The organism is Streptomyces arenae, from assembly GCF_022343545.1.
GTDB classification, from domain to species: domain Bacteria; phylum Actinomycetota; class Actinomycetes; order Streptomycetales; family Streptomycetaceae; genus Streptomyces; species Streptomyces humi.
Map to the genome: position 1 here is coordinate 55,871 of NZ_JAKQYH010000014.1, position 99,351 is coordinate 155,221.

Below are 99,351 nucleotides of genomic sequence, written 5' to 3' on the forward strand. Positions count from 1 at the left end.
GTGGGGCCGAGCCGCGCCTCCTCGTTGTAGGCGGGTATGACGACAGAGAGGTCGACTTCCTCCGTGTCGGCCCGCTCCGCTGGCTCGGTCATCCGTTCTCCGACAGTCGCTCGATGAGGGCGAGGGAGTGGGTGTTGTACGCGGTGACGATCCCCCGGGCGGTCTCCGCGTCCCGGCGGGACAGCGCGTCCACCAACTCGATGTGCCGGGCCCACAGATACCCGCGTAGATCAGGGAGCCGACGCAGCCGCTGCACCGCGCACACCCAGGACTGGACGCGCAGCCGGTGCAGGAAGTCACCGAGGTAGGGGTTGCCGAACAGGGCGGACAGCTCGCGCCAGAACCGCAGGTCGTACCCGATGAGGATGGTGAGCTCGCCGGCGGTCGCGGCGCGCTGCGCCTCCTCGCCACGGCGGCGGACCGCGGCCAGGGCGGCGGCGACGCGGGTGTCCTGCGGGTCCTTGAAGGCGGGGTGGCGGCCGTCGGTCAGCGCCTGGAACATGCCGTCGGTGACCATGCTGCGGGCCTCGATCATGTCCCGGTAGTCGGTGAGCGTGTACTCGGGGACCCGGAAGCCACGGTGCTGGTCGGCTTCGAGGATGCCCTGCGCGGACAGATCGACCAGGGCCTCGCGGACCGGCGTGGCGGACACCCCGTACTGTTCGGCGATCTCCTTGACCGTGAACTCGCGGCCCGGCTGGAGCCGCCCGGCGAGCACCTCGTCACGGAGCGCGTCCGCGATCTGCTGGCGCAGGGTACTGCGCGTCACAGCGCCGTTGCCGGGCATCGTCGGGTGCCACTCCTCACGCGTTCGGGTGACGTGCTCGCTTACATGTACATCTACGAGCACGCCACCTTACGCGTTCGGGTTGCCTCCGTACGCCTTCTATCTGGGGACGAGGTGAAGCGCCCCGAAGGGGCGCGGGGAACTGCGCGACCAGCCCCCACGCACCCGCGCTGTCACACCGTGTACTCGTCGGCCACGCTCAGCGCGGCGTCGAGCGCGGCGAACCCCTCCTTCAGCTCGGCCTCGGAGACGTTGCACGGCGGGACGACATGCGTCCGGTTCATGTTCACGAACGGCCACAGACCGTGCCGCTTCGCCGCCGCGGTGAACGCCGCCATCGGCGCGTTCGCCTCCCCGGTCGCGTTGTACGGCACCAGCGGCTCCCGGGTCTCCCGGCTGCGCACCAGGTCGAGCGCCCAGAACATGCCGGTACCCCGCACCTCGCCGACGCTCGGGTGCCGCTCGGCGAGCGCCGCGAGCGCGGGCCCGACGACATCCGCGCCCAGCCGCCGCGCGTTCTCGACGACCCCTTCCTCCGCCATCACGTCGATGGTGGCGACCGCGGCCGCACAGGCCAGCGGATGCCCGGAGTACGTCAGCCCGCCCGGATAGGGCCGCTTCCCGAAGGTCTCGGCGATCCGCCCGCTGATCGCCACACCCCCGAGCGGCACGTATCCGCTGTTCACGCCCTTGGCGAAGGTCATCAGGTCCGGTACGACCCCGAACAGGTCGGCGGCGAACCACTCACCGGTCCGTCCGAACCCGGCCATCACCTCGTCCAGGACGAAGACGATCCCGTACTTGTCGCAGATCTCCCGGACACCGGCCAGGTATCCCGGCGGCGGCACCATGATCCCGGCGGTCCCGGGGATGGTCTCCAGGACGATCGCGGCGACGGTCCCCGGCCCCTCGAAGGCGATCGTCGTCTCCAGGTGCTCCAGCGCGCGGGCGGTCTCCTGCTCCTCGGTCTCCGCGTAGAACCGGGAGCGGTAGAGGAAGGGCGCCCAGAAGTGCACGACCCCGGCGGCCGCGCCGTCGGAGGCCCAGCGGCGCGGGTCACCGGTGAGGTTGATCGCCTGCTGGGTGCCGCCGTGGTAGGAGCGGTACGCGGAGAGGACCTTCGGGCGGCCCGTGTGCAGCCGGGCCATGCGCGTCGCGTGCTCGATCGCGTCGGCGCCGCCGTTGGTGAAGAAGATCTTGTCCAGGTCGCCCGGGGTCCGCTCGGCGATCAGCCGTGCCGCCTCCGAGCGGGCCTCGACGGCGAAGGCGGGCGCGAAGGTCGTCATCCGCGCGGCCTGCTCCTGGATGGCGGCGACCACCTTGGGGTGCTGGTAGCCGATGTTGGTGAAGACGAGCCCGCTGGTGAAGTCCAGGTACCGCCTGCCGTCGTAGTCCCAGAAGTACGACCCTTCGGCACCGGCCACGGCCAGGGGGTCGATGAGGTCCTGCGCGGACCACGAGTGGAAGACGTGCGCACGGTCGGCCGCCTGCACGGCGGCTCCGGCCTGGGGGCTGGGCTGAGGGGTCATGGCGGGGAGCGTAGGAGCGGTCGGCGGGGGCGCGGTATCGGCGACATGTTCCGTGCTCCGGTGGATTCCGCGACACGTTGTCCACAACCGGTGGATGTGCCGGAGTCTCCGGTACCTGTTACGGAACCGTAGACAGGGCGGGGCTCGGCTGCCCGCACGGCCGGAATATTCTCGGCTCGATCACACATGTGGAGGAGGGGCGGATCTGCCATGGAGAAGCTTGGGCCCGGGGATCCGCAGCACATCGGGAGCTACCGGCTGCTCGCGAGGCTGGGTGCGGGCGGCATGGGCCAGGTGTACCTCGCCCGGTCGGAGCGCGGCCGCACGGTCGCGGTGAAGCTGGTACGTGCGGAGCTGGCCGCGCAGGAGGAGTTCCGGGCCCGCTTCCGGCAGGAGGTGCGCAACGCCCAGCGGGTCGGCGGGTTCTGGACCGCGCCCGTGCTGGACGCCGACACCGAGGCCGGAGTGCCCTGGGTGGCCACCGGCTACGTGGCCGGGCCGAGCCTCCAGCGGGTCGTCGAACACGACCACGGGCCGCTGCCCGAGCGGTCGGTGCGCATCCTCGCGGCCGGGCTGGCGCACGCGCTGGCCAACATCCACGCGGCCGGGATCGTCCACCGTGATCTCAAGCCGTCCAACGTGATGCTCACCATCGAGGGCCCCCGGGTCATCGACTTCGGCATCGCGCGGGCGCTGGAGACCTCGCCGGGGGAGGGGCTCACCCGGGCCGGCTCGTTGATCGGCTCGCCGGGTTTCATGGCCCCCGAGCAGGTGCGCGGCGACCGGATCACCCCGGCCTGCGACGTCTTCTGCCTCGGCTCGGTCCTGGCCTACGCGGCGACCGGCCGGCTCCCCTTCGGCTCCACCGAGGGCGGTGAACACGCCGTGCTGTTCCGCATCGCCCAGGAGGACCCCGACCTCTCCGGCCTCCCCGAGGGCATCGCCGACGTGGTCCGCGACTGCCTGCGCAAGGACCCGGCGGCCCGCCCGACCCTGGACGCGATCCTGTCCCGGACGGGAGCGGTCGACACGGTCGAGCAGGGCCGCTCCCGGGACCCCTGGCTCCCCGGCTCCCTGGTGGCCCAACTGGGCCGCCACGCGGTGGAGCTCCTGGAGGTGGAGGACCCGACGATCTACGGAGCCTTGCAGGCCGCGACCGGTCAAGAGACGCGAGGGACAAGCAGCCCAGGGGCGCGGGGCGGTGTCGAATCCGCGGCTGCCGCCGCGGGGGCGCGACCGGCCACAACCCACCCGCAGCCACCCCACGACAGCACGCCCCCCGAACACACCACGGCCCACCCGGCGTACGGCTATCCGCAACCGCACCCCCAGGCCACCCCGTACAACCCCTACACCACCGTCGTCACCCCGGGCCCGGACCCCACCCCTCCGGTCTACACCCCGCCACCCCCGCCCCCGCCTCCGTCGTACGACCCCGCCCCCGCCGACGAACCGCACCGCACCCGCTCCACCGCGCTCCTCGTCACCGTCGCCCTGATCGTGATGCTGGCCGCGGGCGGCTCGGTCTACGCGCTCATGAACAACGGTGGCAACGACGACCAGGCGGACGCCAAGCCGACCGCCCCCACGTCGGCCGCCCGGACCCCCTCCGAGGACCCGACGGCCACGACGTCCCCGTCCCCGTCCGCGTCGGCCACGGCGAAGGCCATCGTTCCCGCCGCCTTCCTGGGCACCTGGACCACCGCCATAGACAACTCCACCGGCCACAACACCCGCGAACTGACCATCCGGCAGGGCGCGGTGGGCGACACGGTCCTCACCCTGGCCGCCGACGGCCCCGGCTACCACTGCGAGTTCACCGCGAAGCTCACCGGACGCCCCGGCGCCGACGGCCCGCTGGACATAGGGCCCTCCAAGGTCACGGCGGGCAAGCCGCGTACGTCGTGCACGGCGGGCGAGCCCACCGAGGTGACCCTGCTGCCGGACGGCAGGCTGAAGCGGGCCACGAAGAACGGCGACGAGAGCCTGACCTACAGCAAGGAGTGAACTCAGCCCGGACAAGGGGCAGTTGAACGTTCGGCGAACATCAGCACGACTGCCCCTTTTTGTCCCTTCGTATCCGAACTGAGGGATATACCGGTCGTGTTGGTGGTCTTCGCGCTGGTGGTCAACGACGACGTGGGACTGACCGGCCTCTCCACCGCCGACGTACGACGGCTGTACCGGGGCGAGATCACCGACTGGAGGCAGCTGGGCGGCCCCGACCTGCCGGTGGTGCTGGTCAGCCGGGACGCCGACTCCGGTACCCGGCAGGTCTTCCAGCGGCGGGTGCTGGGACGCGGGGAGATCGCCAACTCGTCCGTCGACTGCGTCCACAAGGACGATCGGACGGCGAAGGTGATCCGCTGCGAGCTGGACTCGACCGACCAGGTGCTGTCGGAGGTGGCCCGGCTCAAGGGGGCGGTCGGCTACGCCGAGCTGAACGTGGCGGCCGACGCGAAGGGGCTGCACGTCCTCGCCCTGGACGGTGACGCCCCCTCGGTCGAGGCGATCGAGCGCGGCAGCAGCCCGTACCCGTACCGGGAGATCGAGTACGCGTACACGTACGGGCAGCCGTCGGCGGACTCGTTGGCGTCGAGCTTCCTGTCGTACGTCAGCAAGGGGAACGGCGAGGACGTGATCCGGTCGTACGGGCATGTGCCCTGTTACACGCCGGTGGGGATGAAGCTGTGCGCGTGACGTGCGGGACTCATACCTCCGGGACCTGGACGGTGGTCGTACGGCCGTCGGCGTGCATGGAGGCGATGACGGCCTCGGCGACCGCGGAGGCCACCAGCCCGTCGTACGCGGTGGCCAGCGGAGCCGGCCGTCCCGCCGCCACGGCGTCGACCCACGCCTGCAACTCCAGGCGGTAGGCGTCGGCGAACCGCGGCCGCCAGTCAGCCGGGTAGCCGGTGGCACGGGTGCGGGCGGTGTCGGACACCAGCCGGGCCGGGTCGGTCAGCGCCAGCGTGCCGTGCTCGCCGACGACCTCGCAGCGGATGTCGTAGCCGTACCCCGCGTTGAGGAAGGTCTCCACGGTGGTCAGCGCACCGTCGGCGGTACGCAGCAGCATCAGCTGCGGGTCGCGCAGCCCGGTCGCCGCCGAGGCGGGGCGGGCCGCATGCCAGCTCACCTCCACGACCGGTGAGTCCAGCAGCCAGGGCACGGTGTCGAACTCGTGGATCGCCGAGCCGGTGACACTGAACTCGTCGGTCGCGCCGGGCGCGGAGGACACCCCCCGGCTCCGGCAGTGCACGAGAAGGGGAGCACCGGCCGTACCGGCGCCGAGCGCGGCCCTGAGCTCGACGTAGCCGGGGTCGAAGCGGCGCATGAAACCGACGGAGATCAAGTCCGCGCGGTCCTCCCGGAGGACCCGTACGCACTCCGCCGCGGTCGGCGCGAGCGGCTTCTCGCACATGACCGGCTTCCCGGCCCGGGCGCCGGCGATCGCGAGGTCCGCGTGGGTGCTGTCGTGCGAGGCGATGACGACGGCGTCGACCTCGGGGGCGGCGATCAGCGCGAGCGGGTCGTCGATGGCCCGTGCCCCCGGTACGGCCGCCGCCACCTCGGCCGCCCGCCCCTTGTCGATGTCGGCGACGAGGACGACCTCGGCGCCCGACACCCAGCGGTGCAGCGTGTTCACATGGTCGGCGCCCATGTTCCCGGCGCCGACGACCCCGATCCGGACGGCGCTCATCCCAGGCTCACCCACGTGCCCTGCTCGGCGGAGCGGCTCATCGCGTCCAGGGCTGTCGCGCTGTGCACGGCGTCCTCCAGGGTCGCGCCGTACGTCGTGCCCTCGGCGACGGACCGCAGGAAGTTGTACGCCTCGATCACCTTGAGGTCGTCGTAGCCCATGGCGTTGGCCGCGCCGGGCTGGAACGCGGCGTACTCGCCGTGGCCGGGGCCGACGAAGACGGTGCTGACGGGCTGGTCCTGGTAGGAGGTGCCGCGGCTGACGCCGAGCTCGCCCAGCCGTCGGTAGTCCCACAGGACGGCGCCCTTGGTGCCGTGCACCTCGAAGCCGTAGTTGTTCTGCTCGCCGACCGAGACCCGGGAGGCCTCCAGCACACCGCGGGCGCCGGAGGCGAAGCGGAGCAGGCAGCTGACGTAGTCCTCGTTCTCGACGGGGCCGAGTTCGCCGCCGGTGGCGAGGGTGTGACCGGCGGTGGCACCGGTGGGCCGGGCCCGCTCCGGGATGAAGACGGCGGTGTCGGCGGTGAGCGCGGTGATGTCGCCGAGCAGGAAGCGGGCCAGGTCGACCCCGTGCGAGGCCAGGTCGCCGAGGACCCCGCCACCGCCGCGCGCCCGCTCGTACCGCCAGGTCAGGGCACCGTCCGGGTGGGCCGCGTAGTCGCTGAAGAGCCGGATGCGGACGTGGGTGATCGTGCCGAGCTCGCCGGAGGCGATCAGCTCACGGGCGTACGCGACGGCAGGCGCGTTGCGGTAGTTGAAGCCGACGGTGCTCCGCACGCCCGCCTTCGCCGTCGCCTCCGCCACCGCGCGGGCGTCCGCCGCCGTCAGGCCGACCGGCTTCTCGATCCAGATGTGCTTGCCCGCCTCGGCCATCGCGACGCCGATCTCGCGGTGCAGGAAGTTCGGCGCGGTGATGCTGACGGCCTGGATCCGGGGGTCGGCGGCGATCTCACGCCAGTCGCGGGTGGTGGACGCGAACCCGAACTGGGCGGCGGCCTCCTCGGCCCGGCCCGGCACCTCCTCGGCGACGGCGATCAGCTCGGGCCGTACGGGCAGCTGCGGGAAGTGGTGGGGAATCCGCTGGTAGGCCTGGGTGTGTACCCGACCCATCCAGCCGAATCCGACGACGGCGACGCCGAGCGTGCTCACGTGGGCTGCCCTTCTTCGGACCGTTCCAGAGGTTGCCCGCTCACGATGCGGGCGCGCTTCTGCTGATGTCAAGACATACGGCCGTCTTTACAATGCCTTCGTGAGCGTGGAACGGTCCACGGCATGAGCGCCCCGACCATCCGTGACGTCGCCGCGCGCGCCGGCGTGTCGAAGTCGCTGGTCTCCCTGGTCCTGCGCGACGCGGCCGGGGTCCGCCCCGAAGGGGCGCGGGGAACTGCGCGACAGCCCCCACGCACCCGCGGCCGACCGGCGACGTATGCGCCCCTCTGCCTCACCTCACCGTGGCTCCGGAGGCCGCTGTCTCGGCATGTTCGGCCGGGTCCCGTTCGTGCTCGGCGGCAGCGGCGGGTACCGGCCGTTCAGATGCCCCGCATCCCCCCGCGGCCCCGCCGCCACCGCCGCCTGGATCGCGAGCGGCGCCGACCCCGTCCGGAACTCCACCATCCAGTCGGCCGTCTCGGTACGGACCAGCTCGGTCACGTCCTCCGAGAACCTCCGCAGCACCCCCAGGCACCGCTCCGCCGCCTCGCTCGCCGTCCCCTCCGCAGGACCCAGCACCTCCCGCACGCTCTCCGCCGCCCAGTCGAACTGGAGCACCTGGAGCCGCCGCTGCACCGCCTGCGCGGTCGCCATGTCCCTTATCCAGCCCGACGTCACCCCGAAGAACCGGTCGACGCCGACGCACGCGACCGCCGTCAGCAGCGCCAGATACCCCCAGGGCGCGACCCCGCCGACCACCCCGGTGAGGTCGAGGAGCGGCAGCGCCGCCCCCAGCACCGCACCCACGGCCGCCCCGCTCCGCAGCGCCCGCGCCCCGCGCCGTTTCCACACCCGGTCCGCCAGATACCACTCGGCCGTCTCCAGCGCCCCGCGCTCCACCCACCGGTACAGCTCGTCGAGCCGCTCGGCCGGCTCGCCCCAGTCCCCGAGCGGGAACGCCCGACCGGTCAGATCACCCGGCCGCAGTCCGGCCGCACCCTCGCCCCGCCCGTCCTGAGGCGGTCCCTCGGGCTGCATCTCCGGCTGACCCACCCGGCACTCCCTTACTGATCCCGACCGGTCACGTTCCGTGACACGGGCCATGGCATTGAACATGACGCCGGCCACGGCACGGGACCTGACCATGGATGCTGACGACGGGAACCCTTCCTACCGCCCAATGGGTGGCGAAGGCTTGGCTTTCGCCACTTTTCCGCCTGGAAGTGGCCCTTGATCAGGTATAGACCCCCGCTGATTCTCACTCGAAAGAGTGGCGGGGCGATGGCTGCGTCGACCACGTAGGCTCATCCACAACGGGACAACCGAGAATCGACACCCAGGAGCTGATCGTGATCCCCGGTGGTGGCCAGCCCAACATGCAGCAGCTGCTCCAGCAGGCCCAGAAGATGCAGCAGGACCTGGCACGGGCCCAGGAGGAGCTGGCGAACACGGAGGTCGACGGACAGGCGGGCGGCGGCCTGGTACGGGCCACCGTGACCGGCTCCGGCGAGCTGCGCGCGCTGCAGATCGACCCGAAGGCGGTGGACCCGGAGGACACCGAGACCCTCGCCGACCTGATCGTCGCGGCCGTGCAGGCGGCCAACGAGAACGCGCAGACGCTCCAGCAGCAGAAGCTGGGCCCGCTGGCACAGGGCCTGGGCGGCGGCAGCGGCATCCCGGGTCTGCCGTTCTGATCCCGCCGTTCTGATGTTCGTCGCCCACCAGACACCCCTACCGCCTTCCTAGGACAGGCGGCAGCCAACTACGGTACGTACCGAAAGACTCCAGGAAGGGCAGTCCGTTGTACGAAGGCGTGGTCCAGGACCTCATCGACGAGCTGGGGCGGCTGCCCGGCGTCGGTCCGAAGAGCGCGCAGCGGATCGCCTTCCACATCCTCCAGGCGGAGCCCACGGACGTACGGCGTCTGGCGCAGGCCCTCCTGGAGGTGAAGGCGAAGGTCCGCTTCTGCGCGACCTGCGGCAACGTGGCACAGGAGGAACTGTGCAACATCTGCCGCGACGCCCGCCGCGACCCCACGGTGATCTGCGTGGTGGAGGAGCCGAAGGACGTCGTCGCGATCGAGCGCACCCGGGAGTTCCGCGGCCGCTACCACGTGCTGGGCGGCGCGATCAGCCCGATCGAGGGCGTCGGCCCCGACGACCTGCGCATCCGGGAACTCCTGGCCCGCCTGGCGGACGGCACGGTGACCGAGCTCATCCTGGCCACGGACCCCAATCTCGAAGGCGAGGCGACGGCCACGTACCTCGCCCGCATGATCAAACCCATGGGCCTGAAGGTCACCCGCCTGGCCAGCGGCCTCCCGGTGGGCGGCGACCTGGAATACGCGGACGAGGTCACCCTCGGCCGCGCCTTCGAGGGGAGACGACTCCTAGATGTCTGACGCCACGCTGCACGACACGACGCTGAACCCGGACGACTTCGCGGTCCAGATCGCGGACCAGGTGGAGAGCTTCCTGGTGGCCGTCACCGAGGTGGCCAAGGGCGACGAGCCGGATTCGGCGGTCCCCTTCCTTCTCCTGGAGGTCTCCCAGATCCTGCTGGCCGGCGGTCGCCTCGGCGCGCACGAGGACATCGTCCCCGACGAGCGCTACGAGCCCGACATGGGTCCGGAACCGGACGTCGACCAGCTCCGCGAGAACTTCGCGCGCCTGCTGGACCCCATCGACGTCTACTCCGAGGTCTTCGACCCCTACGAGCCGCGCAAGGCCCCTGTCCCGGCCCGCCTCTCGGACGACCTGGCCGACATCGTCACCGACCTCCGCCACGGCATGGCCCACTACCGCGCGGGCCGTACCACCGAGGCCCTGTGGTGGTGGCAGTTCTCCTACTTCTCCAACTGGGGCCCGACCGCCTCGGCGGTGCTGCGCGCCCTCCAGTCCATCCTCATCCACGTCCGCCTGAACCAGCCCCTGGAGGAACTGGACGGCCTGGACACCGACCAGGCCACCCTCGGCGACGAAACCCTGGAATTCGAAGCAGGCCAGGTCATGCAACAGGAAATCGGCGGCCCCCTGGGATCCCGCACCCCGGCCAAGTAGGCGCCGGCCCACGACCAAGTCCCGCAGCAGGACGGCCGCCGTCGCGCCCCTCGTCGTCGACGGCACCCAGGGCATGCTGACCGCCGTGGGGCCCGCTGTGAGCCAGGGCACTTTCCGCGTGGCGGGGCGCGCGCTGGGCAGGTTCCGTTCCGGAAGCGAGCGGCCGGACACTCCCGGCGCGACGTCTCACCATGCGGGAGCAGGCCGGTGGGATTCGGACGCTCGTTAAACTGAGCCGACACAAACGAACCGAGCGAGGAGCGCACGTGGGCCTTGTCGTGCAGAAGTACGGAGGCTCCTCCGTTGCCGATGCCGAGGGCATCAAGCGCGTCGCCAAGCGGATCGTGGAAGCGAAGAAGAACGGCAACCAGGTGGTTGTCGTCGTTTCCGCGATGGGCGACACGACGGACGAGTTGATCGATCTCGCCGAGCAGGTATCCCCGATGCCTGCCGGGCGTGAGTTCGACATGCTGCTGACCGCCGGAGAGCGTATCTCCATGGCACTGCTGGCCATGGCGATCAAAAACCTGGGCCACGAGGCCCAGTCGTTCACCGGCAGCCAGGCGGGCGTGATCACCGACTCCGTGCACAACAAAGCCCGGATCATCGACGTCACGCCCGGCCGCATCCGCACCGCGCTCGACGAGGGCAACATCGCCATCGTCGCCGGTTTCCAGGGCGTCAGCGCAGACAAGAAGGACATCACCACGCTGGGGCGCGGCGGGTCCGACACCACGGCCGTGGCCCTCGCCGCCGCGCTCGACGCCGAGGTCTGCGAGATCTACACCGACGTCGACGGTGTGTTCACCGCCGACCCGCGCGTGGTGAAGAAGGCGCGGAAGATCGACTGGATCTCCTTCGAGGACATGCTGGAGCTCGCCGCCTCCGGTTCCAAGGTGCTGCTCCACCGCTGTGTGGAGTACGCCCGCCGTTACAACATCCCGATCCACGTGCGGTCCAGCTTCAGCGGACTACAGGGCACGTGGGTCAGCAGCAAGCCGATTGGGGACAAGAAGGTGGAGCAGGCCATCATCTCCGGTGTCGCGCACGACACCTCCGAGGCCAAGATCACGGTCGTCGGTGTGCCGGACAAGCCGGGTGAGGCCGCCGCCATCTTCCGGACCATCGCGGACGCCGAGATCAACATCGACATGGTCGTCCAGAACGTGTCCGCCGCGGCCACCGGCCTGACGGACATCTCCTTCACGCTGCCCAAGACCGAGGGCCGCAAGGCCATCGACGCGCTGGAGAAGAACCGTGCGGGCATCGGCTTCGACTCGCTGCGCTACGACGACCAGATCGGCAAGATCTCGCTGGTCGGCGCGGGTATGAAGACCAACCCGGGCGTCACCGCCTCGTTTTTCGAGGCGCTGTCCGACGCCGGTGTGAACATCGAGCTGATCTCGACCTCCGAGATCCGCATCTCGGTCGTCACCCGCGCCGACGACGTGCCGGAGGCCGTGCGCGCCGTGCACTCCGCCTTCGGCCTGGACTCGGACACCGACGAGGCCGTGGTCTACGGAGGCACCGGCCGATGACTGCCAAGCCGGCGCTCGCGGTCGTGGGGGCGACCGGGGCCGTCGGCACGGTCATGCTCCAGATCCTGTCCCAGCGGGCGGACGTCTGGGGCGAGATCCGCCTGATCGCCTCCGCGCGCTCGGCCGGCCGCAAGCTGACGGTGCGCGGGGAGGAGGTCGAGGTCGTCGCCCTGTCGGAGGCCGCCTTCGACGGGATCGACGTCGCCATGTTCGACGTACCCGACGAGGTGTCCGCGCACTGGGCACCGGTCGCCGCGGCCAGGGGCGTGGTCGTGGTGGACAACTCGGGCGCCTTCCGGATGGACCCGGAGGTGCCCCTCGTGGTCCCCGAGGTCAATCCGCACTGCGCCCGCAACCGGGGCCGCGGGATCATCGCCAACCCCAACTGCACCACCCTGTCGATGATCGTCGCCCTGGGCGCGCTGCACGCCGAGTTCGGGCTGCGCGAGCTGGTGGTGTCGTCGTACCAGGCGGTGAGCGGGGCCGGGCGGGCCGGCGTGGAGACGCTGCGGGCCCAGCTGTCGCTGGTGGCCGGTACGGAGCTGGGCACCAAGCCCGGTGACGTGCGGCGGGCCGTCGGGGACAGCACCGGGCCGTTCCCGGAGCCGGTCGCGCTCAACGTCGTACCGTGGGCCGGGTCGCTGCGGGAGGACGGCTGGTCCTCGGAGGAGATGAAGGTCCGGGACGAGTCCCGCAAGATCCTCGGGCTGCCGAGGCTGCCGGTCGCGGTGACGTGTGTCCGGGTGCCGGTGGTGACCACGCACTCCCTGACCGTGCACGCCCGGTTCCAGGGCGAGGTCACGGTCGGCAAGGCCCGGGAGATCCTCGACACGGCCCCGGGTGTCGTCCTCTTCGACAACCCCGCCGCCGGCGAGTTCCCGACGCCGGCCGACGTGGTGGGCACCGATCCGACCTGGGTCGGGCGGGTCCGGCGGGCGCTCGACGACCCGACCGCCCTGGAGCTCTTCGTGTGCGGCGACAACCTCCGCAAGGGGGCCGCGCTGAACACCGCGCAGATCGCCGAGCTGGTGGCGGCCGAGCTGACCGGCCGTTCAGGAACGGCGGAGTTTGCGTGAACAACCGGTGACCACGGGAAACGCCCTTGATGGGAGCGGGCCCACGGTTAGGATTCCCGTAAGGAATGTGGTCCGGAGCATGGTCCGGACCTCTTGAACCCGGGGCCCTTGGCGTTCGAAGATTTTCCTCCCCGTCCTCCGCAACCACGCGGGCGGCGGGGAGCGTCTTTGCGAACGCCCACTTACCGGGCGCTTACGTGATCACGGCCTCCGAGGCGTGGGGACGCATGATCCTGGCGTGGGGACGCCGTGATCTGGGCGTGGGGACGCCCGTTCATATGGGACATAAGGGAAGAGCGGGACGAATGTCGGCGATCGAGGCACCGTCGGGTGTGCTGCCGGACGCGCGAAGAGCGATGTCGAGCCCGCCCGGCGAACGGGCCGGCGGAGGTGGCGTGAACGCGTCCGGCACGTCCGCCGCAAAAGTGACGCCCGGCACGTACAACCCCGGCGGGGGTGAACGTGTCCAACATGCGTGGCAGAGGTACTCGAACTCAGTGCGCCCCGCGGCGCGACGGCCCTTCGGCCGCCCCGCGCCGGCCTGCGCCCCCGCGTGTCCGGCGCGCCCGGCGGCATGCCGGTGATCGCGCCCATGCCCGCAGCGCGGCCCACCCGCATACCCAGCCAGCGCGACGACGCGGAAGGGACGGCGGCCGCCGGTACGACGGTCGACCACCTCACCGAGACCTACCGGGCCCACTACCGTTCGCTCCTCGGCCTCGCCGCGCTCCTCCTCGACGACACCGCCTCCTGCGAGGACGTCGTCCAGGAGGCGTTCATCCGAGTCCACTCCGCCCGCAAACGCGTCCGCGACCCGGAGAAGACCCTGGCCTACCTCCGCCAGACGGTCGTCAACCTCTCCCGCTCCGCGCTGCGCCGCCGCATCCTCGGCCTCAAGCTCCTCTCCAAGCCGATGCCCGACATGGCGAGCGCGGAGGAGGGGGCGTACGACCAGCTGGAGCGGCGTGACCTCATCAAGGCGATGAAGGGGCTGCAGCGCCGGCAGCGCGAGGTCCTGGTGCTGCGGTACTTCGCCGACATGACCGAGGCCCAGGTCGCCGAGACGCTCGGCATCTCGCTGGGATCGGTGAAGGCGTACGGCTCGCGCGGCATCGCGGCGCTGCGGGTCGCCATGGAGGCCTCGGCATGACGGACAGCCCCGAGGGAGGCGACTCACATGATCGCCACGAGCCCTACGCCTGGCACGAGCCGACGGGGGACCGGGAGGCTCCCGGCCCGGATTCGCCAGGCCACGAGCAAGAGCACAAGCAATCGCACGCTGGGAACGGAACTGTGAACCACGGCCCCGACGAAAAGGGCCCGGAGGGCCTCGGACAGGGCTCTGAAGGGCTCCGGAGCGGGCTCGGCCCCTTCGGCTCCGGCTTCGGCCGCGGTGCCGAGGGCCCCGCCGACCCGGACGGACCCTCCGACGACGCCCTGGACGCACTCGGTACGGACGAGCTGGCCCTGCGCCGGCTGCTGCACACCGCGGTCGACGACCTCGCGCCCCGCGACGGCGCCCTGGACCGGCTGCGCCGCGCGGTGCCCGCCCGCCGGGCCCGCAAGCGCCAGGCCGCCGTCGGCATGGCCGCCGCCGCCCTGTTCATCGGCACCGCGATCCCGGCCCTCGTGCACGTCTCCAACTCCGGCGGCACCGACCCCAACACCTCCATGGCAGGCCAGGCCTCGCAGGCCCAGGGCGGCTCCGCAGGCGGCAAGAGCCCGGACGGCGGCTCCGGCACCGCGGGCGGCTCAGGCGGCCAGACGGCCAGCCGGCCCCCCGGCGACACCAAGGGCGGCGGCAAGGACGAGAGCACCGGGACCGCCGGCGGCACCAAGGTCGTCCCCACGGCGGGCGCCGCCAGCAGCGCCCCCGTCTGCACCTCGGCCCAGCTCGGCACCCCGGCCGCCACCGTCGGCGCCCCCGACTCGACGGGCGTCGTCTACGGCACCTTCCGCGTCGTGAACGTGTCGACGACGAGCTGTACCGTCGGCGGCCCCGGCACCGTGAGCTCCCTCGCGCAGGGCGCGGCCGACCCCAGCAAGGTCCTCACCGCCCGGCACACCTCGGGTGACGCGGCGGCCGGGCTGCCCGACCCGACGACCGAGCTCACCGGCCTGGTCCTGGCGCCCGGCGCGGCCTACGAGGAGAAGTTCGGCTTCGTCCCGTCGGAGACCTGCCCCACCACCGGCTCCAGCGGCGGTTCCACCGACAGCCCCTCGACCTCCCCGAGCCCGTCCGAGGACGCGAGCAGCGGCACCGGTACGACCACGAGCGGGTCCGAAGGCGCCACCACCCAGCTGCTCACCGAGGACGGCACGGCCGACGGCAGCATCGCCGTGTCGTACACCCCGGAGGCCGGGTCCCCGACCGGCTCGACGACGGTGCCCAACGCATGCGCCGGGACGGTCTACTGGACCGGGGTCCTGTCCGCGGTGTGACGGCCGCCGTGGCCGCGGCCCCGGGCGCGGATGTCCGCGGCGGGGCCGGTCAGACCGCCGCGGTCGGCCGGCCGGCCTCCTCGTCCGGGACCAGGCCGAGCTCCGCGTCCCGCGCGAACTCCACCTCGCGGCGCAGCAGCCGGAACCACATGAACACCACGAACCCCGCGAACACGAACCACTCGCCGGTGTAGCCGAGGTTCTGGAACGCCTTCAGGTCGAGCCCCGAGTTGTCCGGCGCGGTCGCCGGCACGGCCGTCATCCCCGAGTCGGCCTTGTCCAGGGTGATCCACGCGTCGTACACCGGGTACGGCACCAGGTTCACCAGCGAGGCCGCGCTGATCGCCGCCGTCTGTCCCGACGGCAGCCCGCCCTGGGCGCTGACGCCGTTGTCCCCCGGTGTCTCGGAGGCCTGGAGCGCGCCGGTGACGGTGACCTCGCCGGTGGGCGGGGCGGGAGCCCGGGAGGCGTCCGCCTTGCCGGGCAGCCAGCCGCGGACCACGGGCAGGGCCCTGCCGGAGTCGGTGCGCAGCAGGGTCAGCACGTAGAAGCCGTCGTGGCCGTCGAGCTGCCGGCCGGGCACCAGCAGCTGCTTGGCGTACCGGCCGCTGACGGTGGCGCGCTTGCCGGAGGTGGTCTGGTCGACGGGGAGCAGGTCGGCCAGCGGCCGGGCCGCTTCCGTCCGGGCCGTCTCGACCTGCTTGTCGGCGGTGCGGTGCGCGTTCACCCGCGCCTCGAATCGGCTCAGCTGCCACGACCCCATGAAGATGCAGAACGGGATGGCGAGCAGCACGAAGACGTTGATGCCCCACCAGCGGGGTGTCAGCAGGAACCGGTACACCCTGTCCACGGTACGGGGCGCTTTGCGGGGGGTTGGGGGTGGGGTGGCCCGCGTCGGCCGCTCCGCTCCCGGCTGTTCGCAAAGTTATCCACAGGCCACGGGCGCGACCCAGCGCATTGTGGGCGGGGGCAGGCACTATGGGGCCATGACTGCGGCCATGAGTGAGAGCGACATGCCGGACTGGGAGAAGCGCTTCCGCGCCCCTCGGGTCTCCCTGCCGGACTGGGCGGAGGACGCCCCCGACCGTTCCCTGTTCGTGTCGAACGCGACGGGGACGTACGAGCTGTACGCCTGGGACCGCGCCAGCGGCGAGCAGAGGCAGGCGACGAACCGGCCGAACGGCACGACGGACGGGCTGCTCTCCCCGGACGGCGCGTGGATCTGGTGGTTCGACGACAAGGACGGTGACGAGTTCGGCGTCTGGCGCCGCCAGCCCTTCGGAGGCGGCGCCGACGAGGAGGCGGCACCGGGCCTGGAGCCGTCCTACCCCTCGGGCCTGGCGCTCGGCCGGGACGGCCGCACGGCGGTCGTCGGCCGCTCCACGGATGCCGAGGGTACGACGATCTACCTGGTCAGAACCGGTGAGGCGCCCGTGGAGATCTACCGGCACGCGGAGTCCGCGGGCGTCGGCGACCTCTCCCACGACGGGTCGCTGATCGCGATCGAGCACACCGAGCACGGTGACGCGATGCACTCGGCGCTGCGGGTGGTCCGCCCCGACGGCACGAAGGTCGCCGAGCTGGACGACACCAGGGGCGGCGCGGAGGAACTGGGCCTGGAGGTGCTGGGCTTCGCCCCGGTCGACGGCGACCCGCGGCTGCTCATCGGCCATCAGCGGCGGGGCCGCTGGGAGCCGCTGGTCTGGGACGTCGTGACCGGCGAGCAGACGGACCTGACCCTGGACCTGCCGGGCGACGTGAGCGCCGAGTGGTATCCGGACGGCAGCGCCCTGCTGATCGCGCACAGCCACAAGGCCCGCAGCGAACTCTTCCGCTACGACCTGGGGACGCACGAGCTGACCCGGATCCCCACCCCGCCGGGATCCGTCTCCGGGGCCACGGCCCGCCCGGACGGCACGGTCGAGTACCTCTGGTCGTCGGCCGCCGAGCCGCCGGTGGTCCGCTCCACGACGGGCGCGGTCGTCCTGGACCCGCCGGGGATGAAGTGCCCCCCGTCGGTCCCGGTCACGGACGCGTGGGTGGAGGGTCCGGGCGGCCGCATCCACGCCCTGATCCAGAAGCCGGCCGGCGCGGTCGGCCCGCTGCCCACCGTCTTCGACCTGCACGGCGGCCCGACCTGGCACGACAGCGACGGCTTCGCGGCCGGCCCGGCGGCCTGGGTCGACCACGGCTACGCGGTGGTCCGCATCAACTACCGCGGCTCCACCGGCTACGGCCGCGCCTGGACGGACGCGCTGAAGCACCGGGTGGGCCTGATCGAGCTGGAGGACGTCGCGGCGGTGCGGGACTGGGCGGTCGAGTCCGGCCTCGCCGACCCGGACCGGCTGATCCTGACCGGCGGTTCCTGGGGCGGCTACCTCACCCTCCTCGGCCTCGGCACCCAGCCCGAGTCCTGGGCCGTGGGCATCGCCGTCGTCCCGGTCGCCGACTACGTCACGGCGTACCACGACGAGATGGAGTCACTGAAGGCGATGGACCGCACGCTGCTGGGCGGCACGCCGGAAGAGGTCCCCGACCGCTTCGCGGCCTCCTCGCCCCTGACCTACGTCGACGACGTGAAGGCCCCCGTCTACATCTCGGCCGGCGTCAACGACCCGCGCTGCCCGATCCGCCAGATCGACAACTACGTCAGCCGCCTGGCGGCCCGCTCGGCCCCCCACGAGGTGTACCGCTACGACGCGGGCCACGGCTCCCTGGTGGTCGACGAACGCATCAAGCAACTGAGGCTGGAAATGGAGTTCGCGGAACGCCACCTGAAAGAGAAGGCCGAGGCACCCCTTTAGGCCCACGGCCACTGAAGCGCCCCGTCAGGGGCGCTGGGGGTACCCCCGGCCGAAGGCTGGGGGAGGAACTGCGCGCTCAGCCCCCGCTCACCCGCAGTGACCCACCAACCGGCCCCACCCTCGCCCACCCACCCCCGGCTCTCAACCGGGCGGCTGGGTGGGCGGCACCCGCCCGGACAACTCCGCCAGCCCCCTCCGTGTCGCGGCGACCACCACCCGGTCCCCGCCCCGCATCACGTACTCCCCGTCCGCGACCCCCGCCCGGCCCTCCAACCCCAGCACCCGCCAGGCCCCCGCCCGGAACGCCCCCGCCACGGTCCGCCCCTCCAACTGCGGATGCCCGCCCACCGCCAGCACCGCCACCAGCAGCACCTTCCGCTCCACCGGCACCGCCCCGAGGACCTGCCGCCCCAGCATCGCCCCCGCGAAGGACGGCGCCGCCAGATACGACACACTCCGGCTCCGGGTGAGCGCCCGCGGATGCGCCGCCCGCAGGGTCCGGTACACGGCGGTCGCGAAGTCGTCGTCGTACAGCCGCAGCACGGCCTTGAGATCCGGCCGCACGGACCGCGCGTACAGCACGGCCTCCAGATTCGTCGTGTCCGCGCTGGTCACCGCGAGCAGCGCCTGTGCCCGATGGATCTTGGCGGCCTCCAGGACCCCTTCCTGGGTGACGTCCCCGAGCACCACCGGCACCCGCAGCCGCCGCGCCACCGCCAGCCCGCGCGCGTCCGGATCGGACTCCACGCACACCACCGGGACGTGCAGTTCGTGCAGCCGGGTCAGCACCCGCGTGCCGATCTTGCCCAGCCCGAGCAGCACCACGTGCCCGCTCAGCCCGCGCGGCGGCTTCCGCAACGCGGACGCGGTCCGGAAGGTCCCGAGCGCTTCGAGGACCGCCGCCAGCAGCACCGGCAGCAGCAGCAAGCCCATCAGCCCCGACAGCAACTGGAGGATCTGCCGGCCGACCGAGGCCCCGATCGCGGGGTCGTCGATGGCGAACAGGTCGAGGAGCGTGTAGTAGAAGGCCCGTACCGGGTGGATGCCCGTCACCACCGACAGCGCGATCGCGAGCGCGATCACGCACCCCACGAGCCCGGCCAGCGACCACCTGAGCCGTCGCGAGAACAGCGAGGCGAGCGCCGGTACGACCCCGGCCCCGACCCCGCCGCCGCGCCCGCCCGGTGCCGTCGTCCCCGCGGACGTCGACACCTGCTCCAGCACCATCACGCCCCGCTCGCCCGCGGCCCGTACCTCCGCCTCGTCGGGCAGCAGCCGCGGCCCCTGGTCACCCGCGACCCCCGCGGGCAGTGGACCCGTGTTGTTGGGGGAGAGCAACGCCAGCGGGAACAGGCCCGGCCGGGTGCCCTGCCGGGTCACCGCACCTGATCCCGGCGGCAGTTCGACCGCCCGCAGCACCAGCCCGTCGGTCTGGATGACCTTGCCGTTCCCGGCGAGCGCGGTGGCGGCGAGCGCGGGGGCCGCGGTGTCGGCGTCGGAGAGCACGGTCGTGGCGGCGTCCCCCGCACCGCCGTCCGCGTCGCCGACCGCCAACGTGGCCGCCTGGTCGAGGAGTTCCTCGATGTGCTGGCCAAGCCGCCGGTTGTACAGCCGCAGCACCAGCCGCAGCCGGGGGTTCAGGCGGCGGGCGGTGAGGGCGGCGCGGATGTTGGTCTCGTCGTCGTCATAGACGAGGGCGAGCGCGGCGGCCCGTTCCACGCCCGCCTCGGCGAGCACGGCCTCGGTGGCTTCGGGGGCCTCCAACACGCGTTCCCCGTGCGGGCCTTCGCCGGTGCCCGGACCGGTGCCGCCGGTCCCACCGGCGCTGCCGCTGCCGCCACCCCCGTTCCCGCCGTTGCCGCCCGCCCGGGCGACGGCGGCGCTGACCACCCGGTCCAGCAGCGCGGCCGAGGCGGCACGGGCGCGTCCCACGACCGGTGGGCGGGCGGTGCGTTCGTTCGGCGGCACGACCAGGGTGACCTGTTCGCCGTACACCGTGCGCAACTCGGCGGCCAGCCGGTGCGCGAGCCCGTCGTCCCCGCACACCACCATGGGTGCCGGGCCACCACCTTGATACGGAACGCTCGCCACGAGGGAAAAGACTGCCTCAACGGGACGCATGGTTCCAGCAACGAAGTGAACAGCCGCCCCGGTCCGCCCGTAGGGAGGGGGAGGGAGCATAATCCCGGATCTGACCGAAGTGCCGGAGGTATCCGACCCGTGGCCATCACCGAGAAAGCCGCCCCGCCCGGGCCGGCCCCCCAGGACGAGCCCCCCGGCGGCGCCGACACCACCGAGCACGGCGGGCCCACCGGGCATGCTGATCACCCCGCCGGTCTGGCCGTCCCCGCCGGTTCCGTCGGCGCCGACCGTGCCGAGCAGGAGGGCTGGCACCTCAACTCGCCCTTGGTCCTGACCCTGTTGCTGCTCCTGGTCGTGGTCTTCCAGGGGCCGGTGCGCGGTGCGCTGGCGAAGCCGGTGATGCAGAGCTGGATGACGGTGTTCGTGGCGGTGGTCGTCCAGGCGCTCCCCTTCCTCGTGCTGGGCGTACTGCTCTCCGCGGCGATCGCGGTGTTCGTACCCCCCTCGTTCTTCGCGCGCGCCCTGCCCAGCCGCCCCGCCCTGGCCGTGCCCGTCGCGGGCCTGGCCGGTGTGGTCCTGCCGGGGTGCGAGTGCGCGTCGGTCCCGGTGGCCGGAGCCCTGGTCCGCCGGGGCGTCACGCCCGCCGCGGCCATCGCCTTCCTCCTCTCCGCCCCGGCGATCAACCCGATCGTGCTGACGGCGACGGCGGTGGCGTTCCCGCGCAACCCCGAGATGGTGCTGGCCCGGTTCGGCGGCAGCCTCCTGGTGGCGTGCGCGATGGGCTGGCTGTGGCAGCGGCTCGGCCGCACCGACTGGCTGCGCACGCCGGCGCACGCGCACCACGAGGGCGAGACGAAGGCGGAGGCCTTCTGGTCCTCGGTCCGGCACGACACCATGCACGCGGGCGGCTTCCTGGTGCTCGGTGCGATGGCCGCGGCGACGCTGAAGGCGGTGGCCCCGGCGGAGTGGCTGCGGACCGCGGCCGCCAACCCGGTGGTGGCGATCCTCGCCCTGTCGGTCCTGGCCGTGCTGCTGTCCATCTGCTCGGAGGCGGACGCGTTCGTGGCGGCCTCCCTGACCCAGTTCTCCCTCACCGCCAAGCTGGCGTTCCTGATCGTGGGGCCGATGATCGACCTCAAGCTCTTCGCGATGCAGGCGGGCACCTTCGGCCGCGGCTTCGCCCTGCGGTTCGCCCCGGCCACCTTCGCCGCCGCGATCGCGGGCGCGGTCCTGACCGGGGCGGTGCTGCTGTGAACCGGCAGGCACAGGCGGCGGTGATGTTCCTGGTGGGGGCGGCCCTGCTGCACGCGGGCATGACCGACCTCTACCTTCGCTACGTCAAGGCGGGCCTGCAACCGCTCATCCTGGCGGCGGGCGCGGTCCTGATCGTCGCGGCCCTGGCGACGGCATGGTACGAGTGGCGAGCCCGCACCCGCACGCACGCCACATCCGACGACGCCCACGCCCACGAGGACGCTCACGACGACGCCCACGCCGGCGCCCACGGCCCCGCCCACCCGGAACCCCGCATCTCCTGGCTCCTGGTCCTCCCCCTCCTCGCCCTGATCCTGGTCGCCCCGCCCGCGCTGGGCTCCTACAGCGCGGTGCGCGCCGGTACGGCCCTGCAACAGCCGTACGGCTACATGAAGTTGCCGACGTCCGACCCGATCCCGCTCAACCTGGTCGACTACGCGGGCCGCGCGGTCTACGACCACGGCCGCTCGTTCGGCGGCAGGAGCGTGCGCATTACCGGTTTCGTGGCCCTGGACAAGAGCGGCGCCCCCTACCTGGTCCGGATGGCCCTCAACTGCTGCGCGGCGGACGCCCAGCCGGTGAAGGTGGCCCTGACGGGCAAGATCCCCCCGGTCCTCCAGCCGGACGCCTGGCTCCAGGTGACGGGCACCTACACCGCCCGCGTCACCCACGACCCGGTGAACAACGGCCCGATCCCCTACCTCACGGTCACGCAGGCCAAGCCCATCCCGGCCCCGTCCGACCCGTACGACGAGAGCTGGAACAACTGACCCCGGTCAGGGCCAGGTGCGCTCGACACGGTCACACCGCACCGCGTACGCCGCCGGACCGCCTTCCTCGACGGCCCGGTGGATCGCGTCCCATGCTGGTTGTCGAGGTAGAACAGCACGGCCTCGCGCTCCAGGACAGGTTGGATCTCCAGGTCCCGGGTCTTGATCCGCCCGTCCTTCGAGAGAGGGACCCAGGACCGGTCGAGACCGTATGCGATCCACTCCTCGTCCGGCATGTTCTGCCCATCGGCCGGGAAGGCGTCGCCGATGCGGTGGACCGTCCAACCGCACGCCCGCAGTCCCTCCGCCACACGACGTCCGAGATTCCGGTCGAGGAAGAACTCAGGCGGCAAGGTGCACCACTGCCCGGCAGAGTGCCTCCACCTGCTCGGGCGTCATGTCGTAGTCGTAGGCGATGTCCTCGACTGTCTCCCCGGCCTCCCAGAGGTCTGTGATGGCCTTCACCGTGACCCGGTTGGCGGCCACCACGGGGAGACCGTGACCGAACCGCGGATCGATCACGACGGGGACCGACTCCGGGTACTGCCTCAGCCGCAGGCTGGACGGGAAGTCCTCGCCGGGCTCCCAGGTGAGGTAACGGAGGTAGTCGGAGACGACCTCCTTGATGGGGACCTGGCCGTCGCGTGCCCTGCGGAGATCCCCCCACCCGTGCTCGACGAAGATGTCCACGCCGTCCGTGGCGATCCGCTGGGACACGAGACCGTAAGGGGTGTCGAAGGCGTCCCGTACGGCGGCGGCGGCCTCCCTGATCTCGCTCATGCGGAGACCGAGGGAACGCAGAGAACGAAGGACGTGCGCTTCGGCCACCGCGATGAACGGCACCGAAGGCTGCCCCTTGCGCACCGGCTCCACCTGGTGGACCAGCGGTGCTCCGGCGGCCTTGCCCTTCAGCCACGTGCCGAGAGTCGACTGCGGAATCTCGAGGTAGGAGGCCGTTTCCGTGGGCGTCAGGAATCCGTCCGTGAACCTGTCGACCATGCCCCACCTCCTCCTGCCGCCGGATCTCGCATCGTCGCACATCAAGCCTCCCACCGGCGGGTGGACCGCACACCCAGCCACCGGCTCAACCGGCCGCGCGTAGCGAGCTTTCGGGGCGGCAGTCTCGGCAGCGGCCTGGTTGGGGTGCGCGAAACGCTCGCTCGCAGCCGTCGCAGGTCTGGAAGGGGCGGACGGGCGGGCGTTCCGTTTCGCGCTCCGCGGGGAGTCGAGGCGGGGCGGGCAAGGGTGTCTCGCGCAGGCGGAAGGCGAGGACGCCTGCCGGGCGGGCCCGGAAACGGTCGGGCAGGCCGGTGGTGAGGAACTCGGTGAGCCGGGGCGCGTCGACGCCGGCCGCGAGCCATACGGAGACGGCCGGTGCGAGGCGTGCGGCCTCCTGCTCGGAGAGGACCAGACGCGGATCGACGCGGCGCAGTGCGGTGAGTACGGCGATGGCGCGGGGGTCGGCGGCAGCGAGCGGGACGGACGGCTCGGCCCCGGGCGCCGATGCCGGAACGACCGGGGCCGCGGTGGGGCTCCTGCGAGGGGCGCGCGGCTTCGGCGGTTCGGGAGGGGCGGGATCGCCGCCGGGTACGTCGTAGAAGTAGGTCCGCGTGCGGATCTGCCCGGTGGACAGCCGCTCGCGGCGGCGCTCCAGGTACCCGGCCGCCTCCAGTTCCCTGAGGGCCCGGGAGATCAGGATCTCGCCCTCGGCGAAGTGCTCGCAGAGGGCGGCGATACTCACGGGGGAGCCGTCGGGCAGGGAGGACATGTACGCCGCGACGCCCACCGTGACCGCGCTGCCGCGCCGCTGCGCGAGGGCGTTGGAGAGCACGGTGAAGTCGGCGGTGAGCCGGGTGCGGACGTGGATCACGCCGGAGGTCGGGAGTCCGGCGTCGGCGCGCGAGGGCGCGTTAGACTGCGGTTCAGCCATCGGGAAGGCGTCTACTTCCTGATCGGTCAGGCCCTCGTTCGGGATGCCAGTCCCGGCCGGGGGCCGTCGTCTGTGTGCGGTTGTCGCGGCGAACGTAACGGTCCGTGTCCCGCCCCTGCAAGCCGGTCACCCGGACGGGTGACGCGGGCCGTGCGGCCGGGGAGGGTGGGCGGGCGGGTAGTTCTTTCCCCCGGTTCTTTGGGGAGGTCAGCGCCCCACCGGACCCTCGCGGACAAGGGCCCGGCGAGCCCGGCGCGGGGACGGCGCCCGGAGCCCGGCGGACTCGGTGACGGCGGCCCTCAGCCCTTCAACGCGCCTATGAAAGCGGCCCAGGCGGTGGCTTCGAAGCACAGTGCCGGACCGTGCGGGACCTTGCTGTCACGGACGGGAACGGCGCCGGGGAACCCGTCGGCCACCTCCACGCAGTCGCCCCCCTCCTGATTGCTGTAGCTGCTCCTGCGCCAGACGGCGCCGTTCAGATCGGGACGGGACGTTCGCTCCACGGTGACTGTCCTCCATCACGGCTCGGATCATGTCGAGCGACATGAGCGGGGGCAGGGCTGCCGCCCGTAGCCGATCGTAGGTCAGTGCGAAACTCCTGACCTCATGGGTTTCCTCGATGAGTTGGCCGTAGTGAGCACCCTCCGTGTAGGCGGCTTCCGAGTCGTCCGGCATGGTCAGGAGGGTGAGCGAGCCGCCCATGACGTCGTGCTCGCCCTGGTCGAACGGCAGTACCTGCACGGTGAGATGAGGTTCCGCGGCGGCATCGAGCAGTCGGTCCAACTGCTCCCGCATGACTGCCGGGCCGCCGACCGGACGCCTCAGCACCGCCTCGTCGAGGACCACCCACAACTCCGGCCGGTCGGCTCCGCCGAGCCGTGCCTGACGGCCCATGCGGGCGCTGACCCGCTTCTCCAACTGCTGCTTGCCGTCGAGTGTTCGACCGACGCTCAGCACGGCCCGCGCGTACTCCTCCGTCTGCAACAAGCCCGGCACCACGTGCGCAGCGTACTGCCGGATGACCACCGCCCGCTCCGAGTACGCCATGAACTTCCGTGACCAGTCCGGGAACGCCTCCCGGTACACGTACGGCCACAGCTCGACCAGCAGGTCTTCGGCACCCAGGACCGCGTCCAGCGCCCGCGCCAGTTCGAGCGTCGGCTTCGCCCCGGAGGCCCGCTCGATCTGCGTGATCCGGGTGCTCACCACGTGCACGGCGGCGCCCAGTTCGGCCTGGGTCAGTCCGGCGGCGACGCGGAGTCTTCGTACCCGTGCGCCGAACAGCGCCGCCATCGACGTACTGGAGTCAATTCCATTGGCCAAGGCGTCACTTCCGTCCCTTACGAACCGAGAAGTAAGGCTGTGTCACTTTCCGAGCCTAGGGCGCTCCGACGACTCTTGGGTACGGAACGTAATGACTCGTGTACAGGTGAGGGCGGGCGGGCTGTGCTGACAGAAGCGGCCACATCGGAGAAGGAACCCAGGGGACCGTGGGGGAGCGTGCAGTTCGCGTCCTCCGCCCAAGGTGCGCGGCACGCTCGGCACCATGCCGTGCAGCGGATGGCGGAGTGGGGGTTTCCCGCCGAGTCCGACGTGTCGTGCGCGGTCGCTCTCGTCGTCGCCGAACTCGCCGCCAACGCGGTGCGGCACGGCCGGGTGCCGGGGCACACCTTCGGTCTCCGGCTCGACTTCGACACCGCGGCGGACCTGGTGCGCGTCGAGGTCGCTGACGCCGCCGCGAAGAGGCCGCCCGCCGCCGCGCCCTCGTCCTTCCCCGACGGGGAGTCGGGCCGCGGTCTGCTCCTCGTGGACGCCCTGGCCCTGCGGTGGGGCTGGATGCCTCGTCAGCCCGTGGGCAAGACGGTGTGGGCGGAGGTGTCCGTGACGGCTTGTCGCCATTGACGCCCGGCTTGTTCGGCCACGACGAGGGCTACCGCGCACGACGCGGTCGACGGTCGGTGCTTCCCAACAGCCTGGCCTGCTCACTCTTCAACTGCGTGAACCGGTCGCGGGTGTACTCCCGCAGCCCGTGGCCGGGGAACCCCACGACCGACAGATGCTCCGTGAAGTCGCCCTGCGCCCAGCGCGCGGCGGTTATCTCGTAGCCGGAGACATGCGCACAGAGCTGTAGCAGTGCCTCGGGCATCTCCTCCTCGATGAGCAGGTCCGCCCTGGTGACCACCACGTCCCGCATCGCCCGGATGTTGGGGATGAACACGCTCGTGGCCCAGGTCCGCCACCGGGCGAGTTCCTCCTCGCTCGGCGGTATGTCGTGGTCGAACGGGTCCCTGCCGTCCTCCCGGGCGTACATCACCGAGAAGGTGTCGTAGACCCGGCTGTTGGCCTCCATCAGCGCGAACAGAGGGCCGTAGAAGTTGTTCAACTGCGCATTGACCCGGTCCAGTCGGGCTTGCCGTTGGGTGAGACGCAGGCCGTTGACATACGTCGCCAGGTAGCCGAGGAATGCCAGCCCGACAGTCAGGATCATGGTGAACATGGGAGGTGATGGTAGGGCGCCTCCCCGGCGCGGACTCCTTGCGCGTCACGCCCGGCCCGCCACGTCCTGGCCGGTCCTGTCCTGCTTCAGAACCAGTGCAGGCAGGGCGGGGCCCGGTCCGTCGGGACGCAGTCGGCCTTGCCGTCGCGGACGGTCAGCAGGTAGCGGTCGTGCTCGCCGAGGAACGGGTCGTCGACGTCGAGGACGAGCTCGCCGTCCGTGAACCAGCCGCGCGCGGTCAGCGCACGCGGGACGTCCAGCAGCCGCACCCAGAGCCAGTCCATGTCGCCACTCACCTCGGCGGCGCGGTAGTCCGCGAGCTGCCAGCGCAGCGGGTGGTCGGGCGCGCCATGCTTGAACACGACCTTGGTGACCAGGTCGTGTTCGAGCAGGAACCGAATTACGGCCGTCCCGGTTCCGGTTCCGGGACCGACCCCGGTCCTCGCCACGCGCCGTCCCCGGCTACGCGCTGCCGACCGCGTCCTGGTCGTCCGCCGTCGCCCTCACTGTCGTCTCCGGGGCCGAAGCCGCGAGCGGGATCGTGCCGCCGTCGGCCAGGAGGGGCTTCGTGTCCCGTGAGCGGCCGGTCAGGCGGCGGGCCAGGGGTTCGGTGTAGCGGGCCGTCAGGGGGCCGAGGATGACGAGGATCAGGACGTAGGCGGTGGCCAGGGGGCCCAGGGAGGGTTCTATGCCCGCCGTGACCGCGAGGCCGGCTATGACGATCGAGAACTCGCCGCGGGCCACCAGGGTGCCGCCCGCCCGCCAGCGGCCCCGCGCCGAGATCCCGGCGCGCTTCGCGGCCCAGTAGCCCGTGGCGATCTTCGTCAGCGCGGTGACGACCGCGAGCGCGAGCGCGGGCAGCAGTACCGGCGGGATGCTCGACGGGTCCGTGTGCAGGCCGAAGAAGACGAAGAAGACGGCCGCGAACAGGTCACGCAGGGGTGCCAGCAGGTGGTGGGCGCCCTCCGCGACCTCCCCGGAGAGCGCTATGCCGACGAGGAACGCGCCCACCGCGGCGGAGACCTGGAGCTGCTGGGCGATGCCCGCGACGAGGAGGGTCAGACCCAGCACCACGAGCAGCAGCTTCTCGGAGTCGTCGCTGGAGACGAAACGGGAGATGTGCCTGCCGTACCGGACGGCGATCAGGAGGACCAGTCCGGCCACCCCGAGGGCGATGGCGAGGGTCAGGCTGCCGGCGGCCAGACCGGCGCCGGCCAGCAGCGCGGTGACGATCGGCAGGTAGACGGCCATGGAGAGGTCCTCGAGGACCAGGATGCTCAGGATGACCGGGGTCTCCCGGTTGCCGAGCCGTCCCAGGTCACCGAGGACCTTGGCGATCACCCCGGACGACGAGATCCAGGTGACGCCGGCCAGCACCACGGCGGCCACCGGCCCCCAGCCCAGCAGGAGGGCCATGACGGCACCCGGCAGCGCGTTGAGCGCGGCGTCCACCAGGCCCGCGGGGTACTGGGTCTTCAGGTTGGAGACGAGATCGCTGGCGGTGTACTCCAGACCGAGCATCAGGAGCAGCAGTACGACACCGATCTCGGCGCCGATCGCGACGAACTCCTCGCTGGTGCCGAGCGGGTAGATGCCGCCCTTGCCGAAGGCGAGCCCGGCCAGCAGGTAGAGGGGTATGGGCGAGAAGCTGAAGCGTCCGGCGAGCCGGCCGAGCAGGCCCAGGCCGAGGATGATCGCCCCGAACTCGATCAGGAAGACGGCGGAGTCGTGCACGGCGGCCTCACTCCCGCCCGAGTATCGCGGCGGCCGCGTCGACGCCCTCACGGGTGCCGATCACGATGAGCGTGTCCCCGCCGGCGAGCCGGAAGTCCGGCGCGGGCGACGGGACCGCCTCGGCGCGGCGCAGCACGGCCACGATGGAGACACCGGTCTCGGTCCGCATCCGGGTCTCGCCCAGCACCCGGCCGTTCCAGTGCGAGGTCGCGCTCAGCTCGATCCGCTCGGCGACCAGGCCGAGGTCGGTGGTGGACAGCAGGTTCGGGCTGTGGTGCGTCGGCATCAGCGCGTCGATGAGCGCCGCCGTCTCACCCGAGGACAACCGCACCGACAGGGCACACGCGTCGGGATCCTCCTGGCGGTAGGCGCTCAGAATGCGCGATCCGTCCCGGTGCGCGACCACGGACAGTCTGCCCTGCTCCCGCGTGGTGAGGTCGTAACGGACCCCGATTCCCGGCAACGGCGTCCTGCTCAGGCGTGGAGCCCCCAAGACCGTCTCCCTGTCTCGTCCTGTCGGTTTCTTTGCGCTTTCTTTAACGACACCCTAACGGGCGCGGCCGGAAAGCGGTCCGTTCTCAGGACGGGTACGGGCTCAGGACGGGTACGGGACGTAGCAGTCCAGGGCCGGGTGGTACAGGGACTGCCAGGTGCGGGCCCCGACGACACCGCTCGCGGGCAGGCCGTGGCAGGTCTGGATCCACTCGATCTTCTTCAGCAGGGCGGTGCCGTAGATCCCGTCGGGCGCCAGCTTGGGCGGCCGGCCGCCCCACGCGTTGCTGAGGCACTGCGCCTGTCTGACCGCCGCTCCGGTGTCGCCGTACGTGAGGGTCGGCCGGAAGTCCGGGGACACGTAGGCGCAGGAGTCCGCGGGGGTGGCGGCCACCGCGGTGTGGGGTGCGGCGAGGCCCAGCAGGGCGGTCGCGGCGAGCGTCACGGCCGAGGTGAGCAGTCTGTTGCGTCTCATGCCCGCTCCTTCAGGGCGACTTTCAGAGCGACTTCGCCCATGGTCGCGCGCGGGCGGTGGGGTCCGCGAGTCGGGAGCGGGGGGAGGGGGAGGGCGGTGGCGGCCGTCCTCCCCGGTCCTGCGGATCCGGTCAGTGCAGGCGCAGGGCCTCGCGGACCGTGGTGAACAGGTCGGTCTGGTTGGTGACGCCGAGGACGCGGTAGGCGAACGGCCCCTGCGCGGCGATCCGGACCTGCGTACCGGTGTGCTCCTGCGACAGGCCCGGCGTGTTGGACGAGTAGTTGACCTTCAGCTGCTGGCCCTCGTCGGTGACGAGGGTCGAGGACAGGCCGGGCGGGGTGGCCTCCAGCGGGACGATCTGGCTGGTGTGGCCGTGGTCGGCGGTGGTGACGACCAGCGTGTCGGGGTGCTTGGCCGCGTACGCGCGGGCGACCTTGACGGCCTTGTCGAAGGCGGCGGTCTCGCCGATCTGGCCGCACGGGTCGGCCGCGTGGTCCTGCTTGTCGATGGAGGCACCCTCGATCTGCAGGAAGAAGCCCTGCTTCGAGTGCTTGGCCTGCTGCTTGGCCTCCAGGAGCTGGATCGCCCTGGTGGCGGAGTCCGCGAGGCTCGGTGTGGTGGCCGGGCGGTTCGGGTTGGAGGTGACGCAGCGCTGCGGGCCGGTGCCGCCGACGGCCGCCGCCTTGCCGGTCCACTCCACCGGCACGTTGCCGGAGGCGAGCAGGCCGAGCACCGGCTTGCCGGCCTTCGCTTCCTTCAGGCCCGCGCTGTCGGTGACCACCTGGTAGCCGAGCTTCCGCGCCTGCTGGGTGACGGTCAGGCCCTTGTACTTCCCGTCGGTCACCGTCTGGTCGAAGCGCTGCTTGCCGCCGCCGATGAGGACGTCGACCTTGTGGTTCACGGACTGCTCGGCGATCGAGCCGGGGCCGCCGGCCGCGATGGTGTCCTTCGCGCACTTGGCCATGTCGGCCGGGCCCTGGCAGGAACGGTCGGTGACGTGCGAGGCGAGCACGGCCGGGGTGGCGTCGGTGAGCTCGGCCGTGGTCACGCTGCCGGTGGCGTAGCCGTTCTGCTGCGCCAGCTCCAGGATCGTCTTCACGGCCTTGTCGCTGCCGGGCGTCTTGGAGATACGGCCGTTGACGGTCTTCACGCCGGTCGCCCAGCCGGTGCCGCTGGCCGCGGAGTCGGTGACGTAGTCCGGGGTGCCGTCCTCGTGCACCGCGTACGTGGTGTAGGCGCCGGTGAGCGGCAGCTTGTCCATGTTCAGGCGGCCGTTCGCGCCGACCGTGTAGTCGCGGGCGAGGGTGATCTCCGAGTCGCCCATGCCGTCGCCGATCAGCAGGATGACGTTCTTCGCCTTCCCGCCCTGGATGGCGTTCTTCGCCTGCTGGGCGCTGTCGAAGGCGCCGGCCGCGGTGGTCACCGCCACGGCGGCGGTGGCCGCGGTGAGCACGGCGGTGGCGGCCACGAGGTGACGGCGGCGGGTGGATCGGGGCATGGATACGACTCCTTGTGCGTCGGTGTGCGGATGCGACGACCAACGCGGGTCAGATCACCATGTCCACGCAAAGCCAAGGTAAATGGCTGGTCCTCCTGGAGTATCGGAAACGTAACGTGCGAGGTGAGCACGGCTCGCCCACGGGCGGGATCGCCCACGGCGCGTCCGGCCCACGGCACGGCTCGCCCACGGCGGGGTCGCCCGGCCGACGACGGGCTAGGAACCGGTGGTGACGCCCGCCGTCTCGGCGGTCCCGGTCCCGGTCTCGGCTCCAGCTCCAGCCCCAGCCCCGGTCTCGGCTTCGGCGGAGGCCCCGGCTCCGGCCCCGGCCCCGGTCCCCGCTCCCGTGGAGGCGCGCCGGTCGCGTGCGGCGGTGAGTCCGCCGAGCATGGCCATGCCCAGGCAGCCGAGCAGGATCACCGTGGACGGCGCCTTCAGCATCGACAGGCCGGACCCGGTGAGCAGCACGACCAGCGCCCAGCGCACCGCGGGGCCCGCGACCCGGCTGGAGACGACGGAGCCGAGCAGCACGCCCGGGACGGCTCCGACCAGCAGGGTCGCCGCCAGCCCCAGGTCGGCGTCGCCGACGAGGACGTGGCCGAGGGCGGCGGCGGCCACCATGGGGATGGCCTGCACCAGGTCCGTGCCGACGAGGTGGCTGGCCTTCAGCCGAGGGTGGGCCAGCATCAGCATCACGATGATCAGGGAGCCCGAGCCGACCGAGGTCATCCCCACGATCACCCCGCCGACCAGTCCGATGAGCGGCGTCACCACGGGCCGTACCGGGACGTGCTCGTCCTCGTCGGCCGGGTCCGGGCGGCGGCGGTCGAGCCAGAGGCGGGCCAGCATGCCGGCGACGGCGAGCAGCAGCGCCGTACCGACGACGTACTTGACGCGCTGCTGGAGTGCGTCGCCGTCGCCGAGCGCGCGGAGCAGGAACACCCCGCCGAACGCGGCCGGTACGGCGGTGGGCAGCAGCCGGCGCACGATGTCCCAGCGCACGGTCCCCGCCCGCTGGTGGACCAGGGCGCCGAACGGCTTCATGAACACGGACGCGGCCAGGTCGCTGCCGATGGCCGCCGTGGGGTTCACCCCGAACACCATGACCATGATCGGGGTCATCAGCGCTCCGCCGCCCATGCCGGTGAGCCCCACGGCAAAGCCGACCAGGGCTCCGGCGACGACGATCGGAACGGTGGAATCCATGCGCGGGACCGTAACCACCATTCCTATGGGAAAGGTGTGGAAAGGCCCGTCGTACCGTTCTCACCTGCGTGTTTCAGCGCCCTGAAGCCCGTGCCGGCGGACTGAAACCGGGCTGAAGCCGAACTGAACCGGCGCGGCCGCAAGCTCTGCGGCATGACTTCGACCGACCGTGAACTCGCGATCGCAGCCACCGGGTTGCGCAAGGCCTACGGGGACAAGACCGTCCTCGACGGCATCGACTTCCAGGTGCCCGCCGGCACCGTCTTCTCGTTGCTCGGGCCGAACGGCGCGGGCAAGACCACCGCCGTCAACATCCTCTCCACGCTGATCTCCGCCGACGGCGGCGAGGCCCGGATCGGCGGGCACGACCTCGTCGCCGAGGCCCAGGCGGTACGGGCCGCGATCGGCGTCACCGGCCAGTTCTCCGCGGTGGACGGACTGATCACCGGCGAGGAGAACATGCTCCTGATGGCCGACCTGCACCACCTGCCCCGCGCCGAGGGGCGCCGGGTGGTGGCGGAACTCCTGGAGCGCTTCGACCTCGTGGAGGCCGCGAAGAAGGCCGCCTCCACCTACTCCGGCGGCATGAAACGCCGGCTCGACATCGCCATGACCCTGGTCGGCAGCCCGCGGGTCATCTTCCTCGACGAACCGACCACCGGCCTCGACCCGCGCTCCCGGCACACCATGTGGCAGATCATCCGAGAGCTGGTCTCCGGCGGCACCACCGTCTTCCTGACCACCCAGTACCTGGAGGAGGCCGACCAGCTCGCCGACCGCATCGCCGTGCTCAACGGCGGCAGGCTCGTCGCCGAGGGCAGCGCCGAGGAACTCAAGCGGCTGGTGCCGGGCGGCCACGTCCGGCTCCGGTTCACCGACCCGGTGACCTACGAGCAGGCGGCCACCGCGTTGCGCGAGACCACCCGCGACGACGAGGCGCTCACCCTCCAGATCCCCAGCGGCGGCAGCCAGCGCGAGCTGCGCGCCATCCTCGACTGGCTGGACGCCGCCGGCATCGAGGCCGACGAACTCTCCGTGCACACCCCCGACCTGGACGACGTGTTCTTCGCCCTGACGGGCAGCCCCGCCACCACCGCAGCCGACACCGCCCCCGCGGACACCGCCGCCGACACCGCCAAGGAGACCGTCCGATGAGTACCGCACCCTCCGCCCTGCGGGCGAACGCCTTCCGCGACAACCTGACCATGCTGCGGCGCAACCTCCTGCACGCCCGCCGCTACCCCTCACTCACCCTGAACCTGCTGCTCACCCCGGTCATCCTGCTGCTCCTCTTCGTCTACGTCTTCGGCAACGTGATGAGCGCCGGCATCACCGGCGGCCACGCCGACCGGTCCGAGTACGTCGACTACCTCGTCCCCGGCATCCTCTTCCTGACCGTGGCCATGACCTCGCTCGGCACCGCGGTGTCCGTGGCCACCGACATGACCGAGGGCATCATGGCCCGGTTCCGCACCATGGCGATCTCCCGCGCCTCCGTGCTGATCGGCCACGTCGTCGGCAGCGTGATCCAGACCATGGCGGCCCTGGTGCTGGTCCTGGGCATCGGGCTGGCCATCGGGTTCCGGCCCGACGCCTCACCGCTGGAGTGGCTGGCGGCGGCCGGCCTGATGGCCCTGGTCAGCGTCGCGGTCACCTGGCTTGCCGTCGGTATCGGTCTGATCAGCCCCAACGCCGAGGGCGCCAGCAACATCGGGACCCCGCTGGTCATGCTGCCGTTCCTGTCCAGCGCGTTCGTACCGGTGGACGCGATGCCGGGCTGGTTCCGCTGGTTCGCCGAGTACCAGCCCTTCTCGCCCTTCATCGAGACCCTGCGCGGACTGCTGCTGGGCAGCGAGATCGGTACGAAGAACGCGGTGCTGGCGATCGGCTGGAGCCTCGGCCTGACCGTGCTGGGCTACTTCTGGTCCAAGGCGGTGTTCAACCGCGAACCCCGGCAGTGAGCTCGTGCAGGGCCGCCGTCCGCAACTGATCCCGCCCCAGGGCCGCGTACCCCGACCTCGCGTCGGCGTACGCGGCCCCGTCCGCGTTCTCGGCGGCCGCCCGGGACCGGGCCGAGGACATGGTCGGCAGGTCCCGCATCACCGGCAGCCGCTCCGCCAGCGCCAGCAGCCGTACCGCCGCCGTGTCACCGCGGGCCAGTCCGGCGAACCCGAGCGCCAGCAACACCGAGCCGTACACCGGGAGTTCGAGCAGATCCCCGGCACCGGGCGCGCCGGAGCCCGCGGCGGGACCGGGGCCGGAGTCCGACAGCATGGCGAGCAGTCGCTCCCGCAGGCCGTCGGCCAGGTGTGCCACCGGTTCCACCCGGCCGTGCTGCGCGTGCGCCGCGAGTGCCGCCGCCTGTACCTGGAGCGCCCAGGACTCCAGGAACGGGTCGTCCGCCGCGAGCCGGCTGGCCTCCCGGATGCCTCCGGCCGCCTGCCGCCACAGCCCGAGGCCGACCTCGGTCAGCCCCCGGGCCAGCGCGATCTCCGCCCGGGCCTGGAGCAGTTCGGGGGTGAAGGCCTGCGGGGACTCCGGCTGTCCGGCCGGGGTGGCCAGGCCCAGCCAGTACTCCGCCTCGTCGATCTCCCCCCGTTGGAGACAGGCGGACACCAGCCCGTAGCGGACGCCGATCGCGTCCGACCAGCCGCCGACCTCGCCGATCGCGTCCGCGGCCCGCAGATGGTCGTACGCCTCGGCGCCGCGTTCCGTCTTGAGGCACAGCTCGCTGATCCGCCCGTGGCTGAGCAGCAGCATGATCGGATTGCCGAGCGGCCGCACCACGGCGAGCATCCGGCGCGCGTGGTCCAGCGCCCGCTCCGTCTCGTACGCGGCCTCCCACAGATAGCTGGCGACGCCCGCGGCGAGGCCCGCCAGCAGCGGTTCGCCGGAGTCGCACAGCTCCCGCAGCCGGTCCCAGTCCGGCGGGTGCATCTCCGGGACGGCGGACAGCACGGTGGCCAGCGCCCGCATCACGGTGTCCGGCGGGGCCGGCGGCAGCCGGCGCAGCGTGACCAACTGGCGTACGGCGTGCGGGCCGTAGCCCATGAAGAGGCCGGCCGTGCAGATCGCCGCCGCGCTCCGCACCGCCTCCACGTCCTCCGGGTGCCCGGGCTCCGGGCGGAACCGGGACAGCGGCCCGCCGGTCTCGGCGGCGAGCGTCACGAACCGCAGGTAGTTGTTGCCGACGGACCACAGGGAGGCCAGTACGGCGGTGAGCGCGGCGATCGCCGGGCAGTCGGTCCGGGCCAGCGCGTACCGCAGCGCGAGGACCAGGTTGTCCTGCTCGGCGCGGACCCGGTCGAACGAGGCCACCGCCTCGTCGCCGAACATCGCGTCGTGGTACGCCCGGCCGAAGTCCCGCGCCCAGGACAGGAACCGGTCCGTCACCAGCGCGGCCTCGCCCGCCTCGGCCCGCCGCGCGGCACCGAACTCCCGCAGCGTCTCCAGCATGTGGAAACGCACCCCGGAAGGGCCTTCCCCCACCTTGATCAGGGACTGGCCGGCCAACTGCTCCAGCAGATCCAGCGTGCCGCCGTCCCCGGTCCCCTGTTCGCCGAGCACGTACTCCGCCGCGTCCGCGTCGAAACCGCCCGGGAACACCGACAGCGCGCGCAGCGCCGCCCGGCCCTCGGGCTCCAGCAGGTGCCAGCTCCACTCGACGACGGCCTGGAGCGTGCGGTGCCGCTCCGGTGCGTCCCGGGCGCCCCCGCGCAGCAGCGCGAAACGGTCCTGGAGGCGGCGCGCGATGTCGGCCACGGACAGCACACGCACGCGGGCCGCGGCCAGCTCCACGGCCAGCGGCAGCCCGTCCAGGTGCCGGCAGATCTCGGCGACCTGCGCGGCGGGCAGTTCCACGCCGGGTCTGGCGGCCCGCGCCCGCTGCGCGAAGAGCTCGGCGGAGGTCGCCGGGGACAGCTCCGGCAGCGCGTACACGGACTCCGAGGTCAGCCCCAGCGGAGCCCGGCTGGTGGCCAGTACCCGCAGCTCCTTCGACCGCGACACCAGCGCCTGTACGAGAGCGGACGCGGCGGCGACGACATGCTCGCAGTTGTCCAGTACCAGCAGCGCTGGTCCCGGGCCCAGCGCCGCGAGGATGCCGCTCACCACGTCCTTGCCGCCCGCGGGCTGGCGGCTGTCCGGGCCGCCGACGGCCGACGCCACCTCGTCCGCCACGTCGTCGTCCGCGGTGACACCGGCCAGGGCCACGAAGTGCACGACGGGCTGTTCGGCCGCCCGGCTCACCGCGTGCGAGAGCCGGGTCTTGCCCAGCCCGCCGGGGCCGACGACGGTGACCACCCGGGCACCCCGCAGCAGCCCGGCCACGGCGGCGATGTCGGCGTCCCGCCCCAGCAGCGGGTTCGGCTCGTGCGGCACGCCGTGCCGGGCGGCCGGCACGTCCGTGCGCAGCAACTCCTGGTGCACGGACCGCAGTCCGGGCCCCGGATCGGCCCCCAGCTCGTCCCGCAGGCGACGGCGGTAGGCGTCGTACCGGGTCAGGGCCGCGGCCCGGCCCGTGGTGGCCGCCTCGCAGCGCAGCAGTTCGGCCAGCACCTCCTCGTCCTGCGGCAGCGTCCGGGCCAGCTCCGCCAGCGGCGCGGCGGCCTCCGACCGCCGCCCGACCCGGGCGAGCGCCAGCGCCCGCGACCGGGCCAGCGCGCGGTGCACCCGCACCCGCTCGACGCGCAGCGCCACCACCGGGTCGTGCAGGTCCTCGTCCGCTCCGGCGCCGACGTTCCCGTCCCAGAGCGCCAGCCCCGCCTCCGCCCGCGCGAGGGCCGCGTCGTGGTCACCGGCCCGCGCCCGCTCGGCGCTCGCCGCCTCGTGCAGCGCCAGCGCCGTGGCGTCGACCTGCGTCCCGTCCAGCGCCAGCCGGTACCCGGCCGGTGTGCTGACGATCAGCTCGGCGCCCAGCTGCGACCGCAGCCGCGACACCAGGACCTGCACCGCCTTGCCCGGCCGCTCCGGCTGCTCGTCCGGCCACAGCCCCGCCGCCAGCCGTCCCGTGCTGCACCCGGTGCGCAGGTCCGCGGCGAGCAGCGCCAGCAGTCCGCGCAGCCGGGGTGCGGTGATCTCCCGGCCGCGGCAGACGACTCGGGGCAGCAGGGTCAGCTCGGTGGTCACCCGTGCAGGTTAATGAAGACGCGGTCCCCTCGGACGCCCCTGGGCGAAGGTACTTTCGAGCGCCGGGATCGTTCGGGGCGGAGGGGAAGCACATGGGCTGGTCGTGGTCGCGCCGGAGTCGGGCGGGCGGACCCCCGCTCCCGTTGCCCGGTCCCTGCCGGCACCGGCGGCACACCCTGCGCACCGGGCGCCTGCTGCTCTACACCCCCGAGACGGCCCTGGACCTCGCCGCCGCCCTGGCCGCGGCCTCGGACGCCGGGGCCCAGCGCTGGCTCGGCTGGGGCGACCGCGCCCTGACCGACACGCGCGTCGTCGAGACCCTGCTCGGGCTGCGTCCCGGGGACACCGGTGCGCTGCGGTCGTCACGGATGCTCAAGGACCTGCTGGACCAGCCCTACGAGCCCGGTCCCGAGGACGAGGTGCTGCTGGTCGGCGTCCGGCTGGACGACGGCAGGTACGCCGGGAGCACGGGGGTGCACCCCGGCACCGGTGAGATCGGCGGCTGGCTCGCTCCCGACGCGCGCGGACAGGGGCTCGGCACCGAACTGTTCCGGGCCGCCGTGCTCCTCGCCCACACCCACCTGGGGCTGCGGACGGTACGAGCGGGACACGAACCGGCGAACACCGCGAGCGCGCGGGCCCTGGCGAACGCCGGTCTCGTCGCCGCCGACGGGCCGCCGCGCCACACCCTCCCGGACGGCCGCGAGATCGAGTCCCGCTGGCTGGAGCGCACGACGACGACCCCCACCTCCCGCTGCCCCGGCGCCGCCCCGTCCGCCTGACTGCCCGGCACTCGCCCCGGCGTATCCCGGGCGGCACCGGGTCTACCTGCGGGAGCCGCAGCCCGGGCAGAAGGCGGCGCCCTCCGGTACGGCCGCCGAACACGCGGAGCACCGGTCCGACTGGGCGAGTTGATGGCCGCAGCCGGAGCAGAAGGCGGCGCCGCGGGTCTCGGTGCGGCAGTGCGGGCAGACCAACTGCCGTGGCGTGGTGGGGTCGTAGGCCTGCCCGGCCTGCTGGCCCACGGCGTACGCCCGCTGCGAGGCCATGTCGTTGAGGCCGCGCTGCTGGGCCGCCATGGCCTCGGCCGCGGTGTCCGGCGCGCAGCGCAGGCACAGGCCCTGGGCGGCGTTCCAGCACCGGCCGCACACGTAGTCCGTGCAGCGTGCGCAGCGGTTGAAATGCCCCTGGGCGTTGTCGATCGCCCGCTGGAACGCCTGGTCACGGGCGCGCCCGTAGCCCGCGCCGGCGAACCCGTCGGCGGCCGAGGTCAGGCCGGTGCCGGTGCGCCCGAGCAGCCCCCACGCGACGTCGACGCCCTTGCGCAGCCAGGTGGCCGCCCGCTCCCCGCCGTACGGCTCGAACGGCGAGCGCCAGGTGTCGTAGCAACGCGCACACGAGAACTCGAACTGGAACCCCGCCCCGGTCCCGTTCCGCTCGCACAGATCCCGGTGGTTGTTGCTGAAGTAGATCTCGCCGCTCATGTGGTCCCCCCACAGATCAGGCCAACGGCAGACATGCCGTACGACGCTGGGAAAACCGTACTGGTTCTGGCCAACGGCAACGACTTCCGGTCATACCGGTACGGCAAAGTCGGCTCCACGGCAGGCCGGGCGGCACGAGCGCGTCCGGTTCCGCCCGGCCCCGGTCGGCGGCCCGGCCATTGGCGCGGTCCGCGCGTATTGCGTTCGCACTGGTCAGGGGTGTGGCAGCGGTTTCTGCAAAGACGGTCCTGAATATCGTCATCGGGTGCGGCCGTGGCCGATGCCGTCGAAAGGCTCCGGGATGCATTCGGGGCGCATGTTAGGCTTCAATGAGATTTCTCGAAGGTCAACCTGCGGGGGAAGTATGGTGACCAATCTCCCAGGTGGGCAACGACCCTCCCACCTGGCGTTGCATCTGATGTTCGCGATCCAATGCAGCGTGGCTTTTATGATCGCCCTCAATCTGCTGGCCTCGCATCCCAGGCCAGCGCAAATCGTCGGTTTTCTGATCACTCTGCCGCTGGTCGGCCTGGTTCAGGTCATACATTGCGCCCCCACCGCGCAGGGGTTACGGGAGCGCTACGGAAAGTTTACCCTGATATTGCAGGCCCTCCTGACGTTTATACCACCGGTGTTTTTAGGCCTTAATTGGGTGGGTCTCGCCGGTCTTCTGGCCGGGGCAATACTGCTGGTTCTCGACCCGCCCCTGTCCATAGGGCTATTCGGTGCGGTGTGTGCCGCGGCCAGCACCGTCGCCGTCCTCTTCGGAAGTCGAATTTTCGGCGTTTCCTGGCTGGTTGTTTCGATATTGATGATCGGCACGATGATCTACGGCCTCGGTCGCGTCGCCGAACTCATGGCCGAGTTGCACCGGACCCGTGGCGTGTCGACCCGGCTGGCCATCGAGCGGGAACGGCTGCGGATGGCGCGGGACCTGCACGACCTGCTCGGCTACAGCCTGTCCGCCATCACCCTCAAGAGCGAGCTGACCATCCGGCTGGTGGGATCGAGCGACGAGCGGGCCCGGGCCGAACTCCTGGAGATCCTCCAGGTCTCACGCCAGGCACTCGCCGACGTGCGCTCGGTGTCCCACGGCTACCGGACCATGCGGATCGCCGACGAGACCACCTCGGTGCGGGGTGTGCTGCTCGCGGCGGGCATCGAGGTGTCCACGGACATGTCCGTGCGCGGCCTCCCCGTCGAGAAGGAGACGGTCCTGGCCACGGTGCTGCGGGAGAGCGTGACCAACCTGCTGAGGCACAGCCGCGCCGATCACTGCCGCATCGTCCTGCGGGAGGAGGGCAGCCGGGTCCGCCTCACCGTCTCCAACAACGGCGTGGTCCCGGGCTCCGCGCTGAACCGGCTGGGCGGCGGACTCGACAACCTCACCGAGCGGCTGACCCGGGTGGGCGGCCGGCTCGGCGCGACCGTCGACCCGGACGGCTGGTTCCACCTGGTCGCCGACTGTCCGGCCGGACCACGGCACGGCGCGGGCTCAGCCGATCCAGCCGGCGTCCCGGGCGATCCGCACCGCGTCGAGACGGTTGCGGGCGCCCAGCTTGGTCACCGCCGAACTCAGGTAGTTCCGGACGGTACCGACGGCCAGGTGAAGCTGGGCGGCGATCTCCGAGGCCTCAGCCCCTTCCGACGCCAGTGACAGGACGTCGGACTCCCGCTCGGTCAGCGGATGGTCGCCGCGCTGCCATACGGTGAAGGCCAGCCGGGTGTCGATCACCCGCTGGCCGTCCGCCACCTTGCGGATCGCCGCGGCCAGCTCCGACGGCGGGGCGTCCTTGAGCAGGTAGCCGAAGACCCTGGCGTCCATCGCCCGGCGCACGGTGCCCGGCTGGTCCGTGCCGGTGAGCATCAGGGTCCGGCACTCCGGCAGGTGCTCGTGCAACTGGGCCGCGGCCTCGATGCCGTCCACCCCGGGAAGTCCCACGTCGATCACGGCGACGTCTGGGCGGTGCGCCAGCCCGGCGGAGAGGACCTCGCGCCCGTCGGCCACCTGCGCCACGACACTGAGATCCTGCTCCATCTCCATCAGCGCCACCAGCGCCCCTCGCACCATCCCCATGTCCTCGGCGAGCAAGACGCGAATCACCCGAGCCTCCCCGTTTCCCTACAGCCTTGATGCTCCCGTTGTCACTCAGTGTCCGTGGCATCCGTCGGGCGGCACAATAGGGCCCGCCGCCGGACCGACGGGCAACTCGCCGCAGGAAAGCGCGTGTTGGGCTCACGGCATCGAGTGCCGGGGGCCCGTCGGCGGTGTCCGGGGTTCGAGTCGTACTCGACCCGCTGCGGCAAGGGTCGTATCCCAACCGGACCCGCGACGACCGCGGCAGCCCTCGGGAGAACCCTGTGACGACACCGCGCACGACGACACCGCGCACGACGACACCGCGCACGACGACACCGCGCACGACGACACCGCGAACTAAGGCCACCGGAGCGGTGACCGACGAACGGCGGCAGGACCGCACGGCCCCGGACGACGCGTGGCTGGAGGAGGTGGCGGACGGCGTCTTCGCCTACGTCCAGCCGGACGGCGGCTGGTGCCTGAACAACGCCGGTCTCGTCGTGTCCGACGGCCGGGCGGCGCTCGTCGACACCGCCGCGACCGAGACCCGGGCCCGCCGCCTGCGGGAGGCCGTGCGCGGGGTGACGGCGGCACCCCCCGGCGTCCTGGTCAACACCCACTTCCACGGCGACCACACCTTCGGCAACTTCGTCTTCCCCGAAGCGCTGGTCGTCGGCCACGAACGGACCCGCAGCGAGGCGCTGGCGGCCGGCCTGCACCTCACCGGCCTGTGGCCCGACGTGCGCTGGGGCGCCCTCGAACTGGCGCCCCCGGCCCTCACCTACCGCGACGGGGTGACCCTGCACGTGGGAGACGTGCGCGTCGAGGTGCTGCACCCGGGCCCGGCGCACACGACGGACGACTCGGTCGTCTGGCTGCCCGAGCAGAGGGTGCTGTTCACCGGGGACATCGTCATGCCGGGCGTCACGCCGTTCTGCGCGATGGGATCGGTCAGCGGATCCCTCGCCGTCCTCGACCGGCTGCGCGCACTGGGCGCCCGTACCGTGGTGCCGGGCCACGGCCCGGTCGCGGGCCCCGAGGTGTTCGACGCCACCGAGAGCTACCTGCGGTGGGTCCGGGCGACGGCACGGCGCGGCCTGGCCGACCGGCTCACCCCCATGCAGGTCGCCCGCGCCTGCGACCTGGGCGAGTTCGCCGGGCTCCGCGACTCCGAACGGCTACTGCCGAACCTGCGCCGCGCCTACGCGGAGGAGCAGGGTGCGGCCCCCGGGGCGCCGCTGGACATAGGGGAGCTGTTCGCCGAGATGATCGAGTTTCACGGCCGGCTGCCGACCTGCCGGGCCTGAGGCGTCCACACCTCGAACTGCCCCTGGTGGTAGAGCACGGGCGACCGCGGCAGCACCTCGGCCCCCTCCACCCGGCCGATGAAGATCCAGTGGTCGCCCGCCTCCACGGTCTGCACCACCACGCACTCGGCGTACGCCAGCACGGCGTCGACGAGCACCGGGGCACCGCCCGCGACGGCCGACGGCATCCACCGCAGCCCGGCGAACTTCCGCTCCGAGCGGCCCGCGCAGACCCGGGCCGCCTCCTGCCCGCCGTCGGCCAGCACGTTCACGACGAACGAACCCGACGTCAGCAGGGCGTCCAGGGTCACCGACCGCTTGTCCACGCAGACCAGCAGCAGCGGTGGCCGGGCCGAAACGGCCGAGACCGCGTTGCAGGTCAGGCCACGGGGGCGGCCGTCCGCGTCCATCGCGGTGACGACCGACACCATCGTAGGGAACGAGCCGAACAGTTCTTGAAAGCGCGTCACTTCCACGGCCATGCCGTCTCACCTCACGTCGGCGGGTCGCTACGCCCGCCACGCTCGCGGCCGGGGCTGGAACTCCGCTGGACCGCCCCTGGAGAACGGCCCCGGTCCACCCGCCTTCGACCGGGCGTCGAGGCGGTCACCGGAGAGTGCGGTGCCGGACGGACACCCCGTCCGGGCGCCGACGAGGAGGCATCCGATGACCACCGCACAGGAGAGGACCACCACCCAGGAGAGGGCCACCGTCGAGGAGAGGACCACCGCCGAGAGGACACCGGCCGTGTCGCCGCAGCGGCGGCTCGTGGCGGAACTGCGCACCATCCGGGACCGGGCACGGCGGGGCCCGGGTGCGAAGGCGACCGAGGCGCAGCACGCCAAGGGCAAGCTGACCGCCCGCGAACGCATCGAACTGCTGCTGGACGAAGGGTCGTTCACGGAGGTGGAGGCGCTGCGCCGGCACCGGGCGGCGGGCTTCGGCATGGAGGCCAAGAGGCCCTACACGGACGGCGTGGTGACCGGCTGGGGGACGGTGCACGGCCGGCCGGTGTTCGTGTACGCGCACGACTTCCGCATGTTCGGCGGCGCGCTCGGCGAGGCGCACGCCACCAAGATCCACAAGATCATGGACATGGCCCTCGCGGCCGGCGCCCCGCTGGTCTCCCTGAACGACGGCGCGGGCGCCCGCATCCAGGAGGGCGTGACGGCGCTCGCCGGCTACGGCGGCATCTTCCAGCGCAACACCAGGGCCTCCGGTGTCATCCCGCAGATCAGCGTCATGCTGGGCCCCTGCGCCGGCGGAGCCGCGTACTCCCCGGCGCTGACGGACTTCGTGTTCATGGTCCGCGACACCTCACAGATGTTCATCACCGGCCCGGACGTCATCCAGGCGGTGACGGGGGAGCGGGTCGGCCAGAACGCCCTCGGTGGCGCGGACGTGCACGCCGGGACCTCCGGCGTCTGCCACTTCGCCTACGACGACGAGTACACCTGCCTCGAAGAGGTCCGCTACCTGCTGTCCCTGCTGCCGCAGAACAACCGCGAGCACCCGCCGGCCGGCCGCACCGCCGACCCCGCCGACCGGCGGTGCGAGGAACTCCTCGACCTGGTGCCGGCGGACGGGAACCGGCCGTACGACGTGACCCGGGTGATCGAGGAGATCGTCGACGACGGCGAGTACCTGGAGGTCCACGAGCGCTGGGCGCGCAACATCGTCTGCGCGCTCGCCCGACTGGACGGGCGGGTCGTCGGCATCGTCGCCAACCAGCCGCAGGTGCTGGCCGGGGTGCTCGACATCGAGGCGTCCGAGAAGGCGGCCCGGTTCGTGCAGATGTGCGACGCCTTCAACATCCCGCTGCTCACCCTGCTGGACGTGCCCGGATTCCTGCCGGGCGTCGACCAGGAGCACGGCGGGATCATCCGGCACGGCGCGAAGCTGCTGTACGCGTACTGCAACGCCACCGTGCCGCGGATATCCCTGGTGCTGCGCAAGGCCTACGGCGGCGCCTACATCGTGATGGACAGCCGCTCCACCGGGGCGGACCTGGCGTACGCCTGGCCGACGAACGAGATCGCGGTGATGGGCGCCGACGGCGCGGCCAACGTCATCTTCCGCCGCGAGATCGCCGCGGCCGACGACCCGGACGCCGTACGCGCCCGCCTGGTCAAGGAGTACAAGGCCGAGCTGATGCACCCCTACTACGCGGCCGAACGGGGTCTGGTCGACGACGTCGTCGACCCGGCCGAGACCCGCGAGGTGCTCACCCGCGCCCTGGCGATGCTGCACACCAAGCACGCGGACCTGCCCGCCCGCAAGCACGGCAACCCGCCCGCCTGAGACTGACGGAACGTCAGAAGCCGCTGGTGAGCGGTCGTTAGTGAAGAACTCACGTGCCGGGTGAGACGTTCACGGCGGAGTCGTGACGTGCGCACTGGGCCCCGTGCGGCACTGGGTGACAAGCTCGGCGCACGACCGAACACGACATGAGCACCCGACGCGAATGGGGGAGACTCTCAGTGGACATCGAGGTGTTAGGACAGTTCTCGGTCCGTGAACGCGGCCTGTCGATCGTGCCGAGCGCCGGCAAGCCCCGGCAGATCCTGGCCCTGCTGACGCTGCGCGCCGGGCACTTCGTGCCGGTGCCCGCACTGATGGAGGAGGTCTGGGGGGACGACATCCCGCGCAGCGCGGTGACCACCCTGCAGACCTACATCCTGCAACTCCGCCGCAAGATCACCCGGACGCTGCCGCCCGGTTCCGGCCGGTCCGCCAAGGACGTCCTGGTCACCTCGCTCGGCGGGTACAAACTGGCGGCACCCCTGGAGACCTTCGACCTGCGGGAGTTCGAGCGGCTCGCGGCCCGCGGCGGGGCCGCCCTGGAGGCGGGCGACGCGCGTGCCGCGTCCGTCGCCCTGACCCGGGCGCTGGCCTGCTGGAAGGGCCCCGCGCTCGCGGACGTTCCGGTGGGGCGGGTGCTGGAGATGGAACTCCTCGGCATCGAGGAGAGCCGCACCCAGGCGCTGGAGCGCAGGATCGAGGCCGACCTGCGGCTCGGCCGGCACGCACCGCTCCTCGCGGAGCTGCGGACCCTGGTGGCCCGCCATCCCATGAACGAGAACCTGTGCGCCCTGCTGATGCTCGCGCTGTACCGGTCGGGCAGCGGCTGGCGGGCGCTCTACGCCTTCCGCCGGCTGCGCGAGACCCTGATCGAGGAGCTCGGCGTGGAACCGTCCTCCCGGTTGCAGCGACTGCATCAGGCGGTGCTGAGCGGCGACCCCGCGCTGGAGACGGGCGACTGGGAACGACCGGGCCGCCTCGCCGGCTGAACGCGGGACCACCGGGGCGCCGGGCCGACGGGCCGCCGGGCGCCGGGCCGTCGGGGGTCCGGTCCGTCGGGGCCCCCTAGGGCCAGGAGCCGGTGCTCCGAGGGCCGGGAGCCGGTGCTCCCGGAATTCCCGGCGCTCCCGGAACTCCCGGCCCTCCCGGAACTCCCGGCCCTCGTCGTTCCCGCGCCCGCCGTTCCCGCGCCGGCCGTTCCCGCGGCGCGGCTCGCGGTCAGAACATCTGGTCGTGCGTGACCAGTCGCGACCTGGTGAGGATGCCGTCCTCCCCGGCCACCAGGACGTCGTGCACCACGCAGCTCGGCGCGATCTCCGGCTTGCCGCCCGGCCGGACCGTGACCACCAGGGCGTAGACGGTGGAGCGGATCGTGCCGTCTGACTGCCACTCCAGGGCGATGTGGTTGAACCAGTGCCGGCGCTGGACCGGGTCGTTCTCGAACCGGCGGTGGAACTCGACCAGTTCGGCGACGATGCCGGGCCGGGTGAGCGCGGGCGTGGCACCCGGGGAGTGCTGGAAACTGCCGTCCTCCGTGAAGGTGGCGGCGTAGTCCTCGAACCGGCCGGCGTCCAGCGCCTGCATCTGGTGCGCGTAGAAGTGCTGGACCTGCGAGTACAGGTCGGTACGGACCGGGGTGGCGGTCATCGGCTCCTCCAGGGCTCCGGGTGCGAACGGCTGCTGCCGCACCCACCGTGCCCGGCCCGCCTCGAGAGCAGCTTGAAGGACGGTACGGCGCCCCCCTCCACCCGGCGTCCGGTCCACTGCCACCCCCATGCCGTCCCGCTTCCACCCCGCTTCCACCCCGCCTCTAGTCCCGCCGGTCAGTCTCGGTCCGCAGGACGCGCGGGCCCCGGAGCGGGCCGGCCGTCGTCGAGGACGCGCAGGGAGGCAGCATGACGGAGGCAGGGCGGCCGGTGGCGTTGGTGACCGGCGCCACCAGCGGGATCGGCCTGGAGATCACCACCCGGCTGGCGGGCGGCGGCGCGAGCGTCTTCATCTGCGCCCGCCGCTCCGAGGAACTCAGCCACGTGATCAAGGAGTTGCGGGACCAGGGCCTGGAGGTCGACGGGACCGTCTGCGACGTGAGCGACCCCGAGCAGATCAGGGCGTACGTCCGGGCCGCGGTCGAACGGTACGGACCGGTGGACATCCTCGTGAACAACGCGGGCCGCAGCGGCGGCGGCGCCACCGCCGAGATCCCCGACGAGCTCTGGCTCGACGTGATCAACACCAACCTCAACAGCGTCTTCCTCATGACCAAGGAAGTGCTCAACGCCGGCGGCATGCTGACGGGCGGGCGCGGCCGGATCATCAACATCGCCTCCACCGGCGGCAAGCAGGGAGTCGTGCACGCGGCGCCCTACTCGGCGTCCAAGCACGGAGTGGTCGGCTTCACCAAGGCCCTCGGCCTGGAACTGGCCCGCACCGGCATCACGGTCAACGCGGTCTGCCCCGGCTTCGTCGAGACACCGATGGCCGGACGGGTCCGGGAGCACTACGCGGCCATCTGGGGCGTGGACGAGCAGGAGGCCCACGACCGCATCACCGCCCGCGTGCCCCTCGGCCGCTACGTGGAGCCCCGCGAGGTGGCCGCCATGGTCGAGTACCTGGCCGGTGACGACGCGGCCGCCGTGACGGCCCAGGCGCTCAACGTCTGCGGCGGACTGGGGAACTACTGATGACCGCCGCCCGGGTCGCCCTCGTCACCGGTTCCTCCTCCGGCATCGGGGAGGCCGTCGCCGTCCGCCTCGCCGCCGAGGGGATCCGCGTCGTCGTGAACTCCGCGCGTTCGGTGGAGGCTGGCGAGAAGGTCGCCGCCGCCCTGCCCGATGCCGTCTACGTCCGGGCGGACGTCTCGGACGAGACCGAGGCCCGGCACCTCGTCGACGCCGCCGTCGCGCACTACGGACGCCTCGACATCCTGGTCAACAACGCCGGTGTCTCGCGGCCCGTGCCGCACGCCGACCTGGAGGCGGCCACCCCCGCCCTCTGGCGGGAGATCCTCGGCCTCAACGTGATCGGCACCTGGCAGACGACGGTCGCCGCGATGCCGCACCTGGCCCGCACCGGCAGCGGATCGGTGGTCAACATCTCCTCGATCGCCGGCAGCCGCCCGGCGGGCAGCTCGATCCCGTACGCCGTCAGCAAGGCGGCGATCGAGCACATGACGCGGCTGCTGGCGAACACGGCCGGACCCGCGGTCCGGGTCAACGCGGTCGCCCCCGGACTGGTCGAGACGCCCTGGACGCAGGGCAAGGACTTCTTCGCGCCCATCGCGCGGAAGGTGCGGGAGAGCACGCCGCTGCGCCGGGTGGGACGGCCCGAGGACGTCGCCGAGGCCGTGCTGGGTCTGGCCGACGCCACCTACACGACCGGGCAGGTGCTGCTCGTGGACGGCGGCGCCCACCTCATCTGACGAGGTGCGGGTGCCGGCACCGGTCCCGCGGAATCCAGGAGCATGTGGGGGAGCTGACGATGCGACTTGCGGCGAATCTGGTCTACCAGGGCGCGGCCGAACTGGCCGGCGCCGCCGAGACCCTGGGCTACGAGCTGGTGCTGGCACCGGAGGGCTACCGGTCCGACGCGGCCAGCGTGCTGGGCCTGGTCGCCGGCCGTACCGAGCGGATCGGCCTGGCCTCCGGCGTCATGCAGATACCGGCGCGCCCGCCGGGACTGGCCGCGCTCACCGCGGCCACCCTGGACGCGCTGAGCGGCGGCCGGTTCCGGCTGGGCCTCGGGGTGTCCAACCCCGATGTCTCGGACGGCTGGTACGGGGTGCCGTTCGGGCGGCCGCTGGAGCGGACCAGGGAGTACGTCGACATCGTCCGGCAGGCGCTGGGCGGTGACCCGGTGACCTACCGGGGCCGGCACTTCCGGCTGCCCGCCGACGGCCGCGACGGGGCGCCGCTGCACGTGCTGACCGAGCCGGCCCGGCCCCGGATCCCGGTCTACCTGGCGGCGGTGGGGCCCCGCAGCCTGCGGCTCGCGGGCGAGATCGCGGACGGCTGGCTCGGGGTGTTCACCCCGCCCGACGCGGTCGCCAAGGCCGTCACCGAGATCCGGGCGGGCCGGGAGACGGCCGGGCGGGACCTGACCGGCTTCGAGGTCCTGCCCAGCCTGCCGGCGTCGGTCGCGGACGACGTGCCCACCGCGGTGGACGCGTTGCGCGGCCAGTACGTCTACCTGCTGGGCATCGGCGACCCCGCGCACAACTTCTACTGCGCGCTGGCCCGCGAGATGGGCTACGCCGAGGAGATCGAGGTCTTCCTCGGGCGGCTGGCCGACGGCGACCGGGCCGGTGCGGCGGCCGCGCTGCCGCTGGACTTCATCGACCGCACCTCGCTCGCGGGACCGGTGCCCCGGCTCGCCGACCGGATGCGGGCGTACGCGGAGGCCGGCGTGACCACCCTCGGGGTCATGGTGTCGGCGGCGGCGACGACCCTGGACGGCCGACTGGGCATCCTGCACGCGGCGGCCGAGGCCCTGAAGGCATCGGGGGTCGCCGACTGAGGCCCCACCGCCACCCGCACAGACACCGACGCGGCGCGGGTCTGCCAGTACGGCCGGGGTCTGCCGTGGGTGGGTGGCTGGGTGGGAAGCGGGGGTCGGTAATCGGACAGTGCCCGGGAGGGGCGTGGGGAGTGGGAGGCGCGGTGACGTACACACGACATGCCAGTGATACGGGAGTTCCGGCGGACGGGCGGGAGGAGCCGGTGTTCGCCGACGAGTTCCGGCTCCCGGATGCCGGCCGGCAGCCGGACGGGCTGCCCCCGGGATGGCTGGCCCGTCCCGCCGCCGGGCTGCCCGCCGGTGACGGGACCGCCCGCGTCACCCCGGAGGGCCTGGTGGTGGCACCCCCGGGCACGGACCCGGCCACCGGCGAACCCCGGTTCGCCGTCCCGCCGCCGTCGGCGCCGCTGGGCCACCTGCGCTGGGCCGCCTTCGCCGGCACCGCCACCCCACCCGGCTTCACCCTGCCCGACACCGGACTCCTCACCGCCCACATGGAGCTGGCCGCCGAGGTGTACGGCCCGGGTGCGGACCGTCCGACCGCGGCCGGCATCGCCGACACCCGGCACGGGATGGGCGGGATGCTCTGTGTGGATCTGGGGTCCGGGCTGGTGCTCGACTTCCTGCTGACCAATGACCGGGTCTGGGTGCTGTACGAGCGGCTCGGCCGGCCCGGCGCCGGTCACGGCACGTTCACGTACGAGGTCCCGGTCGCCGAGCGGTCGCCTGGCCGTCGGCACCGGTGTGCGATACGCGTCGACCGGGCCCGCGGCACCGCGGTGTGGCTGCTGGACGGCACGGAGGTGTTCGCCGTGCCGGACCTCGGCCGTCGCCTCCCGTCCCGCGCCGCCCACATCACCCGCTCCGCCGACGGCCCCGAGGAGAGCGTCCGGCCCGGCCGGCTCGCCCTCGGCATCGGCCTGTTCGGCGAACTCGCGGAAGGGTCCGGGGTACGCCTCACGGTCCGCCGGGCCACCGTGACACGCTCCACCCCCGGCACGTCGTAGAGACCCCGGCCGGACACCACACGGCCCGCCCTCCTCCCGGATCACCGGTAAGGAGGGCGGGCTCAGTGTCGTACCCCCGCCCAGAGCTCCTGCTCAGGGCTCCTGCTCAGGGCTCCTGCTGGGCCGTCAGTACCGCCTGGGCGTAGGCCGTCGCCGCCGGTTCGAAGCGCAGCACCAGATGGCTCACCGCCGCGCTGACATCACGCCAGCCGCGTTCGAACGGGCTCCCCTCGACCTGCGCGGACGTGCCCGCGGCCCGGAACAGCCGGTCCGCCGCGGTCAGCAGCAGCTCCGCGGCGAGCGCGCAGTCCCGGCCGCCGCGCGCGGTCAGCAGCGGGTCGAGCGCCCCCGTGTCGGCCGCCCGGGCGGTACGGTCCAGCAGCAGTTCGGCGCCGTCCACCTCCCCGGCGGCGCGGGCCAGCACCCCGTGCCGCAGCGCGTTCTCCGCGAGCCGGGGATCGCCGTCGCCGGTCCCCGTGATCCGGGGTGCGGCCCAGCGCGTCCACTCCGCCAGCAGCCCCTTCGCGGCCCCCAGGACCGGTGCCGCGAAGGACAGGCCGTTCACCGCTTTCAGCGGCACCCGGGTGCAGTCGGCGGGCGCGTCCGGGCAGTCGCCGTCCAGCACGGCCGCGCGGGTGCACACCCGGTGGTCCGGGACGTACACGTCGTCCACGGAGAGGGTGTTGCTGCCGGTGCCGCGCATCCCGACGGTGAACCAGGTGTCCCGGATCGCGTACGCCTCGCGGGGCAGCGCGAAGTACCGTGGCACCTCGACGCCGTCCTCCGCCGTCCGCGCGCACACCAGGGCCCAGTCGGAGAAGTCGACACCGCTGACGTACGACCAGGTGCCGGTCAGCCGCCAGCCGCCGGCCGCCCGTTCCGCCCGGCCGAGCGGCATCAGGGCGCCGACGAGCAGGGTGTCCGGGCCGTCGGACCAGACCTCGGCCTGCCCCTGGCGGGGCAGATGGGCGGCCATGCGCGGCACGGTGGCGGCCAGTGCGGCGACCCACGCGGCGGACGTGCAGCCCTCGCCGACGCGGGCGACCGCGGCCAGCAGGTCGGCGAAGGTGCCGTCGGCGCCGCCCCAGCGGACCGGCACGAAGTGCCGCCCGAACCCCGCCTCCGCGACCGCGCGCACCACGTCGGGATGGAGCCGCCGCTCCCGGTCCGCGTCACCGGCGTGCTTGCCCGCCAGCTCCGCGAGATCCCGAGCCCGCTGGACGAGGGCGACCGGGCCGACCGGGATGGCCGGTGCGGTCGGGTCGGCCGTCAGAGCCGGTGCGGTCGGGGTGAGGGTCGGCCGGGTCTGTGCGTCGTCGGGCATCAGGCACCGTCCCCGCCGCCCGGCAGGGACCGCCGGGACGAGGCCGCGGCGGCTATCGCGAGGCCGCCGAGCAGGCTGACGTTCTTGAAGAACTCGTTGCGCTGCATACGCCGTCGGGCCGGGTCCGACTGGCGCCAGAAGGCGTGCACGGTCAGGGTCGTCGGCACCAGGCAGGCGATCAGCGCGCCGCCGCCGAGCACCGGCGCGACACCGCTGCCCAGGGCCAGCCCGCCGACGACCATGCCGGTGGCGGTCGCCCGGGTGGCGGCCTCCGGCAGCGGAATGCCGTGCTGCCGGGCCAGTTCGGGCAGTGGGCCGGGCTCGCGGAGCACGCCGTAGCCGCCGGCGACGAAGCTCGCCGCCAGCAGGGGCCGGGCCAGCCGGCTGATGAGCTGGGGTCCTTCAGGCATGGGCCGCCTTCTCCTTAGCGTTCGGCGATTCGTCTCCCGGGTGGCCGGGTGGTTCCAGGAGGGCAAGGCTCGCGACGGCGTCTCGAAGAGCGCTCGAAGACGGCTCGCACCCGGCGGCGCACCTCGAGTCGGATTCGAGCGGCGGTGGTGACGCTGGCCGCGAGCCGCGGGACGTACCGGCGTTCCACGGCGCAGCACCGGCTATCCGAGGAGACCGCGATGACGGCAGACGACAAGCGATGGATCCTGGTCCTGGGCGCGACCGGCCGCCAGGGCGGCAGCGCCGCCCGGCACCTGCTGGACCGGGGCTGGACGGTGCACGCGCTCGTGCGCGACCCCGACAAGCCCGCCGCCCGCGAACTCGCCGCCAAGGGCGCCGTGCTGGTGCCCGGCGAGTTCGACGACCGCGAGGCGGTGCGCTCGGCCCTGGCCGGCGCGTACGGCCTGTTCACGGTCTTCACCCCGACCCACGGGAACGGCCTGGACGGCGAGGAGCGGCACGCCCGGCTGTTCGCCGAGGAGGCCGGCCGGGCCGGTGTCCGGCACCTCGTGCACAGCTCCGTCGGCGGCGTGGAGAAGCCGGGCGGGGTGGGCTGGCGGGAGACCAAGCTCCGCGCCGAGCAGGCGATCGGCGCGGCGGGCGTGCCCACCACCTTCCTGCGCCCGGTCTACTTCATGGAGAACTTCCTCGACCTGCCGCCGGAGCCGCAGACGGACGGCACGCTGGTGTTCCGCCGCGCCCTGTACCCGCACACGAAGCTCCAGGTGATCGCCTCCCAGGACATGGGGTACTTCGTCGCCGACGCGTTCGGCGACCCGGACTCCTTCGTGGGGCGCAGTCTTGAGGTCGCCGGTGAGGCGCTGACCGGTCCGGAGATCGCGGCCGCCTTCGCGGCGCACACCGGCCGTCCGGCGCGCTACGAGTTCATCCCGCTGGAGGAGCTGGCCAAGAAGGACGTCTGGATGGCGAAGACCTTCGAGTGGTTCAACGACATCGGCTACCGGGCCGACATCCCCGCGCTGCGCGCCGCCCACCCGGACCTGCTGACCTTCGCGGACCTGCTGCGCCGCAGCGGCTGGACGCCGCCGAACGGCTGAGGGGGCCGCGCATGGACACCGTCGCTTCCGCGGAGACGGCGGCGCACGCGCGCCGCCCCGCCCTGCCGACCCTCACCGGGATGCGGTTCGCCGCCTCCGGAATGGTCTTCTTCTCGCACGCCTTCTTCATCCTGCTGCCCGCGAGCTGGATCTCGGGCACCGGCCCCGGCTTCTGGTGGAGCGCCGCCGGCTCGACGGGCGTGTCGTTCTTCTTCGTGCTCAGCGGCTTCGTGCTGACCTGGTCGGCGCGGCCGGGCACCACGGCGCGCGCCTTCTGGCGGCGGCGGCTGTGCAAGATCTACCCGACCCACCTGGTGACCGCGCTGGCGGCGGTCGTGCTGATGCTGGGATTCGGCGACGCGTTCACGGCCGGCCAGCTGGTGCCCAACCTGCTGCTCGTGCAGTCCTGGATCCCGAGGTACGACGTCCTCACCGGCATCAACCAGGTCAGCTGGTCGCTCTGCAGCGAGGTGGTGTTCTACGCCGCCTTCCCGTTCCTGCTGCCACTGGTGAACCGGCTCTCCGTCCGGGCGCTGTGGTGGGGTGCGGCGGGCGCGGTGCTCGCCGTGTGGTGCCTGCCGCTGGTCTCCGCGGTCTTCCTGGACGGCGGCCCGCACCTGTCGCCGCGTATGGACTACTCGGTCACCCAGCTGTGGTTCGTGTACTTCTTCCCACTGGCGCGGGCCTTCGAGTTCGTGCTCGGGATGTTCCTGGCCCGTCTCGTGGTCCTCGGCCGCTGGCTCCCGGTCGGGCTCGGGCCGGCGGCGGTGCTGTTCCTCGCCGGTTACGCCGGCGCGCTGTACGCCCCCGGGCAGTACGGCACGGTCGCCACGACCATCGTGCCGCTGGCCCTGCTCATCCCGGCCGGCGCGGTCGCCGACCTGGACGGGCGGTACTCGCCGCTGCGCGGCCGGGTGGCCGTCTGGCTGGGCGAGGTGTCCTTCGCGCTGTACATGGTCCACCAGCTGGTGCTCGGCTACGGCGCCCGGGCGATCGGGTTCGGCACGGGGCTGTCCGGCTGGCAGGCGGCGGGGCTCAGCCTGCTGTTCCTGGCCGCGTGTCTGCCGCTCGCCTGGCTGCTGCACTCCCTGGTCGAGATGCCGGTGATGCGGCGCTGGTCCCGGGCCCGCGGGCCCGCGGCCGTACCGGGGCCGCAGCGCCTGGAGCCGGCGCCGCGGCCCGAGCGGACCGCGGCACCCTCGTCGGACCCCGCGTGAGCGGCCGGTCCGGACACCGCGACCGGTCCGGACACCGCGACCGGGCGGTCGCGGTGTCCGGGCGGTCGCTGTGAGCCGAGTGCGCACCCGGGCCGGGGCAAGCCGCAGGCCGGTCGTGGTGCGGTCAGGCCGTGCCGACGCCGTCCACGGCGGTGTGCGCGCTGTTCCCCGCTGACCCCGTGCCCTGCCGACGGCGGCGCTCGACGGCCGCCATCAGCAGGGTCGGCAGCACGGCCAGGACGGCGGTGCCGAAGACCCACCAGAAGGTGGTGCCGAACGCCGTCGCCTGGTCGGCCGGGGTGGTCCCGCCGGCCAGGTGCTGCTGGAGCACCACGACGAACACGGCGGTACCCATGGACCCGCCGACCCGCTGCGCCACGTTGAGCTGCGGTGTCGCGTCGTTGATCTGACCGGGGTCGAGGGCCTGGAAGGCCGCCGTCATGGCCGGCATGACGGACAGGCCGATGCCCAGGCCCCGTACCACCATGGCCAGGCCGAGCAGCCAGTACGAGGTGTCGGCGCCGATGAGCACGAACGGCACGCTGGCGACCACGCTGACCGCCGCCCCGATCACACAGGTGACGCTGCCGATCTTCTCGAACAGCCGGCTCGACAGGCCCATGGCGACGGCGGCGCCGATGCCCTGCGGGGCGAGCAGCAGACCGGTCGTGGAGGCGTCCTCGTGCCGGACCACCTGGTAGTAGAGCGGCATGAGGATCATTCCGCCGTAGGTGGCCGCGCCGAAGACGAAGGTCACGAACGAGGCGGAGCCGAACAGCCGGTCGCGGTAGAGCCGGACGTCGAGCAGCGGATGCCGGGCCCGCAGGGCGCGCAGCACGAACCCGGCGGTCAGCACCAGGCCCGCCAGGAACGGGCCGAGCACCTCCACCGAGCCGAGCCCGTGGGCGCCGCCCGCCTGGGAGAGCCCGAAGGTGATGCCGACCATGCCCAGGGAGACGAGGACCAGGCCGGCCGTGTCCAGCGGTCCGGGATCCTCGCCCCGCCGGTCGGCGGGCAGCAGGCGCAGCGCCAGGGCCAGACCGGCCACCCCCAGCGGCAGGTTGATCAGGAAGATCCACTGCCAGCCGGCGTGGTCGAGCAGCAGGCCGCCGACCGTGGGGCCGAAGACCGGGGTCAGCACCATCGGGATGCCGACCGCGCCCATCACCCGGGCCAGGCCCTGTGGCCCGGCCGCCGTGACCAGGATGATCTGCCCGGCCGGGATCATCATGCCGCCGCCGATGCCCTGGACGGTCCGGGCCGCGATCAGCGCCCAGGCGCTGTCGACCAGGCCGCAGGCCACCGAGGCCAGGGTGAACAGCAGCAGCGAGGCCACGTACAGGCGCCGCGCGCCGACCTTGCGGGCGGCCCATCCCGTCATGGGGAGGACGGCCGCCTGGGCGAGCAGATAGGCGGTGACCACCCACTGGATGGTCCGCAGGGAGCTGTGCAGTGCCGACGACAGCGAGTCGAGGGCGACGTTGACGATGGTCGCGTCGAGGAAGGCCAGTACGGCACCGACGAGTACGACGATCACGGCTCGCCGTGCCTCGGGTGTCAGTCCCGGCTGTTCCGTCGTGGGGTCCGGTGTGCTGGGAGAAGCACTGGGAGAAGCTGTCACACCAGCAGTCTCAACCGGCCGTTCTCCTCTGTCAAACGACTGGTTGATTAAGGCGGGAAGTTGGCTGATTCAGTCAGGTCGATGGTTGACGGCTTTGTTAGGGTGGCGTCATGACCTCGACGACCGGCCCGACGGCCGCGGAGACCCCACCGGCGGCGAGCGGGCGACAGGGGTCGCGCCGTTCCCCGGCCCCCGAGGAGCGGCAGCGGGACGCCGAGCGGTCCCGCAGGGCGCTGTGCGAGGCCGCCCTGGACGAGTTCGCCGAGAAGGGCTTCGCCGGCGCCCGCGTCCAGGACATCGCGGCCCGCGCGGGCGTCAACAAACAGCTGATCAACTACTACTTCGGCGGCAAGGAAGGCCTCTACCGCGAGATCCAGCGCGGCTGGCCGGAGCGCGAGACGGTCTTCGCCGACCCGGACCTGCCGCTGGAGGAGGTCGCGGCCCGCTACCTCGCCGCCGGCCTCGCGGACCCGCGCCCGGCCCGGCTGCTCATCTGGCGGGGCCTGACCGGCGGGTCCACGGCGGGCGAGACGTACGACGACGCCACGCTCGGCCAGGACGTGGCCAACCTGCGCCAGGCCCAGGAGCGCGGCGAGATCGCCGACGACCTCGACCCGGGCTTCGTCCGGCTGGCCCTCATGGGCATCATCCTGGCCCCGGTCGTACTGCCGCAGACGGCCCGCCAGGTGACCGGCCTCGACCCCGGCTCCCCGGAGTTCGACGCGTCCTACGGTGAGCAGCTGCGCCGGCTCATCCGCCACCTCGGCGGCGGCACCGCACCGCGGTCCACGGAAGACACCGTGACCGAACCCGACGCACCCGACGCACGTAACGCACCTGACGCACCTGACGGAACCGACGCATCCGATCGAACCGACGCACCCGACGAGGGGAACCCGCGATGAGCGTGCCGTTCAGCGAGGCGGAACTCGGCTACCTGGCCGCGCAGGGACACGGCCGGCTGGCGACGGTCGGCCCGTCCGGCGAGCCGCAGAACCGTCCGGTCAGCTTCGTCCTCGACACGGACACCGGCACCATCGACATCGGCGGCCCGAACCTGGCGGCCAGCCGGAAGTTCCGCAACATCGAGGCACGGCCGGAGGTCTCGTTCGTCGTCGACGACTTCGCGCCCGCCGGCAGCACCGACTCGCCGTACCGCGGCCGGGGCATCGAGATCCGCGGCCGGGCCGAGGCCCTGCGCGGCCAGACCCCGCCCAACCCGTACTTCAGCGGCGAGCTGATCCGCATCCACCCCGTCCGCGTCGTCGCCTGGAACCTCGACCCCGACGTCCCCGGCGTGCACGCCCGGGACGTGCCGACGGCCGCCGGCTGACCCCCGTACCGGGCGATGGGCGTCAGCCGGCGTGGCGCTCCGGCGTCACCAGTCCTGCCGGGTCAGCTCCACGAACCGGGCCAGCCTGGCGATCTCGGCGTCCGCGCCGCCCGCCCCGCGCCGGTTGGACAGCGAGACGTGCGTGGCCCCGGCGTCCCGCCAGAAGGCGAGCCGCCCGGCCCACTCCTGCTCCGGCACCAGCTGCAAGGGGATCCGCGCCTCGATCCCGAAGGACTCCTCGTCCCGGCCGTACCGGGCGACCAGCTCGCGCAGGCGCGCGACGACCTTCATCCCGGTCCCGGTGTCCCGCATCAGCGGCCCGAACATCCGGAAGCCGTCCGCCAGCCGTGCCATCCGGTCCAGGACGGCGGGCCGGGGCACCCCGCCCCCGGCGAAGTCGCCGCCGCCCATCCACACCGGCAGCCGCCGCGCGGGGCGCGGGTTGAGCGCCACGTCCCGCAGCCGCACCAGCTCACCCGTGTAACTCACCGCCGGCTGCTCCCACAGCAGCCGCATCGCCTCGATCTGCTCCTCGATCAGCCGGCCGCGGACGGCCGGGTCCACGCCCAGGGCGCGGACCTCGTCGCGGTTCCAGCCGACGCTCACCGACAGCCGGAGCCGGCCGCCGGACAGCAGGTCCACCTCGGCCGCCTGCTTGGCGGCGAGCGCCACCGGCCGCTGCGGCAGCAGCACGGCGGCGGTCAGCTCCACCCGGGAGGTGACCGCCGCGAGGTAGGCGGCCTGCGTGAACGACTCGTGCCAGGGCGCGCACGGGGAGATCTCCGAGGGCCAGTCGTCGGTCCGGGCCGAGACCACGTGCTCTCCGAAGCCCAGGTGGTCGTATTCGAGATCCTCGAACGCCTGGACGTAGTCGCGGAGTTCGGCCGGATCGTCGAAGTACGGCAGATCCCCGCCGACCCGCAGCCGACGCCCCGCCGGGCGGTCGGCGACGGCCGCCGGGTCTGCCTCCTGCCGCTGAGCACCAGTCACTGGAAACGACCTCCGTTCGTCGGTACGGCGGCGCCGCACGTCCGTCGTCAGGCTGGCCGAGGGGACTCGACCGGGGCTCAAGCATGGCTCGGGCACGGCGGCCCGCACGAGGCGCGGGCCGGCCCGGCGACGGCTTTCGGCCGCTTCCAGCGGAAGTCGAGCGGCACCTGACACAAGTGGACCCGGCACGACCCGACACAAGTGGACCCGGCACACGGTGACCCGGCACGACGAAGGAAAGGGGAGCGCGCATGGGCGAGCTCGACCAGGCACGACCCGGCGGCGCACCGCCACAGGGCGACGGACGCAGGCTGCCCGAGGGCGTCGGACTCACGGCGGTGGGTGTGGCGCTGGCCCGGGCACGGGAGAGCGCCCGCGACGACCGGCTCTTCGACGACCCGTACGCCAAGGCCTTCGTGGACGCCGTCGGCGACGAGACGGTCGCCGGCATGAAGATCTTCGGCGGCTACATAGCCCTGCGGACCGCGCTGTTCGACGACTACCTGCTGGCCGCGGCCCGCGGCGGCTGCACCCAGGTGGTCATCCTCGCCGCCGGCCTGGACACCCGCGCGCTGCGGCTCGACTGGCCCGCCGGGACCCGGGTGTTCGAGATCGACCTGCCGGACGTGCTGGCCTTCAAGTACGACGTCCTGGGCGAGAGCACCGAACCCACCCGCGGTCGCACGGCCGTCCCGGCGGATCTGCGGGAGGACTGGGGCGCCGCCCTCACGGCCGCCGGCTTCGCTCCGCAGGCGCCGACCGCCTGGCTCGCGGAGGGCCTGCTGCCGTACCTCACCGAGACCGACAACGACCGGCTCGTCGACCGGGTCGGTGAACTGTCCGCGCCCGGCAGCCGGCTCGGCATCGAGGTGGTCAACCCCACCACCACCTACCGCGGCGACGTCAGCGGCTTCAAGCGCATGCAGTCCTCGATCAACGCCCCGTGGCGCTCCACCCAGCCCGACCCGTCGGGCTGGCTGGTCCGGCACGGCTGGCGGCCCGCCGACGCCCCGACCATGGAGGAACTCCATCTGCGTTACGGGCGGGAGGCGTTCCTCGACGAACGGACCGGCACCGGCGCGGGCGGACTGGTCACGGCCGTACGGGAAGGGTGACGGATGACCGCGCCGACCACCCCGGCCGTCGTGACGGTCGCGCTGACCTGCCAGGTGTACACCGAACCCGCCGGTGACACCCATGACATCCCCTACCGGCTCGGCTTCACCGTCACGGCCCCCGGCACGGTCCGCCCCGGCGAGTCGTTCACCGTCGCCGTGCAGCCCGAACCGCTCACCTTCAGCCCCAGGTTCAGCAGCCGGGTCCAGGACCTGCGGCTGGGCTTCGTCCCGCCGCGGGGCGCGGACCCGGGCGGCGCCGTCCTGTCCGGCGGCAGCGGCCTCGACGGCACCGAGCCGTACGCCGCGCAGGCCGGGGGCGCGCTGGTGCTGCACGCCCCGGGGCCCTTCGTGTCCGGTACGACCTTCACCCTGCCGCGTCTGACCTGGACGGTGACCGCCGGACCGGACGGCGTGGCCGAGGTGGCGCTGGGCGGCCCGGACGGCACCGGGCCCGTCTGGGGCTACCGCTGGGAGCAGCCGTCGAAGGGCATGAACGGCGTCGTCACCGGCCGCCCCGACGGACCCGCCCTGCTCGCCAGGACCCGGATCACGGACGGCTGAACGGGCGGAGAGGCTGAAGGGGCGAACGGCCTGAACGGCGAGGGCCCCGGCGGTGGTTCACCGCCGGGGCCCTCCCCTGTACGTGCCTCGCCGTTCGCGTTCGCGTTCGCGTTCTCGTTCGTCAGCCGTCAGCCGTCAGCCGTCAGCCGCCCGTCGGCTACCGGGCCGGTGCCTCCTGTCCGGCCGCGTGCGCCAGCGTGGTGCGGCTGTTGCGGCCGAGCAGTTCCCGCACGTGCCGTCGGGCGTCCGCGGTCGTGCGGTCCGCCCCCAGCACCCGGGACACCGCCTCCGGGTTCAGGGCCACCGTGTGGCTCGCGGTGGCGAACGGTCCGTCCGGTCCCTCGCCGAACGTCCACAGCCCGCTGTGCCCGAGCAGCAGCTCCGGGGTACGGAGCTGCTTGTACGCGATCCACTCCGGCCGCCGGCACACCCGTACCGAATGGGTGGTGTGGGTCGAGCCGTCCGCCGTCGCCGTCTCCATCCGCAGGTCCTGCACCCCGGGCGCGGTCTCGGTGAGGGTCACCCCGGCCACGTGCGGAAGCCGCTCCGGCCACAGGTCGGCCCGGGCGACGAACTCGTAGGCCGACTCCGCCGGGCCGGTCAGCGCGAGGGTGTCGGTGAACGAGAACACGATCTCCCGCGGCGGGTGCCCGGTCTCCACGACCCGGGCCAGCGCGCCGAGTTCCGCCGCGCTGTTGCGGTCCAGCGCCTCCTGCACCCAGGACACGGCGGCCGGGTCGTCGTCGACGACCGTGAAGTGGTGCCGCAGGACGACCTCGGTCCGGCCGCCGCCCAGCTCACGGAAGAGCCACTCGCCGCCCATCGAGGCGACCGGCGCACTGCTGACCTCCTGCTCGAAGCCGACCGTGAACCGGCCCGGATCGAGGGTGCGGCGCGACACCCAGTCGCTCACCCGGCCGTTCACCGTCGCCCAGAGCCGGATCCGCTCGCTGTCCGGGCCGCCTTCCAGCCGGCGGGCGTGCACGGTGGGGCCGAAGACGGCCGGCCACAGCGTCACGTCCGCCACCAGGTCGTACAGCGGACCGGGCGGCGCGTGCACCACCCGGGTGTGCTCGGCGTGCAGCGGGCGGGGTCCGGCCGTCACCGGGCGTCCGCCGGGACGGCCCGGTTGACCAGGTCGAGCAGGTCGCGCGGCGTCCTCGCGTCGGCGATCACGTCGTCCGCGAGGGCGACCCCGTAGTCCCGTTCGATCCGGGCGGCGGTCTCCATCAGGGCGAGCGAGTCGTACCCCAGGTCACCGAAGGAGGTGTCGAGGATGTCGCCGCTCAGGTCGATGCCGTCGTCCTCGCCGGCGCAGGCGACGAGGATGCGCCGCAGGTCGTCGATCTGGATGTGTGCCATGACGTGGTCTCCTGCCAGGAATTGATGGGGTCGAAGGGGGGGCGTCAGTGCGTCGGACCGGTCACGACGACCGCCGAGTTGAAGCCCCAGCGTCCGCGGGCGAGCACCAGCGCGGCCCGTACGGGCAGGGCGCGGGGTTCCCCGAGGACGAGGTCGATGCCGTAGCCGGCGGGCACCGACGTGGTGTGCGCGGTCGCCGGGACCACGCCGTCCCGGACGGCGAGCAGCGCGGCGACCAGGTCGGCCGGACCGCCGCCCGCGTACATCCGGCCGGTGACGGACTTGGGCGCGGTCACCGGGACGGCGTTCGGCCCGAACAGGCCGCTGATGGCCGCCGCCTCGGCCCGGTCGAGTTCCGGCACGCCGGCCGCGTCGGCGAACACCACGTCGATGTCGCCAGGCGCCAACCCCGCGTCGGCCAGCGCCAGTTCGGCCGCGCGGCGCAGGCCTGGCGGGCGTCCCGAACCGGGCCGCGGGTCGAAGGTGGACGCGTATCCGGCGAGCGTCCCGTAGATCCGCTCCGCGCCGCGCAGCCGGGCCGAGGCGGCGTCCTCGACGACCAGGATCGCGCCGCCCTCGGCGGGCACGTGCCCGGACGCGTCGGTGTCGAAGGGCAGGTACGCGCGCTCCGGGTCGGTCGCCGTGGTGACCCGGCCGCTCGCCGACTGCGCCACCCAGCCCCACGGATCGAACGCGGAGTCCACCCCGCCGCTCAGCACCAGCCGGGTGCCCCGGCGCACGGTACGGCGGGCGTGCCCCACCGCGTCCAGGCCGCCCGCCTGCTCCGCGACGAGCGCGGCGCTCGGGCCGCGCATGCCGTGCCGGATGGAGATCTGCCCGGTGTTCACGGCGTAGAACCAGGCGAACGACTCGTAGACGCTGACGTGCTGCGGGCCCTTGCTCCAGAGCTTGTTGAACTCCCGGTGGGTGAACTCGAACCCGCCCTGCGAGGTGGAGGTGACCACGCCCATGTCGTAGTCGGGCAGTGTCCCGGCGCCCACCCCGGCGTCGGCCAGCGCCCAGGCCGCGGCGGCCAGCGCGTAGCGGGTCGAGACGTCCGTCTGCGGCAGCAGCCGGCTGGGCAGGTGGTCGGCCGCCTCGAAGTCCCTGATCTGCCCGGCGAGCCGGGCCGGGTAGCGCGTGACGTCGAACCGGGTGAGCTCCCCGATGCCGCTGCGCCCGGTGAGCACGGACTTCCAGTACTCCTCGGTCCCCAGACCGCCCGGCGCCACCACCGAGACACCGGTGACGACCACGGCACCGGCACCGGCCGCGCCGCTGCTCGTACCGTTCCTCGTAGCGCTGCTCGTACCGCTCCTCGTACCGCTGTTCATGCGGCGACCTCCGGCCGGTGCAGCACCATCGCGCTCTGGAACCCGCCGAACCCGCTGCCGACCGACAGCACGGTGTCCACCTGCTTGTCGCGGGCGGTCAGCGGCACGTAGTCCAGGTCGCACTCGGGGTCGGGGGTGTGCAGATTGGCGGTGGGCGGTACGACGTTGGTTTTGATGGCGAGCGCGCAGGCGGCGATCTCGATGGACCCGATGGCGCCCAGCGAGTGCCCGACCATCGACTTGATGGAGCTGACCGGCACGTCGTAGGCGTGCGCGCCCAGGCTGCGCTTGAGCGCGGCGGTCTCGTGGCGGTCGTTCTGCTTGGTGCCGGAGCCGTGCGCGTTGACGTAGTCGACGGCGGTCCGGTCGAGGCGGGCCTCGTCGAGCGCCGCCCGGATCGCCTCGGCCATCTCCCGGCCGTCCGTCTTCAGACCGGTCATGTGGTAGGCGTTGCAGCGGGTCGCGAACCCGCCGACCTCGGCGTAGATCTGCGCGCCGCGGGCCCGGGCCGCCTCGTACTCCTCGAGGACGAACATCGCGGCGCCCTCCGCCAGGACGAAGCCGTTGCGCGAGCCGTCGAACGGCCGGGAGGCGTGCTCCGGGTCGTCGTTGCGGGGTGTGGTCGCCTTGATGGCGTCGAAGCAGGCGACGACGATCGGCGAGACCGGGGTGTCGGACGCGCCCGCGAGGACGACGTCGACGGTTCCCTCCCGGATCAGCTGGACGCCGTGCCCGACCGCGTCCAGGCCGGAGGTGCAGCCGTCGGAGACCATCGTCACCGGGCCCTCGGCGCCCACGCTCCAGGCCACCTCGGCCGGCATCACCCCCGGACTGAGGTAGTCGGCCATGTGCGGGGAGAGGAAACCGTCGTCCACCAGCCACTGCCGGCCGCTGTCGGACAGCACCAGGTACTCCCGCTCCAGGCTGGTCGCGGACGCCACCGCGCTGCCCAGGCTCACGCCGACGCGGGCCGGGTCCAGAGCGGTGGTCTCCAGTCCGCTGTCGGCGACCGCGTCCCGGGTGCAGGCGACGGCGAACTGGGTCGCGCGGTCCATCCTGCGCACCTCGCGCGGGCTGAACCCCTCCGCCTCCGCGTCGAAGTCCACCTCGCCCGCGATCCGGGACCTGAAGGGGGAGGGGTCGAAACGGGAGATCCTCCGGGTGGCCGTCCGCCCCTCGCTGAGCAGCGACCAGAACGCCTTCGTTCCCAGGCCGCCCGGGGTACGCACCCCGATGCCGGTGATCACAACGCGCCGAGTCATATCGCCTCCGTACGTGCAGCGCATCAGGTCCGTTACTCGGGCCTTCAGCAGGCTGCGGCCGGGGCCTCGAGCCTGGCTCGAAGGAGGATCGGGGGCGGAGCCGCGCGGGACCTAGGCGAGAGGCGTGGCCGCGTGCAGGAGGAGCAGCAGGGTGAACGCCGAGTTGGCGGAGAACATGGCCGAGAGCAGGGTGCCGGTGGTGGCCGTCCACACCGCCAGCCCCGCGGTCGTGAACGGCGACGGCCAGCGGTGTACCGCGGGCGGCGGGCCGAGCAGGGCGGCGACCCGGCGCGGCAGCGGGCCCGGCGCGGCAAGACCGGCGAGGCCGGCCAGGGTGGGCGCGGGGGTGCCCCGCGAGACGAGGGCCGCCGTGCCGATCGCCCGGGCGACCGCCCGGCGGCTGCCCACGGTCCGCGCCGCCTCCTCGTCCGCCCAGCGTTCCACCGTGCAGGCGACGGCCGTCCGCAGCGGCAGCAGGAACGGGTTGGCGTGGGCCGCCAGCAGGGCCAGCAGCAGGTAGCGGTGGTGCCGGGCCCGCAGGTGGGCGCGTTCATGGGCGAACAGGGCGCGCCGCTCCCGGGACGCGAGGCAGGCGAGCATCGCCGTGGACACCACGACGCGGTCGTACGGGCCGCCCGGCAACGCGTAGGCGTACGGCCGGGAGTCCGGCAGGACCGCGACCTCGGTGCCCGGCAGGCCCCGCAGCGCCCGGTGCGCCCGGCTCCTGACCCGGCGGTGCCGCAGCAGCGCGCCCGCGCAGCCGGTGACGACCGCGAGCAGCGCCGGGATCGCCGCCTTCCCGGCGACCCCGTGCCGCGGCACGCTCTCCCGCACCTCGGGGTCCGACCAGCCGTCCGGAAGGGGGTTGCCGGGGAGCTGCGCGGTGCCGACGACCATCAGCAGCGCCAGGCACACCGTGCTGCACAGCGCCATGACGGCGGCGACCGTGGTGAGCAGCACGGTGGCGGTACGGGGATCGAGGCGCTGTTCGCCCAGGCGCGCGATCGGCCACGCCGTCAACGGCAGCACCAGCGGCAGGAAGACGAAGATGCCCACGGATGCGCTCAGTCCCCGTCGCCCGCGTGCCGCAGCAGTTCCCGCAGCAACCGCTCGTCGCCCTCGGGCAGCGTGGTGACGAAGCTGGCCAGGACCGCCCGCCGGTCCCGCTCGCCGTCCAGCACCCGGCGCATCTTCAGCGCGGCGAGTCCCGCCTGGTCGGCGGCGGGCAGCCACACGAACGACCGGCCCTCGCGCCTGCGGGTGACGGCGTCCTTCGCCAGCAGGCGGCCCAGTACCGTCATCACGGTCGTGTAGGCGAGGCCGGCGGCCAGCCGCTCCCGCACCCAGCCCGCCGTCACCGGTCCGTCGGCCTGCTGCAGCGCCGCGAGCACCTGGGTCTCCAGCGCGCCCTGCGCCCTGCGCCGGCCGCGCGGATCCGGCTCCGCCACGTGGGTCCTCCTCTACAGCTGTGTAGATCCTAGCTCGGTGCCGCCGCCCGCTCATGACGGTTCTCCCGCCGCACCGCACCGCCTCACGCGGTCCTTAGTCCGGCTGCGGTAGAAGAGTGCCGGACCATGTGGGAGAAAGGGCGGGGAATGTCCGATTCCCGGGCGTCGAGGCGTACGCGCTGGATCTCCGTGCCGGTGTTCGCCCTCGTGCTGTACGTCATCGTCCGGGCGGCGCACACCTCGCAGAGCGACGCACCGCCGCCGGCACGGCACCCGGCACCCACCGCGTCCCCGTCGACCGTCTCACCCACGCCGTCCGCCTCACCCACGCCGTCCGCCTCGGCGTCCCCGTCGGTCCGGGCGAGTTCCGCCTCGTACGACCCCGCCGGCTACGCCCGCCAGGTGCGCGACCGGGCCAGGCAGGCAGGCGTCAGCGCTCAGCTGGTCATGGCGATCCTCTACAACGAGGCGTACAAGCCGCACGACCCGGCCTTCGAACGGGCCTGGCAGAAACTCAAGCCGGACGCGGCCTTCGGCATCGCGAACATGCACCGGGCCACCTTCGACGAGGTCAAGCAGGGCCGTGACTTCGCGAACCGGAGCTGGACGGACCTCCCCGACGACCGGGATCTCGCGATCGAGGCCGAGGCCTGGTACCTGCACGACCTGGCCGCGCGGCTGCCCGCCGGCCGGTCGGCGTCGTACCCGAGGAACGACCTGCTGGCCCTCGGCTACAACGCGGGCCCCTCCAACATGCTCGCCTTCGCCCGCGGTGCCACCCCCGGCAGCCAGGCCCGCTCCTACCTCGACGAACTGCACGCGAACTGGACCAAGGCCGGCAGGGCGGTCGCCTCCGACTGACGCGTCCGCGGGCGCGTACCCGCGGTTGCAGAGCCGGTGGTTGCCTGCCCGCTGGCTGCTTCCGCGGATGGCTGCCCCGCACATGTCCCGCAGCAGGACGGCCCGCAGACGGATGTCCCGGAGATGGATGGCGCCAGGCGGACGCCCGATGCCGGATTGCCGGATTGCGCAATAATAGAAGTCGGCGGGATCCGGTCCTGAGGTCGGGGGAGGAAGGGCGTGTATGCCGCGCAGAGACATCCGGCGGGTGCGTGAGACGAATCTGCGACTGGGGGCCGCGCTCGCGGAAGTCGAGGGCCTGTACACGGCGTTGGTGCGGACCGACTCCCCGGGCCGGCGCCGACGCCTCATGACGGATCTGGCCCGCGCGGCGGACCGGCTGGCGGGGCTGGCGGCCGCCACGCCGGGACCACGACCCATGAACTCCCGCGCGCGGCGCTCTCGTTGGGCGCGAAGACGGGTGCTGGCCGAACGCGGAGCCGAGTGGATAGCCGCCCGCTACCGACGTGACGTGCCCTGACGTGACGTGCCCTGACTGACCTGACCTGATCCCTCGGACCCTCTCACCGCAATGTCCGCGCCGGTTCACTCTGCTCTACAGTGCTGTAGAAGTTTCTTCGAAGAGTGATCACGGAACAGGCCTGTCTCCCCGTCGAGTTGACCGGACGACGGGCCGGCGCGACAAGGAGCCGGGGCAGCACGATGCCGGAGCCGTACGACCAGACGAACACCGTCGGCCTCCGGCCCGGCCGCCCGGAACTGGCCCGGCGCTGCCGAGCCGTGACGGAGGCGCGCTGGTTCGCCCTGACCGTCTTCGCCGTGATCCTCCTGAACGCAGCGCTGCTCGGCGTGGAGACCTACTCCGGCGCCGTCGCCCAGTGGCACTTCTGGTTACGACTGGCCGAACACGCCTGCCTGGCCGCGTTCACCGCCGAGATCCTGCTGCGCCTGGCCGCCCACGCGGACCGCCCGCGCGACTTCTTCAAGGACCCGTGGAACCTGTTCGATCTGGCCGTGGTCCTGTGCGCGTTCCTCCCGGTGGTCCGCGAGAACACCACCGTGCTGCGCCTGCTGCGGCTGGCCCGCGTCCTGCGCACGGCCCGCTTCCTGCCCCAACTGCGGATCGTGCTGGTCGCGGTGGCCCGCAGCCTGCCCGGCACGCTGAGCTTCCTGCTGGTCGGCGCACTGCTGCTGTACGTGTACGCGATGGTGGGCTGGGTCTTCTTCGGCACGCACGACCCCGACCACTACGGTTCCATCGGCCGGGCCGTCCTCACCCTGTTCCTCCTGATGACCCTGGACGGCATCGGCGACGCGGTCCACGCGGGCCTGGAGATCTCCCGCTGGAGCCTCGCCTACTACGCCTCGTACGTCCTCATCGCCTCCTTCGTCCTGGTCAACGTCCTGATCGGCGTGGTCATCACCTCCCTGGACGAGGCCCGGGAAATGGAACGGGAACCGAAGAGGGAGACCACGACCGATCCTCGCCCGACCGATCCCCGCCCGCCCGCCGCCCGCCCGGCCGCCTCCCCGCAGGACGCCCCCGCGCTGCTGACCCGCATCGCGGCGGCCCGCCAGGCCCTGGACGAGCTCGAACGCGACCTGGCCCGGACATCGCCCCCGCACCCCGCACCCGCCCTCACTCACGACCACGACCTCGACCTCGACCTCGATCACCCCACCCCGCCCCGCTGACCGGCGGCGGCGCGGGGGCGCGGGGTGCCCCTGAAGACCTGGCTGGTGTGCCAGGAGCGGTGGTTCTCGGCGATCGGCCGGACGCCCTGCTGGGGGCCGATGAGCGGACGGCCGGCGAGTGCGGTGACGTGGTCGCGGGCGGCGTGGCTGCGGCCGACGAAGCTCTGCGAGACCAGGATGCGGTGGCCGTCGCCGATGCCGAGGACGCCCTTGTCGAAGAGCTTGTGGTGGAGCGAGCACAGGCACAGCCCGTTGTCGACGTCGTCCGGGCCGTCGAACGCCCACCAGCGCACGTGCGCGGCCTCCAGCCCGACGGGAGCCGTGTCGATCATGCCGTCGTAGCCGCAGAAGGCGCACCGGTACTCGTAGGCGGTCAGCACCATCTCCCGCATGCGCCGGTCACGCAGCCGCCTCCCGGGAGCCGCCAGGGCGCCGGTCTCCGCGAGCTCCGGTTCCAGGCCGACCGCGTCGCAGAGGTCCTGGTGCAGCGACGCCGGGAAGTGCAGATCCAGCAGCACCCGCGCCATGCGCCCCAGCAACGCCGGTTCGCGCCGCAGCGCCACCTGGAGCTCCGGGGCGAGCCGCCCGGTGGCCCCGCTGGCCCGCAGCTCCCGCACGCCGGTGCCCGGGCTACCGGCGCCGCGCTCGGTCCGCACCTCCCACACCCCGTCGCTGACCAGATGGTGGAAGGGGTAGGCGGGCGTGGTCGCGCGCGGCGGACCGTACTCCGCCAGCAGTCGCTTCAGATCCGACTCCACCGCGCTGTAAGGCAGCTCGTCCGCGGCATCCGCCTGGAACCGCCCGAGCGCGTACAGCAGCAGCAACGGCTTGTGCGGAGCCCGCACCCCACCCCGACTCCACTGCCTCAACTGCGCAGCCCGCTCAAGCCAGTCCATGCCGCCGATCGTAATGAGGCCCGACCGCACCTCATGCCGTCCGGGCGGCAACTCCGCCTGCGCCTGCGGAATTCCGTCCCCAGGCCGACCGCGTCCTTGCTCAAGCTGCGCGAGGACCTACCCGGACAGCCGTCGGGACAACGGCGGCTCGTCGGTGCCCAGGACGGGTGGGGGAGAGGATGCGACGCTGGAGTGAAGGGCCCGCGCGTGGAGGTCCGAGTGCGCCTCCCCCGGGTCTGGGCCCCGTTCGCCGGGCGCCGAGCGCCGAGCGTCGCCAGGCGGCACCCCCGCGCGGACCCGCCCCCCGGGACCAGGGCCGCGCTACCACCCCGGAAGGCAGGTGCGTCCCATGCGCACGTCGACCCGTATCGCCGGTGCCCTCACCGGTCTGACCCTCACCCTCGGTGGAGCGGTCCTCGCCGCTCCCGCGGCCCGGGCGGACATACCCGCCTGCACGAAGATGGCCGAACTCGCCGGTGCCACCGCCTCCGACTCCGTCACAGCCGCCTGCGGCCGCGGCGTGAGCGGAGACCTGCAGAGTTGTGTGACCGGGCTGACCGGGGCCGGAGTGGCGGGCGGCGCCGCGACCGCGGCCTGCCGGGCGGCGGCCCACGAGCCGCGTTAGACACGGCCGGACCCCGCCGACCCCGCCGGACCCCACCGGACCCCGCCGTATACGGCCGGACACGGCCGGACACGGCCGGAGGTGAGGGCCGGACACCGCCCCGCTCCTGGCCTCGCGGGCCTCCTGCGGTGCGTCCATGCTGAGTAGAGAGGGCGTCGTCGTCCTGGGACCTGTCCTTCCCGAAGGCCGAACGAAGGCGCCTGGTAGGAGGAAGTCATGCGTATGCGAAGAGTCCTGAGCCTCGCCCTGGCCGCGGCAACCCTTGTCGGCGTGAGTGTCGTCTGCACGGTCAGCGCCGGGGCCGCCTCGTCTCCGAACATCTCCAGGGACGACTGCACGGCCGCCGGAGGGCAGGTCGTCGCACGCCCCTATGCCGGCTACGTCTGCTCGCTGCCCGACGGGACCACTCAGGCCATCACCTGACCGAACAGACCGAACAGACCGAACAGACCGGGCAGCCGGATAGACCGGACAGACCGGAAAACGCACCCGCGGCCCACGCCCCCTTCGAGGAACCTGGGAGCCGCGGCTGTAACCGCATGACCCACGACGCATCCGCATGACCCACGACGTAACCGCATGATCCACGGCCAAGGAGCCGACCGGCGAAGTACCCCGCCGGTCGGCTCCTTGGCCGTGCTCCGTGACAGCCCCCGGGGGGACTCCGTCGTTCGGCCCATCAAGGGCACGGCCCGCAGCGCCGAATAGGACCAGGCGGAGTCGCCCCCGCCCCACCCCCGCGTTCCGTCACGCCTCCGCGCCCGGTCCGCCCCGATGACGGCGGTCCCGGTCCCGTACCCCGGCCGACGTACCCCGGCCGACCGGCCCGGAGGAGATCCCGCATGCGCGTCCGGCTGCCCCTGACCGCCGTCACCACCGCCGCGCTCCTGCTCGGCACGGTCACCGGCGCGACCCCCGCCGCGGCGGGCCGGGACCCCGACGGCACACCGCTGGTCAAGGTGTCCCAGGGTGACCCGTACGCGAGGTGCACCATCGGGGCGAGGTCCCCCGAGAGCGTCGTCTACCCGGGCACCGAGGTCGAGCCGTACCTGTCCGTCGATCCGCGCGACCGCAAGCGGGTGGTCACCGTGTTCCAGCAGGACCGCTGGAACGACGGCGGCGCCCGCGGCCTGGTGGCCGGCTGGACCACGGACGGCCACACCTTCCACCGGAGCACGCTGCCGTTCAGCCTGTGCGCCCCCGGCGGCGCGGACTACGAACGGGCCTCGGACCCCTGGGTGAGCACCGGACCGGACGGCACGGTCTACGCCGGCGGGGAGGGCGTCGACTTCACGAAGAGCACGCGCACCGCCCTCCTGGCGGCCACGTCCCGCGACGGCGGCCGCACCTGGCAGAACCTCACCACCACGGGCGTCGACGAGCAGCCGTTCTTCAACGACAAGCCCTCACTCACCGCCGACCCGGTCCGCAAGGGCACCGCCTACCAGGTCTGGAACCGCCTCGACAACGACCCGCCCGGCCCCAGCTCCCTCGACGGTCCCGGCTACATCTCCGTCACCCGTGACGGCGGCCGCACCTGGAGCAGGGCCCGGCAGTTCGTCGCCACCAGCGCCGTGCCCGACACCCAGACCATCGGCCATCTGATCGTCGCCGACCGGCGCGGCGGCACCCTGTACGACTTCTTCGACCGCATCACCTACTCCGACGACCTGAGCACCGTCACCGAGGCCCGCTACGAGGTGGTCACCTCGACCGACGCCGGAAGGACGTGGAGCGCCCCGGTCACCGTGGCCCGGGACACCTCCGTACCGGAGGTCGACCCGAACGACCCCACCAGACCGCTGCGCGCCGCGGCCACCCTGCCGAGCCCGGCCGTCGACCCCAGGACGGGCACGCTGTACATGGCCTACGAGGGCTCGGACTTCTCCGGTGGGAAGTTCGACTCCGTGCAGCTCGTGCGGTCCACCGACGGCGGACGCACCTGGGGGACCCCGGAGCTGATCAGCCCCAAGGGCGTCCCGGCGTTCTCACCGTCGATCGCGGTCACCGAGCCGGGCACGGTCGCGCTCACCTACTACGACCTGCGCTTCCTCAGGCCGGGCGACACCACCACCCTGCCCACCGCCTACCAACTGGCCACGCTGCCGCACGGAAACCCGAAGCTCCGCACCGAACGGCGGATCTCGCGCATCTTCGACTGGCTGAAGGCGCCGTTGGCCGGGGGCTACTTCCTGGGCGACTACCAAGGCCTGGTGGCGGACGGCAAGGGAGTACGGGCGGTGCTCACCGAGACCCACTCGAACACACCCGAGAACCGCACGGACGTGTACACGGCCTCTCTCCACACTCCCTGACCGACACTCGACCGAGACCGATGCCTGGCCGACACAGCCGCGGCTGCGCTCCCCGGGAGCACGGCCGCGGCGCATGGCTATGGCTATGGCGTGTTGATCGCGGGCGTTCCACCGACCTGCCTGCACTGAGAAGGGGTGACGTAGGACGGTGCACTCTGTGCGGAGGCGGAGGCGGAGGCGGAGGCGGCGGTGGCGGTGGCGGTGGCAGCGCCCGTCAGGCCCACTCCGGCGAGAGCTGCCGTGGCGATGACGGCGCCGAGGATTCGTCGAATGCGTGAGAAGCGACGTTCACCCGCCGGCCGCCCTGTCGTGCCCGGTCATCCCGTCAGTACGACAGAGGGCACATACTCACGTGAGTATGTGCCCTCTGTCGCACTGACGGGGTGGCGGGATTTGAACCCACGACCTCTTCGTCCCGAACGCGATCAGACCCCCTTGTGACCTTGCCTCGGGGTTACTGACCTGCTCGTTCGACTCTGACACAGTCCACTACTGTCCGGGACGGTCTTGGGGTGACCACCTCGTTTGGCCCCCCGTTTGGCCCCCGGGAACGTCCCCACAGGACGCGATTCCCGCACGTCAGCGCAGCGCAGCGCGACCGTGCGGTCTCTTCTCTCCTGCGGTGAAGTTGAGCAGCCAGGACCCGCCGTGGTCTACCGCTGTGGGGACGCGTGGGCCACGATTAGGGCCCGCCGGGGCTACGCGTGCCCGGCAGCTAGGGACACTCGGAGGGGGACAGAGTGCGTAACCCGGACGCGATCCGATACGAATGCGCCGACTGCGGGGCGACTACCAAAGTCAACGCACGGACGGGCCGCCTCTACTCACATCAACCGCCGGGGGAAGTCGCAGCCTGCGCAGCCTCGGGCGAGGTCGTGGCACCTCCACAGGGCGGTGAACCGCTCCTTCTCCCACCGCTGAAGGCTGTGCAAAAGCTTGCGGTTCCCGAGCCACCCAGGCATGTAGTAGACGAACCATCAAGCAGCGTTCGGACCGTGTCCGGCGGGTTGCCGGGTCTCGGGAAACGGAGCTGACGTCGGTGGCCAACCTTCGGAGAGATGGAACACGTGGCCCAGAGACTTCGGTGTGAGATGTTGTTCGATTGCTTCTGAGAGGGCGACAGAGCAAAATTGATCTGCGCTGGAGTGCGACATGAGGGGGTTCTGGCGCTGTCTCAGTAGGGTGGGGGTATGGGGACGGACAGTCGCGCTTTTGGATCATGGCGCCTGCAAGGCGGGCGCTACGAGCAGCCGGGCTTGCCTGTTGAGGTCCTGGCGGAGTTCGCCAGGTATGAGCGCCTGGTGGTGGACGTCGCTCGGGGGCTCTACAAGCAGCGCCACGCATCGCGTCAACGTGTCCCTAGGGGGTTTGCTTCTTCCTTCTCGCTCCGACTCTCAGATATCCGCAGAGGGAGCGTAATTCCGGTCCTGGAGAGGACCGTAGTCGACGCTGATGCACTCTTCGATGATCGCGACGCGGGCATTTTCGAAGAGGCGCGGATGATTATCCAAGACGCTCTTCGATCGATCCAGGATGGATCGGGCATTCCTCGAACATTTCCGCCGCATGCTTTGCGTGAATTCTCACGTTTCGGAAGAAGCCTGCGGGATAATGAGCTCATTGAATTTGATAGCGGAACTCCCGGCGCTGTTATCTACTCACAGCCTGTTCGTCGTCAGATTCAGGAACAGGCGCGCCTCGAAAGATTTGAGATCGAAACGCTGGTCTCGGGGCAAGTGGTTGGGGTTAGTGCGGACAAAGGTATTTTCGAGTTCCGCCTGACTCGGGGTGACAAGGTAGTTCCTGGCCGCTTCTCTTCGGATGATATCGTTGCAGATCTAAAGCAGTATCTTGATCTCTCAACTATGGCGCCCACTGTTGCCATTAACGCGGTGGCCATTCAGTCGATGAATGAAGAGATCATCGAAATTCAAGACGTCCTGTCCATTGAGCCGGTTCTTCCGCCTGAATGGTCGGAGCGTCTGGCTGAGCTGCACGATCTCGAAGCTGGTTGGCTGGATGGGGTGGGGCAGCAGGTAAGTCGCAAGGTCCTCCGTGCGGCGGAGTCGTTGCTACTGGAGTTCCTGGACGAGCAGGTTAAACGTCCTTACATCTATCCGACCGAGGATGGCGGCGTACAACTGGAGTGGCCCTATTCGGCGGGTGAAGTGACGCTGACCGTTACGGCAGATGAGAAGGTGGAAGCTTACGCGTTCTCCAAAGAAGACGATCGGGAGAGCGATCGGACGTTCCACTGGCGCCAGTTGAGCGAGATTACAGAGTTCGTGATCGGGGGGATCACTGAATATGCCGACTGATGGCTCGAACCTTCGTCCTGGTGAGTTCGAGATAACGGACCTGGAAGAGAAGCTCTGGCGTCAAGTTCATCCCATCTGGGTCCATGAAGGTCGAGTTACCAGTCAACTCTTCAGTCCCACTCCTAAAGACTCGGGTGAACTCTCTGTGACGAGAGCCTCAGTGGTCACCGCCGAAGCTGCCCATCAGCACCACACTGAGGTGGTGGGGCTGAAGTCGATCGGCGTCTACTGCGTGGAGGTTGCCGAGGTGCAAGAGGTGGGACTCAGCGCGATAGACGATTCTCAAGTCGACGATGGGGCGGAACGCCCTCCGGGACATGCGTTCGTCGACTTCAAGGCCGTACCGAGCGCAAAGCAACAGAAGAGGCGTGCCAGCGCTTTGCGTGACAAGGCTGAGAAGCGCGGCTGGCAGCACGGGCCGACGTCCTGAGAATCCCCTCAGAGGCGCGCCGTGCTGACTGATGGCCCGTGCTCTGCTTAGAGCTCGTTGCGGCAATTTCCTGGCCTGCCGTAACGAGCAGACCGCTCATCGTGGCATGAATCCGGGCTTCTGCTCGGCAAGAGAGTGGAGGCGTGCAAGGTAGTCCTGCGCCGCTGGCTCGGTGCTGTACCGCCGCCGCATCTCGGCGGCAAGCTCCCGGCTGGTCATGATGAGCGACGGCACCGACTGTCGGTCACCTTCGAGGGCCCGCTCACCCATGAGGAGTGCCTGTTCCAAATCGCCCTCGCGCGCCGCCGTTACGCCCAGTGTGACGCGGGCTTCAGCGTTGCGCATGGGCGAGCGCTCGATGCCGTCGAAGTCCGTTCCTGCCCTCAGCACCTCTTCGGCGAGCGTGCGCGCGAGCTTGTCCTCGCCGACCAGGCGGTAGCAGTCCATCGCGTAGAAGTCGAACTTGGGTGGGTCCACCACGAAGTGGTTGTCCAGGTTTTCCGGGTACGGCATCCCTTCAAGGATTCGCCGCCCCTTGTCCAAGGCGACCTCGACTTGCCGGCGGTCTCCGAGCCGCGCCCATGCCTTGGCCTCCTGGGCAGCGAGCTGCACGGCCACGCCGTGGTGCGCCGCCGTCTCGGCTCCGGCTCGCGCTGCCGCGATGACGCCGCGGTAGTCGCCAGTCGTGAGGGCGAACCATGCCCGCATCTCGTGGGCCCATCCGGCGACCTCTGCATGGTCTGGACGTGGTCCCACGTGAGGGGGCGCGCCTCCTCCGTGAGCCGGCGGACCATCGCCCTGCCGAAGCAGGTGGTCGACGTCCTCGAAGAGCACCTGCGCCGGCAGAAGCAGGAGAGGGTTTCGAGGGGGATGGAGTGGAGTCCGGCCGGCCGCGTCTTCACGACTAGGACCGGCGAGCCGCTCGATGCGGCCAACGTCCGCCGCGACTTCAAGGCCATCGTGAAGAGAGCCGGGCTGAAGCCGGAGTGGACGCCTCGGGAGCTTCGGCACAGCTTCGTGTCCCTGCTCTCCGACCACGGCATCCCGCTGGAGCGCATCGCCCTTCTGGTCGGCCACAGCAGCCAAGCCACCACAGAAGCGGTCTACCGGAAGCAGCTCCGGCCCGTGATCACTGAGGGGGCCGAAGCCATGGACGACATCTTCGCCGAAGACCAGGAAGAGGAGCAGGGGGTCGCCTCGGAAGAGAGCAGCGCGGGAGCCTGATCAAATTCGTTTGGCCCCCCGTTTGGCCCCCAAGCACGTCAGAGCCCGGTGGGTAAATTTACCCACCGGGCTCTGACCAGCGTCGGGGTGGCGGGATTTGAACCCACGACCTCTTCGTCCCGAACGAAGCGCGCTGCCAAGCTGCGCTACACCCCGGTGTCGCTGCTGTGGTGCTTGTCGCGGCGACGTCGTTTACTCTAGCCCACTGCTGGCTGGAGACGAAATCCGGTTTAGGGGCGGCGGCCGACGGGGTTCGGGCGCATGTGGTCCAGGGCTACCAGGAGGACTGCCAGGGCGTAGCAGGAGAGGCCCAGCAGGAGCGCGTTGGCGAGGGTGCTGCGGTAGCCGTGCTGCTCCGCGTCCAGGAACGGGTACAGGTAGCGGCCCGGCGTGCCGGGGAGGAGCAGGCCCGCCCGGACGAGGGTGTACGTCAGGTAGGCCAGCGGATACAGCATCCACGCCGCCGTCTGGCGCAGGTGGAGCCGGCCGGGGGCGGTGAGGAAGAGCCAGTCCACGACCGCCGCGAGCGGAGCCGCCGTATAGAGGAGCTGTAGCGCCAGCCACTGGCCGTGCCAGGCCACCGGCGGGTGCGTGGAGCCCGTCATCGAGAACGGCGGAGTCGTGTGGCCCAGGAGCAGGTGGTAGACCAGCGCCGAGATCACGGCGTACAGCAGGGCCGCACCGGTCAGGGCCGAGGGCAGAGGGCGGCCCGCCTGCCAGGCGCGGCGGGCCGAGGAGAGGCTGACCAGGGTCAGCAGGACCGCCGCCTGGACGCCGAAGTAGCTCAGGATCCGGTCCGGGCTGCCCAGCAGCAGCTCCAGGGCCACGCCGGAGATCGCCAGCACGGCCGTCAGGAGGCGGAAAACGGCGGTCACCGGGCGGGGCGTGGGGGCCACCACCGCCGTCGCGGGCACGTGACCGGGCCACAGCACGGGCGTGCCCGGGACCGCGGGGAGGTCCGGGATGTCCCTGGGTATCGGGGGTATCGGGGCCGTCATGCCCTCAACGTAGGAGGGCGGTGCGGTTACGGCATGCCGGCTTACTCCGGGCGGGCTACGTCCCTACTCTCGGCCCACCAGCGTCAGCAGCGTCGCCTCCGGGGGGCACGCGAAGCGGACCGGGGTGTAGCGGTTCGTGCCGCAGCCCGCCGAGACGTGGAGGTAGGAGGTACGGCCCTCCGCCGTGTGCCGGGACAGGCCCTTGACCCGGTCCGCGTCCAGGTCGCAGTTGGTGACCAGCGCACCGTAGAACGGCACGCAGATCTGACCGCCGTGGGTGTGGCCGGCGAGGACCAGCGGGTAGCCGTCGGCCGTGAAGGAGTCCAGGACACGCAGGTACGGGGCGTGCACGACGCCCATCGAGAAGTCCGCCGTACCGGACGGACCGCCCGCCACCTGCACGTAGCGGTCGCGCTTGATGTGCGGGTCGTCCAGGCCGGTCAGCTCGACCGAGACACCCTCGACCTTCAGGACGCCCCGCGTGTTCGTCAGGTTCAGCCAGCCCGCCCCGTCGAAGCCGTCCCGCAGTTCCTCCCAGTCGAGGTGGATCGCGCCGACGACCGGCGGGTTGCCGTTCAGGCCGTGCTTGCCGCTGACCTTCTCCGCCAGGTAGCGGGCGGGGTTGCGCGGCTTGGGGCCGTAGTAGTCGTTGGAGCCGAAGACGTACGCGCCCGGGAACTCCATCAGCGGGCCCAGCGCGTCGAGGACCTCGGGGATGCCCTCCGGGTCGGACAGGTTGTCGCCCGTGTTGATCACGAAGTCCGGACGCAGGCCCGCCAGCGACTGCAGCCACCGCTGCTTCTTGCGCTGACCGCTCACCATGTGGATGTCGGAGACCTGGAGCACGCGCAGCGGGCGCATCCCCGGCGGGAGCACCGGGACCGTGACCCGGCGCAGGCGGAACGAACGGGCTTCGAAGCCGGCCGCGTACAACACACCGGCGGCGCCGAACGCCGCGATTCCCAGGGGTACTCCGTATCGAGCGCGCATATGACCATCGTGTCAGACGCGGAGCGGGCCCAGAGACCGGCGGGTGCCGAAATCGGCGGGCGTTCCGTGTGCGGCACCTGCGACAATCACATTCATGACCACCACGCTCAAGTCGAAGCTGCAGGCAGACCTCAACGCCGCGATCAAGGGCCGCGACGAGCTCCGCTCGTCCACCCTCCGGATGACGCTCTCCGCGATCACCAACGAGGAGGTCGCCGGCAAGCAGAAGCGCGAGCTCTCCGACGACGAGGTGCTGAAGGTGATCGCCAAGGAGGCGAAGAAGCGCCGGGAGGCGGCCGACGCCTTCGCGCAGGGTGGTCGCGCCGAGAGCGCCGAGCGGGAGAAGGCGGAGGGCGCGGTCCTCGCCGGGTACCTGCCCAAGCAGCTCACCGACGAGGAGCTGGACGGGATCGTCGCGGAGGCCGTCGAGGAGGCGAAGGCGGCGGGTGCCGAGGGGCCGCGGGCCATGGGCGCCGTGATGAAGATCGTGAACCCGAAGGTGGCCGGCCTGGCCGAGGGCGGCCGGGTCGCCGCCTCGGTCAAGAAGCACCTCCAGAGCTGACCCCGGGAGCTTCCGGCGGTACGGCCATGCGGCCATTACGGCGGTACGGCCATGCGGCCAGTGCGGCGGTACGGCCATTCGGCGGTGCGGCCACGGCGGAACGGGGCGGTACGACGGTGGGGCCGCACCTCTTCTCCAGAGGTGCGGCCCCACCGTCGTAACAGAGGACCGTAGAGGACCGCGGAGGACCAGAAGCCCGGAGGCCCGGAGGTCCGGAAGCCCGTCGGCCCACGGCGCCCGTCAGCCCCGGCGGCCGCCGTTGCCGTTGCCGTTGCCGCCGTTCCCGTTGCCCTGGATGAAGCCGTCGGGGAAGGAGAACGTCGGGGTCGGGGTGGTGCCGCCGTCCGTCGTGCCGCCGTCGTTCGTGCCGCCGTCGGTCAGGCCGCCGATGAGGCCGCCGATCAGGCCACCGGTGTCACCGTTGGTGCCGTCCCCGGTGCCGGTGTTGTCGCCTTTTCCCTTATCACCCTCATCCGGGATGTCGATGAGGTTGAAGGACTCGTCCGCCTTGCCCTCCAGGGCGCCCGTCATGGCGTCCTTCCAGATGGGGCCCGGGGTGTCGGCGCCGAAGACCTCGGAGTGGTAGACGCCGCCGATGGTGATGTTGGTCATCTCGACGTTCTGCTTGGCGCTGCCGACCCAGACCGCGCCCGCGAGGTTCGGCGTGTAGCCGACGAACCAGGCGTTCTTGCGGGCGTCCGTCGTACCCGTCTTGCCCGCGCTCTCACGGTCGTCGAGGCCGGCCTGCTGACCGGTACCGGAGTCGACCACACCGCGCAGCAGGGTGTTGATGGTGTCGGCGGTCTTCTCGCTCATCGCGCGCGAGCAGGTCGACTTGGGCACGGCCAGCGACTTCTGCTCGTTGCCGACCTTCTGGGTGATGGACTCGATGGCGACCGGCGTGCAGTACATGCCCCGGTCGGCGAAGGCGGCGTACGCGCTCGCCATGGTCAGCGGGGAGAGGCCGATCGCGCCGAGGGCGATGGCCGGGGTCTGCGGGAGCTTCGAGCCGTCGCCCTCGTGGACATGGAGCGAGTCGGTCATCTTGGCCACCGGACACAGACCGATGTCGGAGATCAGCTGGACGAAGTAGGTGTTGATGGACTTCGCCATCGCCTTCTTCATCTGGTACGGCCCGACCTCGGACTCGTTCTCGTTCTCGACCTGCTCACCCGTCGTGTTGACCCACTGCTTGCCGTCGCACTGCTGCACCGGGCTCGGGTAGTTCATCTTGTACGGCGACGAGTACTCCTGCGTCGCCGGCTTGCCGCCCTCGATGGCGGCCGCGGCCACGAACGGCTTGAACGTCGAACCCGTCGGGAAACCGTAGTTGGAGCCGCCGAAGTCCCGGTCGACCGAGAAGTTGTACTCGGTCTCGTTCTTGTTGTAGCCGTACGGCTTCGACTGGCCCATCGCCAGGATCTTGCCGCTGCCGGGCTCCACCAGGGTGGCGGCGGCCGCGACCGAGTCCGACTTGTAGACGTGGTCCTTGATCGAGGCCTGCACCGAGTCCTGGGCCTGCGGGTCCAGCGTCGTACGGATGGTCAGACCGCCCTGGTTCCAGAGCTTGGCGCGCGCCTCCCGGGTCTTGCCGAAGGTCGGGTCGGTGAGGAAGACGTTCTCGACGTACTTGCAGAAGAACCCGGCACCCTTGGTGGCGGTGATGCAGCCGTTCTTGGGCTGGGTGACATGCAGGCCGAGCGGTGCTTCCTTGGCCTTGTCGGCCTCCGCCTGGGAGATGTCGCCGAGCTGTGCCATGCGCTCCAGCACTGTGTTGCGCCGCTTGGTGGCCTCGGCCTCGTCGTTGACCGGGTCGTAGCGGCTCGGCGACTGGACGATGCCCGCCAGCAGGGCCGACTGCTCCAGGTTCAGGTCCTTGGCGTGCTTGGAGAAGTAGCGCTGGGAGGCGGCCTCGACGCCGTAGGCCTGCTCGCCGAAGAAGGTGATGTTCAGGTAGTTCTCGAGGATCTTCTTCTTGCCGAGCTTCTCCTCCAGCTGGATCGCGTACTTCAGCTCCTTGACCTTGCGGCCCAGGGTCTGCTGGGTGGCCTCGGCGACCTTGGTCGGGTCGTCGCCGGCCTCCTCGATGAAGTAGTTCTTCACCAGCTGCTGGGTGAGCGTGGACGCGCCCTGGGCGACGCCGCCGCTCTGCGCGTTCTTGTTCAGCGCGCGCAGCACGCCCTTCAGGTCGATGGCGCCGTGCTGGTAGTAGCGCGAGTCCTCGATCGCGACGATCGCCTTCTGCATGTACGGCGAGATGTCTTTGAGCTCCACCACCGTGCGGTCACGGGAGTAGACCTGGGCGATCTGGTTGCCCTTGCTGTCGAGGATCCTCGTGCGCTGACTGAGCTGCGGGCTCTTCAGGTTGGCCGGGATCTCGTCGAAGCCCTGGACCGAACCCTTGGCCGCGAGACCCAGGGCGCCGGCCGCGGGCAGCGCGATGCCCGCCATCACGGCTCCCGCGAGCACGCTGACACCGAGGAACTTGGCGGCCTGCTGCGTGGCCGACAGACCACCGCCGGAGCGCTTGTTTGGCATGGGGGCAGCCTAATCCGTAGCGATGAGCGTTCCGGGTGAGCGGGCTGCTCTCGGGATGTTCGAGTGCCGGATCGTGACATACGGGACCAGGCCCGACGCACTGGGCATGACGCGGCGCACGGCACGACGACATGAACGGTCTACCTTGCCATTCGCCGGACACGCGTACAGGCCTTGGCCTAAGCTGCTCTCAACTGTCACAGCAGTGCGGCCACGTATCAATACGTCCGGCGACCCCGAATCGTTCCGGAACCTGCCCACTTTTTTTCGGGCTATGTGTTGATGGTGTGTCCGAATCCGCCTCGTGTGTCACCCGGCGTCCGTTGTGGCGCACCACGGCTGCCCCGCTTTGCCGGGATCATCCTGCATGTCGTCAGCTCACTCCCGCGGGTGATCTGCCGCTTACCCATAGTCCGTTCGGGCCATTCAAGATTGGGCCCGAAGGGGGTGTTGCGCTGTGCCCACCTTCCGTAACGTCCTCAACTGGCGGCGGTGAATATGCCGCTGCCGCCGTGGGGGAGCCTCGATTCGGGAGAGGACGGCGCCGGTATGGGCTGGGTAACCGACTGGAGTGCGCAGGCTGCCTGCCGCACTACCGATCCGGATGAACTGTTCGTTCAGGGAGCAGCGCAGAACAGGGCCAAGGCGGTGTGCACCGGATGCCCGGTACGCACTGAATGCCTGGCCGATGCGCTGGACAATCGCGTCGAGTTCGGCGTGTGGGGAGGCATGACGGAGCGGGAGCGTCGCGCACTGCTGCGCAGGCGGCCCACCGTCACCTCCTGGCGCAGGCTCCTGGAGACAGCGCGCTCGGAGTACGAGCGGGGGACCGGGATCGTCCCCCTCGACAACGACGAGGTGTACGAGAACTACGCGGCCGTGAGCTAGCCGTGAGGTGAACCGGACCGGACAGGTCTACGGCAGCTCCGGCCGGCCGGCCGCGAGCCGGTCGCCGATGTCCCGCAGTCCCGCGAGGTCGTGCACGTCGCCGGGCAACGCGGCCACCTCCACCATGGCCACCTCGGGGTGGCGCGCGGTGAAGCGGTCACGTGTGCGCTGCTCGCGGGAGAGCAACTGCATGCGCTCGGCGTGCAGCCTCAGCAGGCCTGCGGTGAGCTGGTCGACGGTGCGGTCCGGGTTTTCCGGCGATGACGATGACGAGGGGGATTCGTCAGTCATGTCCGCAGGCCCTGACGAGGGGGATTCGTCGGGCCGGGACTCGGACGGCGCGGGCGCGGGTGGTTCAGAACTGCCGTACGTGTCGGGAGAGTTACGAAGTCCAGCTTTCCCTCCCCCCTGATCCACAATGCGGGACTCCTCAAGATTTTCCGCGGCCTCGTGATCCGCGGCCTCGTGATCCGCGGTCTCGTGATCCGCGACCTCGAGATTCTCCGCGGCGGCGATCGCACGCTCGGCGGACAGCCGGTCGGCGCCGCTGCCGTGGACACGGTTGAGGACCAGACCGACCAGCGGCATGTCCTCCGCGGCGAGCCGCTCCACGAAGTACGCGGCCTCGCGCAGCGCGTCCCGCTCCGGGGCCGCCACCACCAGGAACGCCGTACCGGGCGCCTGGAGCAGCTTGTACGTCGCGTCCGCGCGCGTACGGAACCCGCCGAACGTCGTGTCCATCGCGGCCACGAACGTCTGCACGTCCTTCAGCAGCTGCCCGCCGAGCAGCTTGCCCAGCGTGCCGGTCATCATCGACATCCCCACGTTCAGGAAGGCCATGCCCGCGCGGCCGCCCAGCTTGGCCGGTGCGGTCAGCAGCCGGATCAGCCGGCCGTCCAGGAAGGAGCCGAGCCGCTTCGGCGCGTCCAGGAAGTCCAGCGCGGAGCGGGAGGGCGGGGTGTCCACGACGATCAGGTCCCACTCGTCCCGGGCCCGCAGCTGGCCCAGCTTCTCCATCGCCATGTACTCCTGCGTGCCCGCGAAACCCGCCGAGAGCGACTGGTAGAACGGGTTGGCGAGGATGGCGGCCGCCCGCTCGGCGTCCGCGTGCGCCTCCACGACCTCGTCGAAGGTGCGCTTCATGTCCAGCATCATGGCGTGCAGTTCGCCGTCGCCGTCGGTGCCCTTCACCCGCCGCGGCACGTTGTCGAGCGAGTCGATGCCCATGGACTGGGCCAGCCGCTTGGCCGGGTCGATGGTCAGCACCACCACCTTGCGGCCCCGCTCGGCCGCCCGCAGCCCCAGCGCCGCCGCGGTGGTCGTCTTGCCGACCCCGCCCGAGCCGCAGCACACCACGATCCGGGTCGTCGGGTCGTCCAGCAGCGGGTCGACGTCCAGCACGGGCGCGTGCGCCAGCCGGCGCGTGCCGTCCTGGGCCGGCTCCTGGACCGGCGCCTGTGCCGAGTCCCGGGTCGGGTCCTGTGCCGGGTCCGGATCCGGAGTCATGACATCCCCTGTTCCCGCAGCTCGGTGGCGAGTTCGTACAGGCCCGCCAGGTCCATCCCCTCGGCGAGCAGCGGCAGTTCGTGCCGGGGCAGGTCCAGCTCGGCCAGCACCGCCCGCTGCTCGTGTTCCAGCGCGTACCGCTCGGCGTACTCGGCGGCTTGCGCCAGCAGCGGGTCCACCAGCTGCCCGGCCTTGCCGCCGCGCCGTGCCCCGCCGAGCCCGGCACCCGACAGCGCCTGCGCCACGGCGGTGCGCGGCACGGTGCGTACGAGTTCCAGGTCGGCGGCGTCCAACACCTCGGGCCGGACCATGTTCACGATGACCCGGCCCACCGGCAGCCGCGCGGCCCGCAGTTCGGCGATGCCGTCGGCGGTCTCCTGGACCGGCATCTCCTCGAGGAGTGTGACCAGGTGCACAGCCGTCTCCTTGGACTTCAGCACCCGCATGACGGCCTGCGCCTGATTGTGTATAGGGCCGATCTTGGCCAGCCCGGCCACCTCGTCGTTGACGTTCAGGAAGCGGGTGATGCGGCCCGTCGGCGGGGCGTCCATCACCACGTAGTCGTAGATGAACCGCCCTGCCTTGTCCTTCCGGCGCACCGCCTCGCACGCCTTGCCGGTCAGGAGGACGTCCCGCAGACCGGGCGCGACGGTGGTCGCGAAGTCGATCGCGCCCAGCTTCTTCAGCGCCCGCCCCGCCCCGCCGAGCTTGTAGAACATCTGGAGGTAGTCCAGAAGGGCCAGTTCGGGATCGATGGCGAGCGCGTGCACCTCACCGCCTCCCGGCGCGACCGCGATCTTCCGCTCCTCATAGGGCAACGCCTCCGTCTCGAAGAGCTGGGCGATGCCCTGCCGGCCCTCGACCTCCACGAGAAGCGTCCGCTTCCCCTCGGTCGCGAGGGCCAGCGCGAGTGCGGCGGCGACCGTCGTCTTTCCGGTCCCGCCCTTGCCGCTGACGACCTGGAGCCTGCTCACGTCTTCGAGCCTAACCAGTCGGCCGGACACTCACGCGGGAGGCTGTGGATAACGCTGCTCACGGTCGTACGTCTGCCCCGTGCTCGCCAGCGGATAAAGTCGGCCGCATGACCAAGTGGGAATACGCAACCGTGCCGCTGCTCGTCCATGCCACGAAGCAGATTCTGGACACCTGGGGCGAGGACGGCTGGGAGCTCGTCCAGGTCGTGCCCGGGCCCAACAACCCCGAACAGCTCGTGGCCTACCTGAAGCGGGAGAAGCCCTGATGAGCGCCGTGGAGGCCAGGCTGGCCGAACTCGGACTCACGCTGCCCGCGGTCGTCCCGCCGCTCGCCGCCTACCAGCCGGCCGTGCGCTCGGGCGCGTACGTCTACACCTCCGGCCAGCTGCCGATGGTCGACGGCAAGCTCCCGGTCACCGGCAAGGTGGGTGCCGAGGTCACCGCGGAGGAGGCCAAGGAACTCGCCCGCACCTGCGCGCTGAACGCCCTGGCCGCCGTGAAGTCCGTCGTCGACGACCTGGACCGGATCGCGCGCGTGGTGAAGGTCGTCGGCTTCGTCGCCTCCGCCGCCGACTTCACCGGGCAGCCGGGTGTCATCAACGGTGCCAGCGAACTGCTCGGCGAGGTGCTCGGCGTCAAGGGCGTGCACGCGCGCAGCGCGGTCGGCGTCGCGGTGCTGCCGCTGGACGCGCCGGTCGAGGTCGAGGTCCAGGTCGAGCTGACGCCGTAAGCCACTTCGGTGAGCACTGAGCGGTGACCACGAAGCGGTGAGCGCGGAGCGGTGACCAAGGAGCAGTGAGCACTGAGCGGTGAGCGCTGGGCCCTGAGCGGTGATCTGCGAGCCGTGAGCCGTGACGGGAACGCCACAGGCCACCCCTCGAACATTCGCGCACCAGGGGATAGCCTCCGGTAATGGCCGATGGACAGTGGTATCCCCCGGAGTGGCCGGACCGCATCCGCGCACACACGGAGGGCACCCTCGTACCGGTGCCGCCGAAGCGCGCGGCGACCGTGCTGCTCCTGAAGGACACTCCGGACGGTCCTGTCGTCCACATGCTGCGCAGACGCGCCTCCATGGCCTTCGCCGGAGGCGCGTACGCGTATCCGGGCGGCGGTGTCGACCCGCGCGACGACGACCACCAGGTCCGCTGGGCGGGCCCCACGCGCGCGTGGTGGGCCGAGCGGCTGGGGGTCGACGAGGCGGGCGCCCAGGCGATCGTCTGCGCGGCCGTACGGGAGACCTACGAGGAGGCGGGCGTCCTGCTCGCGGGCCCGGCCCCCGACCAGGTCGTCGGAGACACCACCGGCGACGACTGGGAGGCCGACCGCGCCGCCCTGGTCGCCCGTGAGCTGTCCTTCGCGGAGTTCCTGGACCGGCGGGGCCTGGTCCTGCGCTCGGACCTGCTGGGCGCCTGGACGCGCTGGATCACCCCGGAGTTCGAGACCCGCCGCTACGACACCTGGTTCTTCGTCGCCGCCCTGCCCGCGGGCCAGCGCACCCGCAACGCCTCCACGGAGGCCGACCGTACGGTCTGGATCCGCCCCACGGCGGCCGCCGCCGGCTACGACCGGGGCGAACTGCTGATGATGCCGCCCACCATCGCGACCCTGCGCCAGCTCACGCCGTACGCCACCGCCGCCGAGACGCTCGCGGTGGCCCCCGCACGGGACATGACGCCGGTCCTGGCCCGGGCCCGTCTCCAGGACGGCGAGATCGTCCTGACCTGGCCGGGCCACGACGAGTTCACCAAGCACATAGCGACCGCCCCCGCGGCGGAACCCATCGCAGGACCCATCACGGGACCCATCACGGGACCTGTCCCGGGACCTGTCCCAGGACCCGTCGCAGGACCCATCGCCGGAGGCCCCGCATGACGAACGCAGCAGCCCTGCCCGGCCAGCCGCGGGACGCGGTCCTCTCGGGGCCGGCCACCGCGCGGGCCGTCAACGTGCTGGCGCCCAACGCCTCCGTGATGACCCTGGACGGCACCAACACCTGGATAGTCGCCGAGCCCGACTCCGACCTGGCCGTGGTGATCGACCCGGGTCCCCTGGACGAGGACCACCTGCGCGCGGTCGTGGACACCGCGGAGAAGGCCGGCAAGCGCGTCGCCCTCACCCTGCTCACCCACGGCCACCCGGACCACGCCGAGGGCGCCGTGCGCTTCGCGGAACTGACCGGCACGCGCGTGCGTGCCCTCGACCCCGCGCTCCGCCTCGGCGACGAGGGCCTCGCCGCCGGTGACGTGATCACGACCGGCGGACTGGAGCTGCGGGTCGTCCCCACCCCCGGCCACACCGCCGACTCGCTCTGCTTCCACCTCCCGGCCGACCGCGCGGTCCTCACCGGCGACACGGTCCTGGGACGCGGTACGACGGTGGTGGCGCACCCGGACGGCCGCCTGGGCGACTACCTGGACTCGCTGCGGCGGCTGCGCTCGCTGACGGTCGACGACGGCGTGCACACCGTCCTGCCGGGCCACGGCCCGGTCCTGGAGGACGCCCAGGGCGCCGTGGAGTTCTACCTGGCCCACCGCGCCCACCGGCTCGCCCAGGTGGAGACGGCGGTCGAGAACGGCCACCGCGGCCCCGCCGAGGTCGTCGCCCACGTCTACGCCGACGTGGACCGCTCCCTGTGGCCCGCGGCGGAACTGTCGGTACGGGCCCAGCTGGAGTACCTCAGCGAACACGGGCTGATCTGACCGACCACCGGCCAAGGCCGCCGACGATCCCGGTGGCCCCGGCGGTCGTGGCGGCCCCCAAGGTCAGTCCCAGCCGGGCGGCCTCGGGGTCTTCACGCCGTGCACGCGCGCGTACTCGTCCGCGAGCCAGGGGCCGAGGTCGTCCACGTACGACCGCAGGACCGCCCCGTCACCGACCGGCTCGTATCCCGACTCGGCCGCCCGGCGCAGCTGTTCGCCCCGGTCGGGGTAGTAGCCGGCGAACGCCTCGGCCATCTCCCGAAGGTCACTCGTCCAGCCGTTCCAGCGGGGCATGACGAGGGTGAAGCCGGTGCGGACCAGGTGCCGTGACATGAAGCGCACCAGGGGCCGCAGGGCCTCCTCGGTGCCCTCGGCGGCCGCGATCCTGTTCCGCCAGCGCGGCAGGAGCCGCGCCAGGTCGCCGTTGGTCTCGCGGGCGAGCAGGGAGTCGGGGCGGTAGCGGGGCAGGAACTCGGCGAGGTCCTCCCCGAGCAGCGGGGTGCACTGACAGGCGACGAACCAGCCGATGTCGTACCGCTCCAGCTCGCTGAGCACCCGCGCGCGGGAGAAGAGCAGGGTCCCAACCCCGTCGATCTCGGGGAACACCTCGTCCAGGGCCCGGCCCAGGGCGCGGGTCGTGTCCCGGTCGGCGTCGGCCGGCTCCTCGCGCAGGACGGCCACCAGGTCCAGGTCGCTGCGGCCCACGCGCGCGGTGCCGCGGGGGATCGAACCGTAGAGGTACGCGCTGTCCAGCCGCGCCCCGAAGGCCTCCAGGAGCCGGTCACGAGCGGCGGTGACGACGGGACGGAAGACGGGCCCCACGCGCGCGTGCGAGCCCTCGCGCTCGATGAAGTCCAGGGAGTCGAGCCCGCGGCATGACTCAGGGTCCTCCCGTCTCACGGAGGCGGGACCCTGAGTCATGTGGCGTGGGTTCGGGCTCGGTTCAGCGGGACCGCTTGGCCAGTCGCTCGACGTCCAGCAGGATCACGGCCCGCGCCTCCAGGCGCAGCCAGCCGCGCTGGGCGAAGTCGGCCAGCGCCTTGTTCACGGTCTCGCGGGACGCGCCGACCAACTGGGCCAGCTCCTCCTGCGTGAGGTCGTGGACGACGTGGATGCCCTCCTCGGACTGCACGCCGAAGCGGCGGGAGAGGTCCAGCAGGGCGCGCGCGACACGGCCCGGCACATCGGAGAAGACCAGGTCGGACATGGCGTCGTTGGTCTTGCGCAGCCGACGGGCGACCGCACGCAGCAGGGCGGTGGCCACCTCGGGGCGGGCGTTCAGCCAGGGCTGGAGGTCGCCGTGGCCGAGGCCGAGCAGCTTGACCTCGGTGAGCGCGGTGGCGGTCGCCGTCCGCGGGCCCGGGTCGAACAGCGACAGCTCGCCGATCAGCTCGCCGGGGCCGACGACGGCGAGCATGTTCTCGCGGCCGTCGGGGGAGGTGCGGTGGAGCTTTACCTTGCCCTCGGTGACGACGTACAGCCGGTCGCCCGGGTCGCCCTCGTGGAACAGGGAGTCACCTCGGGCGAGGGTCACCTCACTCATGGAGGCACGCAGCTCCGCGGACTGCTCGTCATCGAGCGCCGCGAAGAGCGGGTTGCGCCGCAGAACGTCGTCCACGAGTTCTCTCCTTGTCGACCTGCTCAGGGGATCTTGCTCCCCGTGGTACCAGGGGACCGTGCTCCCCATTTTGCCGGACCGTCCAAACAGTGTGATCTGTCACAAGGATGCCGCACCGGTGTCCCGAGGTAAGCGGCAGGGGTCCAATCGGGGGCTGATCTTCCGGGTCCGGGGCACATGTCGGTGTCGGGCTTTAGGCTGGCCGGGTGTCCAAATCGCCGGTGAGAACACAGGACAAGGGGCTGGGTGGGTGGCTGTACGTCGTGATTCCGCTGTCGGCGAACAAGGGTCCGATGCCGCCCTCAGCGAACCGAAAATTTCGAAAAAACCGGCAAAAGCCGTGAAGAAGGCGGCGGTGGAACAGGCCCCGGCGAAAAGCGTCCCGGCGAAGAAGGCCGCGGCGAAGAAGACCGCCGTGAAGACCGCGGCTAAGAAGGCCGCCGTGAAGACCGTGGCTAAGAAGGCCGCGGTGGAGAAGACCGAGGCGCCGCGCGTCCCCGGGAAGGCCGAGTCGCACACCGCGCTCGTCCGCCGCGCCCGGCGGATCAACCGCGAGCTCGCCGAGGTGTATCCGTACGCCCACCCCGAGCTGGACTTCGAGAACCCCTTCCAGCTCCTGGTCGCCACGGTGCTGTCGGCCCAGACCACCGACCTCAGGGTCAACCAGACCACCCCGACGCTCTTCGCCAGGTACCCCACCCCCGAGGACCTGGCCGCCGCCAACCCGGAGGAGGTCGAGGAGATCCTCCGGCCGTGCGGGTTCTTCCGGGCCAAGACGAAGTCGGTGATAGGGCTCTCCAAGGGCCTGGTGGAGCAGTTCGGCGGTGAGGTCCCGGGCCGGCTCGAAGACCTGGTCAAGCTGCCCGGCGTCGGCCGCAAGACCGCCTTCGTGGTGCTCGGCAACGCGTTCGGCCGCCCCGGCATCACCGTGGACACGCACTTCCAGCGCCTGGTCCGCCGGTGGCGGTGGACCGCGGAGACCGAGCCCGACAAGATCGAGGCGGCCGTCGGCGCGCTCTTCCCCAAGGCCGACTGGACCGACCTCTCGCACCACGTGATCTGGCACGGCCGCCGGATCTGCCACGCCCGCAAGCCCGCCTGCGGTGCCTGCCCGATCGCTCCGCTCTGTCCGGCCTACGGCGAGGGCGAGACCGACCCGGAGAAGGCGAAGAAGCTGCTCAAGTACGAGAAGGGCGGCTTCCCCGGCCAGCGACTCAAGCCCCCGCAGGCGTATCTGGACGCGGGCGGCAGGCCGGCGCCGCCGCTGGGCGCGGTACCGGGGGCATGACCCAAAGAACCAGGGACATGACCTAGGGACTTTCTGAGGGGCGACGGACGGAACGATCAAGGAGTCTTCGGGCGTTGGAACGGGCAGGCCGGGGGAGCAGGGCAGGACGGGGGATGCCGTGACACACAGCAGCAGGGCAGGCACCGACGGGCCGCGCGCGAGCGTGGCCCTCAGCAAGGAGGGCCTGCCGGCCTGGCTGGAGCCGGTGGTGCGGGCCGCCGAGACGGTCAAGCCGCTCCAGCTGAGCCGCTTCCTGCCGCCGGAGAACGGCACCGGGCGGCAGTCGGCCGTCCTGATCCTCTTCGGCGAGGGCCCGGAAGGCCCCGAGCTGCTGCTGATGGAGCGGGCCGGTTCGCTGCGCTCGCACGCCGGGCAGCCCTCGTTCCCGGGCGGCGCCCTCGACCCGGAGGACGGCGACCCGAAGGCCGACGGGCCGCTGCGGGCCGCTCTCCGTGAGGCCGAGGAGGAGACCGGGCTGGATCCGGCCGGCGTCCAGCTGTTCGGGGTGCTGCCGAGGCTCTACATCCCGGTGAGCCACTTCGTGGTGACCCCGGTGCTGGGCTGGTGGCGCGAACCGAGCCCGGTGGGCGTGGTCGATCCGAACGAGACGGCGCGGGTCTTCAGGGTCCCCGTGGCGGATCTCACGAATCCGGCCAACCGGGCCACCGCGGAACACCCCAGCGGCCACCGAGGTCCGGCATTCCTGGTCGAATCGACCTTGGTGTGGGGGTTCACGGCCGGAGTGATCGACCGCTTGCTGCACTACGCGGGATGGGAGCGCGCCTGGGACCGCGAGAAGCTGGTCCCGCTCGACTGGCGGTCATGACAGGGTGATCCCCGTGAATGTGCTGGACATCCTGTTGCTGGTCGCCGCCGTGTGGTTCGCGATCGTCGGCTACCGCCAGGGGTTCGTGGTCGGCATCCTGTCGGTGATCGGCTTCCTGGGCGGCGGACTCGTCGCCGTCTACACTCTGCCCGTCATCTGGGACGCGGTGACCGACAAGGCCGAGGTGAGCACGACCGCCGCCGTGGTCGCCGTGGTCGTCGTCATCGTCTGCGCCTCCGTCGGCCAGGCCCTCACCACCCACCTGGGCAACAAGCTGCGCCGGTACATCACCTGGTCCCCGGCCCGCGCGCTGGACGCCACCGGGGGCGCGCTCGTCAACGTGGTGGCGATGCTGCTCGTCGCCTGGCTGATCGGCTCCGCCCTCGCGGGCACCACCCTGCCGACGCTCGGCAAGGAGGTCCGCAGCTCCAAGGTGCTCCTCGGAGTGTCCAGAGCACTGCCCAACCAGGCCGACACCTGGTTCGCGGACTTCTCCGCGGTCCTCGCGCAGAACGGCTTCCCGCAGGTCTTCAGCCCCTTCGCCAACGAGCCCATCACCGACGTCTCGCCGCCCGACCCCGCCCTCGCCAACAGCGCGGTGGCCACCGGGGCGAAGCGGTCCATCGTCAAGGTGACGGGCACCGCGCAGAGCTGCGGCAAGATCCTGGAGGGCACCGGCTTCGTCTTCGCCGACCGCCGCGTGATGACCAACGCGCACGTGGTCGGCGGGGTCGACGAGCCCACCGTCCAGATCGGCGGCGAGGGCCGCAGGTACGACGCCAAGGTGGTCCTCTACGACTGGCAGCGCGACATCGCCGTACTGGACGTGCCCAACCTGCGCGCGAAGGCGCTGAAGTTCGCCACGAAGGACGCCGAGACCAGCGACAGCGCGATCGTCGCCGGCTTCCCGGAGAACGGGTCGTACGACGTGCGCGCCGCCCGGGTGCGCGGCCGTATCACCGCCAACGGCCCGGACATCTACCACCGCGGCACCGTCGGCCGCGATGTCTACTCGCTGTACGCGACCGTCCGCCAGGGCAACTCCGGCGGCCCCCTGCTCACGCCCGAGGGCCGGGTGTACGGGGTCGTGTTCGCGAAGTCGCTGGACGACGCCGACACCGGGTACGCGCTGACGGCGAACGAGATCCGGCCGGACATCGCCCGCGGCCGTACCGCGAACCAGCAGGTGGACACCGACAGCTGCGCCCTCTAGAACCCCGTCGGGGCCCTCGGAGGGATCAGCCGCGGGTGTGGCGCAGACGTACCGAGACCCAGCGGGCCCGGCGGCGCAGGATATGCGGAATACCCACCCTGAGGTCCGTGCCCGGCAGCTGCGGGGCAGCTCCTCGGTGAGGGTTCAGACCGCCCGTCGTACGGCGGTTTCGGGGTGCGTCACTGTAGTCGTGCGTCCAGCCCATACCCCGACGTCTGCCCCCGCCCCAAGGTCGATAACCGCCCGCGTGCGCCCCAATCGGCCTATGCGCGGGGCATGTGGCCGTTCGTAGAACAGGTGTCCAGATCCGGATACCGGGCGCATCGGCGCGGTCACCGATCGGGTTCGGGGTCCTTCAGCCAGTTGATCAGCTCGGTGGAGAAGCCCACCGGGTCCTCCTCGTGCGGGAAGTGCCCGAGCCCGTCGAACAGCCGCCAGCGGTACGGCGCTTCGACGTACTCACCGGATCCGGCCGCGCTGCGGGTACGGGCCACCGGGTCCAGGGAGCCGTGCAGGTGCAGGGTCGGCACCCGCACCGGGCGCTTCATCCGGCGGTTGAACTGGATGCCGTCCGGGCGGCCCAGCGACCGCACCAGCCAGCGGTAGGGCTCGATCGAGCAGTGCGCGGTGGACGGGACGCACATCGCCCGCTGGTACGTCTCCACCGCCTTGTCCTCGGGCAGCCGCGGCCCGGACCAGTCCCGGATCAGCCGGCCGACCAGGGCGCCGTCGTCGGCGGTGAGCTGCCGCTCGGGGATCCAGGGGCGCTGGAACCCCCAGATGTAGGAGGCGGCGGCGGACTGCCGGCGGTCCCGGAGCATCGCGGAGCGCCAGCGCCGCGGGTGCGGCATGGACACGACCGTGAGCCGTCGTACCAGCTTGGGGCGCATCGCCGCCGCCGTCCACGCCAGGTAGCCGCCGAGGTCGTGGCCGACCAGCGCCGCGTCCGGCTCGCCCAGGGAGCGGATCACGCCGGTGATGTCGAGGGCGAGGTTGGCCGGGTCGTAGCCGCGCGGGGTGCGGTCGCTGCCGCCGACGCCCCTGAGGTCCATGGCGACGGCCCGGAAACCCGCGTCGGCGAGTGCGACCATCTGGTGTCGCCAGGCCCACCAGAACTGCGGGAAGCCGTGCACCAGCATGACCAGCGGGCCGTCGCCGAGCTCGGCGATGTGGAAGCGGGCGCCGTTCGCGGCGACGTCCCGGTGCGTCCAGGGGCCCTCCGGCCGGATGGCCGAGGGTGCGGGATCCGTCATGAGGTCGAGCGTCCCACAGCCTCGATGGCCGGCACGTCGTCCCGGGGGAGCTCCGGGCGGGGGTGCGGCTTGGCGTTCTGCAGCACGCCCGCCGTCTCCTTCATCGAGGCGGCCACCTTCTGCGGGCCCTGGCTCTTCTTGGCCTTCTTCGCGAACACCACGCCGATCAGCGCGAGGGCGGCGGCCACCAGGACGTTCGCCGCGAAGGAGAGCAGGAAGCAGATCGCGAGATTCCAGTGGCTCCAGGTCCGAATGCCGTACGCCAGTGCGAAGTTGAGCATCGGCAGGGAGAACAGCAGCAGCACGCCGGCCGCGGAGAACGCGCCACCGCTCGTCGCGCCCTTCTTGACGTCCTGCTTCAGCTGGGCCTTGGCCAGCGCGATCTCGTCGTGCACCAGCGCCGACATCTCGGCCGTGGCCGAGGCGAACAACTGGCCGATGCTGCGTTCGGCACCGACCGGGCTGCCGTCGGGTGCGCTCATCGCGGTCTCCCTCTGCGTACTTGTCATCGTCTTTTGTACCGTCTCGTCAGATCATGCCGGACGGCCGCCCTGCTCGCCTGCCCCGCCCGGTACTTCGGCAAGCGCGTCGTACCTTCGGCACGGCCGGGAAAGCGGCTACCGGGTGGCTTTCCCGGCTGCCTTCTCGGCGGCGATCCGGCGGTGTTCGGCGGCCTTGCGGTCGTAGATCTCGGCCATCCGCAGGTGGTAGGCCGGGTCGTCCTGTTCGTAGACGTCCGGGATGCCGTCGCGGTCCTCGTCCCGCTGCTCGGCCTCGACCAGCCGGCGGTAGCGGGCGTTGCGTATCTTCAGCAGCACGGTGGCACACAGGGCCGCGATCAGCGATCCGGTGAGCACGGCCGCCTTGACCTCGTCCGTGAGGAGGGCGTCGCCCTCGAAGGCGAGTCCGCCGATCAGCAGCGACACGGTGAAGCCGATCCCGGCGAGCGAGGCGACCGCGAAGACGTCGCCCCAGGCGAGGTCCTCGCCGAGCGAGGCCCGGGTGAAGCGGACCGTCAGCCAGGAGCCGCCGAAGATCCCGACCGTCTTGCCGACGACCAGCCCGAGGACCACCCCGAGCGTCTCGGGCCTGCCGAACACGTCTGCGAGCTCGCCCTTGGACACCGTCACACCGGCGCTGAAGAGCGCGAAGAGCGGCACCGCCAGCCCCGCCGACAGCGGCCGCACCACATGCTCGATGTGCTCACCGGGCGAGTGCTCCTCACCCTCGCGGGTGGTGCAGCGCAGCATCAGGCCCATGGCGACCCCGGCGATCGTCGCGTGCACGCCGCTGTTGTACATCAGCGCCCAGATCACGAGCGCGAGCGGGACGTACACGTACCAGCCGCGCACGCCCTTCCGCAGCAGCAGCCAGAAGACGGCGAGGCCGAGGACCGCGCCGCCGAGCGCGGCGAAGTCGATCCGTTCGGTGAAGAAGACCGCGATGATCAGGATGGCGAACAGGTCGTCGACCACGGCGAGGGTGAGCAGGAACGCGCGCAGCGCGCTCGGCAGGGAGGTCCCGATGACCGCGAGCACGGCCAGCGCGAACGCGATGTCGGTGGCCGTCGGCACCGCCCAGCCCTGCGTGGAGCCGCCGCCGGCCAGGTTGGTGAGGGTGTAGACGAGCGCCGGTACGGCCATGCCGCACAGCGCGGCGACCACCGGCAGGACGGCTGCCCTGGGCTCGCGCAGGTCACCGGCGACCAGCTCCCGCTTGAGCTCGATGCCGGCGACGAAGAAGAAGATCGCGAGCAGGCCGTCGGCGGCCCAGTGGGCGACGGAGAGGTGCAGGCCGAAGGTGCCGGGGCCCAGCTGGAAATGGCTGACGGTCTCGTAGCTCTGGTGCAGCGCCGGGATGTTCGCCCAGAGCAGTGCGGCGATCGCGGCGATCAGGAGCAGTACCCCGCCGACGGTCTCGGTCCGCAGCGCGTCCAGCACGAAGGTGCGCTCCGGCAGCGAGAGCCGGTCGAGGACCTTGCGGGCGGGGGTGGTGCGAGGCGCGGACACGAGGGGCCTTCGGTCGGTGGGCAGGACGGGACTACTTGCCGACCAGACTTCCCGGCACACCTTGGGTCACGCTGTTTTGCTTAGTTTACCTAAGGTGCCGCGGGGTCGCCAGGTGATCTCACGGTAGGTGCAAAAAGGGCGCCCGGCGCCTTTCGCGCCGGACGCCCTCCCGGGGTGCGGGGGCTCAGTCCTCGCTGGGTGCCGCGGGGAGCTTCGCCTGGATGAGGTCCATGACGGTCGAGTCCGTCAGCGTGGTCACGTCACCGAGCTGGCGGTTCTCGGCGACGTCCCGGAGCAGCCGGCGCATGATCTTGCCGGAGCGGGTCTTCGGGAGCTCCTGGACCGGCAGGATCCGCTTCGGCTTGGCGATCGGGCCCAGGGTGGCGCCGACGTGGTTGCGCAACTCGCCGACCAGGCCCTCGTCCTCGGCGTCCGCGGTGCCGCGCAGGATCACGAAGGCGACGATCGCCTGCCCCGTCGTCTCGTCCGCCGCGCCCACCACGGCGGCCTCGGCGACCGACGGGTGGGAGACGAGCGCCGACTCCACCTCGGTGGTGGAGATGTTGTGCCCGGAGACCAGCATCACGTCGTCCACCCGGCCGAGCAGCCAGATGTCGCCGTCGTCGTCCTTCTTCGCGCCGTCACCGGCGAAGTACCTGCCCTCGAACCGGGACCAGTACGTGTCCAGGAACCGCTGGTCGTCGCCCCAGATCGTGCGGAGCATCGACGGCCACGGCTCGGTCAGCACCAGGTAGCCGCCACCGCCGTCGGGCACCTCGTTCGCCTCGTCGTCCACGACGGTGGCCGAGATGCCGGGCAGCGGGGTCTGCGCGGAACCGGGCTTGGTCGCGGTGACGCCCGGCAGCGGCGTGATCATCATCGCGCCGGTCTCGGTCTGCCACCAGGTGTCCACGATCGGGGTGCGGTCGGCGCCGATGTGCTTGCGGTACCAGATCCAGGCCTCGGGGTTGATGGGCTCACCGACGGAGCCGAGGACCCGCAGGGAGGACAGGTCGAACTTCGCGGGGATGTCGTCGCCCCACTTCATGAACGTGCGGATCGCGGTCGGCGCCGTGTACAGGATCGTCACCCCGTACTTCTGCACGATCTCCCAGAACCGGCCCTGGTGCGGGGTGTCCGGGGTGCCCTCGTACATCACCTGCGTGGCGCCGTTGGCGAGCGGCCCGTAGACGATGTAGGAGTGGCCGGTGACCCAGCCGACGTCGGCCGTGCACCAGTACACGTCGGTCTCCGGCTTGAGGTCGAAGACCGCCCAGTGCGTGTACGACGTCTGGGTGAGGTAGCCGCCCGAGGTGTGCAGGATGCCCTTCGGCTTACCCGTGGTCCCGGACGTGTAGAGGATAAACAGCGGGTGCTCGGCGCCGAAGGCCTCGGGCGTGTGCTCGGCCGGCTGCCGGTCGACGACCTCGTGCCACCACACGTCCCGCGTGTCGTCCCAGGCCACTTCCTGCCCGGTACGGCGGACCACCAGCACGTGCTCCACGTTGCCGGCCTTGGCGACCGCCTCGTCCACGGCGGGCTTGAGCGCGGACGGCTTGCCACGCCGGTAGCCGCCGTCGGAGGTGATGACGACCCGTGCGTCCGCGTCCTGGATACGGGTGGCGAGCGCGTCCGCCGAGAAGCCGCCGAAGACGACCGAGTGCGCGGCGCCGATCCGGGCGCAGGCGAGCATCGCGACCGCCGTCTCCGGAATCATCGGCATGTAGATCGCGACCCGGTCCCCGGCCTGGACCCCCAGCTCCAGCAGGGCGTTGGCGGCCCTGGACACCTCGTCCTTCAGCTCGGCGTAGGTGATCGCGCGGCTGTCGCCCGGCTCGCCCTCGAAGTGGATGGCGACCCGGTCGCCGTTGCCGGCCTCCACGTGCCGGTCCACGCAGTTGTACGCGACGTTGAGCTCGCCGTCCTTGAACCATTTCGCGAACGGCGGGTTCGACCAGTCCAGTGTCTCGGTCGGCTCCTTGGCCCAGGTCAGCCGACGGGCCTGCGTGGCCCAGAAGCCGAGCCTGTCAGCCTTGGCCTCCTCGTACGCCTCGGCCCTGACATTGGCGTTCGCGGCCAGGTCAGCGGGCGGCGCGAAGCGTCGCTCCTCCCTCAAGAGGTTGGCCAGGCTTTCGTTGCTCACGACATCTCCCTTTCGCAGGGTGTCCCCGTGTCCGTTGTGTCCCAGGCCACACAGCTCATCAGACCTGGGGGGCCGGTGACAAGGGCCGTCGGAATATTGGTTTAGACCTGTGGGGGCGGGGAGGGCGCACCCCGGTCGCCCGAGCCGGCCCGGACGGGACCGACAGGCCCGCGCCGGCCCCACCTCAGGCCGGGCTGGGCAGCTCCTCCGCGCCCGGCACCCCCTCGAACACCTCCACCTCATCCTCACCTTCGTAGCGGCCCAGCAGATACGCCTGCGCGTCACCCACATGGAAGTACATCCCGTGCAGCTCCAGTTCGCCGGCGTCCAGCGCCCGTGCCACCGAACCGTGGGCCCGCAGATGCTCCAGCTGCTGGACCACATTGGTCAGGCAGAGCCGCTCCAGCGGGTCCACGGCCGCCCGGTCCGCCAGCCGGACCTGGGGACGGCTGTCGTCGGCCAGCCGCGCCAGACTCGGCAACCCGTGCCGCAACCACCGCCAGAGCGGGGTCACCGCCTGCCCGGAGCCGGGGGCCGAGCCGGGGCCGGAGTTGAAGCTGGGGCCGGAGTGGGGGCTGGAGTCGGAGTTGGGGCTGGCGCCGGAGTTGGGGTTGGCGTCGGAGGCGGGGCTCGGGTCGGTCAGGTTCTGCGGGGCCTCGCTCAGGGCCTGCATCGCCCCGCAACCCGAGTGCCCGCACACCGTGATCGACCGCACCTTCAGCACGTCCACCGCGTACTCGATCGCGGCGGCCACCGAGTCGTCGCCGTTCTCCTCACCCGGAAGGGGGACCAGGTTGCCGACGTTGCGCACCACGAACAGGTCACCCGGACCACTGGAGGTGATCATCGAGGTGACGAGCCGGGAGTCGGCGCAGGTGAGGAAGAGCTGCGACGGACGCTGCCCTTCACGCGCCAGCCGGGCCAGCTCGTCCCGCACGAGGGGCGCGGTGTCGCGCTGGAACGCACTGATCCCGCGGGCGAGTTCGTGTCCGGCGCCCTGGAGCCGGGCCTGCCGGCGTCTCGGACCGTGAGGTACGCGGACCTTCGGCCGGTGGCCGTACTCCGGTGAGCCGACGCCCGCCCGGCAGCCGGTCAGCTCGGCGGACCCGCCCTGCGCGGTGTGGGCCCTGCGCCAGTCCCGCAGTGACTCGTACGCCGCGTGGTCCATGAACGAGCCGTGCAGCTCCACCACGGCGTGGGTGCCTCGGGGTACGAGATGCAGGACTCTGCTGAGCCGGGGAACCGCGAGGAACGTCAGCTGTCCTCTTACGTGTACGTGATGGACTCCTCCCTTCTCTTCGTGCGTGATGCGGGTGCGGGCGAGGCGGTTCAGGGCGACGGCGACGGCCACGGCGACTCCGAGGACCACCCCCTCCAGCACCCCGAGGGCGACCACGCCGAGTGTGGTGACGGCGTACACCAGCACTTCTCGGTGGCGGGTCACCGTGCGGATGTGGTGCAGGGACACCATCTGGATGCCGACGGCCATCACCAGGGCGGCGAGTGAGGCGAGCGGGATGAGATCCAGGACCGGGACCATCAGCAGCGCGGCGACTACTACGAGAACGCCGTGCAGCATCGTGGAGTTCCGGCTCACGGCACCGGAGTGCACATTCGCCGAACTGCGCACCGCGACCCCGGCGACCGGCAGCCCGCCGAGCGCCCCGGAGACGATGTTGGCCGCTCCCTGTCCCAGCAACTCCCGGTCCAGGTCGGACCGGCCGACCCGGGACTGGGCGCCGGGGCGGCCGGCGACCAGCTTGTCCACGGCGACGGCGCCCAGCAGCGACTGCACGCTGCACACCAGCGTGGTGGTGAGCACGGCCGCGACGACGCCGAGCACCGGTCCCTCGGGCAGTCCGGCCAGCGCGTGGCTGCTCCAGGAGGGCAGGTCGACGCGGGGGAGGGTGAGTCCGGTGAGTGCGGCGGTGGCGGTGGCACCGGTGACGGCGACCAGCGCGGCCGGGACCTTGCGCAGCAGCTCTCCCGGTCTCCCGGGGATGCGGGGCCAGCCCAGCAGCAGGGCCAGGGTCAGCGCGCTCATCGCCACGGCGGCCGGATGCAGGTTCGCCAACTGGGCGGGCAGCGCCCGGACGTTGGCCAGGACCGAGCTCTGCGGGTTGCCGCCGAGGACGATGTGCAGCTGGGCGACGGCGATGGTGACACCGATGCCGGCCAGCATGCCGTGCACCACCGCCGGGCTGACGGCGAGTGCGGTGCGGGCCACGCGCAGGCAGCCGAGGCCCAGTTGGGCCAGTCCGGCGAGCACGGTGATGCCGCAGGTCGCCCGCCAGCCGTAGCGGTGGATCAGATCGGCCGTGACCACGGTCAGCCCGGCGGCGGGGCCGCTGACCTGGAGCGGGCAGCCACCGAGCCGCCCGACCACCAGGCCGCCGACGGCCGCCGCCACCAGTCCGGCCTGGAGCGGGGCGCCGGTGGCGAGGGCGATGCCGAGGGACAGCGGCAGGGCGATCAGGAAGACCGCGACGGACGCGGACAGGTCGGCGCTCGCCACGGGGAGGCGGCGGCGCGGGGACGGGGGCGGGGGTGTGGACGGGGGCG

General features: G+C 71.9%; 94 protein-coding genes, 1 tRNA gene and 4 pseudogenes (1 of these 99 running past the window's edge). 48 read left to right on the forward strand and 51 right to left on the reverse strand.

Annotation, left to right across the window (positions count from 1 at the left end):
• From MB828_RS07860 to MB828_RS07870, 3 genes are all read right to left on the reverse strand, one after another.
• On the reverse strand, positions 1-92 hold the 5' end (the start) of the coding sequence (locus tag MB828_RS07860; protein WP_301647534.1) for a dolichyl-phosphate beta-glucosyltransferase. 2,347 nt of this gene lie to the left of the window's left edge; only the first 92 of its 2,439 coding nucleotides appear in the window; it begins with the start codon at positions 90-92; its stop codon lies beyond the left edge, outside the window.
• On the reverse strand, positions 89-787 hold the full coding sequence (locus MB828_RS07865) for a GntR family transcriptional regulator (protein ID WP_301647535.1): 699 nt from the start codon (positions 785-787) through the stop codon (positions 89-91). Before MB828_RS07865 ends, MB828_RS07860 begins: the two co-directional genes overlap by 4 nt.
• Positions 788-960: 173 nt before the next feature.
• The gene (locus tag MB828_RS07870) at positions 961-2,316 is read right to left on the reverse strand and encodes an aspartate aminotransferase family protein (RefSeq protein ID WP_301647536.1); all 1,356 of its coding nucleotides are present in this window, start codon (positions 2,314-2,316) and stop codon (positions 961-963) included.
• A gap of 210 nt (positions 2,317-2,526) precedes the next feature.
• On the opposite strand from MB828_RS07870, the gene MB828_RS07875 reads away from it, so the two are divergent.
• A complete protein-coding gene (locus tag MB828_RS07875; RefSeq protein WP_301647537.1) occupies positions 2,527-4,323 on the forward strand; it encodes a serine/threonine protein kinase in 1,797 nt (598 codons plus the stop codon).
• A 75-nt stretch (positions 4,324-4,398) separates the two neighbouring features.
• Positions 4,399-5,016 (forward strand): annotated as a pseudogene (locus MB828_RS07880) (substrate-binding domain-containing protein); the annotation flags it as partial.
• A 10-nt stretch (positions 5,017-5,026) separates the two neighbouring features.
• Here MB828_RS07880 and MB828_RS07885 read toward each other — a convergent pair.
• The 3 genes from MB828_RS07885 to MB828_RS07900 all read right to left on the reverse strand — a co-directional run bounded on the left by MB828_RS07885 (position 5,027) and on the right by MB828_RS07900 (position 8,217).
• Complete coding sequence (locus MB828_RS07885; RefSeq protein ID WP_301647538.1) at positions 5,027-6,016, reverse strand: Gfo/Idh/MocA family oxidoreductase; 990 nt, start codon at positions 6,014-6,016, stop codon at positions 5,027-5,029.
• Positions 6,013-7,164 (reverse strand): Gfo/Idh/MocA family protein, encoded by a 1,152-nt coding sequence (locus MB828_RS07890; protein ID WP_301647539.1) that lies wholly within the window; start codon positions 7,162-7,164, stop codon positions 6,013-6,015. The genes MB828_RS07885 and MB828_RS07890 overlap by 4 nt, the downstream gene beginning before the upstream one ends.
• Positions 7,165-7,461: 297 nt before the next feature.
• Positions 7,462-8,217 (reverse strand): SLATT domain-containing protein, encoded by a 756-nt coding sequence (locus MB828_RS07900; RefSeq protein WP_301647540.1) that lies wholly within the window; start codon positions 8,215-8,217, stop codon positions 7,462-7,464.
• A gap of 296 nt (positions 8,218-8,513) precedes the next feature.
• On the opposite strand from MB828_RS07900, the gene MB828_RS07905 reads away from it, so the two are divergent.
• The 7 genes from MB828_RS07905 to MB828_RS07935 all read left to right on the forward strand — a co-directional run bounded on the left by MB828_RS07905 (position 8,514) and on the right by MB828_RS07935 (position 15,279).
• On the forward strand, positions 8,514-8,858 hold the full coding sequence (locus tag MB828_RS07905; protein WP_133023445.1) for a YbaB/EbfC family nucleoid-associated protein: 345 nt from the start codon (positions 8,514-8,516) through the stop codon (positions 8,856-8,858).
• 107 nt (positions 8,859-8,965) lie between these two features.
• The gene (recR, locus tag MB828_RS07910; protein ID WP_046732256.1) at positions 8,966-9,565 is read left to right on the forward strand and encodes a recombination mediator RecR; all 600 of its coding nucleotides are present in this window, start codon (positions 8,966-8,968) and stop codon (positions 9,563-9,565) included.
• Positions 9,558-10,223 carry a DUF5063 domain-containing protein gene (locus tag MB828_RS07915; protein WP_301647541.1) on the forward strand — a complete coding sequence of 222 codons (666 nt, stop codon included), beginning with the start codon at positions 9,558-9,560 and terminating at the stop codon, positions 10,221-10,223. Before recR ends, MB828_RS07915 begins: the two co-directional genes overlap by 8 nt.
• A gap of 266 nt (positions 10,224-10,489) precedes the next feature.
• A complete protein-coding gene (locus MB828_RS07920; RefSeq protein ID WP_133023443.1) occupies positions 10,490-11,761 on the forward strand; it encodes an aspartate kinase in 1,272 nt (423 codons plus the stop codon).
• Complete coding sequence (locus MB828_RS07925) at positions 11,758-12,837, forward strand: aspartate-semialdehyde dehydrogenase (protein ID WP_301647542.1); 1,080 nt, start codon at positions 11,758-11,760, stop codon at positions 12,835-12,837. The genes MB828_RS07920 and MB828_RS07925 overlap by 4 nt, the downstream gene beginning before the upstream one ends.
• Positions 12,838-13,312: 475 nt before the next feature.
• Complete coding sequence (locus MB828_RS07930) at positions 13,313-13,987, forward strand: SigE family RNA polymerase sigma factor (protein ID WP_207920578.1); 675 nt, start codon at positions 13,313-13,315, stop codon at positions 13,985-13,987.
• 143 nt (positions 13,988-14,130) lie between these two features.
• A complete protein-coding gene (locus MB828_RS07935; RefSeq protein ID WP_301647543.1) occupies positions 14,131-15,279 on the forward strand; it encodes a hypothetical protein in 1,149 nt (382 codons plus the stop codon).
• Positions 15,280-15,328: 49 nt separating this feature from the next.
• Here MB828_RS07935 and MB828_RS07940 read toward each other — a convergent pair whose 3' ends face one another.
• The gene (locus tag MB828_RS07940) at positions 15,329-16,120 is read right to left on the reverse strand and encodes an SURF1 family protein (RefSeq protein WP_301647544.1); all 792 of its coding nucleotides are present in this window, start codon (positions 16,118-16,120) and stop codon (positions 15,329-15,331) included.
• A 157-nt stretch (positions 16,121-16,277) separates the two neighbouring features.
• Here MB828_RS07940 and MB828_RS07945 point away from each other — a divergent pair, with 157 nt between their 5' ends.
• Positions 16,278-18,083, forward strand: a complete 1,806-nt coding sequence (locus tag MB828_RS07945; RefSeq protein WP_301647545.1) for a S9 family peptidase — start codon at positions 16,278-16,280, stop codon at positions 18,081-18,083.
• A 141-nt stretch (positions 18,084-18,224) separates the two neighbouring features.
• Here MB828_RS07945 and MB828_RS07950 read toward each other — a convergent pair whose 3' ends face one another.
• Positions 18,225-20,135 carry an NAD-binding protein gene (locus MB828_RS07950; protein WP_301647546.1) on the reverse strand — a complete coding sequence of 637 codons (1,911 nt, stop codon included), beginning with the start codon at positions 20,133-20,135 and terminating at the stop codon, positions 18,225-18,227.
• A gap of 285 nt (positions 20,136-20,420) precedes the next feature.
• On the opposite strand from MB828_RS07950, the gene MB828_RS07955 reads away from it, so the two are divergent.
• Positions 20,421-21,419: a permease gene (locus MB828_RS07955; RefSeq protein WP_301647607.1), complete on the forward strand. Its 999-nt coding sequence runs from the start codon at positions 20,421-20,423 to the stop codon at positions 21,417-21,419.
• Entirely contained in the window at positions 21,416-22,189 is a 774-nt protein-coding gene (locus tag MB828_RS07960) for a TIGR03943 family putative permease subunit (protein ID WP_301647547.1), read from the forward strand. Before MB828_RS07955 ends, MB828_RS07960 begins: the two co-directional genes overlap by 4 nt.
• Here the strand turns inward: MB828_RS07960 and MB828_RS07965 are convergent.
• The 5 genes from MB828_RS07965 to MB828_RS07985 all read right to left on the reverse strand — a co-directional run bounded on the left by MB828_RS07965 (position 22,117) and on the right by MB828_RS07985 (position 25,412).
• On the reverse strand, positions 22,117-22,500 hold the full coding sequence (locus MB828_RS07965) for a hypothetical protein (protein WP_301647548.1): 384 nt from the start codon (positions 22,498-22,500) through the stop codon (positions 22,117-22,119). The genes MB828_RS07960 and MB828_RS07965 overlap by 73 nt on opposite strands.
• A gap of 31 nt (positions 22,501-22,531) precedes the next feature.
• A complete protein-coding gene (locus MB828_RS07970) occupies positions 22,532-23,188 on the reverse strand; it encodes a DUF433 domain-containing protein (RefSeq protein ID WP_301647549.1) in 657 nt (218 codons plus the stop codon).
• A gap of 85 nt (positions 23,189-23,273) precedes the next feature.
• Entirely contained in the window at positions 23,274-24,119 is an 846-nt protein-coding gene (locus MB828_RS07975; protein ID WP_301647550.1) for a hypothetical protein, read from the reverse strand.
• 299 nt (positions 24,120-24,418) lie between these two features.
• Positions 24,419-24,541, reverse strand: coding sequence for a DUF397 domain-containing protein (locus MB828_RS07980; RefSeq protein ID WP_343236154.1), 123 nt, complete (start codon positions 24,539-24,541; stop codon positions 24,419-24,421).
• Positions 24,498-25,412, reverse strand: a complete 915-nt coding sequence (locus MB828_RS07985; RefSeq protein WP_301647609.1) for a helix-turn-helix domain-containing protein — start codon at positions 25,410-25,412, stop codon at positions 24,498-24,500. The genes MB828_RS07980 and MB828_RS07985 overlap by 44 nt, the downstream gene beginning before the upstream one ends.
• A 153-nt stretch (positions 25,413-25,565) precedes the next feature.
• Between MB828_RS07985 and MB828_RS07990 the strand changes: the two genes are divergently transcribed.
• Positions 25,566-26,021, forward strand: a complete 456-nt coding sequence (locus MB828_RS07990) for an ATP-binding protein (protein WP_301647551.1) — start codon at positions 25,566-25,568, stop codon at positions 26,019-26,021.
• 28 nt (positions 26,022-26,049) lie between these two features.
• On the opposite strand, the gene MB828_RS07995 is transcribed toward MB828_RS07990, so the two are convergent.
• From MB828_RS07995 to MB828_RS08025, 7 genes and pseudogenes are all read right to left on the reverse strand, one after another.
• The gene (locus tag MB828_RS07995) at positions 26,050-26,616 is read right to left on the reverse strand and encodes a hypothetical protein (protein ID WP_301647552.1); all 567 of its coding nucleotides are present in this window, start codon (positions 26,614-26,616) and stop codon (positions 26,050-26,052) included.
• Between the two features lie 107 nt (positions 26,617-26,723).
• A pseudogene (locus tag MB828_RS08000) lies at positions 26,724-27,026 on the reverse strand (sterol carrier protein domain-containing protein); the annotation flags it as partial.
• Positions 27,027-27,078: 52 nt separating this feature from the next.
• Positions 27,079-28,350 carry a cation:proton antiporter gene (locus MB828_RS08005; protein WP_301647553.1) on the reverse strand — a complete coding sequence of 424 codons (1,272 nt, stop codon included), beginning with the start codon at positions 28,348-28,350 and terminating at the stop codon, positions 27,079-27,081.
• A gap of 7 nt (positions 28,351-28,357) precedes the next feature.
• On the reverse strand, positions 28,358-28,843 hold the full coding sequence (locus MB828_RS08010) for a cation:proton antiporter regulatory subunit (RefSeq protein WP_301647554.1): 486 nt from the start codon (positions 28,841-28,843) through the stop codon (positions 28,358-28,360).
• Positions 28,844-28,945: 102 nt separating this feature from the next.
• On the reverse strand, positions 28,946-29,317 hold the full coding sequence (locus MB828_RS08015; RefSeq protein WP_301647555.1) for a peptidoglycan-binding domain-containing protein: 372 nt from the start codon (positions 29,315-29,317) through the stop codon (positions 28,946-28,948).
• Between the two features lie 130 nt (positions 29,318-29,447).
• Positions 29,448-30,815: an alkaline phosphatase gene (locus tag MB828_RS08020; RefSeq protein ID WP_301647556.1), complete on the reverse strand. Its 1,368-nt coding sequence runs from the start codon at positions 30,813-30,815 to the stop codon at positions 29,448-29,450.
• A gap of 216 nt (positions 30,816-31,031) precedes the next feature.
• On the reverse strand, positions 31,032-32,021 hold the full coding sequence (locus MB828_RS08025) for a sulfite exporter TauE/SafE family protein (protein WP_301647557.1): 990 nt from the start codon (positions 32,019-32,021) through the stop codon (positions 31,032-31,034).
• 153 nt (positions 32,022-32,174) lie between these two features.
• On the opposite strand from MB828_RS08025, the gene MB828_RS08030 reads away from it, so the two are divergent.
• Entirely contained in the window at positions 32,175-33,176 is a 1,002-nt protein-coding gene (locus tag MB828_RS08030) for an ATP-binding cassette domain-containing protein (RefSeq protein ID WP_301647558.1), read from the forward strand.
• Complete coding sequence (locus MB828_RS08035) at positions 33,173-33,982, forward strand: ABC transporter permease (RefSeq protein ID WP_301647559.1); 810 nt, start codon at positions 33,173-33,175, stop codon at positions 33,980-33,982. Before MB828_RS08030 ends, MB828_RS08035 begins: the two co-directional genes overlap by 4 nt.
• Here the strand turns inward: MB828_RS08035 and MB828_RS08040 are convergent.
• Complete coding sequence (locus MB828_RS08040; protein ID WP_301647560.1) at positions 33,960-37,148, reverse strand: ATP-binding protein; 3,189 nt, start codon at positions 37,146-37,148, stop codon at positions 33,960-33,962. The two genes, MB828_RS08035 and MB828_RS08040, sit on opposite strands and share 23 nt — an antisense overlap.
• Positions 37,149-37,291: 143 nt before the next feature.
• Between MB828_RS08040 and MB828_RS08045 the strand changes: the two genes are divergently transcribed.
• A complete protein-coding gene (locus MB828_RS08045; protein ID WP_301647561.1) occupies positions 37,292-37,930 on the forward strand; it encodes a GNAT family N-acetyltransferase in 639 nt (212 codons plus the stop codon).
• A 42-nt stretch (positions 37,931-37,972) separates the two neighbouring features.
• Here the strand turns inward: MB828_RS08045 and MB828_RS08050 are convergent, their stop codons facing one another.
• On the reverse strand, positions 37,973-38,632 hold the full coding sequence (locus MB828_RS08050) for a zinc ribbon domain-containing protein (protein WP_301647562.1): 660 nt from the start codon (positions 38,630-38,632) through the stop codon (positions 37,973-37,975).
• Between the two features lie 922 nt (positions 38,633-39,554).
• Between MB828_RS08050 and MB828_RS08055 the strand changes: the two are divergent.
• A pseudogene (locus MB828_RS08055) lies at positions 39,555-39,725 on the forward strand (histidine kinase); the annotation flags it as partial.
• Between the two features lie 402 nt (positions 39,726-40,127).
• Here MB828_RS08055 and MB828_RS08060 read toward each other — a convergent pair.
• Positions 40,128-40,736: a response regulator transcription factor gene (locus MB828_RS08060; RefSeq protein WP_133023426.1), complete on the reverse strand. Its 609-nt coding sequence runs from the start codon at positions 40,734-40,736 to the stop codon at positions 40,128-40,130.
• Positions 40,737-41,086: 350 nt separating this feature from the next.
• On the opposite strand from MB828_RS08060, the gene MB828_RS08065 reads away from it, so the two are divergent.
• Positions 41,087-42,019: an MBL fold metallo-hydrolase gene (locus tag MB828_RS08065; RefSeq protein ID WP_301647563.1), complete on the forward strand. Its 933-nt coding sequence runs from the start codon at positions 41,087-41,089 to the stop codon at positions 42,017-42,019.
• Here MB828_RS08065 and MB828_RS08070 read toward each other — a convergent pair.
• On the reverse strand, positions 41,989-42,501 hold the full coding sequence (locus MB828_RS08070; RefSeq protein ID WP_301647564.1) for a flavin reductase family protein: 513 nt from the start codon (positions 42,499-42,501) through the stop codon (positions 41,989-41,991). The two genes, MB828_RS08065 and MB828_RS08070, sit on opposite strands and share 31 nt — an antisense overlap.
• A gap of 286 nt (positions 42,502-42,787) precedes the next feature.
• Between MB828_RS08070 and MB828_RS08075 the strand changes: the two genes are divergently transcribed.
• Together MB828_RS08075 and MB828_RS08080 are read left to right on the forward strand one after the other, a co-directional pair.
• Positions 42,788-44,320 (forward strand): acyl-CoA carboxylase subunit beta, encoded by a 1,533-nt coding sequence (locus tag MB828_RS08075; protein ID WP_301647610.1) that lies wholly within the window; start codon positions 42,788-42,790, stop codon positions 44,318-44,320.
• A 179-nt stretch (positions 44,321-44,499) separates the two neighbouring features.
• The gene (locus tag MB828_RS08080; protein WP_301647611.1) at positions 44,500-45,309 is read left to right on the forward strand and encodes an AfsR/SARP family transcriptional regulator; all 810 of its coding nucleotides are present in this window, start codon (positions 44,500-44,502) and stop codon (positions 45,307-45,309) included.
• A 229-nt stretch (positions 45,310-45,538) separates the two neighbouring features.
• Here the strand turns inward: MB828_RS08080 and MB828_RS08085 are convergent, their stop codons facing one another.
• The gene (locus tag MB828_RS08085; protein ID WP_133023423.1) at positions 45,539-45,967 is read right to left on the reverse strand and encodes a nuclear transport factor 2 family protein; all 429 of its coding nucleotides are present in this window, start codon (positions 45,965-45,967) and stop codon (positions 45,539-45,541) included.
• A gap of 248 nt (positions 45,968-46,215) precedes the next feature.
• Between MB828_RS08085 and MB828_RS08090 the strand changes: the two genes are divergently transcribed.
• The 4 genes from MB828_RS08090 to MB828_RS08105 all read left to right on the forward strand — a co-directional run bounded on the left by MB828_RS08090 (position 46,216) and on the right by MB828_RS08105 (position 49,839).
• Positions 46,216-47,001 (forward strand): 3-oxoacyl-ACP reductase, encoded by a 786-nt coding sequence (locus MB828_RS08090; protein ID WP_301647565.1) that lies wholly within the window; start codon positions 46,216-46,218, stop codon positions 46,999-47,001.
• The gene (locus MB828_RS08095) at positions 47,001-47,738 is read left to right on the forward strand and encodes an SDR family NAD(P)-dependent oxidoreductase (protein WP_301647566.1); all 738 of its coding nucleotides are present in this window, start codon (positions 47,001-47,003) and stop codon (positions 47,736-47,738) included. The genes MB828_RS08090 and MB828_RS08095 overlap by 1 nt, the downstream gene beginning before the upstream one ends.
• Positions 47,739-47,797: 59 nt before the next feature.
• A complete protein-coding gene (locus MB828_RS08100; RefSeq protein WP_301647567.1) occupies positions 47,798-48,832 on the forward strand; it encodes an LLM class flavin-dependent oxidoreductase in 1,035 nt (344 codons plus the stop codon).
• Positions 48,833-49,035: 203 nt separating this feature from the next.
• Positions 49,036-49,839, forward strand: coding sequence for a DUF6081 family protein (locus MB828_RS08105; RefSeq protein ID WP_301647568.1), 804 nt, complete (start codon positions 49,036-49,038; stop codon positions 49,837-49,839).
• Between the two features lie 106 nt (positions 49,840-49,945).
• Here the strand turns inward: MB828_RS08105 and MB828_RS08110 are convergent, their stop codons facing one another.
• Complete coding sequence (locus MB828_RS08110; RefSeq protein ID WP_301647569.1) at positions 49,946-51,163, reverse strand: flavin-dependent monooxygenase; 1,218 nt, start codon at positions 51,161-51,163, stop codon at positions 49,946-49,948.
• Positions 51,163-51,573 (reverse strand): DoxX family protein, encoded by a 411-nt coding sequence (locus MB828_RS08115; protein WP_133023417.1) that lies wholly within the window; start codon positions 51,571-51,573, stop codon positions 51,163-51,165. Before MB828_RS08115 ends, MB828_RS08110 begins: the two co-directional genes overlap by 1 nt.
• Positions 51,574-51,792: 219 nt before the next feature.
• Here MB828_RS08115 and MB828_RS08120 point away from each other — a divergent pair, with 219 nt between their 5' ends.
• Entirely contained in the window at positions 51,793-52,671 is an 879-nt protein-coding gene (locus MB828_RS08120) for an NmrA/HSCARG family protein (RefSeq protein WP_301647570.1), read from the forward strand.
• 11 nt (positions 52,672-52,682) lie between these two features.
• On the forward strand, positions 52,683-53,888 hold the full coding sequence (locus MB828_RS08125; RefSeq protein WP_301647571.1) for an acyltransferase family protein: 1,206 nt from the start codon (positions 52,683-52,685) through the stop codon (positions 53,886-53,888).
• 124 nt (positions 53,889-54,012) lie between these two features.
• On the opposite strand, the gene MB828_RS08130 is transcribed toward MB828_RS08125, so the two are convergent.
• Positions 54,013-55,509 (reverse strand): DHA2 family efflux MFS transporter permease subunit, encoded by a 1,497-nt coding sequence (locus tag MB828_RS08130; protein ID WP_133023414.1) that lies wholly within the window; start codon positions 55,507-55,509, stop codon positions 54,013-54,015.
• 110 nt (positions 55,510-55,619) lie between these two features.
• Between MB828_RS08130 and MB828_RS08135 the strand changes: the two genes are divergently transcribed.
• Both MB828_RS08135 and MB828_RS08140 read left to right on the forward strand, forming a co-directional pair.
• Positions 55,620-56,414, forward strand: a complete 795-nt coding sequence (locus MB828_RS08135) for a TetR family transcriptional regulator (protein ID WP_301647572.1) — start codon at positions 55,620-55,622, stop codon at positions 56,412-56,414.
• Entirely contained in the window at positions 56,411-56,842 is a 432-nt protein-coding gene (locus MB828_RS08140) for a PPOX class F420-dependent oxidoreductase (protein ID WP_207920573.1), read from the forward strand. Before MB828_RS08135 ends, MB828_RS08140 begins: the two co-directional genes overlap by 4 nt.
• Positions 56,843-56,887: 45 nt before the next feature.
• Here MB828_RS08140 and MB828_RS08145 read toward each other — a convergent pair whose 3' ends face one another.
• Positions 56,888-57,832, reverse strand: coding sequence for a TIGR03619 family F420-dependent LLM class oxidoreductase (locus MB828_RS08145; RefSeq protein ID WP_301647573.1), 945 nt, complete (start codon positions 57,830-57,832; stop codon positions 56,888-56,890).
• 251 nt (positions 57,833-58,083) lie between these two features.
• On the opposite strand from MB828_RS08145, the gene MB828_RS08150 reads away from it, so the two are divergent.
• A complete protein-coding gene (locus MB828_RS08150; RefSeq protein ID WP_301647574.1) occupies positions 58,084-58,947 on the forward strand; it encodes an SAM-dependent methyltransferase in 864 nt (287 codons plus the stop codon).
• A 3-nt stretch (positions 58,948-58,950) separates the two neighbouring features.
• Positions 58,951-59,511, forward strand: coding sequence for a hypothetical protein (locus MB828_RS08155; RefSeq protein ID WP_301647575.1), 561 nt, complete (start codon positions 58,951-58,953; stop codon positions 59,509-59,511).
• A gap of 157 nt (positions 59,512-59,668) precedes the next feature.
• On the opposite strand, the gene MB828_RS08160 is transcribed toward MB828_RS08155, so the two are convergent.
• From MB828_RS08160 to MB828_RS08185, 6 genes are all read right to left on the reverse strand, one after another.
• Positions 59,669-60,616, reverse strand: a complete 948-nt coding sequence (locus MB828_RS08160) for an aromatase/cyclase (RefSeq protein ID WP_301647576.1) — start codon at positions 60,614-60,616, stop codon at positions 59,669-59,671.
• The gene (locus tag MB828_RS08165) at positions 60,613-60,873 is read right to left on the reverse strand and encodes an acyl carrier protein (RefSeq protein ID WP_046733492.1); all 261 of its coding nucleotides are present in this window, start codon (positions 60,871-60,873) and stop codon (positions 60,613-60,615) included. The genes MB828_RS08160 and MB828_RS08165 overlap by 4 nt, the downstream gene beginning before the upstream one ends.
• A gap of 44 nt (positions 60,874-60,917) precedes the next feature.
• Complete coding sequence (locus MB828_RS08170; RefSeq protein ID WP_301647577.1) at positions 60,918-62,207, reverse strand: ketosynthase chain-length factor; 1,290 nt, start codon at positions 62,205-62,207, stop codon at positions 60,918-60,920.
• Positions 62,204-63,469, reverse strand: a complete 1,266-nt coding sequence (locus MB828_RS08175; RefSeq protein WP_165941462.1) for a beta-ketoacyl-[acyl-carrier-protein] synthase family protein — start codon at positions 63,467-63,469, stop codon at positions 62,204-62,206. The genes MB828_RS08170 and MB828_RS08175 overlap by 4 nt, the downstream gene beginning before the upstream one ends.
• A 111-nt stretch (positions 63,470-63,580) precedes the next feature.
• Entirely contained in the window at positions 63,581-64,525 is a 945-nt protein-coding gene (locus MB828_RS08180; RefSeq protein ID WP_301647578.1) for a M56 family metallopeptidase, read from the reverse strand.
• 8 nt (positions 64,526-64,533) lie between these two features.
• Positions 64,534-64,917, reverse strand: a complete 384-nt coding sequence (locus MB828_RS08185) for a BlaI/MecI/CopY family transcriptional regulator (protein ID WP_301647579.1) — start codon at positions 64,915-64,917, stop codon at positions 64,534-64,536.
• Between the two features lie 147 nt (positions 64,918-65,064).
• On the opposite strand from MB828_RS08185, the gene MB828_RS08190 reads away from it, so the two are divergent.
• The 3 genes from MB828_RS08190 (at position 65,065) to MB828_RS08200 (ending at position 67,473) form a co-directional block, all read left to right on the forward strand.
• Positions 65,065-65,778, forward strand: coding sequence for a lytic transglycosylase domain-containing protein (locus MB828_RS08190; protein WP_301647580.1), 714 nt, complete (start codon positions 65,065-65,067; stop codon positions 65,776-65,778).
• Positions 65,779-66,001: 223 nt separating this feature from the next.
• Positions 66,002-66,298, forward strand: coding sequence for a hypothetical protein (locus tag MB828_RS08195; RefSeq protein WP_301647581.1), 297 nt, complete (start codon positions 66,002-66,004; stop codon positions 66,296-66,298).
• A 182-nt stretch (positions 66,299-66,480) separates the two neighbouring features.
• Complete coding sequence (locus tag MB828_RS08200; protein WP_301647582.1) at positions 66,481-67,473, forward strand: ion transporter; 993 nt, start codon at positions 66,481-66,483, stop codon at positions 67,471-67,473.
• Here the strand turns inward: MB828_RS08200 and MB828_RS08205 are convergent.
• Positions 67,452-68,369, reverse strand: a complete 918-nt coding sequence (locus MB828_RS08205; RefSeq protein ID WP_301647583.1) for a phosphorothioated DNA-binding restriction endonuclease — start codon at positions 68,367-68,369, stop codon at positions 67,452-67,454. The two genes, MB828_RS08200 and MB828_RS08205, sit on opposite strands and share 22 nt — an antisense overlap.
• 349 nt (positions 68,370-68,718) lie before the next feature.
• Between MB828_RS08205 and MB828_RS08210 the strand changes: the two genes are divergently transcribed.
• The 3 genes from MB828_RS08210 (at position 68,719) to MB828_RS08220 (ending at position 71,309) form a co-directional block, all read left to right on the forward strand.
• Complete coding sequence (locus MB828_RS08210) at positions 68,719-68,994, forward strand: hypothetical protein (RefSeq protein ID WP_133023400.1); 276 nt, start codon at positions 68,719-68,721, stop codon at positions 68,992-68,994.
• Between the two features lie 216 nt (positions 68,995-69,210).
• On the forward strand, positions 69,211-69,417 hold the full coding sequence (locus tag MB828_RS08215; protein WP_301647584.1) for a hypothetical protein: 207 nt from the start codon (positions 69,211-69,213) through the stop codon (positions 69,415-69,417).
• 419 nt (positions 69,418-69,836) lie between these two features.
• Positions 69,837-71,309 carry a sialidase family protein gene (locus MB828_RS08220; protein WP_301647585.1) on the forward strand — a complete coding sequence of 491 codons (1,473 nt, stop codon included), beginning with the start codon at positions 69,837-69,839 and terminating at the stop codon, positions 71,307-71,309.
• An 83-nt stretch (positions 71,310-71,392) separates the two neighbouring features.
• Here the strand turns inward: MB828_RS08220 and MB828_RS08225 are convergent, their stop codons facing one another.
• On the reverse strand, positions 71,393-71,581 hold the full coding sequence (locus tag MB828_RS08225; RefSeq protein ID WP_301647612.1) for a hypothetical protein: 189 nt from the start codon (positions 71,579-71,581) through the stop codon (positions 71,393-71,395).
• A gap of 918 nt (positions 71,582-72,499) precedes the next feature.
• Between MB828_RS08225 and MB828_RS08230 the strand changes: the two genes are divergently transcribed.
• The gene (locus MB828_RS08230) at positions 72,500-73,627 is read left to right on the forward strand and encodes a hypothetical protein (protein WP_301647586.1); all 1,128 of its coding nucleotides are present in this window, start codon (positions 72,500-72,502) and stop codon (positions 73,625-73,627) included.
• Positions 73,617-74,057 (forward strand): hypothetical protein, encoded by a 441-nt coding sequence (locus MB828_RS08235; RefSeq protein ID WP_301647587.1) that lies wholly within the window; start codon positions 73,617-73,619, stop codon positions 74,055-74,057. The genes MB828_RS08230 and MB828_RS08235 overlap by 11 nt, the downstream gene beginning before the upstream one ends.
• 96 nt (positions 74,058-74,153) lie before the next feature.
• Here MB828_RS08235 and MB828_RS08240 read toward each other — a convergent pair whose 3' ends face one another.
• Positions 74,154-74,765, reverse strand: a complete 612-nt coding sequence (locus MB828_RS08240; RefSeq protein ID WP_301647588.1) for a hypothetical protein — start codon at positions 74,763-74,765, stop codon at positions 74,154-74,156.
• Positions 74,766-74,834: 69 nt separating this feature from the next.
• Here MB828_RS08240 and MB828_RS08245 point away from each other — a divergent pair, with 69 nt between their 5' ends.
• The gene (locus tag MB828_RS08245) at positions 74,835-75,281 is read left to right on the forward strand and encodes a tyrosine-type recombinase/integrase (RefSeq protein WP_301647589.1); all 447 of its coding nucleotides are present in this window, start codon (positions 74,835-74,837) and stop codon (positions 75,279-75,281) included.
• Between the two features lie 82 nt (positions 75,282-75,363).
• Here the strand turns inward: MB828_RS08245 and MB828_RS08250 are convergent.
• The 3 genes from MB828_RS08250 to MB828_RS08260 form a co-directional block, all read right to left on the reverse strand.
• Positions 75,364-75,437, reverse strand: a tRNA-Pro gene (locus MB828_RS08250).
• Positions 75,438-75,511: 74 nt separating this feature from the next.
• Positions 75,512-76,279, reverse strand: coding sequence for a Pr6Pr family membrane protein (locus MB828_RS08255; protein WP_301647590.1), 768 nt, complete (start codon positions 76,277-76,279; stop codon positions 75,512-75,514).
• Positions 76,280-76,342: 63 nt separating this feature from the next.
• Positions 76,343-77,269, reverse strand: a complete 927-nt coding sequence (locus MB828_RS08260; protein WP_046730340.1) for a metallophosphoesterase — start codon at positions 77,267-77,269, stop codon at positions 76,343-76,345.
• Positions 77,270-77,363: 94 nt separating this feature from the next.
• On the opposite strand from MB828_RS08260, the gene MB828_RS08265 reads away from it, so the two are divergent.
• Entirely contained in the window at positions 77,364-77,831 is a 468-nt protein-coding gene (locus tag MB828_RS08265) for a GatB/YqeY domain-containing protein (protein ID WP_133023395.1), read from the forward strand.
• Between the two features lie 240 nt (positions 77,832-78,071).
• On the opposite strand, the gene MB828_RS08270 is transcribed toward MB828_RS08265, so the two are convergent.
• Positions 78,072-80,369, reverse strand: a complete 2,298-nt coding sequence (locus tag MB828_RS08270) for a transglycosylase domain-containing protein (protein ID WP_301647591.1) — start codon at positions 80,367-80,369, stop codon at positions 78,072-78,074.
• A 549-nt stretch (positions 80,370-80,918) separates the two neighbouring features.
• Between MB828_RS08270 and wblA the strand changes: the two genes are divergently transcribed.
• Positions 80,919-81,257, forward strand: coding sequence for a transcriptional regulator WblA (wblA, locus tag MB828_RS08275; protein WP_063777071.1), 339 nt, complete (start codon positions 80,919-80,921; stop codon positions 81,255-81,257).
• A 27-nt stretch (positions 81,258-81,284) separates the two neighbouring features.
• Here the strand turns inward: wblA and MB828_RS08280 are convergent, their stop codons facing one another.
• A complete protein-coding gene (locus tag MB828_RS08280) occupies positions 81,285-82,763 on the reverse strand; it encodes an ArsA family ATPase (RefSeq protein ID WP_301647592.1) in 1,479 nt (492 codons plus the stop codon).
• Complete coding sequence (locus MB828_RS08285) at positions 82,760-83,737, reverse strand: ArsA family ATPase (protein WP_133023392.1); 978 nt, start codon at positions 83,735-83,737, stop codon at positions 82,760-82,762. The genes MB828_RS08280 and MB828_RS08285 overlap by 4 nt, the downstream gene beginning before the upstream one ends.
• Positions 83,738-83,844: 107 nt before the next feature.
• On the opposite strand from MB828_RS08285, the gene MB828_RS08290 reads away from it, so the two are divergent.
• The 4 genes from MB828_RS08290 to MB828_RS08305 all read left to right on the forward strand — a co-directional run bounded on the left by MB828_RS08290 (position 83,845) and on the right by MB828_RS08305 (position 86,439).
• Positions 83,845-84,003 (forward strand): DUF4177 domain-containing protein, encoded by a 159-nt coding sequence (locus tag MB828_RS08290; protein ID WP_019992579.1) that lies wholly within the window; start codon positions 83,845-83,847, stop codon positions 84,001-84,003.
• On the forward strand, positions 84,003-84,467 hold the full coding sequence (locus tag MB828_RS08295; protein ID WP_133023391.1) for a RidA family protein: 465 nt from the start codon (positions 84,003-84,005) through the stop codon (positions 84,465-84,467). Before MB828_RS08290 ends, MB828_RS08295 begins: the two co-directional genes overlap by 1 nt.
• A 182-nt stretch (positions 84,468-84,649) precedes the next feature.
• Entirely contained in the window at positions 84,650-85,612 is a 963-nt protein-coding gene (locus MB828_RS08300; protein ID WP_301647593.1) for an NUDIX hydrolase, read from the forward strand.
• On the forward strand, positions 85,609-86,439 hold the full coding sequence (locus MB828_RS08305; protein WP_133023390.1) for an MBL fold metallo-hydrolase: 831 nt from the start codon (positions 85,609-85,611) through the stop codon (positions 86,437-86,439). The genes MB828_RS08300 and MB828_RS08305 overlap by 4 nt, the downstream gene beginning before the upstream one ends.
• Before the next feature lie 63 nt (positions 86,440-86,502).
• Here the strand turns inward: MB828_RS08305 and MB828_RS08310 are convergent, their stop codons facing one another.
• A complete protein-coding gene (locus MB828_RS08310) occupies positions 86,503-87,360 on the reverse strand; it encodes a nucleotidyltransferase domain-containing protein (RefSeq protein ID WP_430381348.1) in 858 nt (285 codons plus the stop codon).
• Positions 87,361-87,382: 22 nt separating this feature from the next.
• Positions 87,383-88,057 carry a Crp/Fnr family transcriptional regulator gene (locus tag MB828_RS08315; RefSeq protein ID WP_018547939.1) on the reverse strand — a complete coding sequence of 225 codons (675 nt, stop codon included), beginning with the start codon at positions 88,055-88,057 and terminating at the stop codon, positions 87,383-87,385.
• A gap of 316 nt (positions 88,058-88,373) precedes the next feature.
• On the opposite strand from MB828_RS08315, the gene nth reads away from it, so the two are divergent.
• From nth to MB828_RS08330, 3 genes are all read left to right on the forward strand, one after another.
• On the forward strand, positions 88,374-89,345 hold the full coding sequence (nth, locus tag MB828_RS08320) for an endonuclease III (protein ID WP_301647613.1): 972 nt from the start codon (positions 88,374-88,376) through the stop codon (positions 89,343-89,345).
• Between the two features lie 118 nt (positions 89,346-89,463).
• Complete coding sequence (locus MB828_RS08325; RefSeq protein WP_430381349.1) at positions 89,464-90,171, forward strand: NUDIX hydrolase; 708 nt, start codon at positions 89,464-89,466, stop codon at positions 90,169-90,171.
• A 13-nt stretch (positions 90,172-90,184) separates the two neighbouring features.
• Complete coding sequence (locus MB828_RS08330) at positions 90,185-91,384, forward strand: MarP family serine protease (protein ID WP_301647595.1); 1,200 nt, start codon at positions 90,185-90,187, stop codon at positions 91,382-91,384.
• 332 nt (positions 91,385-91,716) lie between these two features.
• Here the strand turns inward: MB828_RS08330 and MB828_RS08340 are convergent, their stop codons facing one another.
• From MB828_RS08340 to MB828_RS08360, 5 genes and pseudogenes are all read right to left on the reverse strand, one after another.
• Positions 91,717-92,637: an alpha/beta fold hydrolase gene (locus tag MB828_RS08340; RefSeq protein ID WP_301647597.1), complete on the reverse strand. Its 921-nt coding sequence runs from the start codon at positions 92,635-92,637 to the stop codon at positions 91,717-91,719.
• On the reverse strand, positions 92,634-93,119 hold the full coding sequence (locus MB828_RS08345; RefSeq protein ID WP_301647598.1) for a phage holin family protein: 486 nt from the start codon (positions 93,117-93,119) through the stop codon (positions 92,634-92,636). Before MB828_RS08345 ends, MB828_RS08340 begins: the two co-directional genes overlap by 4 nt.
• A 51-nt stretch (positions 93,120-93,170) precedes the next feature.
• A pseudogene (gene nhaA / locus MB828_RS08350) lies at positions 93,171-94,646 on the reverse strand (Na+/H+ antiporter NhaA).
• A 184-nt stretch (positions 94,647-94,830) separates the two neighbouring features.
• Positions 94,831-96,789, reverse strand: a complete 1,959-nt coding sequence (gene acs / locus MB828_RS08355; protein ID WP_301647600.1) for an acetate--CoA ligase — start codon at positions 96,787-96,789, stop codon at positions 94,831-94,833.
• Between the two features lie 184 nt (positions 96,790-96,973).
• Positions 96,974-99,351: bifunctional SulP family inorganic anion transporter/carbonic anhydrase (locus MB828_RS08360; RefSeq protein ID WP_301647601.1), on the reverse strand; the 2,378-nt coding region annotated here is incomplete at its 5' end.

What these genes read in the sequence shown, in the direction of transcription:
- MB828_RS07865 (WP_301647535.1), bottom strand. Translation starts at nt 787, where the DNA reads ATGCCCGGCAACGGCGCTGTGACGCGCAGTACCCTGCGCCAGCAGATC.
- MB828_RS07870 (WP_301647536.1), bottom strand. Translation starts at nt 2,316, where the DNA reads ATGACCCCTCAGCCCAGCCCCCAGGCCGGAGCCGCCGTGCAGGCGGCC.
- MB828_RS07875 (WP_301647537.1), top strand. Translation starts at nt 2,527, where the DNA reads ATGGAGAAGCTTGGGCCCGGGGATCCGCAGCACATCGGGAGCTACCGG.
- MB828_RS07885 (WP_301647538.1), bottom strand. Translation starts at nt 6,016, where the DNA reads ATGAGCGCCGTCCGGATCGGGGTCGTCGGCGCCGGGAACATGGGCGCC.
- MB828_RS07915 (WP_301647541.1), top strand. Translation starts at nt 9,558, where the DNA reads ATGTCTGACGCCACGCTGCACGACACGACGCTGAACCCGGACGACTTC.
- MB828_RS07925 (WP_301647542.1), top strand. Translation starts at nt 11,758, where the DNA reads ATGACTGCCAAGCCGGCGCTCGCGGTCGTGGGGGCGACCGGGGCCGTC.
- MB828_RS07945 (WP_301647545.1), top strand. Translation starts at nt 16,278, where the DNA reads ATGAGTGAGAGCGACATGCCGGACTGGGAGAAGCGCTTCCGCGCCCCT.
- MB828_RS07950 (WP_301647546.1), bottom strand. Translation starts at nt 20,135, where the DNA reads ATGGTGGTGTGCGGGGACGACGGGCTCGCGCACCGGCTGGCCGCCGAG.
- MB828_RS07970 (WP_301647549.1), bottom strand. Translation starts at nt 23,188, where the DNA reads ATGGTCGACAGGTTCACGGACGGATTCCTGACGCCCACGGAAACGGCC.
- MB828_RS07975 (WP_301647550.1), bottom strand. Translation starts at nt 24,119, where the DNA reads ATGGCTGAACCGCAGTCTAACGCGCCCTCGCGCGCCGACGCCGGACTC.
- MB828_RS07985 (WP_301647609.1), bottom strand. Translation starts at nt 25,412, where the DNA reads ATGGCGGCGCTGTTCGGCGCACGGGTACGAAGACTCCGCGTCGCCGCC.
- MB828_RS07995 (WP_301647552.1), bottom strand. Translation starts at nt 26,616, where the DNA reads ATGTTCACCATGATCCTGACTGTCGGGCTGGCATTCCTCGGCTACCTG.
- MB828_RS08015 (WP_301647555.1), bottom strand. Translation starts at nt 29,317, where the DNA reads ATGAGACGCAACAGACTGCTCACCTCGGCCGTGACGCTCGCCGCGACC.
- MB828_RS08020 (WP_301647556.1), bottom strand. Translation starts at nt 30,815, where the DNA reads ATGCCCCGATCCACCCGCCGCCGTCACCTCGTGGCCGCCACCGCCGTG.
- MB828_RS08025 (WP_301647557.1), bottom strand. Translation starts at nt 32,021, where the DNA reads ATGGATTCCACCGTTCCGATCGTCGTCGCCGGAGCCCTGGTCGGCTTT.
- MB828_RS08030 (WP_301647558.1), top strand. Translation starts at nt 32,175, where the DNA reads ATGACTTCGACCGACCGTGAACTCGCGATCGCAGCCACCGGGTTGCGC.
- MB828_RS08035 (WP_301647559.1), top strand. Translation starts at nt 33,173, where the DNA reads ATGAGTACCGCACCCTCCGCCCTGCGGGCGAACGCCTTCCGCGACAAC.
- MB828_RS08050 (WP_301647562.1), bottom strand. Translation starts at nt 38,632, where the DNA reads ATGAGCGGCGAGATCTACTTCAGCAACAACCACCGGGATCTGTGCGAG.
- MB828_RS08070 (WP_301647564.1), bottom strand. Translation starts at nt 42,501, where the DNA reads ATGGCCGTGGAAGTGACGCGCTTTCAAGAACTGTTCGGCTCGTTCCCT.
- MB828_RS08085 (WP_133023423.1), bottom strand. Translation starts at nt 45,967, where the DNA reads ATGACCGCCACCCCGGTCCGTACCGACCTGTACTCGCAGGTCCAGCAC.
- MB828_RS08090 (WP_301647565.1), top strand. Translation starts at nt 46,216, where the DNA reads ATGACGGAGGCAGGGCGGCCGGTGGCGTTGGTGACCGGCGCCACCAGC.
- MB828_RS08095 (WP_301647566.1), top strand. Translation starts at nt 47,001, where the DNA reads ATGACCGCCGCCCGGGTCGCCCTCGTCACCGGTTCCTCCTCCGGCATC.
- MB828_RS08100 (WP_301647567.1), top strand. Translation starts at nt 47,798, where the DNA reads ATGCGACTTGCGGCGAATCTGGTCTACCAGGGCGCGGCCGAACTGGCC.
- MB828_RS08110 (WP_301647569.1), bottom strand. Translation starts at nt 51,163, where the DNA reads ATGCCCGACGACGCACAGACCCGGCCGACCCTCACCCCGACCGCACCG.
- MB828_RS08115 (WP_133023417.1), bottom strand. Translation starts at nt 51,573, where the DNA reads ATGCCTGAAGGACCCCAGCTCATCAGCCGGCTGGCCCGGCCCCTGCTG.
- MB828_RS08120 (WP_301647570.1), top strand. Translation starts at nt 51,793, where the DNA reads ATGACGGCAGACGACAAGCGATGGATCCTGGTCCTGGGCGCGACCGGC.
- MB828_RS08125 (WP_301647571.1), top strand. Translation starts at nt 52,683, where the DNA reads ATGGACACCGTCGCTTCCGCGGAGACGGCGGCGCACGCGCGCCGCCCC.
- MB828_RS08135 (WP_301647572.1), top strand. Translation starts at nt 55,620, where the DNA reads ATGACCTCGACGACCGGCCCGACGGCCGCGGAGACCCCACCGGCGGCG.
- MB828_RS08140 (WP_207920573.1), top strand. Translation starts at nt 56,411, where the DNA reads ATGAGCGTGCCGTTCAGCGAGGCGGAACTCGGCTACCTGGCCGCGCAG.
- MB828_RS08150 (WP_301647574.1), top strand. Translation starts at nt 58,084, where the DNA reads ATGGGCGAGCTCGACCAGGCACGACCCGGCGGCGCACCGCCACAGGGC.
- MB828_RS08155 (WP_301647575.1), top strand. Translation starts at nt 58,951, where the DNA reads ATGACCGCGCCGACCACCCCGGCCGTCGTGACGGTCGCGCTGACCTGC.
- MB828_RS08165 (WP_046733492.1), bottom strand. Translation starts at nt 60,873, where the DNA reads ATGGCACACATCCAGATCGACGACCTGCGGCGCATCCTCGTCGCCTGC.
- MB828_RS08170 (WP_301647577.1), bottom strand. Translation starts at nt 62,207, where the DNA reads ATGAACAGCGGTACGAGGAGCGGTACGAGCAGCGCTACGAGGAACGGT.
- MB828_RS08175 (WP_165941462.1), bottom strand. Translation starts at nt 63,469, where the DNA reads ATGACTCGGCGCGTTGTGATCACCGGCATCGGGGTGCGTACCCCGGGC.
- MB828_RS08190 (WP_301647580.1), top strand. Translation starts at nt 65,065, where the DNA reads ATGTCCGATTCCCGGGCGTCGAGGCGTACGCGCTGGATCTCCGTGCCG.
- MB828_RS08195 (WP_301647581.1), top strand. Translation starts at nt 66,002, where the DNA reads ATGCCGCGCAGAGACATCCGGCGGGTGCGTGAGACGAATCTGCGACTG.
- MB828_RS08200 (WP_301647582.1), top strand. Translation starts at nt 66,481, where the DNA reads ATGCCGGAGCCGTACGACCAGACGAACACCGTCGGCCTCCGGCCCGGC.
- MB828_RS08205 (WP_301647583.1), bottom strand. Translation starts at nt 68,369, where the DNA reads ATGGACTGGCTTGAGCGGGCTGCGCAGTTGAGGCAGTGGAGTCGGGGT.
- MB828_RS08210 (WP_133023400.1), top strand. Translation starts at nt 68,719, where the DNA reads ATGCGCACGTCGACCCGTATCGCCGGTGCCCTCACCGGTCTGACCCTC.
- MB828_RS08215 (WP_301647584.1), top strand. Translation starts at nt 69,211, where the DNA reads ATGCGTATGCGAAGAGTCCTGAGCCTCGCCCTGGCCGCGGCAACCCTT.
- MB828_RS08220 (WP_301647585.1), top strand. Translation starts at nt 69,837, where the DNA reads ATGCGCGTCCGGCTGCCCCTGACCGCCGTCACCACCGCCGCGCTCCTG.
- MB828_RS08230 (WP_301647586.1), top strand. Translation starts at nt 72,500, where the DNA reads ATGGGGACGGACAGTCGCGCTTTTGGATCATGGCGCCTGCAAGGCGGG.
- MB828_RS08235 (WP_301647587.1), top strand. Translation starts at nt 73,617, where the DNA reads ATGCCGACTGATGGCTCGAACCTTCGTCCTGGTGAGTTCGAGATAACG.
- MB828_RS08240 (WP_301647588.1), bottom strand. Translation starts at nt 74,765, where the DNA reads ATGCGGGCATGGTTCGCCCTCACGACTGGCGACTACCGCGGCGTCATC.
- MB828_RS08255 (WP_301647590.1), bottom strand. Translation starts at nt 76,279, where the DNA reads ATGACGGCCCCGATACCCCCGATACCCAGGGACATCCCGGACCTCCCC.
- MB828_RS08260 (WP_046730340.1), bottom strand. Translation starts at nt 77,269, where the DNA reads ATGCGCGCTCGATACGGAGTACCCCTGGGAATCGCGGCGTTCGGCGCC.
- MB828_RS08265 (WP_133023395.1), top strand. Translation starts at nt 77,364, where the DNA reads ATGACCACCACGCTCAAGTCGAAGCTGCAGGCAGACCTCAACGCCGCG.
- MB828_RS08270 (WP_301647591.1), bottom strand. Translation starts at nt 80,369, where the DNA reads ATGCCAAACAAGCGCTCCGGCGGTGGTCTGTCGGCCACGCAGCAGGCC.
- wblA (WP_063777071.1), top strand. Translation starts at nt 80,919, where the DNA reads ATGGGCTGGGTAACCGACTGGAGTGCGCAGGCTGCCTGCCGCACTACC.
- MB828_RS08280 (WP_301647592.1), bottom strand. Translation starts at nt 82,763, where the DNA reads ATGACTCCGGATCCGGACCCGGCACAGGACCCGACCCGGGACTCGGCA.
- MB828_RS08290 (WP_019992579.1), top strand. Translation starts at nt 83,845, where the DNA reads ATGACCAAGTGGGAATACGCAACCGTGCCGCTGCTCGTCCATGCCACG.
- MB828_RS08295 (WP_133023391.1), top strand. Translation starts at nt 84,003, where the DNA reads ATGAGCGCCGTGGAGGCCAGGCTGGCCGAACTCGGACTCACGCTGCCC.
- MB828_RS08300 (WP_301647593.1), top strand. Translation starts at nt 84,650, where the DNA reads ATGGCCGATGGACAGTGGTATCCCCCGGAGTGGCCGGACCGCATCCGC.
- MB828_RS08305 (WP_133023390.1), top strand. Translation starts at nt 85,609, where the DNA reads ATGACGAACGCAGCAGCCCTGCCCGGCCAGCCGCGGGACGCGGTCCTC.
- MB828_RS08310 (WP_430381348.1), bottom strand. Translation starts at nt 87,360, where the DNA reads ATGACTCAGGGTCCCGCCTCCGTGAGACGGGAGGACCCTGAGTCATGC.
- MB828_RS08340 (WP_301647597.1), bottom strand. Translation starts at nt 92,637, where the DNA reads ATGACGGATCCCGCACCCTCGGCCATCCGGCCGGAGGGCCCCTGGACG.
- MB828_RS08345 (WP_301647598.1), bottom strand. Translation starts at nt 93,119, where the DNA reads ATGAGCGCACCCGACGGCAGCCCGGTCGGTGCCGAACGCAGCATCGGC.